Genomic DNA, 110,825 nt, shown 5'->3' on the forward strand with positions numbered 1-110,825 from the left:
CGCCCTGCGCCGAGCTGCTCGGGTGGCGCCTGCTCGATGCCCGTCCCGAGGACGGCTGGATCAAGCTCGGCTTCGACGGCAGGCCTGAGTTCTGCAATCCCGCCGGCTTCATCCAGGGCGGCCTGCTCTCCGCCATGCTGGACGACACGATGGGGCCTGCGGTGCTCGTGATGAGCGCGGGCCGGCTCTACACCACGACCATCAGCATGACCGTGAATTTTCTCAGCCCTGCAAGGCCAGGGCCGATCATCGGCGAGGCGCAGGTGACGCAGCTCGGCAAGACGATTGCATTCGTCGAGGCCAAGCTGATGGCGGAGGATGGCACGGTGCTGGCGACGGCGAGTGCGAGCGAGCGGTTGTTGGAAGCGGCGAGGGTGGTGATGAAGTGAGGTGGGCACCCATCTCTCGCTCCCTCGCCCCGTTCTTACGGGGAGAGGGTGGGGTGAGGGGCCTCTCTCCGCGAGTAAGATTGTCGAGAGACCTGTACCCCCTCACCCGGATTGCATCTTCGATGCAATCCGACCTCTCCCCGCAAGCGGGGCGAGGTGAAGGGGAACCCGCGGCCGGCCGACGAGCTAATTCGCCCGCGCATCCCCGCTCACGATCGGCGGCTTCGCGTTCAGCGCTTCGACCTGGAAACCCGCAACGCGCTTGTAGTTCGCGGCGATGTCTTCCAGTTCCTTCTGCGACAGCACGTCGGTGACGACATCGTAGCCATCCGGCGCGCGCTCCTCGACGAGCTGCATCACCTGCTCGGGACCGTTCTTGCGGTTGAGCAGCACGAGGTCGGTGGTCGCGGGCCGCCGCTCGGCTTCATAGGCGAGCAGCGCCGCGGTGGTCGGACCATGCGCCAGGATCTCGCGGGTGATGGTGCGGGCATCGAGGATCGCCTGCGAGGCGCCGTTCGAGCCGATCGGGTACATCGGATGCGCGGCATCGCCCATCAGCGTGACCTTGCCAAAGGTCCATTGCGAGACCGGATCGCGGTCGACCAGCGGATATTCGTAGGCGTGCGGGCAGTTCCTGATCAGGCCGGGCACGTCGAGCCAGTCGAACTGCCAGCTCTCGAACCAGGGCAGGAACTCATCCAGCCGCGCGGTGCGGTTATAGTCCTCGCGGCGCCACTGATAGGTCGGCGGCATATGGCGCTCGGCGACCCAGTTGATCAGATGATGGCCCGCGGCATCCGGCTCCTTCGAGATCGGGTAGCAGACGAATTTCAGGATCTCGTGGCCGGCCATGATCATGGTGCGGGCGCTGAGAAAGGCCTTTGCCGGCGTCACGCCGCGCCAGAGGATGCGGCCGTTCCAGATCGGCGGGCCCTCCTGCGGATAGAGCTTTTCTCGCGCGGCGGAATGGATGCCGTCGGCGGCGATCATGATCGCGCCATCATAGGAGCCTGCGGGTTTGCCGGTGGCCCGGTCGATGAAGTCGGCGCGGATGCCGCCCCCCGTCTCGGTCCAGCCGGTCAGATGATGGCTGGTCAGAATGTTGTCGCGACCGAGCCGCTCGACCGCCGTGTCGAGCAGGAGTTGCTGGAGCGTGCCGCGATGGATCGAGAACTGCGGCCATTTGTAGCCGGCTTCCAGCCCGCGCGGCTCGCTCCAGATCGGCTTGCCGTGCTTGGAGAAATAAGCGAGTTCGCGGGTGCGCACGCCGCTGGCGTCGAGCTTGTCCATCAGCCCGAGCTCGATCAACTCGCGCACCGCATGCGGCAGCACGTTGATGCCGACGCCGAGCGGCTTCAGTTCCGCGACGCTCTCGAACACTTTCACGGGAACGCCGATTCCATGCAGGCTGAGCGCAAGCGTCAACCCGCCGATGCCGCCGCCGGCGATGAGTACCGTCATGACCAAACCCCTCCGACTGCGGGCGTCTTGGCATAGCCGGGCCGCGGTGGGCAACTGCGAAGAGCAGGAGCACCGAGACGCGCGCTATGGACCTGGCGGCCCGCAGCCGTTAGTTTCCAATTTTCCCATGAGGTCCGACATGCTCAAGCTCTACTACGCCACCGGCACCTGCGCGCTCGCCACCTACATGACCCTGGAGGAGGCCGGCGCCGACTACACGGCTGAACGGCTGAGCTTCAAGGACAACCAGCAGAACAGTCCGGAGTACCTCGCGATCAATCCGAAGGGCCGGGTGCCGGCGCTGGTGACCGATCGCGGCGTCCTCACCGAGACGCCGGCGATGCTGGCCTACATCGCGCAGACCTTCCCCAAGGCGAAGCTCGCGCCGCTGGACGATCCCTTCGACTTTGCCCAGGTGCAATCGTTCAACTCCTATCTCTGCTCGACCGCGCACATCAACCATGCCCACAAGATGCGTGGCGCGCGCTGGGCGACGCAGGAGAGCTCGTTCGCCGACATGAAGGCGAAGGTTCCGGAGACCATGGCAGCCTGCTTCTCCCTGATCGAGCAGAAGATGTTCAAAGGCCCCTGGGTGATGGGCGACCAGTTCACGGTCTGCGATCCCTACCTCCACACGCTTTCGCACTGGCTGGAGGGCGACAGCGTCGACATCAACGCCACGCCGAAGATCGCCGATCACTTCAAGCGCATGTCGGACCGCCCCGCCGTGCGCAAGGTGATGGACGCGCAGAAGGCGTGAGAGCCCGGAGATAGCAGGCCGGCTGACCGGCCTTACGAAGCTAGGTCGGAGTGGCCCATAATTCGCGCTCTCCGGCCGGCTCGATCCGGTAACCATGCTGCTTCAAGATGGACGGCGCCTGTTCGAAGGCGCCGTCGTGCAGGGCCAGGAAGATCGCGCTCCTGTGCTCGGACAAGAGCCGCGCCGCGCCCGTGAGAGCCAGCGTCTCGGCGCCCTCGATATCCATCTTGATCAGGTCCGGAGTGGGAAAATCGTCGAGCCGCACTGTCCTGACGGGCGTGCCCGATCCCGAAATCTTCCCCATGTAACCGTAGGCGCTGGCTCCCTCGTTGGCATGAAAGAAGGTCTCTCCGACCCGATCGGTGACCGCTGCCTCGATGACTTCGGCATTCTTGATGTTATTGAGATCCAGATGTTTGCGGAGCTTCGTCGCGTTGGCGGAGTTTGCTTCAAACGCGAGGACACGGCCTTGTGGTCCAACAAGCCTGGAAAGCATCAGGGTGTAATATCCGGCGTGTGCGCCGACATCAAAAACCGTCATGCCCGGTTTCACGCGAGCGGCGATCGCCCTGGCATGATCGCTTTCGTAGGTGCCGAGCCAGCAACTCTGGTTGCCGGCCCCCGCGACCCATTTCAGACCCCGGTTCGGCCCGCTGAGCACCCGCATGACGGACGATGGCGAAACCAGCTTGAACGGAAGACGGATCAACCATCCAAGTGGTTGGTGCGGGCCCAGCATGCTGTTGATCCCCTTCGGTTCCTGTGGCTGGCTCATTAAAGGCACTGAGGGCTCGTATCAAGTCGAGTGACCTGCGACGTCGCTTTGGCGCCTATCGCTTGTGTTTTTCCAGCTCCCGTCCCGTCTCCAGCATCAGCCGCCGTAGCCAGATCGAGCCCGGGTCCATCTGCGCCCGCGTTGGATAGAACAGGAACTGCTCGTCGATCCCTGGATCGAGCGGCGGCGTCACCGTGACGAGGCCGAGCTGTTTCGACAGTGCCGCGATCAGCCGGCGCGGCACGAAGGCGACCAGGTCGGTGCGCGCGGCGACGTGGAGCGCTTCGAGATAGCCTGACACCACCAGCGAAATGTGCCGCTCGATGCCCTTGGTACGAAGCCAGATGTCGATCAGATCCTCGCTGGCGCCGCGGATGATCACGCCGACATGGCGAGCCGCCAGGAATGTCTCGCGTCGCTTCAACTTCGCCGCCATCGGATGGCCGCGCCGCACCGCCAGCGCGTCGATGTCGGTGTAGAGCAACTGGCGGTGAAAGCCCTTGAAGGCGTTGCCGATCGAAATGACGAGGTCGATGGTGCGGGCGAAGTCCGCATGGAAGATCGCCGATCCCCGCCACGGCACGACGTCGATGCGGACGTTGGGCGCAAGGCGAGTGACCTTCTCCATCAGCGGCGGCATCAGAAGCTCGACCGCGAGATCCGGCATCATCAGGCGGAATGCCCGCTCGCTGCGTGCCGCGTCGAACTCGTCGGGCACGAACAGCCCGCGCACCTGGTCGAGCGCCTGCGCCAGCGGCGCGCGCAGCGCTTGCGCCCGCGGCGTCAGCTCCATCCGCGCGCCGGTACGCACCAGCAGCGGGTCGCCAAAGATGTCGCGCAGGCGTTGCAGCGCGTGGCTCGTGGCCGGCTGCGACAGCCCGATCCGCATGGCGGCGCGGCTGACATTGGCCTCGCGCAGCAGCGCGTCGAGCGCGGTCAATAGATTGAGATCGAGTGAATTCAAATTCATGAGGTGAATAGATATCATATTCGCTATCGATTTGAAGAATTACCGTCGGGCGGCGATGCTCTCCGTGTTGCCACCAAACGGAGATGCCGCCATGAGCGCGAGCGCCAACAAGAAATTGATGCAGGATATTTTCGCCGCCGCCGCCAGCCCCGACCCGGCTGTGCGCGACCGTTCGCTGTTCACCGCGAGCCTTGCCGACGACGCCAAATGGATCGTGACCGGCCAGTATTCCTGGTCGCGCACCTTCACAGGGAAGGACGAGATCCTCAACGATCTGCACGGCTATGTGCGCACCCGCTTGCGCGACCGGACGCGCACGGTCGCCGAGCGCTTCATCGCCGACGGCGACATCGTCGTGGTGGAGGCCAAGGGCGATAACATCACGCCCGAGGGCGTCCGCTACGACAACGACTATTGCCTGGTGTTTCGGATCGAGAACGGCAAGATCAAGGAGATCCGCGAGTACTGCGACTCGGTCCTGACCGAGAAGGCCCTCGGACCGTTTCCGCAGACGCCGGTGAGGGCCGCGAGCTGAGCTCAGTGAGTGGCGTCGCGTCCGCCGGTCGGTGCGGTCCGTCATGGCGGGCGATTGTCGCGCGGGCCTGGGGGGCCCTGGTCAAGATCATGCGAGCCCGTCGGGAGCGGTCGCGGGACCGGGTTCAGCTCGCCGCCATGACCGAGCGGGACCTGCAAGACTGCGGGATGACCCGGGCGGAGATCGAGTACGAGCTCCATAAACCGCGGCGGCGAAAATAAAGGGGGAGGCGGGGCGCATGGCCTCGCCTCCATTTTTTCGACCATTGGCGGGAACCTTTGGGTTCCCGCCAACGTTTGCACAGTTCCGGAGCAATCGCGCTCCGGCATTGCGCGCGTTCGGGAATTTCATGCTGGCCGGGGCTTTGGACGTTTCAACTCGTGTGGGGCACAGCCTTCCCGGACTTCGCGAACGATTGAGAGATGCGACTGCGGCCGCGCATCGCGAACTGGATGCGCAGATGTCCGCATTCGATCTCACCGTCCTCGCCGGCTATCGCCGCTTTCTTCAGGCCAGCGCCGGCGCGCTGCTGCCGCTCGAAGCGGGGCTTGTGGAAGGCGGGGTCGCGAGGCTGTTTACGGACTGGCCGGAGCGCGCACGCAGCGCCGCGATCGCGGCGGACCTCGACCGGCTCGGCGGCGAGGCGCGCGCCACCGTGTCGGTGCCGCCGCTGACGCCCAGCGGCATGATCGGCACCATGTATGTGCTGGAAGGCTCCCGGCTCGGCGCCAAATTCCTGCTGAAAGCGATCGCGGATGCGGCCGATCCCCGCATGGCCGAGGCCACGGCCTATCTCGACCATGGTGCGGGAAAACGGCTCTGGCAGAGTTTTCTGGCGAAGCTTGCGAGCGAACATAGCTGCGACGAGGACGAGGCGATCGAAGCGGCGCGCAGCGCGTTTGCCGCATTCGAGCAGGCGGCGGATCGCGCATGAACGAGGCGGTCAATCTCACCAATTGCGATCGCGAGCCGATCCACATTCCCGGCAGCGTGCAGCCGTTCGGCTTCCTGCTAACGTTGCTGTCCGACTTCACCATCTGCATGGCCTCGGACAATGCCGGCAGCTTTCTCGGCGCCGACGTCACCGACCTCTTGCAGCGGCCCTTGGCCGGCGTCTTTTCGGAAGCCGCGATCGAGACCATCCGCAGCCGCGTCGACCAGCTCGGCGGTCCTGACTCGACCGAGCGCGTGTTCGGCGTCGAGATCCAGCCCGGCAAGCCGCTCTACGATCTCTCCATCCATTTCTCCGGCGCCTATCTTGTCGTCGAGGCCGAGCCGAGCGTCATTGAGGCGGACGTGAATTCCGGCGAGCTCGTGCGGCTGATGCTGGAGCGGATCCGCAAGACCCGCGGCATGACCGATCTTGCCCGCGAGGCGGCGCGCCAGCTCAAGGTGCTGACCGGCTTTGACCGCGTCATGGTCTACCAGTTCCATCCGGACGGGTCGGGCGAGGTGATCGCGGAGGCCGCCGAAACGGGCCTCGAAAAGTTTCTCGGCCTGCACTATCCGGCCTCCGACATCCCCAAGCAGGCCCGCATCCTCTATCAGCGCAACTGGCTGCGCATCATCGCGGACATCAATGCGAAGCCGGCGGCGCTGGTGTCGACGGCCACGCACAATGCGGGGCTGCTCGATCTCTCGATGAGCGTGCTGCGCTCGGTGTCGCCGATCCACGTCGAATACTTACGCAACATGGGCGTCGGCGCCTCGATGTCGGTGTCGATCCTGCGCGACGGCAAGCTCTGGGGCCTGTTCGCCTGCCATCATTACTCGCCGCACTACATTTCGTTCGAGAAGCGCACGGCCTCCGAGCTGTTCGGGCAGATGTTCTCCTGGATCGTGGAGGGGCGCGAGCGCGAGGGCGACGTGGCCTACGAGGCCAGCGCCCAGAAGATCCAGGAACGGTTGATCGAGACCGCTGCGACCCACGAGCACAGCCGGCGCGCGATCGTCGACTTCGTCGGCGATTACCGCAGGATGATCGCCTGTGACGGCGTGGCGATCTGGTCCGACAACAAGATCATGCTCGATGGCGAGACGCCGACCGAGGACGAGGTCAAGGAGCTCGTCACCTTCATCAACCGCACCTCGCCGGGCCGCATCTGCGCCAGTGCGGAGATTGCAAAGCTCTATGCGGCCGGCGAGGTGTTTCGCGATCGTGCCGCCGGCTTCCTCGCCATTCCGATCTCGCGCACCCCGCGCGACTGCCTGATCTTCTTTCGCCGCGAGGTGTTGCGCTCGGTGACCTGGGCGGGCGCGCCCGAGAAGGTCTATGAGGAAGGCCCGAACGGGCCGCGCCTGACGCCGCGCAAGAGCTTCGAGCTGTGGCAGGAAACGGTCGCGGGCCAGTCGAAGCCGTGGTCGGCGGCGGACATCCGTATCGCCGAGAGCCTGCGCGTGACCCTGCTCGAGGTGATCCTGCAACTGTCCGACCTCGCCGCCCGCGAGCGCCGCGGTGCGCAGGAGCGGCAGGAGCTGATGATTGCCGAGCTCAATCATCGCGTCCGCAACATCCTGAGCCTCGTCCGTGCGCTGGTGGCGCAGAGCAAGGACACCGCCAAAAGCGTCGACGAATTCGCCACCGTGCTCGGCGGCCGCATCCAGGCGCTGGCGCGCGCCCATGACCAGATCACCAATCTGAACTGGGCGCCGGTGGCGTTGCGCACGCTGCTCGAATCCGAGGCCGGCGCCTATCTCGGCTCGCGCGCGGACCGCGTGAAGATCGGTGGACCGGACGTGGCGCTCGATCCCAAGGCCTTCGCGACGCTGGCGCTCGTCGTCCATGAGATGATGACCAATTCCGCCAAATACGGCGCGCTCGCCGATTCCACCGGCCAGGTCGAGGTGGTGTGGCGGGTCGACCCGAATTCGAGCCTCGAGATCGAATGGAAGGAGAGCGGCGGCCCGCCGGTGCAGCCGCCGTCGCGCCGCGGTTTCGGCACCACCATCATCGAGCGGTCCGTGCCGTTCGATCTCAAGGGCGAAGCCGAAATCCGCTTCGATCTGCTGGGGGTCCAGGCCAGGTTCGTCATCCCGCCAAATTTTGTCGAGCTGGTGCCATCAATCGCAGGAGCCAAAATGCGCGTCGAGGAACAACAGCCCGCTCGCCCCCGCATTTCCGACACGGCCCTGATCGTCGAGGACAATCTCATTATCGCCATGGCGGCGGAGGTCATCCTGCTGGATCTGGGGGCGCGACATGTCGACACGGCAGCGAGCGTCGACCAGGCGCTGCGCGCGATCGAGCGCACCCGCCCGGACTTTGCGCTGCTTGATCTCAACCTCGGCAATGAGAGCAGCATCAAGGTGGCGATGAAGCTGAAGGAGATCGGCGTGCCCTTCATCTTCGCGACCGGCTATGGCGAGCGCGCGCCGATCCCGGTCGATCTGGCCTCGGCGCCGGTGGTGCAGAAGCCCTACACGCTGGAAGTGGTCGAGCACGCGCTCGGCAAATTGCAGCGGGCGACGGTCTGACACGCGCCCATCGCCGCGCCGTTTGCAGCGATCTGCATACGCATGCGGGCCGTGCGCCAAAACCGTGCGCAGCTGCCGCTAATATCAGCAGGTTTTATGCGCGGCTTCGGAGACATGCGCGAAAAATCAGAAGGTTCAATTAAGAAGTGTCCCGCATTGTATCGCGGTGCAGCGTGAGTCGCCGGAGAGGTGACGCGCGGCTGCTGGGGTGGCCGTGACGATCGCCGGAGTTGTGCGTCCGCCTGAATTCACATGCATCCGGGTGGAAGTGGGAATGCCGAGCTTTCGTTTGCGGATCAGGGGCCGTCTCTATGCCGGCTTCATGGCACTGGTCGTGGTTGGTCTCGTGATGGCGGTGGTGGCCATCTGGAATTTGCGGTCCGTGCAGGACCAGGTCGCCAAGGCTTCGGCGTTCTCGGACAGCACCGCGCGGGTGCTGGAGATCTCGACCCATCTTCAGGCCATCCAGCGCGCCAATCTGCGCTACATCTACGACGCCAACGAATCCGCGATGCGGGAGGCGTCGGAACGGGAGGCCGCGGCGACCGAGCTGCTCCAGGTCGGCGCCAAGGGGACGCTCTCCGAGGAGCGGCGCAGGCTCTACAGCGATCTGATCGCCGACATCGCGAAGATGAAGACGTTGCGTGACAATCTCGGCGACGCCGTCAACGAGGCGCGGACCGGCAAGGCCACGCTGCTGCCGAGCGGTGACGAGCTGACCGTCAAGATGAACAAGCTGAGCGACGTGGCGCGCGCGGCCGTCGACGAGGACACCGCGTCCCTCGTCGCCGACCTCGAATCCCGGCTGCTGCTCGTTCAGATCGCAAACTGGCGCTTCCTGGCCCTGCGCGACACCAAGGGGCCCGCCAACTTCAGGACCAATGTGGACAGGGCGTCGCAGCGGCTTTCGGCGCTCGAAAAGAGCCCGCAGGCGACCGAGCTGCGCGCCACGCTCGCGCCGGTGAAGACTTCGCTCGGAATCTACAAATCCGCGTTCGAGACCACGTCGGCCGCGATGCTCCAGGCCGACGAGATCTACCACAAGAGCCTCGCGCCGCTCATCGTCGACAGCATCGCCAAGCTCAAGGTCGCCGAGACTGCGCTGAAGAAGGACTACAAGGAGTCGCGCAGCCAGGCCGAAGCCACGATCGACGGCACGACCTCCATGCAGGAGATCGTCGGCGGCGTGGCCACCCTGTTCGGACTGATCGTGGCCGTCCTGATCGCTCGCAGCATCGTCGGGCCGCTGACCTCGATGACGCGGGCGATGGGGCTGCTCGCCGGCGGCGATCTCGCGGTCGAGATCCCCTCCCGCGGCAAGGCGGACGAGATCGGCGACATGGCCAAGGCGATCCAGGTGTTCAAGGATAACATGATCGACACCGAGCGGATGCGTCACGAGCAGACCGAGATCGAGGCGCGGCAGGCCGAGGAGCGCAAGAAGGACATGGTCCGGCTCGCCGACCAGTTCGAGCAGGCGGTCGGCGAGATCGTCGACACCGTGTCGTCGGCATCGAACGAGCTCGAGGCCTCCGCCGGCACGCTGACGACGACGGCGACGCGCGCCCAGGATCTGTCGACCGAAGTCGCCTCCGCCTCGCAGGAAGCCACCGCCAACGTCCAGGCCGTCGCGTCCGCCACCGAGCAGCTGTCGTCCTCGGTGAGCGAGATCGCGCGTCAGGTCCAGGAATCCGCCCGCATCGCCGGCGAAGCCGTGGGCCAGGCGACCAAGACCAACGCCCGCGTCGGCGAGCTCTCCAAGGCCGCCGCGCGCATCGGCGACGTGGTCGAGCTGATCAGCACCATTGCCGGCCAGACCAATCTTCTGGCGCTGAACGCCACCATCGAGGCGGCGCGCGCCGGCGAAGCCGGCCGCGGCTTTGCCGTCGTGGCTTCCGAAGTGAAGGCGCTGGCCGAGCAGACCGCGAAGGCCACCGGCGAGATCGCCCAGCAGGTCTCCGGCATCCAGGCCGCGACGGAAGAGTCGGTCGGCTCGATCAGGGAGATCAGCGGCACCATCGAGCGGCTGTCGGAAATCTCGTCGACGGTGGCCGCCGCCGTGGAAGAGCAGGGCGCGGCGACGCAGGAGATCTCCCGCAACGTCCAGCAGGCCGCGCACGGCACCCAGCGCGTCTCGACCAATATCGGCGACGTCCAGCGCGGCGCCTCCGACACCGGCTCGGCCTCGTCGCAGGTGCTCTCGGCGGCCCGCTCGCTGTCGGCGGACAGCAGCCGGCTGAAGCAGGAAGTCGCAAAATTCCTGAGCTCGGTCCACGCCGCTTGAGCATGATCCGGAAGTCCAAAGCACAAGGCCACGCGCATGCGCGTGGCCTTTCATCGTGGCAAGTTGTACTCAGGCCACCTTCGTCGTCATATGCCCGAACATGTTGCGGCGGGCTTCGTCGTCCATCTCGGCCTTGAAGGTGAACTTGTCCTTCAGCGCGATCGCGCGACCGGCGGCCGGCCGTGCCGAGATCTCGTCGATCAGCCGCTTCACGTTCGGGTAGCGCGCGAAGGCGTCGTCGCCGAGCTTGAACGGCACCATCCGCGCCCAGCCCCACAGCGCCATGTCGACGATCGAATAGCTGTCGCCGACCATGTATTTGCGCCCCGCGAGGTGACCGTCGAGAATCTTGTAGTGGCGGTCGGTCTCGTACTGGTAGCGGTTGTGGGCGTAGTCGTGGTTCTGGTCCTTCGGCGCAAAATGCTTGAAGTGCACGGCCTGGCCCGAATACGGGCCGACGCCGGTGGCCACGAACATCAGCCAGGACAGCAATTCGGCGCGGTTCGCCGGGAGGAATTGTCCGGTCTTCTCGGCGAGATAGAGCAGGATGGCATTGGAATCGAAAACGATCGTGCCGTTGTCGTCGATCGCCGGCACCTTGGCATTCGGATTGATCTTCAGATAGTCCGGCGTGAACTGCTCGCCCTTGCGGGTGTCGACCTTCACGGGCTCGTAGGCCAGGCCGGCCTCCTCGAGGAACAGTGCGACCTTGGTCGGGTTCGGCGACCCGTTGAAATAGAATTTGAGCATCTGGCGTCTCTCCAGTGTTGGTGGTCAACAGCGAACGCGGTTAGTCGTCGAGAGCGGACGCAGCATCATTGCCGCGCGGCGGCCTTCTCATGCCTGAGTTTTCTCGGGGAGAGCAACCGGCGAGATTGCCGTGCGGTATCTGCGCGCCGCGCAGACCGGCCGGCGTAACAAAGGTCATCCGGCGGCGTAAGATTGCCGCGCGCCGGCAGCCCACGGCCGTCATTCCGGGCGCGCCCCTTGGCGCGAGCCCGGAATCCATTGGGCGGCAGAGACGGTGGTGAAATGGATTCCGGGTTCTCGCTTCGCGAGCCCCGGAATGACGCTGCGGAGAGGTCGGCTATTCCGCCGCCATGCCGGCGCGGATCTCGGCGCGGAGTTCGTCGATCAGCTTGAGACCCTTCTTGGTCTCGACATGCCAGAAGGTCCAGCCGTTGCAGGCCTGCGCGCCCTGCGCCACCGCGCCCATGCGGTGGATCGAGCCGACCTTGTCGCCGAACATGATGGCGCCGTCGGCGCGGACCAGCGCGCCGAGCTTCTTCTTGGAGTCGAACAGTTTCGTGCCGGGCATGATCATGCCGCGCTCGATCAGCTCGGAGAACGCCACGCGCGGGGCTTCGCGCGCCGTCATGAACGGGGCGAGGCTCTCTTCCGGCAGCGGCTCGACCGCGGCGATGCGGGCTGCAGCGGCCTTGGCGTAGGTCTTGTCGCGTTCGAAGCCGATATAGGAGCGGCCGAGGCGCTTGGCGACGGCGCCGGTGGTGCCGGTGCCGTTGAAGGGATCGATCACGAGATCGCCGGGCTTCGAGGACGACAGCAGCACGCGCGCGAGCAGGCCTTCCGGCTTCTGCGTCGGATGCACTTTCTTGCCGTCGGCGCCCTTGAGGCGTTCCTCGCCGGTGCACAGCGGGATCAGCCAGTCGGAGCGCGCCTGCACATCCTCGTTGGCCGCCTTCAGCGCTTCGTAGTTGAAGGTGTAGCCCTTGGCCTTTTCATCGCGCGCGGCCCAGATCATGGTCTCGTGCGCGTTGGTGAAACGGCGGCCGCGGAAATTCGGCATCGGGTTGGTCTTGCGCCAGACGATGTCGTTCAGGAGCCAGAAGCCGAGGTCCTGCATGATCGCGCCGACGCGGAAGATGTTGTGATAGGAGCCGATCACCCAGATCGTCGCCGACGGCTTCATCGCGCGGCGCGCGGCCAGCAGCCAGGCGCGGGTGAAATCGTCATAGGCGGAGAATGAATCGAACTTGTCCCAGTCGTCGTTGACGGCGTCAACGTGGGACTCGTCGGGGCGCTTGAGATCGCCCTTGAGCTGGAGATTGTAGGGCGGATCGGCGAACACGAGGTCGACCGAACCAGCCTGAAGCTTCGACATCTCGGCGACGCAATCACCGAGAATGATGCTGTGCGAAGCGGACTCAAAATTTGTGCGGGGCGCCTTTGCAGACGCCCCGCGACGCGACACTACCATGACTCAAGAACTCTGACTCAGGCGACGCTGTCGGCGACGCGGGACCAAACAACCGACTGACCGTTACAATGAAGCGGCAAAGTAAAAGTCGACTTAACGCGCTGCTTTCGTGAGCAGGTCGGACATCGCGCGTTGCGCGCGGGTCGCTGCGCGCATTTGCCGTGTTTTGCAGTGTGTTTCGCGTTTCTTCGCGTTGCGGGAGTGGCTGGAGCTGCAAAAGACTCCAAATTTCTCTCGGAAAAAAATGCTCGGCCCTCGGAAAAAATTGCTGGCGTCGCACGCTGTCGCACTAGGCAATAATTGCCGAGCGGGATATTGATTAACGCAATGGAAATTTTACGTATGTGGCGCGTTGAGGTTTTCGCGTTTCCGCGCGCCCACGCCATGCAATCGTCGACCTGAGGGAAGCCCACCATGCGCTACGATGATTTTCGCCGCAGCGACGACGTCGAGGATCGTCGCGACGACAGTGGCGGAGGGTTCGGCGGTGGCGGCGGTGGCGGGTTCGGCCTGCCGATGGGCGGTGGCGGCCTTGGCATTGGCACCATCATCGTGCTCGGCCTGGTCGGCTATGCCTTCGGCATCGATCCGCGCATCCTGATCGGCGGCGCCGAGATCCTGACCGGTGGCGGCCAGGCGCCGAGCTACCAGACCGACCGTCCGTCGTCCCAGGCCAAGCGCGGCGCGCCGACCGACGAGATGGGCAGCATGATCTCCGGCATCCTCGGCGAGATCGACGATCGCTGGAGCGAGATCTTCCAGGCCAGCGGCCAATCCTACACCGGCCCGAAGGTCGTGCTGTTCCGCAACGCCACCAATGGCGGCCGCTGCGGCCGCGCGGAGTCGGCGATGGGGCCGTTCTACTGCCCGCCGGACCGCACCATCTTCCTCGACACCGCGTTCTTCCGCGAGGTCGAGACGCGCTTCCGCGGCTGCTCGGGCCAGTCCGCGTGCAATTTCACCACCGCCTACATCATTGCGCATGAGGCCGGCCATCACATCCAGAACCTGCTCGGCATCATTCCGAAGGTGACGCGACTGCAGCAGCAGGCCGGCAGCAAGGCCGAGGCCAATGCGCTCCAGGTGAAGGTCGAATTGCAGGCCGACTGTCTGTCCGGCGTCTGGGTCAATCGCGAGGCGAAGAAGCGCCCGAACTTCCTCGAAGCCGGCGACATCGACGCCGCTCTGACCACCGCGAGCGCGATCGGCGACGATACGCTGCAGCGTCAGGCCACGGGGCGCGTCGTGCCCGACTCCTTCACCCACGGCTCGGCCGCGCAGCGCAAGCAGTGGTTCATGACCGGCTATCAGCAGGGCACGCTGCAGGCCTGCAACACGTTCGGCGGCGGCGGGCCGTAGTGGTCACGTGCCCCGGACGCTGCGCAGCACGAAGTGATGCGCTGCAGAGCCGGGGCCCACAATGCCGGTGCTCGCGTCTCTCACAATGGGTCCCGGCGCTGCGCAGCAGCGTTTCACGCTGCAGCGCGTCCGGGACACGAGAGGAATGAGCAATGGCCTCCATCGACGAAACCAAGCAATTCATCCCGCTCAACATCGCGGTGCTCACCGTCTCCGACACCCGTGCGCTCGCCGACGACAAGTCCGGCCAGACGCTGGTCGATCGCCTCACCGCAGCCGGCCATCATCTCGCCGCGCGCGAGATCGTCACCGATGACGTCGAGGCCATCCGCGCCGTGATCCGCCGCTGGGTTGCGGATGCCGGCGTCGATGTCGTCATCACCACCGGCGGCACCGGCTTCACCGGGCGCGACGTCACGCCGGAGGCGGTCGAGCCGCTGTTCGAGAAGCGGATGGATGGTTTCTCGATCGCCTTCCACATGCTGAGCCACGCCAAGATCGGCACCTCGACGATCCAGAGCCGCGCCACCGCGGGCGTGACCGGCGCGACCTACATTTTCTGCCTGCCGGGCTCGCCCGGCGCTTGCCGCGACGGCTGGGACGGCATCCTCGCGGCGCAGCTCGACTACCGCACGCGCCCCTGCAATTTCGTCGAGATCATGCCGCGACTGGATGAGCATCTGCGCAGGCCGAAGGCGCAGGGCGCGACGGTGTAACTTCTTCCTTCTCCCCTTGCGGGAGAAGGTGGCGCGAAGCGCCGGATGAGGGGTATCTATCGGCACGGAGTGCTCGGAGAGATACCCCTCACCCTGATGCGTTCGTGTCTTCGAGCGGAGATGCCCTCTCCCGCAAGGGGAGAGGGCGCATTCATGCGCAGCGCGCCAAACTTGGCTAAAGATCCCGCTCCCAGGTCTCGCCCACCAGATCGTGCCCAAAACTGTGATGCGGCTTCGTCGCGACCAGCTCGAATCCTGCGCTCTTGTAGATGCCGCGTGCGGCGACCAGAATGCTCTGGGTCCACAGCGTCATGCGGCGATAGCCCCGCTCGCGCGCGCCCTGCATGCATTGCTCGACCAGCGCGCGGCCGACACCAAGCCCACGCGCTTTCTTCTCCACCTGCAACAGGCGGAGTTTTGCGATCTCGTCCGTGGCCTTGACCAGGAAGACCGAGCCGACCGGCTCGCCACCGACTTCCGCGATCCAGCAGTGCTCGCGCGCGGCATCGTAGTTCTTGATGAACTGGGCACAGATCTCGGCGATCAGCGCCTCGTAGCTGATGTCCCAATTGTAGTCCGCGGCATAGGCGGCCGCTTGCTTGGAGATGACCCAGCCCATGTCACCGACGCGATGGCTGCGCAGCACGACGGAAGCGGGCTGGTTTCGACGATGCTCCAGCACGGTCTCGATGGTCGCCATCGCCTGCGTCAGCCGCGTTGCATCGCCGGCGGAAAGCTGCGCCAGCATGGCGGCAACCTCATTCTGCGAGCTGAGGCTCAGCTTGGCGAAGGTCTGGCGGCCCTTGGCGGTGAGGCTGAGCTGGTACTGCCTTCGATCCGCGGGCAGGGGCGTCCGGGTGATCAGTCCCTTTTCGTCGAAGCCTTGGACGATGCGGCTGAGATAGCCGGGGTCGAGACCGAGCTCGGTTCCGATCTCCTTGGCCGCAAGGTCGTCGCGATGTGCGAGCTCATAGAGCACGCGGGCCTCGCTGAGCGAGAACGGACTGTTTCCCAAATGCTGGTCGAGCACGCCGAGCTTGCGGGTATAGAAGCGGTTGAAGGCGCGAACCGCTGCGATCTGGTCGTCGGTACCGTCGAATGCCATGGGACACCTCAATAATTGCCATTGTCAAATAATTATTTGACTTTGGCAAGTATTAGGTGGCCTCACGCGACCATGACGATCCGGCTGCGCAGCATCGTCCGGGAGGAGCGGCCGAGCCGCCTGAGCAGCCGCGCCTCGGACCGGCGGGCCTGGGGCGGGTAGCCGCCGATCCGGTCATAGTGATCGCGCGCGATCAAAAGCCCCTGATCGCCGAGGGGGCCGACCAGCTTGCGCGCCACGGACCACAGGACGTCGCGGAAGCCGGTATCGGCGTAAGGCGAGCGGGCATAGCGGAACACGGCCGCACGATCCCGGCCGCTGGCCGCGACGGCCTGGATGAACTGGGTGGTCTCCTCGATCCAGCCGGTGTCCAGCACCGCGCCGGCGGGAAGGAACATCAGCCACGGCGAGCGGGCCTCGCGCGCGCCGGCGGCCAGCGCGGCACCTTGCGTCGATCCCTCGCAATCGACGAAACGGCAGCCGGCGACGTCGGCAACGCGCGCAATGACGCCGTTGCTTGTGCCGTCGACCAGCAGGACTTCCTTGATGATGCCCGCGGCGGCACCAGGGACCAGCGCGGCCAGAGTTGCGACCGCGGTCTGCTCGACGCCTTCGGTCGGAATGATGACGCTCAGCATGATTGAGACTTCGATGTCCGCAATTCGGGAGAAGCGTAACTCGTTATGATGTTGTCATAAACACGCTGCGGTGCCGAGTGCAACTTTTCGGCTGTGCCCTCGGCGTGCGATGGTAAACTTGCGCGGGCCCGGCGCAGCCGAATATGTCGTGCGCGGGGGCCCAAATTGCCGAATGTTTCGGCGAATATCGGTTTCGCGAGCTTTAAGCAGGGCGTTTCTCTGCCGATATCGTGGGTGACAGCTGTTCCCGAGCGGATGGGAAAAACCTGCAGCCGCCGTTGCGCAGAACGAGATCAAGTCCAATGAACGCCGATCAACTTCCTGTTGCCGCAACACTCGCATCGCCGAAGCCGGCCGCTGCGCCGACCTTGCGGATCCGCGCCGTAATGCTGGGCGAACGCATCAATCCATCGGGGCTCGAGATCGGGCCGACGGTCTCCTCGACGCCGGCTGCCTTCCGGGTCCACGGCGGCCTCGCCGTGATCTTCCGCTACGGCGTCGTGGTGCTGATCGGCCTTCTGCCTTCGGAGGAGAAGGTGCTGCTCGACGGTCTCAAGTCCCGCGTGACGGGCGAGCTCAGCCCCCACGAAGAGGAGACCGCGCAGGCTCAGCTTTGCCACGATGAAAATGCCGAGGCGATCCAGCCGGGCGGGCCGATCAACCTCTCGAAATTTTCCGACGAGCGGCTGCTGCTGATCGCGGACGCGCTCGCCAAGAGCACGTCGCTGGCGCGCGACGAACGCCGCGTCGCTGCGGTCTTCGACGTCATCGAGCCCTTCGCGCGGGAGCTCGCCGAGAAAGGCCGGACGTCGCGGCGACGCAGGGGCATCCTGCAGCTCATCGGCAATGCGCTGCTGGTCCAGCAACGCGTCGCCGGCCGCGTCGCGGTGGCCGAAAAGCCCGACGCGCTCTGGGAAAAACCGCAGCTCGATCGCCTCTATGCGCGTCTCGAAGACGAGTACGAGCTGAAGGAACGCCTCGACACGCTCGAGCGCAAGCTCACGGTCGTCGCAGAAACGGCCGATGCCCTGACCGACATCATCGACACCCAGCGCTCGCTCCGGCTCGAGATCGCGGTGGTGGTGCTGATCGTGATCGAAGTGGTGATCGGCTGCATCCAGATCTTTGCCGGGGTTCACTGAGCTTAGGGCCGCAAGTTCAGTCCTCATCCTGAGGAGCCCGCAAGGCGGGCGTCTCGAAGGATGGCCACAACCTCCCACGCTTGCTTGCTCAAGGGCGGTAATGCCGTTGCAGCACCGCGACGCAATGCCGTGCGATCGTCAGTTCCTCGTTGGTCGGGATCACGAAGACATCCGCGGCGCTGTCGCCGGCATTGATCCGCTCGCGCGCTTGGACATTCGCGGCCGCATCGATGCGCACGCCGAGCCAGGCGAGCCGTTCGCTGATCGCGCTGCGAATCTCCGTGGCGTGCTCGCCGATGCCGCCCGTGAACACGAGACAGTCGAGCCCACCGAGTGTGTTCGCCATCATCGCGACCTCCTGCGCGGCACGGAAAGTGAAGAGATCGACCGCTTCCCGTGCCGAAGCCTCGCCGCTCGCCAGCAGCGTGCGCATGTCCGCAGAGATGCCGGAAACGCCGAGCAGGCCGGACTCGTGATAGAGCAGATGTTGCAAATCCCCGGTGGTCATCCTCTCGTGCTGGAGCAGATAGAGCAGCACGCCGGGATCGATGGTGCCGGAGCGCGTGCCCATCACGAGGCCGTCGAGCGGCGTCAGTCCCATCGTGGTGTCGATGCTGCGGCCGTTGCGCAACGCGCAGAGGCTGGCGCCATTGCCGAGATGGGCGATGACGGTGCGCCCGGCGGCGAGCTCCGGTGCGATCGCTGCGAGCCGGCCTGCGACATATTCGAACGAGAGCCCGTGAAAGCCGTAGCGTCGGAGGCCGCGCGCCTCGTAGCGTCCAGGAATGGCGAAGCGGCTGGCGGGTGGCGTCATGCTGTGATGAAACGCCGTGTCAAAGCACGCGATCTGCGTGAGCGGGGGACGGATCGCCCGGAGGGCGCGGACCGGTGCCAGGCAACGGGGTTGATGCAATGGCGCCAGCGGTGTCAGGGCTTCCAGCTTCGCATGGATGTCGTCCGTCAGCGCGATCGGGCCGGAGTAATCCGGACCGCCATGGACGATGCGATGCCCCACGCCGCGCAAGCACCCTTCGCCAAAGCGGTGCTCGATAAAGGCGATAACGTCCGCGAACAGATGGCCACCGTCCATATCCGACGCTTCTTTCTGCCTTTCGAACAGCGTCTCGCCCGATGGACTGCTGGCCACGAGCCGCGGCTTCGCCTCGTGCTCGTCGAGCAGGCCCTTGCAGAGCAGGGCAGGCTCGCTGCCCGAGATCTCGAACAGGCCGAACTTGATGCTCGAAGAGCCTGCGTTGAGGACGAGGACCGACGCCGTCATCAGATCACCGCGCCTTGCCCGGCCAGACCCAGTCGCGGATCACGGGCATGTCCTCACCGTGCTCGCGCACGTAACGCGCATGCTCGATCAGCGCGTCGCGGAACTGCTGTTTCACATGCGCGGCCTTGGTCGCGAGATCGGGCACGCGCTCGATTGCCTCGATCGCGAGATGATAGCGGTCGAGCCCGTTGAGCACGACCATGTCGAACGGCGTCGTCGTGGTGCCTTCCTCGGCGAAACCGCGCACATGCATGCCGGCATGGTTGGTGCGGTTATAGGTGAGGCGGTGGATCAGATAGGGATAGCCGTGATAGGCGAAGATGACAGGCTTATCGCGCGTGAACAGGCCGTCGAAGTCGCGATCGCTGAGGCCATGAGGATGCTGCTCCTTCGGCTGCAGCGTCATCAGGTCGACGACGTTGACGACGCGGATCTTCAGGTCCGGGAGTGCCTTGCGCAAGAGGTCGACAGCGGCGAGCGTCTCGAGTGTCGGGACGTCGCCGGCGCAGGCCATCACCACATCGGGCTCGCCATTCGCGGCCTCGTTGCCGGCCCAGGGCCAGATGCCGATGCCGGCATCGCAATGCGTCGCGGCCTCCTGCATCGACAGCCATTGCGGCGCCGGCTGCTTGCCGGCGACGATGACGTTGATGCGGTTGTAGGTGCGCAGGCAGTGGTCGGCGATCCACAGCAGCGTGTTGGCATCCGGCGGGAAGTAGATGCGGACGATGTCGGCCTTCTTGTTGGCGACGAGATCGACGAAGCCGGGATCCTGATGGCTGAAGCCGTTGTGATCCTGCCGCCAGACATGCGAGGTCAGGAGATAGTTCAGCGACGCGATCGGTCGCCGCCACGGCAGATGTCGCGTCACCTTCAGCCATTTGGCGTGCTGGTTGAACATGGAATCCACGATGTGGATGAAGGCCTCGTAGCAGGAGAAGAAGCCGTGGCGTCCGGTGAGCAGATAGCCCTCGAGCCAGCCCTGGCAGAGATGCTCGCTCAAGACCTCCATCACGCGGCCGTCCTGCGCCAGATGCACGTCGTAGGGTTCGATCGGCTCCATCCAGACCCGTTCGGTGGCATCGAACACCGCATCGAGCCGGTTTGACGCGGTCTCGTCGGGACCCATGAGGCGGAAGTTGCGCTCCTCGGCGTTGAGGCGGATGACATCGCGCAGGAATTTGCCGAGCTCGCGCGTTGCTTCGCCCGTCACGGAGCCTGGCTGCGGCACGTCGACGGCAAAGCTGCGGAAGTCCGGCAGCTTCAGCTCCTTCTTGAGCAGCCCGCCATTGGCATGGGGATTGGCGCCCATGCGGCGGATGCCTTCGGGGGCGATCGCCCTTAGCTCCGGGATCAGCGCGCCATTGGCGTCGAACAGTTTGTCCGGCTCGTAGCTGCGCATCCAGTCTTCGAGAATCTTCAGATGCGCCGGGTTCTCGCGACAGCTCGCGACCGGCACCTGATGCGCGCGCCAAAACCCTTCGACCTTCTTGCCGTCGACTTCCTTCGGACCGGTCCAGCCCTTAGGGCTGCGCAGCACGATCATCGGCCAGCGCGGCCGCTCCACGCTCGTCCGCCCGTCGCGGGCCTGCTGCTGGATCGAGCGGATGCTGGCGAGCGCGACGTCGAGCGCGTCCGCCATGGCCTGGTGCATCAGTTTGGGATCGTCGCCCGCGACGAACAGCGGCTCATGGCCGAACCCGTGGAAGAGATCGCGGATTTCGCCGTCGGGCATTCGGCCGAGCACTGTCGGATTGGCGATCTTGTAGCCATTGAGGTGGAGAATCGGCAGCACCGCGCCGTCATGGGTTGGGTTCAGGAACTTGTTGGAATGCCAGGACGCCGCGAGCGGACCGGTCTCGGCCTCGCCATCGCCGACGACGCAGGCGACGATGAGGTCGGGATTGTCGAAGGCCGCGCCATAGGCGTGCACCAGCGCGTAGCCGAGCTCGCCGCCTTCGTGGATCGAGCCCGGCGTCTCCGGCGCCGCGTGGCTCGGAATGCCGCCGGGAAAGGAGAACTGCCTGAAGAGCTTTCGCAATCCGTCCGCGTCGCGCGGGATGTTTGGATAGATCTCGCTGTAGCTGCCTTCCAGATAGGTGTTGGCGACCATGCCCGGGCCGCCATGGCCGGGACCGCAGACATAGAGCACGCTGAGATCCTGCGTGCGGATGACGCGGTTGAGGTGCGCGTAGATGAAGTTCAGTCCGGGCGTCGTGCCCCAATGGCCGAGCAGGCGCGGCTTGACGTGCTCGGGCCTCAAGGGCTCGCGCAGCAGCGGATTATCGAGCAGATAGATTTGCCCGACGGAGAGATAGTTCGCGGCACGCCAGTAGCGATCGAGCAGATCGAGGTCGCTGCTCGCGGCGGACGATTGTTGTTGATTTGTCATATTCCTGACGACCTTCACCCGGGATCGTCACCAACCGAGTTCCGGCGAGATCGATCCCAAAATTGATACTTGCCCGCATCAAACGGGGATCGGCCTCACGCGGTGTTGCGTGAGGTCAAAGGTCGGCGCGTGAAGATTGGGCAGCGCTACTGTGCATGGGGTTGTTTTCGCGTTTTTCATTCTTGTTCTTGATTTGTTCCTTTGGCGTGCTATCTTGGCTTCATGAGTCCAGCTTCTTCTTCTGCTCTCAAGCACCCGCCGGTCACGGCGCCCTCCGAGCCGGCGGGTGCGCCTTCTGATTTCCCCGAACTTGCGGTCGCCATCGACAAGCAGCGCAGGCGCGGTCGGGGCGCGCAATCCAATGCCAGCGGCCGCTTTGAGGCCGAGGCACGCGTCGCCTTCGACGATGGCTGGCAGAGCCTCGAAGAGCTGCCGCCGTTCAAGACCACGGTCGGCGTCGACACCTCGCGCAAGGTGATCACCCGCAACGAATCGCCCGACATCGGCTTCGATCGCTCGATCAATCCCTATCGTGGCTGCGAGCACGGCTGCGTCTATTGCTTCGCGCGGCCGACGCACGCCTATCTCGGCCTGTCGCCGGGGCTCGATTTCGAGTCAAAGCTGTTCGTCAAGCCCGAGGCGCCGGCGCTGCTCGAGAAGGAGCTCGCGGCCTCAGGCTACGAGCCGCGGATGATCGCGATCGGCACCAACACCGATCCCTATCAGCCGATCGAGCGCGAGCGCAAAATCATGCGCGGCATTCTGGAGGTGCTGGAACGCACCGGCCATCCGGTCGGCATCGTCACCAAATCCGCGCTGGTCGTGCGCGACATCGACATTCTCGCAGCGATGGCCAAGCGCAACCTCGCCAAGGTCGCGATCTCGGTGACCTCGCTCGACCCAAAGCTCGCGCGCACGATGGAGCCGCGTGCCTCGACGCCGCCGAAGCGGCTGGAGGCGCTGAAGCAGCTCTCGGACGCCGGTATTCCCACCACCGTGATGGTGGCGCCGGTGATCCCCGCGCTGAACGATTCCGAGATCGAGCGTATCCTCGATGCCGCCGCCCATGCCGGTGTCAAGGAAGCCTCCTACGTGCTGCTCCGGCTGCCGCTCGAGGTGCGCGATCTCTTCCGCGAATGGCTGATGGCGAACTATCCGGACCGCTATCGCCACGTCTTCACGCTGATCCGCGATATGCGCGGCGGCCGCGACTACGATGCCAAATGGGGCGAGCGGATGAAGGGCACCGGGCCGATGGCCTGGACCATCGGCCGCCGCTTCGAGATCGCCTGCGACCGGCTCGGTCTCAACAAGCGCCGCTCGAAGCTGACCACGGATCATTTTGCCCGGCCAAAGCAGAACGGCGAGCAGCTCAGCCTGTTCTGAGGCGCGGAGCATATGAGGTGTGTGATGAGCAAGGAACTGCCGGCTCCGGTACCGCGGCTCACGGTGATCACGCTTGGCGTCAATGACATCCGCGCCAGCATCGCCTTCTATGACGCGCTCGGGTTTGCGCGCCGGCTGAAGGCGACGGGCGAGGCCGTTGCGTTCTTCGACACCGGTGGTCCGGTGCTCGGCCTGTTTCCCTGGGACCAACTCGCCGCCGACGCCAAATTGCCGGACGATCCGAGGCCAACGACCTTCCGCGGCATGACCCTGGCCTGGAACTGTGCTTCGCGCGAGGAGGTCGATGCGGTGCTGGCGTTTGCGCTTCGTAAGGGCGCGACACTGCTGAAGGCCGCGCACGAGACCGACTATGGCGGCTATTCCGGCTATTTTGCCGATCCCGACGGTCATCCCTGGGAGGTTGTCGTCGCCCCCGGCATCGAGGTCGGCGACGACCGGCGGGTGCATCTGGCCGAGTAGGGCGACCCGCCTGAATATCGGGAATTGTCTGGGGTTCCCGGTTGCGCGGGCGAGGCGGCTTGCGCACGATCCCGACCATGATTCGGGACAAGTCCGCCAAAAAGCCAGTCAAGGCCAAGCCAGCGAAGGCAAGCTTCCGCCGCGAGCGCGCGCTGATTAAGCGCGGCATCTGGCCGATCGCCGGCTGCGACGAGGCCGGCCGTGGGCCGCTGGCCGGTCCGGTGGTGGCGGCCGCGGTGATTCTCGATCCCGACCGCATTCCGCGCGGCATCGACGATTCCAAGCGGCTGACGGCGGAGGAGCGGGAGACGCTTTTCGCCAAGATCTGCGCGACCGCACAAGTCTCGGTCGCCGTTGCCTCGCCCGCGCGGATCGACCGCGACAACATCCTGCGCGCCTCGCTCTGGGCGCTGAAGCGCGCCGTGGTGGCGCTGCCCGAGGCGCCGAAGCATGTCTTCGTCGACGGCCGCGACCGGCTCGACACGCCTTGCGACTGCGAGGCGGTGATCGGCGGCGACGGCATCGTGCTGTCGATCGCGGCCGCCTCCATCGTCGCCAAGGTGACGCGCGACCGGCTGATGTGCGCGCTGGCGCAGGACTGCCCGGGCTACGGTTTCGAGCAGCACAAGGGCTACGGCGTGCCGGAGCATCTCGACGCGCTCGATCGCCTCGGCCCCACCATCCACCACCGCAGCCTCTTCGCTCCCGTCGCGGCCGCCCGCGCCAAGCACATGCCCTGGACCGTCGAACCGGTGCGGGACCTGTTCGAGGTCGCCGACGTCGAGGTGCAGGTGGAGACCGCAGTTGAAATCGATGCTTCGGCAGGCCTTTAAGCTAGACTGTCGTTGCCACGACGCACGGCGCCCATTATCAAAATACACCTGAGCGAATAGGGCCGGCTGGACGGGTTGGCTGCATCTTGCGGGCGTTGCATGCGGTTTACCTCCCTGGTCATCGAGCTCATTCGCGCCCGGCCGCGGCTGATCGTCTGGATTGCCGTGCTCGCGCAGGCCGCGATGTGGCTGCTGGTGGCGCTTCTGTTCTACCGCAGCCCGCCCGGCAGCCTCGCGACCCTGCTTGCCTTCGGCAGGGAGTACCAGGTCGGCACTGATCTCGGTCCGCCGCTGTCGGTCTGGCTCGCCGATATCGCCTATCGTGCCGCCGGCGGCCACATGTTCGGCGTCTATGTGCTCGCCGAGCTCTGCGAGATCGCGACCTTCATTGCGCTCTATCATCTGGCGCGCGCCGTGGTCGGCACCCAGCAGGCGGTGCTCGCCGTGCTCCTGACCATGACGGCGCTGGCTTTCTCCTCGTCTGCGCTCGACTTCGGCCCCCTGGTGCTGGCGCGGCCGCTCTGGACTCTGTTGCTGTTGCATTCCTGGCAGGTCATCGGTCAGCGCCGCGGCAATGCCTGGTTCGCTTGGTCGATCGAGGCCGGCCTCTTGCTGCTGACCACGCCGGCCGCGATCTTCCTGCTCGCATTGCTCGTCATCTTCGCGCTCGCGACCGCCGGCGGCCGCCGGACGTTGCGCGCACTCGATCCGCTGTTCGCACTCGTCGTCGTTGCCGTGCTGGCGCTGCCCTATGCTGTCTGGCTGATGCGGGCCGAGACCCTTGTGCTGCCGGCTCTGCCGCATGTGGCCGACCTCAGTGCCCGTGCGCTCCACGCCGTCTGGCTGCTCGGGGGTCTTGTGCTCGGCGCAGTCGCGGTCCCGGTGCTCACCTTCCTCAACACGTCCCTGTTCGCCGGCAAGAGCGAAGAGGCGCCGATCATTTACCGGCCGCCGGTCGAGCCGCTCGCGCGCAACTTCGTCTATTTCTTTGCGCTCGCGCCGGCGCTCGGTGCGGTCCTGATCTCCGGCCTGTTCGGGCTCGAGGCCGTCGTCGGCGGCGCCGGCGTGGTGCTGGTCATGTCGGGCCTCGCCATGGTTGTCGTGGCCGGCGATCTCATTGCGATGCGCCGCGCACGGATGCTGCGCACGGTATGGCTGGTGGCGATCGCGGCTCCGGCGGCGGGCGTCGTGCTGGCCGTGTTGTTCCTGCCCTGGAGCGGCACCGGCGAGATCGCGACCTCGATGCCGGGGCGCGCGATCTCGGACTTCTTCGATGACAGCTTTGCCCGCCGCACCAACCATCGCCTGCGCGCGGTCGCAGGTGAAACCGAGCTTGCGAGCCTGATCGCGCTGCACTCCGGCCGGCCGCATCTGTTCATCGATGCCGCGCCCGCCCGGACGCCGTGGATGTCACAGGCAAAATTCAGCGAGAGCGGCGGCGTCGTGGTCTGGCGCGCCTCGGATACCGCCGGCACCCCGCCGCCCGAAATCCTCGCGCGCTTTCCCGGCATCGTGCCGGAAGTGCCGCGTGCCTTCGAATGGCTGGTCAATGGCCGTCAGGGATTGTTGCGCGTCGGCTGGGCCATCGTCCGGCCGAAAGGGACGTAGCGACAAACGCTGAAACCGTAGGGTGGGCAAAGGCGCAAAAGCGCCGTGCCCACGTCAAGCCTATCCGTCGCAACGATAGAGGTGGTGGGCACGCTCCGCTTTGCCCACCCTACGAGATCTATCCCGCCAGCACCTTCGCGATCGCCCGCAGATCCTGCCACGCGAGGCGCTTGTAGGACGGCGAGCGCAACAGATAGGCCGGGTGGAAGGTCGGCAGCGCGCGGATGGTGCGTTGGCCCGTATCGTAGTCGAACCAGCGTCCGCGTGTCCGCATGATGCCCTCGCGGGTCGAGAGCAGCGTCTGCGTCGAGGGATTGCCGAGCGTCACCAGCAGGTCGGGATTCACCAGCTCGATATGGCGCTGGATGAAGGGCAGGCAGATCTGCGTCTCCTGCGGCGTCGGCGTGCGGTTGCCGGGCGGCCGCCAGGGAATGACGTTGGTGATGTAGGCCGTGGTGCGGTTGAGGCCTATGGCGCCGATCATCAAATCGAGCAGCTTGCCGCTGCGCCCGACGAAAGGCAGTCCCTCGATGTCCTCGTCACGGCCCGGCGCCTCGCCGACGAACATGATGCGTGCCTGCGGATTGCCGTCGGCGAACACCAGCCGGGTCGCAGTGTGCTTGAGCGCGCAGCCCTCGAAGCTTTGCATCAGCTCGCGCAAGGCCTCGAGCGTCGGCGCGGTGCGCGCGGCCTCGCGGGCCGAAGCAATGGCGACGTCGGGCGCCGGTGCCGCCTCGCCACGCATCACCGCAGGCGCGGCGACAGGCCGCGGTGTCTCGACCGGCGCCGCGCGCGGGGCCGGCGGCGGAGCGTCTAATTCCGCCAGGCGGTCGACCGGTTCCTCGGCGAGCGCGCAGTCGACACCGGCCTCCAGATAGAAGGCGAGAAGCTCTCGGACGGTGGGTGCGGGCTCGGGGATCATTTGGAAAGTCAGACTATTAGTTCATCTTAAGGCGCCTTGCATCCCAGCGGAACGCATTTCCGTGGTTGTCCTACCCGGAAAAATCGGAAACAAGGGAGCGCAAATGACAAGGAACCGTCTCAAGGGCTGAGATCAGATGAGCACCGAAGAACTTCCCCCGCGCGAATCCATGGAATTCGACGTCGTCATCGTCGGCGCCGGCCCCTCGGGCCTGGCCGCGGCGATCCGGCTGAAGCAGATCAATGCCGATCTCAACGTCGTCGTGGTGGAGAAGGGCTCCGAGGTCGGTGCACACATTCTCTCCGGCGCCGTGATCGATCCGGCCGGGCTCGACAAGCTGATCCCGGACTGGCGCGAGGATTCCGATTGCCCGCTGAAGACGCAGGTCAAGGACGACCGCTTCTACTGGATGACGGCCGGCGGCGCGATCAAGCTGCCGAACTTCATCATGCCGCCGCTGATGGACAACCATCACTGCTATATCGGCTCGCTCGGCAATGTCTGCCGCTGGCTGGCGCGCAAGGCCGAGGCGCTCGGCGTCGAGATCTATCCGGGCTTTGCCGCCGCCGAAGTGCTCTATGACGAAAAGGGCGCCGTGAAGGGCATCGCCACCGGCGACATGGGCATCGGCCGCGACGGCAAGCCGAAGGACTCCTTCACCCGCGGTATGGAGCTGCTCGGCAAGTACACGCTGTTCGCCGAAGGCGCACGTGGCAGCCTGACCAAGCAGCTGATCGCCAAGTTCGCGCTCGATGCCAAGAGCGAACCGGCGAAGTTCGGCATCGGCCTCAAGGAAGTCTGGCAGATCGATCCCGCCAAGCACCAGAAGGGCCTGATCCAGCATTCGTTCGGCTGGCCGCTCGACCTGAAGACCGGCGGTGGCTCGTTCCTCTACCATTACGACGACAATCTGGTCGCCGTCGGCTTCGTCGTGCATTTGAACTACGACGATCCGTATCTGTCGCCGTTCGACGAATTCCAGCGCTTCAAGACCCATCCCTCGATCCGCGGCACCTTCGAAGGGGCCAAGCGGCTTGCCTATGGCGCGCGTGCCATCACCGAAGGCGGCTACCAGTCGGTGCCGAAGCTGACTTTCCCTGGCGGCGCGCTGGTCGGCTGTGCGGCCGGCTTCGTCAACGTGCCGCGCATCAAGGGCGTGCACAACGCGATGGGCACCGGCATGCTCGCCGCCGAACACGTCGCAGCCGCGCTCGCGGCCGATCGCGCCAACGACGAGATCGTCGACTACGAGAGCGCGTGGCGGTCCTCGCCGGTCGGCAAGGATCTGTTCCTGGTCCGCAACGTCAAGCCGCTGTGGTCGAAGTTCGGCACCGTGCTCGGCGTCGCGCTCGGCGGCTTCGACATGTGGTTCAACACGCTGTTCGGTACCTCGCTGTTCGGCACGCAATCTCATGCCAAGCCCGATCGCTCGACGCTCGATCCAGCCAAGCAACACGCGCCCAAGAACTATCCGAAGCCCGACGGCAAGATCTCGTTCGACAAGCTGTCCTCGGTGTTCCTGTCCAACACCAATCACGAGGAAGATCAGCCGATCCATCTCCGGGTCGCGGACATGAACCTGCAGAAGATGTCCGAGCATGACGTCTTCGCCGGTCCGTCGAACCGCTATTGCCCGGCCGGTGTCTATGAGTGGGTCGAGGAAGGCGCGAGCCCGCGCTACCAGATCAACGCCCAGAACTGCGTCCACTGCAAAACCTGCGACGTGAAGGACCCCAACGGCAATATCACCTGGGTTCCTCCGGAGGGCGGCGGCGGTCCGAACTACGAGGCGATGTAAGGGCGCGCCGGGTGACCAAATAGGTCCGAAGGGTGATGTAGCGCACGTTCGCGTGAGGACCCGGCTGCGGCCACCCGCCGCGGCCACGATAAGGCCATAGTAGCGGCGTCTTGGGGCACTTGACCGTCACGCGAACGGTTACTTGGCCGATTTGGGGCGTGCGGAGGGGATGCCCGGTCCGAATCCTTGCGGTGAAGCGCCAAAAGCGGCATTGTCCGGACCCGACGGTTCCGGGTCCCATGTTGCCGGCCGCGTTCGCGTGCGAGACGGCCTTTTGCTTCAAACCCAGGCACTACCAACTCAAGGCGAGCCCTGATGTTTTCATATCGTTTCAACCGCTGGACTGCTGCTGTCATCGCCCTTGCCGGCTCCGCGATCGTGGCGGTCCCTGGCGGAGTGCTGGCGCAGACGCCGGATCATCCGGCCGACACGGCGGCGCAGTTTCCGACCCGAAACGATCTGAAGTCGCTCACCACCGCCGGCAGCTATCTCGCCGCCCGTCACGCCAGCGTCGAGCGCGACGCGACCTCGGCCGCCGCCTTCTACCGCTCCGCGCTGCGGACCGATCCCAAGAACAACGAGCTGCTCGACCGCGCCTTCATCGCCTCGGTCGGCGACGGCGACATCGACGAAGCGGTCAAGCTCGCCGAGCGCATCCTCACCATCGACAAGACCAATCGCGTCGCGCGCCTCGTGGTCGGCGTGCATGATTTGAAGCTGAAGAAATATCCGAGCGCGCAAAGCAACATCAACCAGTCGATTCGCGGGCCGATCACCGATCTCGTCGCGACGCTGCTGTCCGGCTGGGCCGCCTATGGTGCGGGCGATGCCAAGGGCGCGGTCGCGACCATCGACAAGCTGGCGGGCCCGGAATGGTATCCGCTGTTCAAGGACCTGCATGCCGGCATGATCCTCGAGAACGCCGGCAAGGAGAAGGACGCGGGCGTCCGTTTCGAGCGGGCCTACAAGCTCGACGATTCCATGCTGCGCGTCAGCGAGGCCTATGCGCGCTGGCTGTCGCGCAACAAAGACGCGGCTTCGGCGACCGCGATCTATGAAGCCTTCGACAAGAAGCTCGCCCGTCATCCGCTGATCGTGGAGGGCCTCCGCGAGACCAAGGCCGGCAAGAAGCTGCCGTCGCTGGTCGATTCCGCGCAGGCTGGTGCTGCCGAGGCGCTCTACGGCATCGGCGCCACGCTGACCCGCCGCGGCGGCGAGGATCTGGCGCTGGTCTATCTCCAGCTCGCGCTCTATCTGCAGCCCACGCATCCGCTGGCCCTGCTCTCGCTCGCCGATCTCTATGAATCCGTGAAGCGGCCGCAGATGGCGATCAAGATCTATGAGCGCGTGCCGTCGTCTTCGCCTCTGAAGCGCAATGCGCAGATCCAGCTTGCCATCGATCTGGATTCCGCTGACCGCACCGACGAGGCGATCAAGATCCTCAAGGGCGTGACCGCGGAGGACTCCAAGGATCTCGAAGCCATCATGGCGCTCGGCAATCTCGAGCGCGGCCGCAAGAAGTTCGCCGACTGTGGCGCGACCTATTCGCGGGGCATCGACGTGCTGCCGGCCGGCAACGACAAGGCCAACAGCGTCTGGTACTACTACCGCGGCATTTGCGAGGAGCGCACCAAGGAGTGGGGCAAGGCCGAAGCCGACATGAAGAAGGCGCTCGAGCTGCAGCCCGACCAGCCGCATGTCCTCAACTATCTCGGCTATTCCTGGATCGACCAGGGCGTGAATCTCGACGAAGGCATGAAGATGATCAAGCGTGCCGTCGAGCAGCGTCCCGACGACGGCTACATCGTGGATTCCCTCGGCTGGGCCTATTACCGCATCGGCAACTACGAAGAGGCGGTGAAGAACCTCGAGCGCGCGATCGACCTGAAGCCCGAGGATCCTACCATCAACGACCATCTCGGCGACGCCTATTGGCGCGTCGGCCGCACGCTGGAAGCAAAATTCCAGTGGGCACATGCCCGCGATCTCAAGCCCGAGCCGGATGATCTGCCGAAGATCGAGGCCAAGATCGCCAATGGCATGACGGAAGACAATTCGAACTCTTCGGCCGCGCAGGCGGACAAGAAGAAGGACGACGGCAAGGGCGGCTAACTGAGTGACTGGGGGCGTATCGCCGATGCCGGCGTTGGTTGAAGAAGGGCGCGCGAAGGTCAATCTGAGCCTTCGCGTGGTTGGCCGTCGTGCTGACGGCTATCATGATCTCGAAAGCGTGGTTGCGTTTGCCGATTGTGCCGACCGGCTCACGCTGGAGCCGGGGGGCGAGCTCAGGCTTGCGACCACGGGGCCGCTTGCCGCGGCCTGCGGCGAGACATCAGACAATCTCGTGTTCAAGGCCGCCAAGCTGCTGGCGGACGCGGTGCCGAATTTGAAGCTCGGCGCCTTCGCGCTCGACAAGGTCCTGCCGGTGGCAGCCGGTATCGGCGGCGGCTCGGCCGACGCGGCGGCAGCGTTGCGTCTTCTCGCGCGCCTCAACGATCTCCCGCTCGATGATCCCCGCCTGCAGGAAGTTGCGCTTGCGACCGGGGCCGACGTCCCGGTGTGCCTGTTCTCGCGGGCCTGCGACATGACCGGCGTCGGCGAGCAGCTGCTGCCGCTGGCGTTGCCGAGCATGCCTTGCGTGATGGTCAATCCGCGCGTGCCGGTCGCGACCAAGGACGTGTTCAGGGAGTTGGGCCTGCGCAACGGCGAATTGCTGGTTGGCGCGACCTCGGTTCTCGACGCGCCGGCCTGGCCGGAGCAGGGCGGCTCGATTTCGGAATGGGTCGAGGTTCTCGAAACCGTCGCCAACGACCTCGAAGCCCCTGCACTGCGCATCGAACCCGTCATCGGTGACGTGCTGGGCGCTTTGCGCTCGTCCGCCGGCGTCAAGCTCGCGCGGATGTCCGGCTCGGGCGCGACCTGTTTTGCGATCTACGGTGCGGCAAATGATGCGCACGCTGCCGCCGAAAAGATCCGGCGCGACCATCCCGGCTGGTGGGTGCATGCGGGGACGTTGAGCTAGGCGCAGCTGCCGTAGGGTGGGCAAAGGCGCGCTAGCGCCGTGCCCACCATCATCATGTGGCGGGCACGCTTCGCTTTGCCCACCCTACGCCAGCGTCGCTAGCCGACGCTCTCAAGCCCGAGAAACTGCCGGATCTCACCCAGCACCTCCTCCGGCTTGTCATGCTGCAACCAGTGCCCGGCGCCGGAGATGGTCGCGATGCGTGCCTGCTGGAAATAGCGTTCCAGGCCTGCGGCCCTGGCGCCGGCGAGAAAGCTTTCGCCCGCATTCAATAGCAACGTCGGGCACGTGATGCGCGACCACAGCGCGACGTGGTCGTCCGGCCAGAGCCGATGCGGCGCGGAGGCGCGCTGGTAGGGATCAAACTTCCAGCTATAGGTGCCGTCCTCGTTCCGGCGCGCGCCGTGCGTGGCAAGGTGCAGCGCGAGGTCGCGGGTGAGGCGCTTGTTGTGAAGCACCATCTGCGCGGCCGCGTCCTCGAGGGTCGCATAGCGCCGCGGCGTTCGATCGTGCAGCCTGTCGAGCTGGCTGACCCACTTGCCGATGCGCTCATGCGTCGGGGGCTTTGGCGCATCAGGCAGCATCGTCACGCCGTCGAGAACGACGAGCTTGGTGACCTGCTCGGGGAATGAGCCTGAAAATATCAGGCTCACCATGCCACCCATGGAATGGCCGATGAGCGTCACGTGAGGCGCTGCGATGCTGCGGACGAGCTGGGCGAGATCGTAGACATACTCCGTCAGTGCGTAGCTGCCTCCCTTGGTCCAGTCGGAATCGCCGTGGCCACGCAGATCGGGCGCGATCACATGGAAGTGCGGCTGCAACGAGCGCGCGATGGCATCCCAGCTCCGGCAATGATCGCGGCCGCCATGCACCAGGATGAGTGGTGATGCGCTCTCATTGCCCCAGTCGGCGTAATGCAGGCGCAGTCCGTGGGACTCGTAATTGCGACTTTGCGGGGCGAGCATCTGGCCGCGTTCCTCGACTACCGGGTAAGACTGCATTGAACTAGCCTGCTGCCGGTCATTCGACAAGCAAGCGCGCGGTCATGCCGGCTTCGGTGCCGGGCCGGGTTTGGGCGCCGCCTGATACGCCGGGCGGTTGCGTTGCCGGATCTTGAATAGCTTCGCAGCGCGCGCGGCACGCGACAACGAATTTGGCAGGAGGTGATAACGCGACCAGGACATCATCTTCATCGAACCCTCCATCGCAACATCAATGGGTGAGCTCTTGGCGATGCCTCGTTCGAATTGCGCGCGTTACAATTCGGCAAGTCATGACGGATCGGACAGCTTGTTCATCGGCGTTAAACCTTCGTAAGCCACCGAACGCGCTCGTCGTTCACCGCCTCCAACGAATGTTAGGAGGTGAAAATCATGAAACTCGTTTCTGCGTTCGTCGGCCTCGCCGCTCTCGGTGGTGTCGCCTTGTCCACCGGAGCGGCATCGGCGCAGCCGATCGACGTCCCCGGTGCGTCGGGCGTCGTTCCGGCCGGCTACATCTGCAACGAATGGGGCCATTGCTGGCACCGCCATTATTACGGCGGCGGCTATTATCACCCGCATTATTGGGGTGGTTACGGCTGGCACCATCATTGGGGCGACGGCTGGCGCTGGCACCGCTGGCATCATTGGCACCACTGGCATCAGTGGTGAAATCCGGGAAAGGGGCTTCGGCCCCTTTCTCTTTTCAAGCCGCCTATCGCGTCACGGCCGTCAGGTTCATGGTCAGCAACACGCCGGGCTTTGGCAGCTCGCGGACAGAAAACACCGTGCGCGCGGGTCTGTGCTCTCCCATCATCTCGACATAGGCCGCGTTCATCGCATCGAAGTCCGACATCTGCTGGAGAAACACGTTGATGTGAGTGACATGGTTGAGGTCCGAGTCGACCGCCTCCAGCATGACCGCGAACGATTTGAAGATTTGCCGCGTCTGAGAGCCGACGTCGGAGCCGGCCAATTGTCCTGTTGCCGGATCAAAGCCCGCGGTCCCGCCGATCCAGATGTTCTCACCGACCTTGGCGATGTGGTTATAGGGCCCGATCGGTTTGGGTGTGTTCGGCGGCGTCAGCGTTTCGACCCGTGATGTCATCGTCGGCCTCGTTCCAGTTTGCTATCCATTCACCGGTCGCCGGGCCAGCGCGAGCGAGACGCCGAGGCCGGCAATGAAGACGCCGGAGCCCTGCGTGAGACGCTGCATCAGAAGCGGCCGACCGATCAACTGCGTGCGGGTCGCGGACGCCATCAGCACCACGACGACATCGGCGAGCGTGTTCAGTGTCACCGAGATGGCGCCGAGCGCGATGAATTGCAGCGTGGGGCTCGCTCCCGCGGGATCGAGGAATTGCGGAATGAAGGCGAGGAAGAACGCCGCGGTCTTGGGGTTCAACGCCTCGACCAGCACGCCGTCACGGAACGCGCGCTTGTCGCCGACGGGCTCGCTCGCGAGCGATAGCGTCCGGCCGGCGCTGCGAAAGGTCTTGATGCCGAGCCAGACCAGATACAGCGCGCCAACGAACTTCACGACCGCAAACAGCTCGGCGCTCGCGAGGATGATCGCGGAGATGCCGAGACTACCTGCGACGACATGGACCAATCCGCCCAGCGCCGTGCCCGCGGTCGAGGCAAAGCCGCTGGCGCGTCCTTCCGACAAGGTTCGCGCTGCGACATAGAAGATCCCGGGGCCGGGGACGGCGGCGATGAGAACCGCGGCGCCGAGGAACAGCCAGAGGTTCGTATCAATCATGCCAGTTTGGTAGCGCAGCGCGCCGCGATTGCAAGGCCTGCCGTCAACCCATGCGGCGGAAGATCGCGCTGGCATTCACCCCGCCGAAGCCGAAGCCGTTGGAGATGGCGTTGAGCATGGGCATCGGCCGTGCGCTGCCTGCGACGATGTCGATGCCGTCAGCGTGTCCGTCCGGGTTTTCAAAATTGAGCGTCGGCGGCGCGATCTGGTCGCGCAAGGCGAGCACGGTAAAGATCGCCTCCAGCCCGCCGGCGGCGCCGAGCAGATGACCGGTGGCCGATTTGGTCGCGCTCACCGCAATGGAGCGGCTGCGGCCGAACAGCGCCCCGATCGCGCCGAGCTCGCTCTCGTCGCCGGCCGGTGTCGAAGTCGCATGCGCGTTGAGGTGCTGCAGATCCGCCGGTGCAAGGTTCGCCTGCCGCAGCGCGATCTCCATCGCGCGGCGGGCGCCGTCGCCATCGGGCGGCCCCGACGTCATGTGATAGGCATCCGCGGTGGTGCCGTACCCGACAATCTCGGCGATCGGCGTCGCGCCGCGCGCAAGCGCATGTTCCAGTTCCTCGATCACGAGAATGCCCGCGCCTTCGCCCATCACAAAACCGTCGCGGTCGCGATCGAACGGGCGCGAGGCGCGCGTGGGCTCGTCGTTGAATCCGCTCGACAACGCGCGGGCTGCGGCAAAGCCGCCGAGGCTGACGATATCGATGCAGGCTTCCGCACCGCCGCAGATCGCGACATCGACCTCGCCGGCGCGGATCATGCGCGCGGCATCGCCGATGGCCTGTACGCCGGCGGCACACGCCGTGACCGGCGTGCCCAGCGCGCCCTTGTAGCCGTACTTGATCGAGACGTGGCCGCTAGCGAGATTGGCGAGGAACGAGGGGATCGTGAATGGTGAGAGCCGGCGCGGGCCGCGCTGCTCGGTGATGCGCACCGCTTCCGCCATCGCAGGGAAGCCGCCGACGCCGGAGCCGATGATGGTCGCGGTCCGCTCCAGCGATGCCGCATCCTGCGGCGTCCATTTGGCCTGCGCGACCGCTTCTGCGGTGGCGAGCAGCGCGAACAGAATGAAGCGGTCCATCTTGCGCTGATCTTTTGGCGCGGCGGCCTCCGCCGGATCGAAGCCGCCATCGGCGTCATCGGCCCTGTCGGGCACGAGACCCGCAATGCGGGCGGGCAGCGCCTGCGACCATTGGGGCAGCGGGCGCAACCCGCTCTGTCCGGCGAGCAGCCGGCGCCAGGACAATTCGACACCACAGCCGAGCGGCGACACCGCGCCCATTCCCGTCACGACGATACGACGCATGTCAGTCTCCAGCCGGCGCGACCGCCGGGTTCATGGCTTTGAGCGAAATGAGCCGCCGCCGCATCAGGCGGCTCGCGCCGGGGCCCGCGATCACCACCGCGTTGGCGAGCGTGATCGGCTGCCTGTCGGCGGCATCGACCACGACCGGATCGAGCGGCCGGCGATCGCCCCGGTTCGCCAGCAGGATGGATTCGCCCTTCGGCGCGAGATGCTTGTTGCCCCAGGCGAGCAGCGTGGCGATCACGGGGAAGAAATCCCGCGCCTTGTCCGTCAGCACATATTCGTAACGCGGCGGCCGCTCCTGGTAGCGGCGGCGGACGAACAGGCCGGTCTTGGTGAGATGGGCGAGACGCCGCGACAGGATGTTGGGCGCGATGCCGAGATTGCGCTCGAACTCGTCGAACCGCGTCGCGCCCTGAAACGCATCCCGCAGGATCAAGATGCTCCACCACTCGCCGACCGTCTCCACGGCGCGGCCGACCGGGCATTCCAGGATCGAGGGGGATTTTGGCTGCATGCCGGGAAGGTAGAGGAGTGGCTTGCAAAATGCAAGTTACTGGGTGCCGCTGTGCCCCGGACGCGGCGCAGCGCTCCTTCAGCGGTGCGCTGCAGAGCCGGGGCCCAGATTGTTGATCGCTGGATGTCGCTTGCGTCCCGGCTCAGCGCAGCAGCGTTTCACGCTGCAGCGCGTCCGGGACACGGGAGGGAGAGCGCGGTCGTGCGCCGTACTCCGTCATTTGCGAGTGCAAATCTAACCCCGTCACCCTGAGGCGCGAGCACAGCGAGCCTCGAAGGGCGACGGCCCAGATGCATCGCGGCCGTGCATCCTTCGAGGCTCGCTGCGCGAGCACCTCAGGATGACGGGACCGATAGCGGTACGGAAGAGTCAGAGAGGGCGATCGCGCCCTAATGCGACCGTGCCAGGCAGAACGCCACCACCTGCTCCAGCGCGCTCTTCATCGGCGAGGACGGGAACAGCGCCAGCGCGTCGACGGCCATGGCGCCGTAGTGATGGGCGCGGCTGATTGTGTCCTCGAGCGCGCGGTGCTTGTTCATCAGGCCGATGGCGTGATCGAGGTCGCTGTCGCCGATCTCGCCGCGCTCGAGCGCCCTGATCCAGAAGGCGCGCTCGGTGTCGTTGCCGCGGCGGAAGGCGAGCACGACGGGAAGGGTGATCTTGCCTTCGCGGAAGTCGTCGCCGGTGTTCTTGCCGAGTTTTGCACTCTTGCCGCCATAATCGAGCACGTCGTCGACGAGCTGGAAGGCGATGCCGAGATTCATGCCGACCGAGCGGCAGGCGGTCTGCTCGGCCTTCGGGCGGTTGGCGATGACAGGGCCGACCTCGCAGGCGGCTGCGAACAGTTCGGCGGTCTTGCCGCGGATCACGGCGAGATATTCGTCCTCGGTGGTCGCGGTGTTCTTGGCGGCGGCGAGCTGCATCACCTCGCCCTCGGCGATGGTGGCGGCGGCCGCGGAAAGGATATCCAGCGCGCGCAGCGAGCCGACCTCGACCATCATGCGGAAGGCCTGGCCGAGCAGGAAGTCGCCGACCAGCACGCTGGCCTCATTGCCCCAGAGCATGCGCGCCGAGAGCTTGCCACGGCGCATCTCGCTCTCGTCGACGACGTCGTCGTGGAGCAGGGTCGCGGTGTGCATGAACTCGACGGAGGCCGCCAGCTTGATGTGGCCGTCGCCGGTGTAGCCGGCCAGATTGGCCATGGCGAGCGTCAGCATCGGCCGCAGCCGCTTGCCGCCGGAGGAGATCAGATGGTTGGCCACTTCCGGGATCATGGTCACGTCGGAGCCCGTCCGCGACAGGATCGTGGCGTTGACGCGCTCCATATCGGGGGCGACAAGGGCAACCAGCTCTTCGATCGACGCGCCGGGGGTTTCGAAAGGTACGATGACGGCCACGCCGGTCTCCAATATTTGCCCCGGAGGGGCTATTCTGATGGAAAGACAATAGAAACTGGACGGGGATGCGGCAAGGCCTGTGGAACCATTGACATTTGCAGCTTAACCCCTTTCGGGCAGGAGGCTCGTTTGCGTGAACTGGTTCGGACCAACGATATCGTGCTGGTGTCGGCGATCGGCGCGCTGCTGGACGGCGCCAACATCCATCACCTGGTGCTGGACCAGAACATGAGCATCATCGAAGGCTCGCTCGGCGTCCTGCCGCGGCGGATCCTGGTCCATGAGGACGACGCCATCGAGGCCCGGCAGCTCCTGACCGAGGCCGGGCTCAGCCACGAACTGCGCGGCGATGATTGACGTCGTCACAGATATCACCGAGGACGCCTTTCTCGGCGGGCAGTTGCTCCTGAGGCAGAAGCGATCCGGCCACCGCGCCGGGCACGATGCGATTCTGCTTGCGGCTGCGACCGAAGCCCGCGCTGGCGACCGTGTGGTCGATCTCGGCGCCGGCATTGGCACGGCCGGGCTGGCGCTGGCCCGGCGCGTGGCCGGGATCGATCTTGGCCTCGTCGAGATCGATCCGGAACTGGCCGGGCTCGCGCGCACCAATGCGGCCGCGAATGCGATTGCCGCGGCGGTGATTGTGCTCGACGTCACGGCGGATGCGCAGGCGTTTGCGGCACATGGGCTCATGCCCGACAGCGCCGACTGCGTGCTGATGAACCCGCCCTTCAACGATGCCACGCGGCACCGTGGCTCGCCGGACCAGGCGCGTCACACCGCGCATGTCGCGACCGAGGAGACGCTGCAGGCCTGGGTGCATGCCGCGCGGCGCCTGCTGCGATCGAACGGCGTGCTGACCTTGATCTGGCGTGCGGATGGTGTCGCGGAGGTTTTGGCAGCGCTGTCACGCGGCTTCGGCAGCGTGTCGATCCTGCCGGTTCATGGCGAAGCGGGAAGGCCTGCGATCCGTGTGCTGGTGCGCGCCGTCAAGGGGGGCCGGGCGCCGCTGCGATTGCTGCCAGGCCTCATGCTCAATGATGAGTCACGCGTGCCTAAAAAAGAGGTGAGGAATATTCTGGAAGGGAGAGCGGTCTTGCCGCTGGCGGAGCCGTGACGGCTTACTGCGGAAGCGATTCCGACTGCTGTTCCGGCTGGGACGTAACGCGGATCGCCGTGAAAAGCGCGCCGATCAGCATCAACAGCAGATAGATCTTCATGTCGCTTCCTCCGCTGCCTTATTGCAGCTTCCCAACGGGGATTCTGCAAAACACGTTCCAGGCACTTTCAATGACAGTCGCGTGATAAGAATTGGTTAATCAGAGGTAACGGCATGGCCGAACAATTGAACGATCGCAAAAATTCCGGCTGGGCCGACAAGCTCATGCAATATCTGCCGGCGCGCTTCCGCCCGGGTACGGCTGTGGTGCCGGTGGTGCGGCTGTCCGGCGTGATCGGCGCGGTGACCCCGCTGCGCCCGGGCATGTCGCTCGCGGGCGTCGCCCGGGTGCTGGAGCGGGCCTTTTCGGTCCGCAACGCCAAGGCGGTGGCGCTGGTGATCAATTCGCCCGGCGGCTCGCCGGTGCAGTCGCGCCAGATCTATCTGCGCATCAAGCAGCTCGCGGCGGAGAAGAAGCTGCCGGTGCTGGTGTTCGTCGAGGACGTCGCAGCCTCCGGCGGCTACATGATCGCCTGCGCCGGCGACGAGATCTTCTGCGACCCGTCCTCGATCCTCGGCTCGATCGGCGTGGTCGGCGGCAGCTTCGGTTTTCAGGAGGCGATCAAGCGGCTCGGCATCGAGCGCCGGCTGTACACGGCCGGCGCCCACAAGGCGATGCTCGATCCGTTCCTGCCCGAAAACCCCGACGACGTCGCCAAGCTCAAGGCGCTTCAGCGCGAGATCCACCAGATCTTCATCGCGCTGGTGAAGGAAAGCCGCGGCGCGCGGCTGAAGGGCGCGGACGACACCCTGTTCACCGGCGAGTACTGGGCCGGTGAGACGTCGATCGCGCTCGGCTTGGCCGATGGCATCGGCGATATCCGCTCAACTCTTCGTGCCCGCTATGGCGACAAGGTTCTCACCCCTGTGATCGCGCAGCCGACCGGTCTGCTGTCCGGTCTGTTGGGGCGGAAATCGCCCGGCGCGGGCCAGCTTTCGGCCATGGAATCAATGGCCGGTCTGCCGGACGAACTGATCTCGGCGGTCGAGACGCGGGCGATTTGGGCGAAATTCGGGTTCTAGGCGGAGGCGCTCCCGCGCCATTTGGTCCGGACTGAGCCAATTGCGGCGCAGCCCGGAGTGCGCGAATATGCGTGTGGGGGCTGAGCATTGAACAAGGATCGACCGATGCCGCCGTTCGTTGCATTTGCGGGCGTCCTGGGTGGGCTTGCCGTGGTCCGCTGGGCCTACAAGACCGCACTCCGGATCAACCAGGAGCTGGAGGAGATGCGCCTCTCGCGCGTCGCCGAGGCCGCCCATATGGGGAATATCCAGACATTGAAGCGTGACCCCGTGACCGGAGCCTACCGGCCCGGCTAGTCGCCTCACGAACCGCTGCCGTAGGGTGGGCAAAGCGAAGCGTGCCCACCAGCAGCATCCGAATTCATCGAAAGACGGTGGGCACGGCGCGAGTGCGCCTTTGCCCACTCTACGAGACCGCCCTAGGGCATCCGTTAAGCCCGAATCCGCCCCTTTGCCTTGATTCCCACCCCCGCCGTCGATACGGTCCCGCGCGATTCAAAACCCCCCGCGAGAGCCTGATCTGACGATGGACGCCTCATTGCCCGCCCATATGCGCCCGGAACGCTCGTTCCAGGGCTTTATCCTCGCGCTCCAGCGGTTCTGGGCCGAGCAGGGCTGCGTGATTTTGCAGCCCTACGACATGGAGATGGGCGCGGGTACCTTCCATCCGGCCACCACGTTGCGCGCGCTCGGGCCAAAACCCTGGAACGCCGCCTATGTGCAGCCGTCGCGCCGGCCCAAGGACGGCCGTTACGGCGAGAACCCGAACCGGATGCAGCACTACTACCAGTTCCAGGTGATCATGAAGCCGTCGCCGCCGAACCTTCAGGAACTGTACCTGAAGTCGCTCGCCGCGATCGGTATCGATTCCGCCGTGCACGACATCCGCTTCGTCGAGGACGACTGGGAGAGCCCGACGCTGGGCGCCTGGGGCCTCGGCTGGGAATGCTGGTGCGACGGCATGGAAGTCAGCCAGTTCACCTATTTCCAGCAGGTCGCGGGTTTTGAATGCGCACCGGTCGCGGGCGAGCTCACCTACGGGCTCGAGCGGCTTGCGATGTATGTGCAGGGCGTCGACCGCGTCTATGACCTCAACTTCAACGGCCGCGAGGGCGACGCGAAGGTCACCTATGGCGACGTCTTCCTCCAGGCCGAGCGGGAATATTCGAAGCACAATTTCGAAGTCGCCGACACCGCGATGCTGTTCGAGCAGTTCAAGATGGCTGAGGCCGCTTGCAGAAAGTATCTCGACGCTGGCTGGAAGGACGGCAAGCGCGAAGCACACCTGATGTCGCTGCCGGCCTATGACCAGTGCATCAAGGCGAGTCACGTCTTCAACCTATTGGACGCACGCGGCGTGATCTCGGTGACGGAGCGGCAGAGCTACATTCTGCGCGTACGCGAATTGGCAAAAGCCTGCGGCGAGGCCTGGATCCACACTGAAGCGGGCGGAGCGGCCTGATGCCCGATCTTTTGCTTGAACTGTTCTCGGAAGAGATTCCCGCGCGCATGCAGGCCAAGGCGGCCGACGATCTGCGCCGCCTGGTCACCGACAAGCTCGTCGCCGAAGGCCTCGTCTACGAGGGCGCGAAAGCCTTCGCGACGCCGCGCCGCCTCGCGCTCACCGTGCACGGCATCCCCGCGCGCCAGCCTGACCTCAAGACCGAACGCCGCGGACCGAAGGTCGGCGGCCCCGATGCGGCCGTGCAGGGCTTTCTGAAGGCGACCGGCTTGAAGTCGCTGGATGAAGCCAAGATCCAGCGCGACCCGAAGGGCGACTTCTACATCGCGCTGATCGAGAAGGCCGGCCGCGACGCCATCGACGTGCTCGCGGAAATCCTGCCCGTCATCATCCGCACCTTCCCCTGGCCGAAATCGATGCGCTGGGGCGCGCGCTCCGGCAAGCCCGGCTCGCTGAGCTGGGTGCGTCCGTTGCATGCGATCATTGCGACCTTCGGGCCCGAGACGGAAGAGCCCGATGTCGTGAAATTCTCGGTCGACGGAATCGAAACCGGGCAGACCACCTACGGCCATCGCTTCATGGCACCAGCTGCGATTTCCGTGCGCCGCTTCGAGGACTATGAGGCGAAGCTGAAGGCGGCCAAGGTCATCCTCGATCCGCAGGCGCGCAAGGACATCATATTCGAGGACGCCAAGGAGCTGACCTTCGCGCAAGGTTTTGAGCTGGTCGAGGATCAGGTGTTGCTGGACGAGGTCTCTGGCCTCGTGGAATGGCCCGTCGTCATGATGGGATCGTTCGAGGCGGAATATCTGGCGATCCCCGACGAGGTGATCCGCGCCACGATCCGTAACAACCAGAAGTGCTTTGTGGTCAAGGATCCCAAGACCGGGAAGCTGACCAACAAGTTCGTCCTCACCGCCAACATCGAGGCGACCGACGGCGGCCAAGTCATCGTATCAGGCAACGAGCGCGTCATCCGTCCGCGCCTGTCGGATGCGAAATTCTTCTACGAGACGGACCTGAAGACGAAGCTCGAGGATCGGCTGCCGAAGTTCGAGCAGATCGTGTTCCACGAGAAGCTGGGGACGCAAGCCGCGCGCATCAAGCGCATCGAGCGCCTCGCCGCGGAGATCGCGCCGCTGGTTGGCGCCGATGTCGCCAAGGCGACGCGCGCAGCGCATCTGGCAAAGGCGGATTTGCTGACCGAAGTCGTCGGTGAATTCCCCGAAGTGCAGGGCCTGATGGGCAAGTACTACGCGCTGGCGCAGGGCGAGGACGCGTCCGTCGCTGCCGCCTGCGAGGAGCACTACAAGCCGCAAGGTCCGGCCGATCGCGTGCCGACCGATCCGGTCAGCGTCGCGGTCGCGCTCGCCGACAAGATCGACACGCTCGTTGGATTCTGGGCGATCGACGAGAAGCCGACGGGATCGAAGGACCCGTATGCGCTGCGTCGCGCGGCGCTGGGCGTGATCAGGCTGATTGCCGAGAACGCGCTTCGGCTCTCGCTGATGAAGGTGGCTGCGTCCGCGCTCGCTGGCCTATCGGTGAAGCCTGCGGATGCGCAGAAGCTCCCGAACGATCTGCTCGCCTTCTTCGCCGACCGCCTGAAAGTCCAGCTCCGCGAGCAGGGCGCGCGTCACGATCTCGTCGATGCCGTGTTTGCGCTCGGCGGCCAGGACGATCTGCTGATGATCGTCCGCCGTGTCGAGGCGCTCGGAAAATTCCTCGAGAGCGACGACGGCAAGAATTTGCTCGCCGGCACCAAGCGCGCCAGCAACATTCTCTCGATCGAGGAAAAAAAGGACAAGCGCACGTTCGACGGCGCGCCGGATGCTGCGCTCTACAGCCTCGACGAAGAGAAGGCGCTGGCCAAGGCGATCGGCGACGTGAAGGCGGAAGCCAGCGCAGCCGTTGCCAAGGAGGACTTTGCCGCCGCGATGAGCGCGATGGCCAAGCTGCGTCCGCCGGTCGATGCGTTCTTCGACAAGGTGCGCGTCAACGACGACGATGCCAAGGTGCGCGAGAACCGCCTGAAGCTGCTCAACGAAATCCGCAGCGCCACGCGTGCGGTCGCGGACTTCTCGAAGATCCAGGATTGAGGCCGGCGCAAAAAAGCCCCACCCGGCGGGGGGAAGACCGGGCGGGGCCTGATGTCCGTTTGCACTGCTCGCGCCAGCCTGATTGATATGACGCGCCGGACACCTAGTTGATCGCTAGTCCATCACCTCGACGATGCGGCGCGAGCGCGGCTCGACCAGCACCGTCTCGCCGTTCACGACGGTGTAGCGATAGGTCGTCGCGCCGAAACGTTGCGGCACGTCATAATAGGTGATGCCGGTTTCGGGTAACGTGCCGCCGACGATCACGCGATCCGGGATGCTGAAGGCTGGCACACGTTGCTCGATGACATAGTCACGGAAAGCCGGCCGCTGTTCCACCGCGATGGTCGGGCCGCTATCGACCACGACAGGCGCACGTCCCACCGTGATCCCGGTTTGCGCCTGCGCCGCGATCGGCGCACCGAGCGCGATGCCAAGCGCTGCGAGGGCGAGAATCCTGTTCCGCATGGACAACTCCTTCGAATTGATTTCAGCCGGCGCCAGCGGCGCGACCGGTTGCCAATGCTGCGGCGCGCGTGATGTTCCGGAAAAGGCCCGCCGCATACGCGGCAATTTCGGGCAGTTTTCGCGAAGCGGGGAACCCGTTGCGGCCTCGCGCGTCTCTACCCGCGGAACCGGGTCCGGTATGATCCGCCCGCGATTCGCCTTAACGCTCGGAAAGACAATTCATGCACATCACTGTCGCCCACATCTCGCCGATCCTGTCATTGCTCGCGGGTGTGCTCATCCTGATCATGCCCCGTCTGCTGAACCTGATCGTGGCGATTTTTCTCATCGTCAACGGGGCGATTGGGCTCGGTTTGTTGAAGTGGCTCCATCTCTAGGCCTTCATTTTCCGGAACTCTTCGACTTGCGCGGGCCTGCCCAAAGTGGTGTAAGGCGCGCGATTTCCCATTCCTCTCGCAGGTTGTGTGCAAGCTATGGCCAAAGCCGCCTCGAAGCCTAATAAAACTGCAGCGAAATCAAAGCCCTCGTCCAAGGCGAAGGCTGCGCCGGCGGCCCGCAAGGCGCTTCCCAAGAGCGCCGTGAAGAGCGCCCCGAAGCCGGTCGCCAAGGCCGCTGCCAAGCCTGCCGCGAAACCTGCGGCCAAGCCGGCCGCGAAGGCTGCGACCAAGCAGGCCACGCCGAAGGTTGCCGCCAAGGTCGCTGCGAAGGCTGCGCCCGCCAAGGCGGCTCCGGCCGCGATCAAGGCCGGCAAGTGGGTCTACACGTTCGGCGACGGCAAGGCCGAGGGCCGCACGGAGATGCGCGACCTCCTCGGCGGCAAGGGCGCCAACCTCGCCGAGATGGCCAATCTCGGCCTGCCGGTGCCTCCGGGCTTCACCATCCCGACCTCGGTCTGCACCTATTTCTACGCCCACGACAAATCCTATCCGAAGGAATTGCAGTCGCAGGTTGAGAAGGCGCTGGACCATGTCGGCAAGTTGACCGGCAAGGTGTTCGGCGACACCAAGAACCCGCTGCTCGTCTCCGTGCGCTCCGGCGCGCGCGCCTCGATGCCGGGCATGATGGACACCGTGCTCAATCTCGGCCTCAACGACGAGACCGTGGAAGCGCTGTCGGAGCTCTCGGGCGACCGTCGCTTCGCCTATGACAGCTATCGCCGCTTCATCACCATGTATTCCGACGTGGTGCTCGGCTTCGAGCATCATCACTTCGAGGAAATCCTCGACACGTTCAAGGACAGCCAGGGCTACACGCTCGACACCGACCTCACCGCCGAGGACTGGGTCGGTCTGGTCGGCAAGTACAAGGACGCGGTCGCGCGCGAGACCGGCAAGGACTTCCCGCAGGATCCGCATGACCAGCTCTGGGGTGCGGTCGGCGCGGTGTTTTCATCCTGGATGAATGCGCGCGCGGTGACCTACCGCAAGCTGCACGACATTCCGGAATCCTGGGGCACCGCGGTCAACGTGCAGGCCATGGTGTTCGGTAACATGGGCGAGACCTCGGCGACCGGCGTTGCGTTCACCCGCAACCCCTCGACCGGCGAGAGCAAGCTCTACGGCGAGTTCCTGATCAACGCGCAGGGCGAGGATGTGGTGGCGGGCATCCGCACGCCGCAGGACATCACCGAAGAAGCGCGCAAGGAATCGGGCTCCGACAAGGCGTCGATGGAAGCGGCGATGCCGGAGGCCTTCAAGGAGCTGACGCGGATCTACACGCTGCTCGAGAAGCACTACCGCGATATGCAGGACATGGAGTTCACGGTCGAGCAGGGCAAGCTTTGGATGCTGCAGACCCGCGGCGGCAAGCGCACGGCCAAGGCGGCGCTGCGCATCGCGGTCGAACTCGCCAATGAGGGACTGATCACCAAGAAGGAAGCGGTGATGCGGATCGACCCCGCCTCGCTCGATCAGCTGCTGCATCCGACCATCGATCCCAACGCCAAGCGCGACGTGATCGCGACCGGCCTGCCGGCGTCGCCCGGTGCGGCCTCCGGCGAGATCGTGTTCTCCTCGGACGAGGCGGCCAAGCTCCAGGGCGACGGACGCAAGGTCATCCTGGTCCGCATCGAGACCAGCCCCGAAGACATCCACGGCATGCACGCCGCCGAAGGCATCCTGACCACCCGCGGCGGCATGACGTCGCACGCCGCCGTCGTCGCGCGCGGCATGGGCAAGCCCTGCGTCTCCGGCTGCGGCACCATCCGCGTCGATTACGGTCGCGGCACGATGAGCATCGGCTCGCGCACCTTCAAGGCCGGTGATGTCATCACCATCGACGGCTCGCTCGGCCAGGTGCTGGCCGGCCGCATGCCGATGATCGAGCCGGAGCTTTCCGGCGAGTTCGGCACGCTGATGAACTGGGCCGACCAGGTCCGCAAGATCGGCGTCCGCGTCAACGGCGATACGCCGGACGACGCCCGCACCGCAATCAAGTTCGGTGCGGAAGGCATCGGCCTCTGCCGCACCGAGCACATGTTCTTCGAGGAGACGCGCATCCGCACGGTGCGCGAGATGATCCTCTCCGAGGACGAGCAGTCGCGCCGTGCCGCGCTTGCCAAGCTGCTGCCGATGCAGCGCGCCGACTTCGTCGAGCTGTTCGAGATCATGAAGGGCCTGCCCGTCACGATCCGTCTGCTCGACCCGCCGCTGCACGAGTTCCTGCCGCACACCCATGCCGAGGTCGAGGAAGTGGCGCGCGCCATGAACACCGATCCGCGGCGTCTCGCCGATCGCGCGCGCGAGCTGTCGGAGTTCAATCCGATGCTCGGCTTCCGCGGCTGCCGCATCGCGATCGCCTATCCTGAGATCGCCGAGATGCAGGCACGCGCAATCTTCGAGGCTGCGGTCGAAGCCGAGAAGCGCACCGGCAAGGCCGTCGGCCTCGAGGTGATGGTGCCGCTGATCGCGACCAAGGCCGAGCTCGACCTCGTCAAGGCGCGGATCGATGCCACGGCGAAGGCCGTGATGCGCGATACCAATACAAAGCCTGCCTATCAGGTCGGCACCATGATCGAGCTGCCGCGCGCCTGCCTGCTCGCGGAACAGATCGCGGAGAGTGCCGAGTTCTTCTCGTTCGGCACCAACGACCTGACGCAGACGACCTACGGCATCAGCCGCGACGACGCCGCGAGCTTCCTCGGTCCCTACGTGACGAAGGGCATCCTCTCGATCGATCCCTTCATCTCGCTCGACCAGGAAGGCGTCGGCGAGCTCGTCAAGATCGGCGTCGCGCGCGGCCGCAAGGCGCGCCCGAAGCTCAAGATGGGCATCTGCGGCGAGCACGGCGGCGACCCGGCCTCCGTTGCGTTCTGCCACAATGTCGGCCTCGACTACGTCTCATGTTCGCCGTATCGCGTGCCGATCGCGCGGCTTGCTGCCGCTCAGGCAGCGCTCGGCAAGGTCGTCGCGAGTCAGGCGTAAGACGAAGAGACATCCGAGATGCGAAAGAGGCGGGGCCGAACCCCGCCTCTTTTGTTTTGGTCACGCTCTCTCCACCCGTCATTGCGAGCGTAGCGAAGCAATCCAGACCACATACTCACTGTCATCGCCCGGCTTGACCGGGCGATCCAGTACTCCGAGACGGCAGTGATCTAATCGAGAAGCCGCAGCGTACTGGATGCCCCGGTCGAGCCGGGGCATGACAGCGGTTGTTGCCGTAAAAGCAGAACCTCGCGCGTCCCGTAATGATACGCGCCGGCAAGAGTTCCTTCACCATTCGCGTTGACCAGATGTTTACTGTTTCAAGTGAGCCCGCATTTACCAATGCGTAGCATCGCGCCGTGAAAACACCTGACATTGCTTGAGTGTGCTTCATGCGCAACGACGATTAACGCCCCGGCAACCTAAATTAGATACTCACGATAAAGATCGAATTGCACGGACGTACTGCGGCTCGATCCTTCTAGTGTAAGCGTAGCGTGAGCGTATCGATGTTTGTGTTGCGTAACCATCCGAAGGGTGCGCGGTTCGCATCCTTCGGAATCGGTCTCTGCATCTTCGCATTGATGCCGAGAGAGACCGGCTATCAGGACATTGGCTCGTTGCTGGCGCGTCAGCCCGGCGTCGCCGAGCGTTGGCAGAAGCAGGTGTTCTCTGCAGCCTCGTCCATTCAGCTTGCCACCTACAGCTTTTCGCGCCCGATCGGGACTTCAGTGCCGCAGAGCGCGATGGTTCGCCTCGCGAGCCTCGATGGCCGCGACGTCACCGGCACCGTTACGCGCAATCCGGTGCTCCAGGCACCGACGCGTTACCAGGCCTCCGATTTCCCCAAGGTCGATCGCGCGCTGAAGGGCGACCGTCTCGCCACCGTGACGCCCGCGCCCGAGACGGCAGCACCGGCCGCCGCGCCGCCGCAGCAGGATCCCGCGACCTCGAACAGCTCCGTGTTCGGCGCCAAGACCGCTGCGCTGCCGGTGGCGCAACCGCAGGCGATGTCGCCGGAGTCCGCCGCGGCGCTCGATCCCGAGCTTCAGGAGGCGATGCGCGCGCCGCCACTGCCGCAATATGCCAATCCGCCGAAGGCCGACGACAACGCGTTGTCTTTTGCGGCGCAGCCCCTCAATGCGCTCAAGCAGGCGACGGTCGTTGCCCCGCCGCGCGATCCCTTCAGCGTCAAGACCTCGAACCTGTTCTTCGGCAGCTCCTCGCTTGGCGGCAATGTCGAGAGCATCGAGAGCTGGCAGCCTGGTGCCGAGCCGCTGATCGTGATGCCCGACCCCGACATGAAGCTGGCTTCGCTGTCGCCGCCGACCGAGGACCTCGCGGGCATTGCCGAGAGTGGCGAGAGCGTCGCCCCGAAGGGCGAAGTCAACGCCGACAACCAGCGCGCCAAATCGCCGGCCGAGCGGCTGGCACTGGACGAGAAGTCGCGCGCGAAGTCTGAAAAGTGCCTTGCCGAAGCGGTCTATTTCGAGTCTCGCGGCGAGGCCGTGCGTGGCCAGATCGCGGTCGCGCAAGTGGTGATGAACCGCGTGTTCTCCGGCAAATATCCGGACACCGTGTGCGGCGTGGTCTATCAGAACAAGTACCGCCACTTCGCCTGCCAGTTCACCTTCGCCTGCGACAACAATCCCGATGTGATCCGCGAGCCCGAGATGTGGGAGCGCGCCAAGAGGATTTCGAAGGCGATGCTCGACGGTCAGATCTGGCTGCCCGAAGTCGGCAAGTCGACGCACTACCACGCCTATTGGGTGCGTCCGTCCTGGGTCGCCGAGATGAAGAAGATGTACAAGACCGGCGTGCACACCTTCTATCGGCCGCGCAATTGGGGCGACGGCAGCGAAGAGCCGAGCTGGGGCACGCCGGCGCAGACCGCCGCACTCTCGGCCGAGCTCGTGCAGGAAGCCAAGAGCTCCGCCGAGATGGGCGTGGTCGAGCGGCGCTAGGCATTCGGAAGAAGATCGTCATGCCCGGGCTTGTCCCGGGCATCCACGTTCTTCGTGCCGCGTGGCAAGGCGTGGATGGCCGGGACGAGCCCGGCCATGCCGGAGAGACTACCTCACATCTCGATATCCAGCGCGCAATCGAAATTCGGCGCCGAATGCGTCAGCGCACCGGATGAGGCGTAGTCGACGCCGGTCGCCGCGATTGCCGCGATCGAGTCCAATGTGACGCCGCCCGATGCTTCCAGCGCGACCCGGCCCTCGCTGATCCGCACCGCCTCGCGCAGCGTCGCGATGTCCATGTTGTCGAGCAGCACCGCCTCGGCGAGGCCGGTGTTGAGGACCTCGCGGAGCTGCGCGAGCGTATCCACCTCGATCTCGATCTTGACGAGATGGCCGACATGCGCGCGGGCACGCTCCAGCACGGGGCGGATGCCGCCGGCGACGGCGATGTGGTTGTCCTTGATCAGGATCGCATCGTCGAGGCCGAAGCGGTGGTTGAAGCCGCCACCGCACCGCACCGCGTATTTCTCCAGCGCGCGCAACCCCGGCGTGGTCTTTCGCGTGCAGCAGATCCGCATCCTTGTGCCTTCGGTGCGCGCGACATAGTCCGCGGTCAGCGTGGCCACGCCCGAGAGACGGCCGACGAAATTCAGCGCGGTCCGTTCCGCGGTGAGAATGGCGCGGGCCGGGCCGGAGATCGTCAGCACGGGTTGCCCGCGGGCGATGCGTGCGGCGTCGCGGACATGCGCGCGCACCTCCAGGTCGGACGAGAGCTTTTGCAGGGTCGCCAGCGCGAGCGGCAGGCCGGCGATGACGCCGGATTGCCGCGCGACGAGGATGGCCTGCGCCTTGGTCGCTTCCGGGATCGTCGCGAGCGAGGTGACGTCGCCGGCGCGGCCGAGGTCCTCGTCGAGCGCGCGATGTACGGCCTCGTCGATGGCGAGCGGGGAGAGGAAGGCGTCGGGATAGAGCAGCGAATTCGGGGTGATCATGAGAGGCTCCGTCAGGCGATCATGGATTGCGCGATGCGCGGCGTTGAATGCGCGGTGAGGCTGTCCGCGATCTCGCGCACAGCAGTGAGCGTGGTCATCGTCCTCTGCGCCAGTGCGGGCACCTCCGCAGGATGGTCGGAGCGGAAATGCGCGCCGCGGCTCTCGTGACGGCTCCAGGCCGAGGCCGCTATGAGCAGGGCCGCCGTCGCCATGTTGCGGACAGCGATGCTCGTGACCTTGCGCTCGAGCGCAGCAAAGTCGCGTACGGCGTCCGCAAGTCCGTCGCGCTCGCGGATCACGCCGACATTCGCGCTCATCATCGCGCGCAGCCGCTTCACGGCAGCAGCATCCGGCGCCGCGCCGCGCGGCGTCACCAGCGCCTCGGGCAGGCGGGCAGGTGAGGGGATCGCGTGGCCGGCGATATCGTCGGCGATGCGTGCAGCATAAACCACGGCCTCGAGCAGCGAATTCGAGGCAAGTCGATTGGCGCCATGCGCACCGGTGGACGATACTTCTCCGCCGGCCCAGAGCCCGTCGATCGAGCTGCGGCCGCGCGCGTCCACCGCGATGCCGCCCATGTGATAGTGCACGGCCGGCGCGATCGGGATCGGTTGCGTCGCCGGATCGATGCCGGCCGCGATGCAGCTTGCATGCACGGTCGGGAATTTTTCGGCGAAGCGCGCACCCAGCGCTCGGCGTGCATCGAGAAACGCGCCGCGTCCCGCCGCGACCTCGGCGAACACACCGCGGGCCACGATGTCGCGCGGCGCCAGTTCGGCGAGCGGATGCTGCGCCGCCATGAAGCGCTCGCCCTGGCCGTTGATCAGCGAGGCGCCCTCACCGCGCAGCGCCTCGGTCGCAAGCGGCGCAGGATCGCGGCCGACCATGATCGCGGTCGGATGGAACTGGACGAACTCCGGATCGGCGATCACGGCGCCGGCGCGCGCGGCAATCGCAAGACCCGATCCGTTGGCCTCAGTCGGATTGGTGGTGACGGCATAGAGATGGCCGATGCCCCCGGTCGCCAACACCACCGCGCGCGAGGCGATCATCACGGGCTTGGCGGCAAAATTTCCGGCCTCGCGCAACTGAAGTCCGGTGACGGCGCCGTCCTCGGTAAGCAGTGCTTCGGCGACTAAGCCTTCGATCAGGCGGATCGACGGCGTTCGCCGCACGGCTTCGCTCAGCGCCGCGATGATCGCGGCGCCCGCGCCGTCGCCGCGGACGTGGACGATCCGCCGCGCCGAATGCGCGGCTTCGCGTCCGACTGCGAGCCGGCCTTCGAGATCGCGGTCGAACGGCACACCATAGGCGAGCAGATCGTGAATGCGCGGTGCGGCCTCGCGCGCGATGCCGAGCGCGACCGCTTCGTCGACGATGCCGCCGCCGACCGCAATCGTATCCGCCGCATGCGCTTCGGGACTGTCGCCCTCGGCGACGGCGGCCGCGATGCCACCCTGCGCCCATGCGGATGATGCCCCCTGTCCGAGCGGCGCCGCCGAGATCAGCGTCACCGGCCGCGGTGCGAGTTTGAGCGCGCAGAACAGACCGGCGAGACCGCCGCCGACGATGACGACGTCGTCGGTGGAGCGGGTGAGATTGTGGATGTTGTCTGTAGTCATGATCTTCTCCAAGCTCTCCACCGTCGTCCCGGCGAAGGCCGGGACCCATACTCCGCAGCTGTAGTTATTTTGCTGAGGTGTTTGACGTCGTTCTTCGTCAAACATCTCCCTGTGGTTATGGGTCCCGGCCTTCGCCGGGACGACAGCTGTGTGTGTTGCTAGTTCTTCAGATTGATCATCCGCTCGACCGAGCGCCGCGCGCGCTCCGCCAGCGCCGGATCGATTGTGACTTCCTCGCCGAGGGTCAGCAGGCTCTCCAGGATGTTGGACAGCGTGATGCGCTTCATGTGCGGGCAGAGATTGCAGGGCCGCAGCATTTCCACATCGGGCAACTCGGCGCGGACATTGTCGGCCATCGAGCATTCCGTGATCATCACCAGCCGCTTCGGACGCCGCTCGCGCACCCAATTGATCATGTGCGCGGTCGATCCGGTGAAATCGGCCTCTGCCAAAACGTCAGGCGGACATTCGGGATGCGCGATGATCTGCACGGAGGGATCGGCGTCGCGGAAGGCGCGCAGTTCGTCGCCCGTAAAGCGCTCATGCACCTCGCAGGCACCCTTCCAGGCGATGATTTTGACGTCGGTCTTCGAGGCGACGTAGGTCGCGAGATAGCGGTCGGGCAGGAAGATCACGCTTGGCGCATTCAGGCTTTCCACCACCTGCACCGCGTTCGACGAGGTACAGCAGATGTCGACCTCGGCCTTCACCTCAGCCGACGTGTTGACGTAGGCGACCACGGGCACGCCGGGAAATTTTTCGCGGAGCAGGCGAACGTCGGCGCCGGTGATGCTGGCGGCGAGCGAGCAGCCGGCGCGGGAGTCCGGGATCAGCACCGTCTTGTCCGGATTGAGCAGTTTCGACGTCTCGGCCATGAAGTGCACGCCGCATTGCACGATGACATCGGCCTTCACCTTGGTGGCCTCGACGGCGAGCTGAAGCGAATCGCCGCCGATGTCGGCGACGCCATGAAAGATCTCCGGCGCCTGGTAATTGTGGGCGAGGATCACCGCGTTGCGCGCGCGCTTCAGTTCATTGATCGCGTGAATCGTCGGCGCCATCAGCGGCCATTCGATCGGCGGGATCACATGCTTGACGCGCTCGTAGATCGGCGCGGTGGCGCGTTCGATCTCGCTCGTCCATTCCAGCGAGGGCCGCGGCAGCGCGGGGCCGGTTCGCGCCGGCGCCGGCGGGGCGGAGTTGGCCTGGCCCTGTGGCCGAGTGGCAAGATCGTCGGGGCCGTAAATTCCAGTGATCGGCATCGAAGCCTCCCGTGCGAGTTATATATGCTCAACATGAGTATATATTGAGCCTGAGAAATCCGGCCGAGACGGCCGGTGGGTTTCGTCAGGTGCACATATACTCAATCTGAGTAAATCGAAGATAACACGGCATCTATGCCGCCGCTAGGTCCCCTCGCACACATTCCCGTCAAGTCGTCCTCCTGCCGCCAGACGGCGCCGCAATGAAACGCAATGCTCCCGCGGCAGCCCCTCGTGGAACGCAATCATTTTCGGCTTGGGATTTTCATGCAGTTGCATTAAACGGCTGACATGCGGCTGTCGATTTGCAGATCCGCCCAGGGCCGAGAAGGAGACACCATGTCGATACAAGCGGGCGAACTCGGTCCGGCCTCTCGTTCATCCAACTGGCGCACGCCGGCCGTCATCATCATCTGCGGCTGCGCGATCGGCATGCTGGGTTTCGGCCCGCGCTCGGCGCTTGGCTTCTTCGTGCAGCCGATGAGCCACGAATTCGCATGGGGCCGTGACGTGTTCGGCCTCGCCATCGCCTTCCAGAATTTGCTGTGGGGATTGGGCCAGCCATTCGCGGGCGCGATTGCCGATCGCTTCGGCCTGTACCGCGTGATGTGCGTCGGTGCGCTGCTCTATGCCGGCGGCCTGCTGCTGATGCGCTATTCGTCGACACCATTGTCGCTCAATATCGGCGCCGGCGTGATGGTCGGCTTCGGTCTCGCCGGCTGCTCGTTCAATCTCGTGCTGTCGGCGTTCACGAAGCTGCTGCCTGCCGAGAAGCGCGGCCTCGCGCTCGGTGCCGGCACCGCGGCGGGCTCGCTCGGCCAGTTCCTGTTCGCGCCCATTGGTGTCGCGCTGATCGACAATTTCGGCTGGCAGCAGGCGCTCACCGTGTTCGGCTTCCTGATGCTGCTGATCATCCCGCTGGCGCTGGCGATCTCGACGCCGCCGGTCGCAAGCACGGCCAATGCGGCACCTGCGGATGAGCAGACCATCACCAAGGCGCTCGCCGAAGCCTTCGGCCATCGCTCCTACGTGCTGCTGGTGCTCGGCTTCTTCACCTGCGGTTTCCAGCTCGCCTTCATCACCGTGCATCTGCCGGCCTTCCTGGTCGACCGCGGCATCTCGACGCAAACCGGCGGCTGGGTGATCGCGGCGATCGGCCTGTTCAACATCATGGGCTCGCTCAGCGTCGGCTATCTCCAGAACAGCTTGCCGAAGCGCTACATCCTCTCGACGATCTATATTACCCGTGCGCTCGCGACGCTCGCCTTCATCTCGTTCCCGATCACGCCGTTCTCGGCGATCGCGTTCGGTGCGGTCTCCGGCCTGACCTGGCTGTCGACGGTGCCGCCGACCTCGGCGCTGGTGGCCCTGATGTTCGGCACGCGCTGGCTTGCCACGCTCTATGGCTTTGCCTTCGTCAGCCATCAGGTCGGCGGCTTCCTAGGCGTCTGGTTAGGGGGCATCGTGTTCGAGAAGTTCGGTTCCTATACGCCGATCTGGTGGCTCTCGATCCTGTTCGGCGTGCTCTCGGCTCTGATCAATCTTCCGATCGTGGAGAAGCCGGTCGCACGAGCGGTTGCGCAGCCTGCCTGATCGGCTAAACATCCCGGTCAAACAAGTCAGGGAGTTCAGCCGTGGCCACATTCAAGGCGATCAGGATCGACAAGGCCGACAAGGGCACCACCGCCGCGCTCACCCAGTTCGACGAAGCCGAGCTGATGGATGGCGACGTCACCGTCCGCGTCGAATGGTCGACGCTGAACTACAAGGACGGCCTCGCGCTCACTGGCAAGGCTCCAGTGGTGCGCCGCTTCCCGATGATCGCCGGCATCGACTTCGCCGGCACGGTCGAAGCTTCATCGCATCCCGCGTGGAAGGCGGGCGACAAGGTCGTCTGCACCGGCTGGGGCATGGGCGAGACCCATCTCGGCGCCTATGCCGAGAAGGCGCGCGTCAAGGGCGACTGGCTGGTCGCTCTGCCGCAGGGCCTGTCGGCGCGCGATGCCATGGCGATCGGCACCGCCGGCTTCACCGCGATGCTCTCCGTGCTCGCGCTGGAAAAGCACGGCGTCTCGCCCAAGAGCGGCCCGGTGGTGGTCACGGGTGCTGCCGGCGGCGTCGGCTCGGTCGCGACCGCCGTGCTGTCCAAGCTCGGCTACCACGTCATCGCCTCGACTGGTCGCGCCTCGGAGGCCGACTACCTCAAGAGCCTCGGCGCTGCCGAGGTGATCGACCGCAACGAATTGTCGGCGCCGGCAAAGCCCCTGGCCAAGGAGCGCTGGGCGGGTGGCGTCGATAGTGTCGGCTCGACCACGCTCGCCAATCTGCTGTCGATGACGAAATATGGTGGTGCCATCGCCGCCTGCGGTCTCGCCGCCGGCATGGACCTGCCGTCTTCTGTCGCACCCTTCATTTTGCGCGGGGTGTGCCTTCTCGGCATCGATTCCGTGATGTGCCCGATCGAGCCGCGAAAAGCCGCCTGGCAGCGGCTGGCGTCCGACCTGGATCGGTCGAAACTATCTGAAATTACTACGGAAATTTCGCTCGCCGAAGTTCCGGAATGGGGCGCGAAAATCCTCGCCGGCCAGGTCCGCGGCCGCATCGTGGTAAAAATTGTCTAACGGCGTTCAGACTTTACCAACCAAGCTGCTTCAATGTCGCCATGGTTAGTATGGTAAGCAGCGGGTAAAGAGACAAGGCATCGCCCGCTGCGGGGGTTTGGTTCGGAGTTGAGCATGCTTGCGCGTATTGTGTTGGGGGCTGTCACGGCAGTCGTGACGTTTGCGCCGGCCATCGCCCTGGCCGGCAGTATGAATGCGGATGAGGCACGCCGCTTCGTGGCCGGCAAGGTATTCGCCTTCACCTGTTTCGACGGCACCCGCGGTGCGGGCCGCATCCTCGACGATCTCGGCGCCGCCGGCGCGGTGCAGTTCTCGGGCTCAGGCCCCGTGAAACATCTCCGCCTGCCCGGCAACACGCTCCAGATCCGTGGCCAGAATGTTTGCGCCTCGATCAAGGGCATTCCGTTCGAGCCTTGTTTCAACCTCGAAAAGACCGACGACCGCAGCTTCCGCGGCTCGGTCTCGGGCATGGGCTTTGCCTATTGCGACTTCCACCACCAGGGCGGCAACCAGATGCTGATGGCGCGCGCCGTTGCACGGCCGCGCTCGCTGCGTGCGCCGGAACAGACCGGTTCGGTCAACACATCAAGCACCGAGGTCGCCGCGCGCGTCGAGACTCCGCGGGTCGAGAGCGGCCGGATCGAGCCGGTGAAGTCGGAAGTGAAGTCCGAGCCCAAATCCGAGCCGAAGAACGAAGGTCCGCTCGAGCTGCGTCGCTCGACCGAGTGACATCCGGCGCAAAACTGCGCGCGCGATTTACCCGCCTTTGACGAATGCATCGCACGCGAAACCGCGGGCGCCGTAATCATACGGCTCGCGGTTTTTATGCCTTGGTAGCGACTGGCGCCCCAGCCTTGCGTAACGGCCGGGGGGCGGCCCTCAACAAGGGTTCAAAAGAATGTCGCTGTATTTCTTCCGCATCAGCTCCGGTCGCTATTCCGGCGCCGCCGATCAGCCGTACGAGTTCGAGGATCGCGATGCCGCCTGGGAAGAGATGACCGAGGTCTGCTCCAATCTGCTCGGCAGCATCGTGCGCAATCTGAAGCCGAACGCGACGTGGAGCATGGAGCTGCTCGACGAGAACAAGGAGCCGGTGTTCCGGATCAGCCTCGCGGGCGAGGCCATGTGCTGCGAACCGCAGGGCGGACGTTAACGAGGATGGCACCTGCAAATCCGCGAGGCGGCGATCCCCTGCACGTGAAAGCTGCGCAAGTCCGTGAGCTTGAGCAGTGTTTCCAGTATTTCTACCCACGCGCGAGCGCCCGCGCTTAACGTTAATGAGCAACCTGCCGGTTAGCCTTCCCGGGCTGTTTACGCGCTTCGGCGCGGCCATGTGTACCCCTGGGAATATTGCAATGACGTTCATTCAAAACCTGCGGATTGGCACCAAGCTCGCCATCACCTCGGCGTTGACCATCGGCCTCGTCGCGTTGCAGATCTATCTGCAGATGAGTGGAGACGCCGAGGTCCAGAAGCTCAACGTTGGCGCGACGGGGCAGCAGGCGATTGCGCAGAATGCCGCTGAGGCGAAGGCCTCGGTGCGCGGGATGCAGATCGGCATCCGTGATATCATGATGTCGTCCTCGCCGGCGGAGATGCAAAAGGCGGCCACCTATTTCAACGACCGGCAGGCGGCGGCTGAGAAATTCACCGGCGAAATGGCCAAGCTCTCGCGCTCGCCGGAGAATCGCAAACGCATCGATCGCCTCGCTGTGCTGATCGGCGACTTTCTGAAAGGCGAGCGGCAGATCGAGGCGATCCGCAAGCAGGAGCTCGCGCTCGACGGCAAGAGGGACGGCGAAGCGTCGGCGCAACTTGCGAAGCTGGTGGCCGAGGTCGATCGGGTCCGCAAGGAGACCCTGGCGCCGATCAACGAAGAGATATCGGCACTGACAGACCAGATCACGGCATTCGCCAAGCAGAGGGCTATCGAGACCCGCGCGGAAGCAGAAACGGAAGCCGCCTCCGTCGCGCGGACGTCCTTCATCACGGGCGTGCTGGTCGCGCTGCTCCTGATCGGTGCCTGCATCTTCTCGGTCTTCAGCATCGCACGTCCGATGCGCGCGCTGACGGTCGCGATGGAAAAGCTCGCCGGCGGCGACTTCTCGGTGGTGCTGCCGGGACTCGGCCGCAAGGACGAGGTTGGCGAGGTCGCCGGCGCGGTCGAGAAATTCAAGATCGTGTCGGAGCAGAAGGCGCACCAGGAAGCGGAAGCCAAGATGCGCCAGGATCAAATCGCGGCCGAGCAGCGCAAGCTGGAGATGCGCAGGCTCGCCGACAGTTTCGAAGGCGCCGTCGGCGAGATTGTCGGCACGGTATCGTCGGCTTCGACCGAGCTCGAAGCCTCCGCCACGACGCTGACCTCGACTGCGGAGCGCACGCAACAGCTCACCACCGTCGTCGCAGCAGCCTCGGAGGAAGCCTCCACCAATGTGCAGTCGGTGGCATCGGCGACCGAGGAACTATCGTCCTCGATCACCGAGATCAGCCGTCAGGTGCAGGAATCCGCGCGGGTGGCGAGCGAGGCCGTCGGCCAGGCCCGCAATACGACCGAGCGCGTCAGCGAACTGTCGCGGGCGGCGACGCGTATCGGCGACGTCGTCGAGTTGATCAACACCATCGCAGGCCAGACCAACCTCCTGGCGCTCAACGCTACGATCGAGGCGGCGCGCGCCGGCGAAGCCGGCCGCGGCTTTGCCGTGGTCGCTTCCGAAGTCAAGGCGCTCGCCGAGCAGACGGCAAAGGCGACCGGCGAGATCGGCCAGCAGATCTCCGGCATCCAGACCGCAACGCAGGAATCCGTTGGTGCCATCAAGGACATCAGCGACACCATCGAAAAGCTGTCCGAGATCTCCTCGACCATCGCAGCCGCCGTGGAAGAGCAGGGCGCGGCGACACAGGAGATTTCCCGCAACGTGCAGCAGGCCGCGCACGGCACGCATCAGGTTTCAGCCAACATCACCGACGTGCAGCGTGGCGCGAGCGAGACCGGATCTGCGTCCTCGCAGGTGCTGTCCGCCGCGCAGATGCTGTCCACCGACAGCGACCGCCTGAAGCTGGAAGTGGGCAAATTCCTGGAGACGGTGCGGGCGGCCTGATCAAACCCCGGCGGGAGTTCTGCGTCCTGCGCAACTCTCGCGCAGTGATTGGCGCATTCATCGCGACCGAACCCCCGTGTTTCTACGGCGAACACGGTTAAGGGAACCGGAAAGAATTTGCGTGAAGGTCATGGAAATTCAGCCGCTTGCGCGGTGATCTCCGCGAAGGATTCAAGTCATGCATTTTCTCGGCCGCTTCCGCATCCTGAGCAAGATCCTCGGGATCGTCGTCCTGCTGTGCGGGATCGGCGCGGCGATTGCCTGGATCGGTGTCTCTGCCCTCAGCGATCTCAGCGAAAAGGCCGACGTGATGTCGACCTCCGCACGGCGGTCCTTGCTCGCGGCCCGCGCCAACCAGAACGTCATCGCGCTGAATCGCGCGGAATTCCGTAGTGCGCTCGACCCCCGTGATGACAACCGGCTCGCCGCGCGCGAGGTGATCAACGCTCAGCTCAAGCAGTATCAGGAGCGCTTCGACGAGGTCAGCCAGACCCCGGACGAGAAAGCCAAGGCGCTGCTCCCGGGCGTGCGCGACGCCTTCTCGGCCTACAAGACCCAGATGGATGCAACGCTTGCGGCAGTCGAAGCAGAGAAAGCATCGAAGCTGAGCGAGAGCGCCGACAAGCTGCGCGACGCGGCCCTCAAGAGCAGGACCGCCGCTGAAAATCTCCAGGGCAAGGTCCGTGAGCTCGCCGATCGCCTCAACGCCCGCGTCGAGGAGAAGAGCAAGGAGGCGCGCGAGCAGTACGAATCGACGTCGCGTTTCCTGATCGTCCTCGCAGGCCTCGGTGTCGTCATCGGCGGCGTATTGGGCTTCGTCATCGGCCAGTACGGCATCGCCAAGCCGATCCGCATGATCGTCGGCGTGCTGCAGGACCTCGCCAGCGGCAAGTATGAGGTTCAGATCGTCGGCCTCGATCGCAAGGACGAGGTTGGAGAAGTTGCCAAGACGGCGGAAGTATTCCGCGACAACGGCCTCGCCAAGATCCGCATGGAAGCCGAGCAGAAGGAGGCGGAGAGCCGCGCAGCAGCGCAGCGTCGTCAGGACATGCTGCAGCTGGCCGACCAGTTCGAGAGCGCGGTCGGCGAGGTGATCGAGACCGTGAGCTCGGCTTCGACCGAGCTGGAGGCGTCCGCGACGACGCTGACGTCGACCGCCGAGCATGCGCAGCAGCTCGCGACCGTGGTGGCCTCGGCCTCCGAGGAAGCTTCCACCAACGTGCAGTCGGTCGCGTCCGCGACCGAGGAGCTGTCGTCCTCGATCACCGAGATCAGCCGCCAGGTTCAGGAGTCGGCGCGCGTGGCGAGCGAGGCGGTCGGTCAGGCCCGCACCACGACCGATCGCGTCGGCGAGCTGTCCAAGGCGGCAACGCGCATCGGCGACGTCGTCGAGCTGATCAACACCATCGCCGGCCAGACCAATCTGCTGGCGCTCAATGCCACGATCGAAGCGGCGCGCGCCGGCGAAGCCGGCCGCGGCTTTGCCGTGGTCGCGTCCGAGGTCAAGGCCCTGGCCGAGCAGACCGCGAAGGCGACAGGCGAAATCGGCCAGCAGATTTCCGGCATCCAGGCCGCCACCCAGGAATCGGTCGGCGCCATCAAGGACATCAGCGACACCATCGAACGCCTCTCGGAGATATCCTCGGCGATTGCGGCCGCGGTGGAAGAGCAGGGCGCGGCGACGCAGGAGATTTCCCGCAACGTCGCGCAAGCCTCGCAGGGCACCCAGCAGGTGTCGTCCAACATCACCGAGGTGCAACGCGGGGCCAGCGAGACCGGATCGGCCTCCTCGCAGGTGCTGTCGGCGGCACAGTCGCTATCTGGCGACAGCAACCGCCTCAAGGTCGAGGTCGGGAAGTTTCTCGGCACCGTTCGCGCGGCCTGACGCGCCCCCCAATGGACACGAGTTACAAACGCCGCGCGATCGCGCGGCGTTTGCGCACGCACATGTTGCGCCGCCGCGACGAATGAGATGCAGGGTTAACCTTCCGGAAAAGCGACGCAGGCATGATCCCCGCAATATTCCGGGTGCTGAGTCGCCCGTCTGTATTGCGTCTTGAGCGTTTTGGAGCACCTTCATGAGCGGTCTTTCCATCCGCCTGACCCACAAGGTCATGGCGATCGGACTCTTCGGCCTCGTCGGACTGGTCGCCTTCGGCGCGATCTACGAGATCGGCAGCCTCTCCCAGGACGCCTCCCGCGACGTCGCCAACCGCGCCCGTGCGATCGCCGACCTCAACAAGCAGATCTCGATCGAGATGCTGGAGGCCCGCCGCAACGAGAAGAATTTTCAGCAGCGCCGCAACGAGAGCTATGCCAAGGCGCATGCCGAACTGATCGGCCCGATCAACCGCGATTTCGACGAGGTCGAACGGCTGATGTCGGCAGGCGGCATGGGGGCCCTGTCCGACAGGACCAGGCAGGCCCAGGAGGGCTTCAGGCGCTACACCGCGGATTTCAATGCTCTGGTCGCTGCCGAAACCAGGCTCGGGCTGAACGAGACGCTCGGCCTGTCCGGCTCGCTCCGCGCCGCGGTGCATGACATCGAGGCGAAGCTGAAGGAGGTCGACGATCCCAGGTCGACGAGCTGGATGCTGATGATGCGCCGGCACGAGAAGGATTTCATGCTGCGGCGCGACCCAAAATACATTGCCGAAGTAAAGAAGGCCGCGGTTGAATTCTCCAAGGCGATCGAGGTCGTCGCCGTTCCCACGGCGGCGATGAACGACATCACGGCCAAGCTCCAGAAGTACCTGGCCGAGTTCGCGGCCTGGGCCGAGACCGCACAACAGAGTGCGGCCCTGGATGCCAGCATGATGAAGACCTTCCGCGAGCTTGAGCCGGGGATGGCCGAGGTGCGGACCACGGTCGATGCCATGTACAGGCAGGCCGATGCCGCCGAGGCCGCGACCCGCGACGCCGTCCGGTTCTGGATGATGATCGCCTTCGGCATCACGGTCGTCGTTCTTGCCGCGGTCGGCTTCCTGCTCGGGCGCTCGATCTCGCAGGCGTTGTCCGGCATGGTCGATGCGATGACGCGGCTTGCGCGCGGCGAGCTCTCGATTGCGGTACCCGGCATCGGACGCAAGGACGAGATCGGCGAGATGGCCGGTGCGGTCGAGGTGTTCCGAACCAACATGACGGAGGCCGACCGGCTGCGCGCCGAGCAGGCGGAAGCCGACACGCGACGGCGTGCGCAGCGCAAGGCGGACATGAAGCGGCTCGCCGATGATTTCGAAGGCGCGGTCGGCGAGATCATCGAGACCGTCTCATCGGCGGCAACCGAGCTCGAAGCCTCTTCCAATACACTGACGCGCGCGGCCGAGCGCTCCAACGGGCTCGCCACTTCGGTGGCGTCGGCCTCGGAGGAAGCATCCGCGAATGTGCAGTCGGTATCGTCCGCGAGCGAGGAGATGACGTCGTCGATCTCCGAGATCAGCCGTCAGGTGCAGGAATCGGCACGCGTCGCCGACGTCGCTGTCGAGCAGGCGCAGCGCACCAATGCGCGCGTCGGTGAGCTGACCAAGGCGGCGGGGCGCATTGGCGATGTCGTCGAATTGATCAACACCATCGCCGGCCAGACCAATCTGCTGGCGCTCAACGCCACGATCGAGGCTGCGCGCGCCGGTGAGGCGGGCCGGGGGTTCGCCGTGGTGGCGAGCGAGGTGAAGGCGCTGGCTGAGCAGACCGCGAAAGCAACCGGCGAGATCGGCCAGCACATCGGCGCGATCCAGAACGCGACGGAGGACTCGGTCAGCGCGATCAGGGAGATCGGCGACACCATCGCGCGGATGTCGGAAATCTCCTCGACTATCGCCGCCGCCGTCGAGGAGCAGGGCGCCGCCACGCAGGAAATCTCCCGCAACATTCAGCATGCCGCGCAGGGCACCACCAACGTGTCGGCCAATATCGGCGAGGTCCAGCGCGGTGCGGGCGAGACCGGAGCTGCGTCCGCCCAGGTGCATTCGGCGGCGCAATCGCTGTCGCAGGAGAGCAACCGGTTGAAGAGCGAAGTCGCGCGCTTCCTCGATTCCGTGCGCGCGGCATGATGGTGAAGGTCGCCATGGACCGATGCAGCGTCGAATTGGTGTGCTGGTGTGGCGCTGCGGGATATTGGCGCGATCGCAACAAATAGTTGCAGCCGGGTTAAGTATCGAGAATCGGCAAAACCGTAGTTCTCCTAGGCTCTTGTTAACGCCTGTTTGCAACTATGGGCGCAATCTTACCGGATAAGAACCAGCCAGCATTATTGGAATGACCACCGCCCACCGTCCGCCGCGACGGTCGCGGCGCGGGTGATTTGTGCGTTCAGCTATCATCGGGATTTGTCGTGATGTCGAAGTTGTCGATCGTCTTCAAGCTTCTGACCGTGTTGTCGGTCCTCGTGCTCTCGCTCGCGGGCGTCGGCGTCGTGGCGATCGGCACCATGCAGAGCATCAACTCCCACACCGTCGAGATCGCGCAGAGCTGGCTGCCGAGCGTTCGCGCGCTCGGCTCGATCCGTGCCGATGTCAACGAACTCCGCGTCGCGCTCCGCCTCCACCTGATGCAGGACACGGCCGAGGGCAAGGAGGCGGCCGAGAAGCGCCTCGCCTCGCTGCGCGAACGCATCGAGCAGACCCGTAAGACCTACGAGCCGCTGATCACGTCCGCCGAGGAGCGCTCCATCTACGGGCAATGGACGACGGCCTGGGGCGAATATCTCAATGGCGTGCAGGAAGTCATGGCGCTGTCGCGCAAGAGCCCAGGCAAGTTCCCGGCCGACGCCAACGAGCTGCTGCAGACCAAGGTCGCAAAGATGGCCCAGGCGGCCGATCCGCTGCTGACGAAGGACATCGAGCTCAACAATCGCGGGGCCGAACTGGAGACCCAGCAGGCGGCTGACAGCTACGCCACGATCTTCCGCGTGCTGGTCGGCATCATCATCGCCTCGGTCGCGATCGCGATCGGCGCTGCCTATTATCTCGTGCGCGACGTGTCGCGCGGCATTGCCTCGATCATCAAGCCGATGCAGTCGCTCGGCGAGGGCGACCTCTCGGCCGACGTGCCGCATCGCGGCGAGAAGACCGAAATCGGCTCGATGGCGGATGCGCTCCAGATCTTCAAGGAAGCGCTGATCGCCAAGAAGGCCGCCGACGAGGCGGCCGCGCGCGATGCCGAAGCCAAGATCGAACGCGGCCGCCGCGTCGATGCCATCACCCGCAAGTTCGAGGCCATGATCGGCGAAGTCGTCGGCACCGTCTCCTCGGCCTCGACCGAGCTCGAGGCATCCGCAACGACGTTGACCAACACCGCCCAGCGCGGTCAGGAGCTCTCGACCGCGGTCGCAGCCGCCTCCGAGGAAGCTTCGACCAACGTGCAGTCGGTCGCCTCGGCCTCGGAAGAGCTGTCGTCCTCCGTCACCGAGATCAGCCGCCGCGTGCAGGATTCGGCGCGCATGGCCGCGGAAGCGGTCGACCAGGCGGCGCGGACCAATGCGCGCGTCAACGAGCTGTCGCAAGCAGCCTCCCGTATCGGCGACGTCGTCGAGCTCATCAACACCATCGCGGGCCAGACCAATCTGCTGGCGCTGAACGCCACCATCGAGGCGGCGCGCGCCGGCGAGGCCGGCCGCGGCTTCGCCGTCGTCGCCTCCGAGGTCAAGGCGCTGGCCGAGCAGACCGCGAAGGCGACCGGCGAGATCGGCGCACAGGTCGCAGGCATCCAGGCCGCGACGCAGGAATCGGTCAACGCGATCCAGGAGATCGGCGGCACCATCGAGCGGCTGTCGGAAGTGTCGTCCGCGATCGCCGCCGCCGTCGAGGAGCAGGGCGCCGCCACGCAGGAGATCTCGCGCAACGTGCAGCAGGCCTCGCTCGGCACGCAGGAAGTCTCGATGAACATCACCGACGTGCAGCGCGGTGCGATCGAGACCGGCTCGGCCTCGACGCAAGTGCTCTCGGCGGCGAAGTCGCTGGCGACCGACAGCACCCGCCTCAAGGTCGAGGTCGCGCAGTTCCTGGAATCGGTCCGCGCGGCCTGATCCTCAACTGCCTGTCTGCGGAGCCGGCGGCGGGACCTGCCGCCGGAACAGGATGCGCTGGTAGAGCCAGCCGATCGCCACCAGCACGACGCCGAGGCACATGAACGACAGCGCGCGGTAGACGCCGGTCAGCGTCGACATGTCGATCACGAAGGCCTTCAGGATCGTCAGCGCGATGACGGCGGCCGACGCCAGCCGCGCCCGCTCGGAGTTGAGCGCTATGCCGATGCCGAGCAGCACGACGCCGAAGGCGAGCCAGCCGATCGAATAGGTGTATTGCTCCGCCCCCGTGGTCTCGCCGGTGGTAAGGAATGGGCCATGATAGAAGCGGCGGATCTCCAGCGTCAGGTACGACAGCGCAAACACCAGCGCCGCGCCCGCAATCGTATTCGCATAGATCTTGCCGCGTGCACCGACCACCGCATAGGCGAGCAGCAGCATCAGCACCGCCGGCAGCGCGTAGCAGAGCAGCAGCAAATTGAACACGGCGCCGCCGACATCGATGTGCCAGATCAGCGGGTTTTCCAGGAACAGCAGGCCGAACACGCTGATGAAGCCGGCGATCGCGGTGAGCAGAAGCGCGCCGATATTGTGCACGATGCTGTGGCTGCGCAGCCGCAATCGTTCCAGCCCGATCGCCATCGCCAGTGACACGCAGACCTGGAGGCCTGCTTCGAGCAGTGACGGCGCTGCGATCATGTCGCCGCCGGTTGCGAGATGGCGGACCTCCATGAAGGCGAGCAGCGCGGTGAACAGGATCGCGGCCGCTTCCACCATGCGCAGCGGCGCGTCGTCAGCGCGTCGGCGGAGGAATCTGCTCGCCGCCCAGAACGAGGCCGCGGGCAGGCCGTAGCCCCACAGCAGCCAGTTGAAGATCGGCGTGGTACCGACGGCATCGCCGACGATGCGGGGATCATAGAGGATGCGCGCGGTGACGATGCTGGCGAAGACGGCGGCGAGCCAGCGTAGGAACGGAATCGGCCGCTGCAGCGCGATCCAGGCGGTGCCGAGCGACATCAGCGCCAGCGCGATGGTGAGCCAGCCCTTCTCCAGCGCGAAGGTCAGCGCCAGCGCCAGCGCGCCGAGCGTGCCGGTCGCAAACAGCGCCGTCGAGATCGCGACGCCCGGTCGGGTCTCGCGGCGGGTCAGCGTTTCCGTCGCGAACCCAAAGGCCGCGGCGAGCAGCACCGCGAGGATCGCGAACGGGATCGAGCGGTCGAGATGAGCGATGCGGGCGTAGAGCGCGACCAGGATCGCGATCGGCGTGGCGACACCCGCCGCCGACCACACCACGGGAATGATCGCCGAATTCGAACGCCCTTGCGCCAGGAAGCCCGCAATGCCGAAGCCGGCGGCGAAGATCGCGGCCATCATCAGATGCAGCGTCACCGCGCTGTCGGTGGCCGTCGGCGTGATGCCGGGCATCGGGCCGCCCGGCAGCACCAGCATGTCGGGATTGGCGCGCACGGCCCATTCGGCGAACACGATGAACACGGTCGCAGCCGCAGCGCCCAGCGCACCGGCCGCGGCCTCCGCGCGCCAGGCGACGAACAGCGTCGCCGCAACAAGCAGTGTATAGGCAATCAGCGCGAGATCGGCATGCGCGCTCGACAGCACGATCAGCATCGCGCCGAACAGATAGGCGCCGAGTGCGCTCGACGACACCGGCTCGATCTGTCCGTCCTCGATGGTCGGGCCGAACATGAAGCCGCAGACGACGAGCAGCGCGGCCAGCACGAAGCCCGCGATCACATGGAAGGCATGCGGCGCAACCTGCAATTCACTGGTATCGAGTCCCGGGAAGACCCAGAGCACGGCGAAGACGATCGTCGTCACGGCGAGCCAGCGCCACAGCCGGATGCGGGCGAGGCCAAAGCTCGCGGCAGTGACGATGGCGAGATAGATGTACAGCGCCCAATAGTCCGGCTTGCCGCTCGAGACGAGCACCGGCGTCGCGAACGCGCCGACCACGCCGAGGCCGGCGAGTGCCGGCCCGTGCAGCAGCGCGGCTGCGAGCGTGCCGAGCGCGACGAGGCCGAGCAGCACGAAGGCCGTGGCAGGCACCAGGAAATCATAGAGTGCGTAGGCGGCGTAGACGGTTGCGAACGCGACCGCGGTCCCGGCCGCGGTGAGGATCGCGGGGATGTTGGCGATCGGCAGTGCCGCGATGGTGGAGATGCTCTCCTTGCGTCGCGTCCATTCCCCGGCGCACAGCAGCGCGAGCGCGAACAGGCCGCCGAGGAAGATGCGCACGCCGGGGCCAACCAGGCCGGCCTCGATCGAATAGCGCACCATGAAGAAGCCGCCGAGCGCGAGCGCAAGGCCGCCGATCCACACCACCCAGCGCGTACCGAGTCGTTCCTCGAAGCCCGGTTCTCTGGAAGCAGGAGCCGGCGTGGGCAGAGGCGGCGGCGCATCGGCCGCGGTGCTGGCTTCGGGCGGGGGCGGTGAGACGTCCTCGGTCACGAGAGGCGGCGGCGACACCTCAGCTTCGGCTTCGGGCGCAAGCGGCGGCGGCTCTGCCGCGCTCGTCGTGGGCGCGACAGCCTGCTCCTGGACCGGCATCAATGGCGGGGGCTGGACCTGTCGCTGCGCCTGCAGCGCGGCCTCCAGCGAGCCCAGCCGCCGGCGCAGCTCGGTCACCTGGTTCGACGCCTTCAGCGCGATCAGGAACGCGACGATCGCAAACATCACTGCAAAGACGTCGAAGGGGGCGTCGAACATGAAGTCTCCTGGCAATCGGCGGGCAGGGGCCGATCGTATCTTGAGTCTTAGTCTTTGAGCATGGTCTTGCCGGAAAACCGCTTCGCGCCTTTCCGGATCATGCTCTAGCGCCGGGAGCGTACGCGCAAGCCCGGCGCGGGTCGCTCCTGGAGCACGTCACGGCGGAAGCGATAGAGCGCCGCCGGTCTCCCGCCCGTCTGTGTCGACATCACGCCGGTCGGTTCGACCAGGGCTTCGGTTTCGACCAGACGGCGGAAATTCTGCTTGTGCAAATGGCGGCCGGAGATCGCCTCGACCGTGTACTGCAACTCAGTGAGTGTGAACTCGGCGGGCAAAAGTTCAAACACTACAGGGCGATACTTCAACTTTGCGCGCAGCCGCGCGATTCCCGTGGCGAGGATCCGACGGTGGTCGAACCGCATGGAGGTGCCGAGCGCGGGCAGCGCCTTGCGCGCCAATGCCGCAGGCCGGCCGTCGCGCCGCGCCTCCTCGACGAGGCCGGCCTCGTACAGAAGTTCATAGCGGTCGAGCACGCGCTCCTCGTCCCAGGCCGCACCGTCGAGGCCGAAATAGAACCGCACGCGATCTCTCCGCGGCAATGCGCGTGTGGTCTCCGGCGTCTCCTCCTCGGCCCATCTGTTGAGCTCCGGGATGATGTCGCGGGCGATGATCGCGGGCGGCGCCTCGCGCCAATCTTCCCAGGGGAAGAAGCGGTACCAGGGCTCGAAGCTCGCCGCATTCGCGGCGCCCTCGGCGGCGCGCGTCAGCGCCAGATAGCCGATCGACACCATATGCGCGCCGGTGTCGGCGGCCTCCGCATGACGGCCGCGGTCGCCAAAGGTGTAGAGCTGCTCGACATAGCCGAGCCGCAAGCCTGCCTGCTCGTCGACCCAGGCGCGCAGGCCGATCTCGAAGGTGCGATGGCTCGGCGCATCGAACGGGCCGAACGGCAATCCGGTCAAGCCGTCGCCGCCGCGCGCGGTCAGCACCTGCGGCTCGTGGTCTTCGATCGCGACGATCGCGGCCGTCAGGCCAATCTCGATCGGCGTCAGCTTTTCGCTCATGCAATCACGATCGCTGATGTCATTCGAGCTCGATCACGAAGGGGCGGCCCTCGACCATCATCTCGCCCGGACCCATCTCGTCGAGCGCGCGCAGCATGCGGCCGTTGCGCCCCAGCGCGCGATCGGCGAGACCGACGATACGGCGGTTCGGCGAGGCGATCGGGGACGCCGCGCGGATCTTCTTCGCGATCTCGATTTCGTCGCGATCGGGATTGAGCGCGCAGACGGCAGCGAATGCGCTCGCCGTGGAACGGCTGATGCCGGCATAGCAATGCACCACCAGCGGCGCGCCGCGGTCCCAGCCGCGCACGAAATTCAGCACCTGGTCGATATGCGCCTCGGAGGGCGCGACAAAGCCATCCATCTCCTCGGTGATGTCGTCCATCGACACCTTGAGATGATTGGCAGGGAGCACCGACACCGGCCGCACCACCTGCTCGACATTGGCCATCACGGTCAGCACATGGCTGGCCCCGGTGCGGCGGACGGTTTCGGGAAGGGCGGCGAGCGAACAGACGTGGATCATGACGGACCTTTTCCACCGATTATAGCCGGTGCCGTAGGGTGGGCAAAGCGAAGCGTGCCCACGACTTTCGTGGGCACGGCGCAAGAGCGCCTTTGCCCACCCTACGACACCTACGCAAACACGGCGCCAAACCGCTCCAGAAACTGCTTCTCGGCCCGCGCCGCCGTCCAGGGCGTCAGATAGTCGCGCCGGACGCTGTCGGAGAGGCCCGGGTCCTTGCCGAACAGCCGCTTGGCCTCGCTCTCGCCGAAGCCGGCGAGCTCGGTCGCCTCCAGATAGGCCGCGCCGCGATCGGCGGCCTTGATGGCGAGCGTGATCTCGTCGGGCAGCACCGGCGGCAGGCCGAAGCGGATGTGGATGGCGCCGAGCAGACGCTTCTCCACGGCCTTGTAATGGCCGTCGAGCACGGCCTTGAACGGCGAGATCATGTCACCGATCACATATTCGGGCGCGTCGTGCAGCAGGGCTGCGAGCCGCATGCGTTCGTCGACGCGCGGCATCTCGTGCCGCAGCACGAGCTCCACCAGCAGCGTGTGCTGCGCGACCGAGAAGATATGCGCGCCGGTGGTCTGCCCGTTCCAGCGGGCGACGCGCGCAAGTCCATGCGCGATGTCGGCGATCTCGATATCGAGCGGCGAGGGATCGAGCAGATCGAGCCGACGACCCGACAGCATGCGCTGCCAGGCGCGGGACTCCGCGTCGCGTGCGGTCTTCTTCGCCGTCATTTGGCCTTGAGGCGCGGCTTGCGCTGCAGCTTGCTGCAGGTCGTGTGGCAATGGCAGTCGACGAGATGGTCGTTGACCATGCCGGTTGCTTCCATGAAGGCGTAGACGATGGTCGGGCCGACGAATTTGAAGCCGCGCGAGGATAGCTCCTTGGAAATCTGCGTCGACAGCGGCGTCGACGCCGGCACGCTCGCGGTGGTCTTGAAATTGTTGACCTTGGGTCGTCCGTCCATGAAGTCCCAGAGCAGCTTCGAGAAGCCCGGGCCTTTCTCCATGATGTCGAGATACGACTTCGCGCTGAGGATTGCGCCGTCGATCTTGGCGCGGTTGCGCACGATGCCGGCGTCGTTCATCAGCGCGTGCACCTTCTTGTCGGTGTAGCGCGCGATCTTCTCCGGCTGGAAATCGTCGAACGCTTTACGGAAATTGTCGCGCTTGCGCAGGATCGTGATCCAGGACAGGCCGGCCTGAAAACCGTCGAGGATCAGCTTTTCATAGAGCGCGCGGTCGTCATATTCCGGCACGCCCCATTCGGTGTCGTGATAGGCGACATAGAGCGGATCTTCACCTGGCCAGGGGCAGCGGGTCTTTCCGTCGGGATGCAGGCGGGGAGCTCGGCTCATGCGATGGGCTGCTTGGTGGGAATGCGAACGACGTCAGGTTCTGCCAGCTTCAACGCGAGTCCGCCAGCGGTGAGCGGCTGGTCGGCATCGAGCGCGTCCGCAACGCGGTCGATGCGCACGAGCGCAATGCCCTTGCCTTGCGCCGACGAGCCCATGGTGCCGACGGATTTGTCTCCTGCCATGATGCTGACACCGGCCTCGGGCGAGGAGTCCTCGAGCAGCACCTTCACGCTGCGGGTGCGCGCGGTGCCGCGATGCTGCATGCGCGAGACGACCTCCTGGCCGACATAGCAGCCCTTGTCGAAATCGACACCGGCGAGGCGGTCCATATTGGTCTCGTGCGGGAACGCATCGCTGTACATGAAATCGAGCCCGCCGCGCGGCACGCCGAGTGCGATGCGATGCGCCTCGTAATCGGCGGCATCGACCAGCTCGGCGCCGATCAGATCGGACAGTTTCTGCTTGAGATCTTCGGGGATCAGGATGCGGATGCCGAGCGCTTCGTTGCGCGGATCGGCAAAGGCGAGGTCCGGCTGAGCGCCAGGCTGTCCGTCCCAGGCCGCGAGCACGCCGAGATCGTCGGACAGGTTATCCACCGTCACCTTGGCGCGCAGCTTGTAGAATTTCAGCTTGGTGGCGAGCCCATCGGCGAGCGGTTTCGGGCAGTCGATCAGGAACCCGCCGCCATGGCCGGCGGGGGCTTCCGTGATCAGGAAATCCACGATGATCTTGCCCTGCGGCGTCAGCAGCGCGCCGAATCGGCCCAGGCCCGGCTTGAGCCTGTCGACATCGGTCGTGATGAGGCCGTTGAGGAAGTTGCGTGCGTCCTCGCCCGCGACCTTGATCACGCCCCGGTCGGGAAGAAACGCTGATTTCATGCGAAAATCTCTTGCGACATGGTGCTCCGGAACGTAAGCCCGCAAGGCATAAACGACAAGACCTCGAGCCCTGCGCTTGGGGATGAGAGAGGCCTCCAGCCATGACCCAGCGTTTCGATGTGATCCTCAAAGGCGGCACCGTCGTCAACCAGGACGGCGAGGCTGTTCGCGATATCGGCATCGCAGGCGGTCGCATCGCCGAGCTGGGCCCGCTGTCGCAGGGCTCCGCCGCCGAGGTGATCGACTGCAAGGGCCTGCACATCCTGCCCGGCGTGATGGATACGCAGGTGCATTTCCGCGAGCCCGGGCTGGAGCAGAAGGAAGACCTCGAGACCGGCTCGCGCAGCGCCGTGATGGGTGGTGTCACCGCCGTGTTCGAAATGCCGAACACTTCGCCGCTCACGGTGACGGAGGCGACGTTCACCGACAAGGTGAAGCGCGCGCACCACCGCATGCATTGCGATTTCGCCTTCTTCATCGGCGGCACCCGCGAGAACGTGCAGGATCTGCCCGTGCTCGAGCGCGCGCCCGGCTGTGCCGGCGTGAAAGTGTTCATCGGCTCCTCGACCGGCGCGCTGCTGGTGGAGGACGACGAGAGCCTGCGTCGCATCTTCCAGGTGATCCGCCGCCGCGCGGCGTTCCATGCCGAGGACGAGTACCGCCTCAACGACCGCAAGTCGCTCCGCATCGAGGGCGATCCGCGCTCGCATCCGGTGTGGCGCGACGAGACCGCGGCGCTGATGGCGACGCAGCGCCTGGTCAAGCTCGCGCACGAGACCGGCAAGCGCATCCACGTGCTGCACATCTCGACCAAGGAAGAGATCGAGTTCTTGCGCGATCACAAGGATGTCGCCTCCTGCGAGGCGACGCCGCATCATCTCACGCTGGTCGCGCCCGAATGCTACGAGCGGCTCGGCACGTTGGCGCAGATGAACCCGCCGGTGCGCGGCGCCGATCACCGCGCCGGCATCTGGCGCGGCATCGAGCAGGGCATCATCGACGTGCTCGGCTCCGACCATGCGCCGCATACGCTGGAGGAGAAGCAGAAGACCTATCCGGCGTCGCCCTCCGGCATGACCGGCGTGCAGACGCTGGTGCCGCTGATGCTCGATCACGTCAACGCCGGCCGACTGTCGCTGGCACGTTTCGTCGATCTCACCAGCGCCGGCCCGGCGCGTCTCTACAACATGGCCTGCAAGGGCCGCATCGCCGCCGGCTACGACGCCGACTTCACGGTGGTCGATCTCAAGCGCAGTGAGACCATCACCAACAAATGGGTGGCATCCAAGGCCGGCTGGACCCCGTATGATGGTGTCCGCGTCACGGGCTGGCCCGTCGGCACCTTCGTCCGCGGCCGCCGCGTGATGTGGCAGGGCGAACTGGCGACGCCGTCGCAGGGCGAGCCGGTGCGGTTTCTGGAGACGTTGAAGCAGTAGGAATTGTGGGTGAGAGGCACGCACGTGCCACACATCCAGTGTCGTCCCGGCCTAGTGCGCAATTGCGCACGGGGGCCGGGACCCATACCGCGGAATCTCTCCGTGATGGACGGTCGCAGTACCAGCGAAGGGATTAACTGCTAGTCTTCGCCAAACGTCTCCCTGTGGTTATCGGTCCCGGCTTTCGCCGGGACGACGTCGGGGAGGGATGGGAGTACAATCAATGTCCCAACCGACACCCCTCATCACCACCGAGCAACTCGCCGCCATCCTCGGCGACCCCGACCTCCGCCTCTACGACTGCACAACCTACAACGAGCCGGTCCCGCCCGGCAGCGATGTGCCGTATCGCGCCGTCCCCGGCGACAAGACGTTCGCGGCCGGCCACATCCCGGGCGCGGATTTCCTCGACCTGCAAGGTGAGTTCTCCGACGCCGCCGCGCAGCAATTCTTCATGATGCCGGCCGTGGCCCAGTTAGAGGCCGCCTTCGGCCGCCACGGGCTCGATTCAACCAAGACCATCGTGCTCTACAGCATCGGCACCATGATGTGGTCGACGCGGTTCTGGTGGATGCTGCGTTCGCTCGGCGTCGATGCTCGGGTGCTCGACGGCGGTTTCGACAAATGGAAGGACGAGGGGCGGCCAGTCGAGACCGGCGCCCCCAAGGGCTATCCGGCGACGACCTTCAAGGCCACGCCGCGCACCGGCTTCTTCGTCGACAAGAACGTTGTGAAGGCGCGTATCGGCGATCCCTCCACCGTCACCGTCAACGCACTCGGGCCGCAGTTTCATAAAGGCCTCGAGCCGAGCCGCTATGGCCGGCCGGGCCGCGTACCCGGCAGCGTCAACGTGTCGGCTGCAACGCTCGTGAATGCCGACAAGACCCTGACCTCGCTTGCGGATGCCGAAGCCAAATTCGCCGCGGCAGGGGTCACGCGCGACAAGAACGTGATCCTGTATTGCGGCGGCGGCATCTCGGCGACAATCGACCTGCTCATGCTGACGCAGCTCGGCTACGACAAGCTGACGCTCTACGATGCCTCGATGGGCGAGTGGGCGAGGGACCCGGCGCTGCCGATCGAGACGGATTAGGGTGCTATTACCGTCCCCCTCCAGGGGAGGGTAAGTCAGAAAGTTGGGAACTTCTTCTCCCGGCCTGCATCCAATGTCGGAGAGCAACGGAAACGAGCAGGTGACAGCCATGCAACGCACCGCAGCCGGCCTGTCCGCCGGCATCAGGACATCGGAAGCTGTGCTGATCGACCGTGCCCGGAGCCGGGACGAGGCCGCGCTCCGCGAGATCATGCAGGCCAATAACCGCAGGCTTTACCGCCTCGCGCGCGGGATCTTGCGCAGCGACAGCGAGGCTGAGGATGTGGTGCAGGAAACCTATGTCCGCGCCTTCACCCATCTCGATGGTTTCAGGGGCGAGTCCGGGCTGTCGACCTGGCTGTCCCGCATCGCCATCAACGAGGCGCTTGGCCGGGTGCGCAGCGCCAAGCCGCATGTCGAGCTCGGCGCGGTGGGCGAAGCCGCGCTCGAGGCGCAGATCATCAAGTTTCCCGTTTCTCCCGCAGGCGATCCGGAAAGGACCATGGCCCAACGTGAAATCCAGCGCGTCGTCGAACGCGCCATCGACGAGTTGCCGGATGCTTTCCGCATGGTCTTCGTTGCACGCGTCATGGAGGGCATGAATATCGAGGAGACCGCCGATCTGCTCGGCGTGAAGCCCGAGACCGTGAAGACGCGGCTGCATCGTGCCCGCACCATGCTGCGCGAAATTGTCGAGAAGGAAATCGGCCCGGTGATGATGGACGCGTTCCCGTTCGCCGGCTGGCGCTGCGAGCGGCTGACCGTGTCGGTGCTGAAGCGCCTCGGAATCGGCGGCTGAAATTTTTCGGGAACGTTTGCGCGAAGCGCCCATCCAATTCCTGTGAAGCAACGCCGGAAAAACCGTCCGGCAGCACAGGAGTGTCAAACCATGTTCGTTCGTTGGAGCGCGGCGCTCGCCGCAGCCGTTCTGTTGTCCAGCCCCGTGCTGCTGCAAGGCGCGAGCGCAGCGGACAAGCCCACCGATCCACAGATCGCCCACATCGCCTACACGGCCGGGGTGATCGATATCAACGCGGCCAAGCAGGCGCTCGCGCTGGTCAAGAAGCTGAACGTCACGCCGGAGGATAACGACACCAGCAAGGCGCTGTCGAAGCAGGCGAGTGACAAGCTGGCCGAGCTCGGCAAGCTGGACGGGACTGCGTTCGACAAGGCCTATGTCGCCAACGAGGTCGCCTACCACAAGGCGGTCAACGGCGCGCTGGAGACCCAGCTCATTCCATCCGCCAGCAATGCCGAGCTGAAGAGCCTGTTGCAGACCGGCCTGAAGATCTTCCAGGGCCATCAGCAGCACGCCGAGCATGTCGCGGCCGAGCTGAAGTAAGGAGTGTGCGATGAGGCTGGGACGGCTGTCTTCGATCGCCCTTGTCTTCGCGGCGATATCAGTCCCGGCGCACGCCGCGACGATCGAGATCGCGATGGAGAATCTCGTGATCTCACCGGCCGAGGTGTCGGCGAAGGTCGGCGACACCATCACATGGATCAACAAGGACGTGTTCGCCCACACTGCCACGGCAAAGAACGGTGATTTCGACGTGACGCTGCCACCGAAGAAGTCGGCGACGTTCGTTGTGAAGAAGGCGGGAACGGTCGATTATTACTGCCGCTATCATCCCAATATGAAAGCGACGCTCAAGATCGAGCCGTGAGGAGGGGCCGCGTATTCCCGACTCCAGCGGGAACATCTCCCGGCCATCGCGAGACTAATGCTTGTCCGAGGGAAACAGCTTTCGTGCGATAAACGCAGCAGACTTCGCGAACGATGTTGGCCAAAGCCTGTTCGCAAAGTCATTCATCCGTAGACTGGCCCCGCCCGTGAGGCGGGGTCATTTTCGAAGGGGCTTACTGCCTCGCGAGGCAGACCGAGAATTCGCCGTTGCGAATGCGGGCAGGAAAGCCCTCGACGAACTTCGCCACCGCGTCCTCGCCATAGGTGCCGACAAGCTCGGCAAGCGCCGCAAACAGGCTCGCCTGCGCCAGGCAATCGCCGTCGACGCCGTCATGGCGCGCTTCGGCCCAGGCCTCGTTGAGATAGCTCAGTGCGGCCTGTTTCTGCTCGTGATCGGGCAGCGGCGCGCGGGCGGGGGCGTAGGAAATCGGCTGGCTCATGAATCTCAATCAGGGCTGGGGCGCGATCCACGGCGATGCGCTGTGCAAGAGGTGTAGCACGCGCATTAACGACCGCTAGGCCACATCTTTAGGAACGGTTAACGGCTGTGAACAAAGTCGATGACAGAGTTCCTGTTAGCCCAACCCTCATGGTGAGGAGGCGCGTCAGCGCCGTCTCGAACCATGCAGGCCCCGCTGCTGCAGCCGGGCCTTTCATCCTTCGAGACGCGCGTACCGCGCTCCTCAGGATGAGGGGTTGCGGTCGGGCGCTTTGCTGACGGGGAAAATCTAGTTCGCGTAGCGCGCCGTGAGATCCCGCGAGATCTTCGAGCCTTCCTCGATGTAGCGGCGGATCGCCACCGTCGCGGCCGGCGTGCAGCTCCGGTAGGTCTGCTGGAAGCCGTTATAGCCGCGGTTGAAGCCTGCGATCATGCGGGTGCGACGTTCGCCGGAGGGCGTTTCAGCATCGATCAGCGCCTGCATCTCGCTGCGCCATTTGTTGCCCTCGTTGGTGCCGCAGATGCCTCGCAGATAGTGCAGGCCGCCGAGGATCTCGGCCAGCCGCTGCAAATCGGCGTCGAACGGCGCCGCTACGTCCTGGGCCCGGGCGGGCGCGGAAGCGCAGGCGAGAATCAGGGCAAAAATGGCCAGAAATCGCGTCGACATCGGCGGGCTGTATGCCCCCTCGGGGCCGATGACGCAAGGCGGGCGGTCAGGGGCCGATCAGACGGGCGGCCGACTGGATGATCTCCTCCAGCCCCCCGGTCATATTGAGGTCACCGAGGCCGGCCAGGGCGTCCGGGGCGATCCAGCGGTAGTCGTCGAGCTCGTCGTTCAGGGTGGGTTCCCGGGCCACCCAGCGGGCGGCAAAGGACATGATCAAATAATGGCCGGCCCCGGGCGCGGCCGGGAGCACCTCGCGCCAGCCGGCAAGGCTGACGATCTCGATATCCAGTCCGGTTTCCTCGTCGACCTCGCGGCTCAGCGCCTGGTGCAGTGATTCGCCGAATTCGACCCGGCCGCCGGGCAGCGAATAGAACCCCTTGGCGGGCGAGCGGGCGCGGCGGGTCAGCAGCACCTTGCCGTCGCGGAAAATCGCGGCACTGACCGCGATCTGGGGATGGGTGGGCTGGACAACTGCAGGCATATCTTCAACGTGTCTGGCTTAATTCGCCATGATGGTGTCGACGTCGGCTTCCGCGCCGCCGTTAATGATACCGCCGCAGGCCGCGATCAGCGGCTTGACCCAGAGGGTGGCCTGTTCGGCGAGCCGGACGCGGGTCGTGTCCTTCTCGACCTCGCGCATGGCCGAGCCGACCGCGGTCAGGATCGAGGTCATGGTGTCGGTGATGTGGTCGAACTGGGTCCGCACGCTCGGCTCGGCCTTCTCATAGGCTTCGATGGCCAGATCCCGTGCCTTGAAGTTCGAGGCGGTGAAATGCTCGGCATAGGACAGCGGCGACCAGGTCAAAAAGTCCTCGGCGCATTCCGGCATGTCCGGGATCATTTCCAGAAGCATCACGGCTTCATTGAAATGGTTGAGATAGTCAGTGGCAAGCCCGGTCCGCGGGTTGATGTTGGCCACGCGCAGCCGCTCGGCCCAGGCCGCGGCCTCGGGGCCCGTCTGTGCGCGCGTCGCGGGTTGGGAGGCCGTTGAGCTCATCTGCCGCAGTGTTAACGTTCGGGGTTAAAAGGACCTGAACGGACCCTATATAGACACCCTAAGATGTGCGGACGCTTCGTCATAACTTCAGCCCCCGAGGCTTTGCGGCAACTGTTCGGCTATATCGAGCAGCCGAATTTCCCGCCACGGTACAATGTCGCGCCGACGCAACCGATTCCGGTCGTGTCGGTCGAGAATGGCGCGCGCCATTTTCGTCTGATGCGTTGGGGTCTGCTGCCGGGCTGGGTCAAGGACCCGAAGGGCTTTACGCTGCTGATCAATGCGCGCTCGGAGACGGTGCTGGAGAAACCCGCGTTCAAGAAAGCGATTCGGCGACGGCGTGGACTGATCCCGGCGGACGGTTATTACGAGTGGAAGGCGATCGACGGCCGCAAGCAGCCGTTCTTCATTCATCATGCCGACGGTGCGCCGCTCAGCTTCGCCGCCGTCTTCGAAACCTGGATCGGGCCGAACGGCGAGGAGCTCGACACGGTGGCGATCGTCACGGCGGCGGCTGGCGAGGATCTCGCCACGCTGCATGACCGCGTACCGGTGACCATCAGCCCGCGCGATTTCGAGCGCTGGCTCGATTGCAGAAGTGACGAGGTCGATGCGATCCTGCCGCTGATGACGGCCCCGCGCATCGGCGAATTTGTCTGGCACCCCGTCTCCACCCGCGTCAACCGCGTCGCCAATGATGACGACCAGCTGCTCTTGCCGATCAGCGCGGAAGCGATGGAGGCGGAGGCCGAAGCGGCGAAGCCGAAGAAGATCGCGCGCAAGGTTGCGGCCGGTTCGGTCGATGACGGGCAGGGCTCGTTGTTCTAGCTGAGCTGCCGTAGGGTGGGCAAAGGCGCGGCGCGCCGTGCCCACGATCTCTCCCTTCAACGCGCAGTGGTGGGCACGCTTCGCTTTGCCCACCCCACGGCAGCGGAGTTTCAAACAACCTCCCTTGCCCTCAACGCCGCAATCTCCGCCGCATCAAACCCCAGCTCGCCCAGCACCGCATCCGTATCCGCACCCAATTCCGGCGCCATCCGATCGAGCTTGCCACCACCATGCGCGAGCTTGAATCCGCTGCCGGCAAAGCGCAGGCGGCCATAGGGTGTGTCCAGCTCCTGGATCGCGCCGCGCGCCTTGATCTGCGGATGGTCGATCACCTCCTCGACCTTCCAGATGCTGGCGCAGGGCGCACCGGCGTCTTCCAGGAGTGTCTCCCATTCGCGCGCAGGCTTTGCCGCCAGCGCCTGTTCGATGATGGCGCGCAGTGCGGGCTCGTTCTCGTTGCGCGAAAACCAGTCGGCGAAGCGTGGGTCATTCAGCGTATCCTCGCGGCCAAGCGTGGACATCAGCGCGCGGTATTGTTTTTCGTTGTTGACGGCGAGCAGGATGTGACCGTCGCCGCATTTGAACAGGTTCGCGGTGGTCCGGCGGCTCACGGCCTGATTGCCCGAAAGCTGCTGGTGATGGCCGGCGACCGACCAATCCGCGATCTGGCCGGAGAGAAATGCCATCGTCGCCTCCAGCATGGAGACGTCGATGAACTGTCCCTTGCCGGTGCGGTCGCGCTGGTAGAGCGCGCTCGACACGCCGAACGCGGCCGTCGCGCCCGAGAGTACGTCGCACACCGCAAAGCCCGCGCGCGTCGGGCCCGTCTCGGGATGTCCGGATATCGCCATGATGCCCGACAGCGCCTGCATCTTGCCGTCATAGCCGGGCCGTAACCGATCCGGGCCGGTCTGGCCGAAGCCGGACACCGCGCAATAGATCAGCTTTGGATTGATCGCCGAGAGCGCCTCGTAGCCGATGCCGAGCTTGTCCATCACGCCCGGCCGGAAGTTTTCCATCACCACGTCGACTTGCGCCGCGAGCTTCTTCACGATCGCAATGGCGTCGGGCTTCTGCAGATCGAGCGTCAGGCTGCGCTTGTTGCCGTTGATGGCCTGGAAGGCGGGAGCCAGCCCGCGCTCGGCCCATTCGCGCGAGAGCGGCGTGCGGCGCATGTCCTCGCCCTCGCGCCGCTCGACCTTGATGACGTCGGCGCCCAGCAGCGCAAGCTGGTAGCTCGCATAGGGGCCGGCCAGCACCTGGGTGAAGTCCAAGATCTTCACGCCCTCGAACGGTCGCGTCACGTCGCTCTCCCCTTGTTGTTTATTCTGTCGGAGGACGTCAGGCGGCGCGATTGCCGCGCGCGATCTCCTTCTGCTTGTCGAATTCGGCGCGGCGGCGTGCCAGCTCTTCCGGCGAGAGCTGTGCGACATTGTTGTAGTCGAGCTTCCAGGAGGGGTCCTCGCTCCAGCGCAGTGGCGACTGCATCGTGGTCTGCGGGCCGCTCGCGGTCTCCAGCAGCTTCAACGCCAGCTCCAGCGTCTGCGCCTGCGAGGCGACGTCATGCGGCTTGCCGGCGGAATTGCCGAGCGGGAAGTCCGAGAACAAAAAGCGCGGCACGGCGGCGTGCTCGATGATGTCCTTGGCGCAGCCCATGATCACGGTCGGAATGCCGTTGGCCTCGAGATGCCGCGCCACCAGCGCGGTGGTCTGGTGGCAGACCGGGCAGTTCGGCACCAGCACGGCGACGTCGACCTTGTCGGCGATACAGCGCGCCAGAATCTCCGGGGCGTCGGTGTCCAGCGTGACGCGATGGCTGCGATTGGTCGGCGCACCGAAGAAGCGGGGCGCGACCTCGCCGATGCGTCCTGCCGCCTGTGCCTTCAACAGCTGCGGCAGCGGAAACCAGGTGCCGTTGTCGGTCGCTGTGGTGTGCTTGCGGTCGTAGCCGATGTGCGAGATGCGCAAATCATGCGCTTTCGAGGTGTCACCGTCATAGACCTGGTAGAATTTCGCGCTGCCGTTATACGCCGCGCCCGGCCCCTGATCGCCCTTGGACGGATCATAGGGCGCCGCCGTCGTGATGATGGTGACGCGCGATTGCGCAAGCGGCTTTTTCAACGGCTGGAACGGCGCCTCGGTGTAATGCGCCCAGCGATATGCCGTGGTGTAGCCGATCGCCGCGTAATAATCCCGCGTGCGCTGCATATAGGGGACGGGGGAGTCATAGTCGGGCGCAAAGCCGAATTCGTCGTCGCGCGGAGCGGACATGGACGCGTCTCCTGGTTCTTGGTTGGGGCCAGACTAGAGATAGTTTTTGGGTTGCTCAACGGGGGCGCGGGTGACGCAGGCCAGAATTGCAGATGAGGATAGTGCCGCGCGAGCGGTGCCACTTACCCTCCCCTGGAGGGGGAGGGTCGATCGCGCGCAGCGCGAGCGGGGTGGGGTGATCTCTCCACACGGGCACTGTTGGATGAGGAGAGACCGTCACCCCACCCCGTCTCACATTTCGCTGCGCTCAATGTGAGCCGACCCTCGAGCGAGCTACGCTCGTCTCGGCCCCCTCCAGGGGAGGGTAAGTAAGCTCACCTGAAAATGTGCAGCGCCGCGTATTGCAGCAGCATGATCGCCTTGGCGTCGATGATGCGGCCGTCGGCGATCATCGCCAAGGCCTCGTCGATGCCGAGCTCCAGCACCTCGATATCCTCGCCCTCATGTTCGAGGCCGCCGCCGGCGCTGACGCGCATCTCCGGCTCATATTCGGCGACGAAGAAATGGATTTTTTCGGTCACGGCGCCAGGGCTCATGAACGCCTCGAACACCTTGTGGACGTCGTGCAGGCGATAGCCGGTCTCTTCCTCGGCCTCGGCACGGATGCGCGCCTCGGGCTCGGCGTTATCAAGCACGCCGGCGGCGGCCTCGATCAGCAAATCGTCGTAGCCGCGGGTGAAGGCCGGCAGGCGGAATTGGCGCACCAGGATCACGCTGCGCCCGGCGCGATTATAGGGCAACACGGCGGCGGCGTTGTCGCGCTCATAGATTTCGCGTTTCTGCGTCTGCCATTCGCCGTTGCCGCGGCGGTAGTCGAATGTCGTGCTTTTTAGCGTGGTCCAGCCGTCCGAGAGCACACGGACGTCCTTGATGCGGACGCGGTCGGAAATGGTCATTGCTGTCTTCCGGGTGAGAGCTAACGGGGCTGCTCGCGGTCGTCGAGCCACTTCTGGAACATCACCGAGGTCGATTCCTCGAAGCCGAGCGACTGGTAGAACGCATTGGCCTGCGCATTCTCGCGGCGCACGAGCAGTTGCAGTTTTGCGATGCCGGCGGCGCGCAGCCAGTCCTCGGCTGCTGCCATGATGGCGCGGCCATAACCGCGCTTGCGGATATCAGGGTCGACCGCAACGTAATAGACCCAGCCGCGATGACCGTCATGCCCGACCATGACGGTCGCCACGATCGCGCCACCATCGCGGCCGATCAGCACCGTCGAATTCTCGCGCCGCCGCGCCAGCGCGATATCGGCATGCGGATCGTTCCATGGCCGCGTCAGGCCGCAGCGCTGCCACAGCGCAACGACGTTCTCGACGTCGGCATCCCCAATCGCGTCGACCGCAAGAGCACTCACAGCACCTTCCCCGGGTTCATGATTCCGTACGGATCGAGCATCGCCTTGATCGCGCGCATCAGCTCGATCGCGGTCTTGTCCTTGACGTCAGGCAGCTCGTCGCGCTTCAGCACGCCGATGCCGTGTTCGGCCGAGATCGAGCCGCCCATGCGCAGCACGATCTCGAACACGACAGCGTTCATCTCGTGCCAGCGCGCCAGATAATCCGCCGTGTCGGCGCCGATCGGCTGGCTGACATTGTAGTGCAGATTGCCGTCGCCGAGATGGCCGAACGGCACCGGCCGCGCGCCGGGGATCAGTTTCACCACGGCGGCGTTGGCTTCCGCGATGAATTCAGGCACGGCGGCGATCGGCACGGAGATGTCGTGCTTGATCGAGCCGCCCTCGGGCTTCTGTGCGGACGACATCTCCTCGCGCAGCTTCCAGAAGCCATTGCGCTGGGTGAGGTTGGCCGCGATCACGGCATCGTCGACGATTTCCTCCTCCATGGCGCGGGTCAGGATCGTCTCCAGCGGCGTGCGGGCGTCGTCCCCGGGCGAAGACAATTCCATCAACACGTACCAGGGATGCTTCTCGGCAAGGGGATCGCGCACGTCGATGCCGTGGCGGATCGAGAAGTCCACCGCCATCTCCGAGAGCAGCTCAAAACTCGTCAGCGCATTGGCAGCCTCGCCCTGCGCGATCGTCAGCAGTTTGAGCGCCGCCGCCGGCGATTTCAGCCCGACATAGGCGGTCTCGACCGCCCGCGGCTTCGGAAACAGCTTTAACGTCGCCGCGGTGATGATGCCGAGCGTGCCTTCCGCGCCGATGAAGAGGTTGTGCAGATTATAGCCGGTGTTGTCCTTCTTCAGCTTCGACAGCACGTTGAGCACGCGTCCGTCGGCGAGCACCACTTCCAGCCCCAGCGCCATCTCGCGCGCCACGCCATAGGCAAGCGCGGCGGTGCCGCCGGCATTGGTCGAGAGATTGCCGCCGATGGTGCAGCTGCCTTCAGCGCCCAGGGAAAGCGGAAACAGCCGGTCGACGTCGGAGGCCTTCTGCTGCGCGATCTGCAACACCACACCGGCCTCGCAGGTCATGGTGTTCGACGCGGTGTCGACCTCGCGGATCTTGTCCAGCCGCCGCAGCGACACCACGACCTCGCCATTGTGCGGCGTCTGGCCGCCGACGAGCCCGGTGTTGCCGCCCTGCGGCACCAGCGCGATTTTGTGCGCGGAGGCGAGCTTGCAGATCGCGGAGACCTCGGCCGTCGAACCCGGGCGCAGCACCAGCGGCGATCGGCCGTGGAACAGATTGCGCTCCTCGGTGACGTAAGCCTGGATATCGGTCGCATCGGTGATCGCGTGCTTGTCGCCGACGATCTTGCGGAATTGGTCGATCAGCTCGGGCGCGAGTGGAGGGGTGGCGGATTGATTGATGTTCATTGTCTCGTCTCTTCGCTCTTATCTCGCCACGGCGGCCCGGCGCAGCCGGTCGTTGATCGCTTCGCCCAGGCCTTCCTCGGGAATCGCCATCACGGCAATCGCGGTCGGCGTCTTCGCATCGAGGCTGCGAAGATAGCCGAACAGATTGGCGGCGGCTTCATCGAGATCAGCCGCGGGCGACAAATTCATGACAGCGGCTGCGGCCTCCAGGCCGGGCAGGCGCGCAGGCCCGAACGCCAGCAGCGCTTCACCCGGCGCAACGTCGCGCGCGTTGAGCCGCACATTGGCGCGCGGCGCGTAATGCGAGGCCATCATGCCCGGCGCCAGCGGCTGGCTGTCGTCGCTCTCGGCCTCGACCGGCGGCCGCGCCAGGGCTAAGCCGAGCACGGCTTCGATCCGTTCGCGCGACAGCCCGCCGGGCCGCAGCAGCATCGGCGCCTCGAAGCAGCCGACAATGGTCGATTCGACGCCGACCGCGACCGGCCCGCCGTCCACGATCAGGTCGATCCGCCCCGCAAGGTCGCTCTCGACATGCGCGGCCTGCGTCGGCGAGACGTGGCCGGAGATGTTTGCCGACGGCGCCACCACCGCCCCGCCGAAGGCGCGCAGGATCGCCTCCGCCACGGGATGGGCGGGAATGCGGATCGCGACGGTGTCGAGGCCCGCCGTGGCGAGATCGGCGACCGGGCAATCGTCCGTCTTCGGCACCACCAGCGTCAGCGGTCCCGGCCAGAACGCTTCAGCGAGCTTCAGGGCGCGCGCATCGAACCGCCCGATCCGCCGTGCGGCCGCGAGGTCCGCGACGTGTGCGATCAGCGGGTTGAAGGCCGGCCGCCCCTTGGCGCTGTAGATATGGGCCACCGCCGCGGCATTGGCGGCGTCGGCGCCGAGCCCGTAGACGGTCTCGGTCGGAAACGCGACCAGGCCGCCGGCGGCCAGCGTCCGGGCGGCAGCTTCCGCGCCGGCCGCGCCGGCCGGCAAAACCTGTGTTTCAAGACCCGTTTTCACAGGGACAAAATTCCTCATCTCGGCCGCTTGCGGTGCGCCAAACCCGACGCTATAAGCCGGCCTCTTGTCGGAGTGTGGCTCAGCCCGGTAGAGCACTGCGTTCGGGACGCAGGGGTCGCAGGTTCGAATCCTGCCACTCCGACCATTCTTCCAAAAGTTGACGTTTTCCAGAGGCTTGGCGGACCGGCCGCCAGCGCCTCGGGGTTCCTTTTTGCAACGATTTTGAGGGCGGGTCCACGGCCGATTTGACCCTCGCAGGGCGGCTTGAGCGCGTGGCATGGCTTGTCGCTCGCCGGCATTGACGGTCCGGCCTCGCGGGCTAGGTCAGAGGCCTAGCGGCTTCGCTCGACTGTCTCGCGGACATGGGCTGATCGGAAATGCGCCGGAGTACACGGTGATGCAGCCAGCGATTCAGCGCCTTGTTCAGCTCGGTCCATTCCCGAGTTCAAGTTTGGCCAAGGCGCCAGTGCTGCGGGAGTTGGAAGCTTTGCTTGCCGGTGTGCAAACGCCCGTTACCAAGGATGAGGCAAGGGCTTTGGTCCGGCTCTTTGGCCCTGATGACTGCTTTGGGCTCGCTTGGTCACTGCTTTATCTGGTCGAGACGTCACCCGACTGGCGGATCGACGATGCACTCGATGGTCTCAGCGGTGAATGGATCGAGAGACTGAGAGAGCGTGGTAGCTGTCGTCGCGCGTAGGATCTCCAACGCAAACGGCGCGGTCGAGATCGACCGCGCCTTTGTAGTCTTCGGTGCTGGCCTCAGTACTCGTGGGGTGTGTAAGCCGGTGCGCGCCAGCCGGGCTGGTCGTATCCGTAACCGGGCCCCCAATAGCCGTAGGTGTTGGCTTGATGCCAACTACCGATGGGTCGGCATTGACCGACGCCGGCCATCAACTGACCGCCGCTCATGGCCGGACCGGCGGCGCCGACAGCGTCGCCGCTCGCGGGGGTGCACCCGCCGGGACCGCGTCCGGCTCCAAGGCTGGGGCTTGCAGTAGCGAGCGGCAAAATCATCAGTGCGGCCGCGCTCAGTAGTTTCATGCGTGTCATGGTTGTCTCCATGTCAGGTTTCGACAGCGAGCCAATCCCTGCTGCGTTCGGGCGTTCCCTGCAGGAAGATCGCGATTTCGCGAGCAACAACGGCCGCGTCTGGTTTTCGCGGATAAATGGCGCTCCAGTCACGCGAGTGTGTCGTCGCGAGCGCGCGCGATCACCTGCGCGTCACCAGCACGCCCAGCAAAAACGCCACCATCAGCGACGGCAGCGGGGCCTCTCGCACCATGCCGCGCACGATGTCTGACCAGCGCGGGTCGGGGACGAGTCTTGGCGATCTGATCTCGGCCGCGGGCGCGATGCCCCATTCCGACGCCAGCTCGGCGATCTCGCTCGCGGCCAGACGCACGCCGTCACGTACGCGGAAGATCGCGGCCTCGGCGCGCTCGCGCGGCGCAAGCAGCATCACCGTCGCGATCGCCGTGCGCAACGTCATCTCGCCAAAACCTTGCAGTCTCACCGACTCCTCGGGGGCGGACATCATGCGAATTTCCTCACAGTGCCAAATTCTTCACAACGCCAAGTTCTTCACAACGCGAAGTGGTGCGCGATGGTGAAGGCCATCGTCGCGCACAGGACCAGCGTGGAAACCGCGCCGGCCACACCGCGCGCGAGATCGGCTCGCGTCAGGTGCCTGGTCATGATTGTGCTCCATGCTCTCTCCATGGAAATGGCGGGGCTGCGCGTTGGTTCCTTGGATGCCGGCCGAATCGTCCGCGGCGATCGGATCGATGCGGCCTCTCAAGCCCCGCTCTCGTCCCCGCGCACCGACCGCAGCGCCGAGAGCAGGCCCACCAGCTCCGCCTGGCCGCGGACGCCGGTCTTGGCGAACACCCGCCGCAGATGGGTCTTGACCGTGTTCGGCGAGATCTCGAGCCGGATGCCGATGGTCGACACCGAGTGGCCGAGCGAGGCCTGCAGCGCAACCTGCGCCTCCGCCTTGGTCAGCTTGTAGGCGTCCATGATCCATTGCGGCGGCAGCGCCGGTGGCCGGGCGGGATCGAGCATGAAGATGATCGCAGCGCTGTCGTGATCGCCGAGGCCCGCAAGGCCGTCGCGCGCGCGGCCCTGCGCCGGCGCCACGAGAATGGTGATGAGCCGCCCGTCACCTGGATGGGGAATGGCCATCGTGCCGCCCGGCGCGCCCGATAGCGCCGAGCGGGTCATGCGATCGAATTGCCGTGCCGAGGCCGGCCATGCGCTCGACAGCGTCCGGCCGCGCAACGCCAGCGCGCCGTCATTGGTCATGGCACGGAAGGCCTTGTTGGCGAACTGAACGTGGAGCCTGCGATCGAGCAGGGCCACGCCGGCCGCAAGATGGTCCAGAACCGCCGGTACAGCGTGAAAATCGGTATCCGGAAAAAGATTTACAATTTCACTGGTGCGCATCTCGCATGCGCTCCTTTCGACGCCGCGACGTGCGGCGGGGCAATGTCGCGATTAAACAACGAAACGCCGGCGCCGGCCACCGCACCGCGTGTGCAGTCCTGGCCAAAGATGGAGTAAATCCGGCCAAAAAGTGCAACCTGAAGTTCAGGTGCCGTCGCGCGCCGCTTCGTTCTTCTGAAACTGTGCGCGATACCATTGCGGGGTCACGCCAAGCTGACGGACGAAGGCGCGCCGCAGGCTATGCACGGTGCCGAATCCGCACCGTTTTGCGACAGTCTGGGCGGGAAGATCGGTGTCCTCGATCTGACGCCGCGCTTCGTCGAGCCGGATCCGTTCGACATATTCGCGCGGGGTCTCGCGAAGCTCGTCGACGAACAACCGGCGAAAATTCCGCTCGCTCATCCCGACATGGGCCGCGAGCGCTTCTGCGCTGAGGTCATCGGCAAGGTGCGCGAGTGCCCATTCCTGCGCCTTGCGGAGGGCGGGAACCGCGCTGAATTGCGCCTGGAGATGTGTCGAGAACTGCGATTGTCCCCCCGGGCGCTTCAGGAACACCACAAGGCTGCGGGCCACGCGCAGGGCAAAGGTGCGCCCATGATCTTCCTCGATCAAGGCAAGCGCGAGATCGATCCCGGCCGTGATGCCGGCCGACGTGTAGGTCTGGCCATCGCGCACGAAGATGCGGTCGATCTCGAGTGTCGTCGCCGGAAAATTCTGCGCGAAAGACGGGGCAAGGGCCCAATGCGTGGTCGCGCGCTTGCCGTCGAGAAGGCCGGACGCCGCGAGTGGAAACGCGCCGGTGCAGATCGAGCCGTGTCGTCGCGCTTTGGGGGCTGCTTCGCGCAACCAGCCGACCAGCGCGGGGTCGCTTAGCGCCGCGACGTGGCCATATCCGCCTGCGACCAGAAGCGTGTCGATCGGGCCGTCGAGATCGGCGAGCGCGGAGTTGGGAACGATGGAGAATCCCACTGACGTCGAGATCGGATCGGTGCTTACGGCGGTGACCGACAGACGGTACAGGCCGCGCCCGGCCAGCGCATTCGCCATGCCGAAGGCTTCCATCGGGCCGCAGACGTCCATTGCCATGATGTTCGGATAGACGAGAACGACGATGTGGCGTTCAGGGCTGGCCGAAGCGGGCGTGCTCATGGCGCGGTCAATTTCTGCGATGTGCGGTCACGATCTTGAGGCCGGTGTCCCGCCATCGCGAGGACGAGCGCGCGCTCGCTCCCGAGACGTGCAGGCCCGTAATGAACGTCCAAGATGTGGCTGGATTGTGCACAAAGCCGGGCGGGCGGCGGATCACGAATCCGTTGCGCCGCCTGCTATCTTATTTTCGCAGCAGTTCCCGCAAGGCCGCGGTTGCCTCGGCGCAGCGGATGTCGTCGATCTCCCGCGACAGGCTGAGCGCGCTCGATTTCAGCTCTTCGACCCTCCAGCTCTCGGGATGCTGGTTTTCGAGCTGGTTCAGTCGCTTGTTCAAATCGTCCAATCTGGACTGAAGCTGCCCGATGCTGGCGGCTCCATTCACGTTCCAAACGCGCTGTGCACGCATCGTCGTTCCCCTGAATTGTCTCACGGCGTTGTGAGCAGGGTTCGTGGCCGCATTGGGCGTTTCTTTTGTCCGGTGTTAGATCGCGGGGAACCGTTGCAGATTGGCAACGAAAGTTCCTGGAATACCTGAGCGCACTGGCTCATCCTTAGGCAACGGCTCCAACAGGCGTGGAATCTGCATAGGCGCGACCGTCGTTTGCGCGGGCACGATGATGGACCCGGTCGATCCGGGAAACGAACGAGGGACGATTCGTGGCGAGATGTGTGACTGTGGCGGCCGGCCAATTGGGCCCGATCGCGAGGAGCGAGACGAGGCGTGAGGTGGTGGCGCGCCTGATGGCGTTGATGCGCCAGGCCAAGGCCAATGGCTGCGATCTGATCGTCTATCCCGAGCTCGCGCTCACCACCTTCTTTCCGCGCTGGTACTTCGAGGACCAGGCCGCGATCGACAATTTTTTCGAGCGCGAGATGCCGGGAGCGGAGACGCAAGCCCTGTTCGATCTCGCGCGCGCGAGCGGCATCGGATTTTGCCTCGGCTATGCCGAGTTGACGGTCGAGGCTGGACTCGTTCACCGCTACAACACGTCGATCCTCGTCGACAAAAGCGGCGCGATCGTCGCGAAATACCGCAAGGTCCATCTGCCCGGCCACGCCGAGCACGAGCCCTGGCGCAAGTTTCAGCATCTGGAGAAGCGCTATTTCGAGCCGGGAAGCGGCTTCGGCGTGGTCGACGCATTCGGCGGCGTGATGGGGATGGCGATCTGCAACGACCGCCGCTGGAGCGAGACCTATCGGGTCATGGGCCTGCAGGGCGTCGAGATGGTGATGATCGGCTACAACACGCCGGTGCACAATCCGCCCGCGCCCGAGCATGACGATCTCTCGCTGTTCCACAATCATCTGGTGATGCAGTCGGGCGCCTACCAGAACGGCACCTTCGTGGTCGGTGTCGCCAAGGCCGGCGTGGAAGAGGGCGTCGACCATATCGGCGGCAGCTGCATCATCGCGCCCTCCGGCGAGATCGTCGCGCGATGCACGACCAAGGGCGACGAGCTCGCGATCGCCCGCTGCGATCTCGATCTCTGCAATTCCTACAAGCGCACGATCTTCAATTTCGATGTTCATCGCCAGCCGCAGGCCTATGGGATGATCGTCGAGCGGAAGGGCGTGGCGACCATGGCGGACGGGACGGCTGTACACACCCTCAGTCGTCGTCCCGGCGAAGGCCGAGACCCATAACCCCAGGGAGGGGTTTGGCGAAGAGTGGTTGGGCGAGACCGATATCTCCTCAAATCGATAGACTTCGCGGTATAGGTCCTGGCTTTCGCCAGGACGACACCGGGGTTGTGGCCGCTGGTCTCGGCCTCCAATCACAACCCTGTGTCTTTATTCGGAAACAATCATTCCCTAATATGATGCAATGCAAAAGATCGCCCGCAAAGCCGAGCCTGCCCCCAATCCACCCGGCCGTCCCCGCGAGTTCGACATGGACACCGCGCTGGACGGCGCGATCCGGGTGTTTTGCGAGCGTGGTTATCATGCCACCTCGATCGGAGAGCTGACCGCGGCGATGCGGCTTGCCACCGGCAGCGTCTACAAGGCATTTCGCGACAAGCATGCCGTGTTCGTCGCTGCCTTCGAGCGCTATGTGTCGGTGCGCCGGGAGCAGACGCGAGCCGCGGCGGCGCGGGGTGCGAACGGCCGCGAGCGGGTACGCAACGTGCTGTCGTCCTATGTCGAGCACTCCCAGGGCAGCGAGGGCCGCCGCGGCTGCATCGTGGTCGGCAGTGCGGTCGAGCTGTCGGCGGTCGATCCGGCGATGCGCGCGCGTGTCACGGCGCAGCTCAAGACCAACGAGAATTTCATCGCCGGCCTCATTCGCGAAGGGCAGGCCGACGGCTCCATTCCGGACCATGTCGAGGCCGATGACACCGCGCGGCTGATGATCTGCATGACGCAGGGCCTGCGCGTCGTCGGCAAGGTGCGCCTGCCGCTCGACGACGAGCGCCTGCTCGGCGTCGCGATGAAGCTGCTTGCCTGAAGTTTTGTCAAATTAGGAAATGATCGTTTCCTATATCTGGAGACGACGACGTGTCGGAGAGTTTGGAATGACGATGAATGCCACGATCGACGCCGCACCCGAACCGGATGCGGTGTCGCAGCGACTGACCTTCGTGCTTGCCGCGGCCTGTGGCATGGTCGCCGCCAACATCTATTATGCCCAGCCGCTGATCGCCCCGATCAGCGCCGCGCTCGGCCTGTCGCACGCGGCCGCCGGCCTGATCGTGACCATGACGCAGATCGGCTACGGCACGGGCTTGCTGTTCATCGTGCCGCTCGGCGATCTCGTCGAGAACCGCACGCTGATCTGCACCGTCATCACGCTCGGCGCGGCGGCGCTGCTCGCGGCCGCGTTCGCGACCCATGCGCTGCCGTTCCTGATCGCGGCGCTGTTCATCGGGCTCGGCTCGGTCGCGGTGCAGATCATCATTCCCTACGCCGCGCACCTGGCGCCGGAGGCCATTCGCGGCCGCGTCGTCGGCAACGTCTCGACCGGCTTGATGTTCGGCATCATGCTGGCGCGGCCGGTGTCGAGCTTCGTCGCAGCGGCGCTGTCGTGGCACGCGGTGTTCTTCTGCTCGGCGGCGCTGATGATCGTGCTCGCGATCGTGCTGCGTCTCACGCTGCCGAAACGCAAGCCCGTGGCGCGCATGCATTACGGCGAGCTGCTGCTGTCGATGCCGCATCTGGTGCGCGCCACGCCGCTGTTGCGGCGGCGCGCGCTCTACCAGGCCGGCCTGTTCGGCGCCTTCACGCTGTTCTGGACGGTGGTGCCGCTCCAGCTCGCGAGCCAATTCGGCTTCACCCAGCGCGGCATCGCGCTGTTCGCGCTCGCCGGCGTGTCCGGCGTGTTCGCGGCACCGATCGCAGGACGGCTCGCCGATCGCGGCCATAGCCGCGTTGCCACGATCGCCGCGATGCTGTCCGTCGCCCTGGGCTTCCTGGTGACGCATGTCGGCGCAGCCGGATCGATGCTGAACCTCGCCTGTCTGGTCGCGGCCGCGATCGCGATCGATTTCGGCGTGCAGGGCAATGTCGTGCTCGGCTTCCGCGCCATCTTCGTGCTCGGGCACGAGCACCGCAGCCGCCTCAACGGGCTCTATATGGCAACGTTCTTCGCCGCCGGTGCGGCGGGATCGGGGCTCGGCGCCTGGGCGTTCGCGCAAGGCGGCTGGACGCTGGCCTCGGCCATTGGCCTTGCGCTGCCCATTGCCAGCCTGACCTACGCGGCGGCCGAATAACGGTACGATTGTGCGGGCCGCCGTTTACCAAGCCCCGGTTACGGCGGCCCGGCCAATGCAATTTCCACCTCGCGATTTCCCTGCAGCTGTAGTACTTTGGTCGCAAGCGGCCGGGTTAACAGCCGCAGGGAGGCCCTATGAGGCGTGCGGGACTGTATGGCGTACCGCGAGTACGGCCATGGTCGTGGCAGGCATTTCTGCTCGGATTTATCGTCGTCGCAGCGTCGGCTGCGCTCCAAGGTGTCTGCGTCGCGCTCGGCGCAAAGCTCTATTTCGCAGCGTTCCTCCCCAGCCTGTTCGTGCTCGGCCTCGTCGCGGGTGCACCGGCGGCGGTGTTCGCCGCATTGCTCACCGTGCCGCTGGTGTGGTGGGCGTTCATTCCGCCCTTCTTCGAGTTCACGCCGCTGTCCAGCGCGAATGCGGATTCCATTAATCTGTTCTGCCTGCTCGCCGTGCTCCTGATCGGCCTTGCCGATCTCTGCCGCGCGAGCATGACGATCACCGGCCGCGGTGGATTGAAGTCGCCGGGTGAGAGCGCGGCAACGAATTCGCAATAATCGGGTGCTGCACCGAGCGCGTGCGTTGCGCTCGCGCAACAGTCCGGCAACCATCCACACAGCCGGATCGCGCCGCTAACTTTTCGAAAAAGATTTGGCCGCAATTTCCCTCGTGGGAATACGAGGGAGTTTTCGACATGAACGGACACGCCATTTTCGAGAACGTGCGCCGCTACCGCGGCATCGCATCGCTCTATCGCCAGACCGCGGCGTTTCGGCCGGGCCAGCGCTGGTCACTCTTGGAGCAGGCCAGCGAGTGGGAAGCCCGCGCGCTGTCGGAACTGGAAGCCTATTTCGCTTCGCGCGCCGACTACGCCACGCCGCTCGCTGCCTAAGCGTTAACCATCCGGCGCGAACGTCAGCGAAGGGATCGCTGACGTTGCCTGAGACTAGCTCAGAACCTGTAGCTCGCCTGAACCCTCACCGTGCGCCCCTGGCCGGGTGAGATGTTGTTGTTGCCGTCGGCCGAGGCCCAATATCCCTTGTTGAAGATGTTCTCGACCGTCAGCTGCGCGCGCCAATTGGCATCGATCGTGGCGTAGACGCCGGCATCGAAGCGCACGAAGCTCGGCAGCCTCACGGTGTCGTCTGACGACGCAAAGGAATCACCGAAATAGATGATGCCGAGTGCCGCCGCCCACACGGGCGTGAACTGGTACTTGTTCCACCATGCAAACTGATTGTACGGCACGAGCTGCACGCGATTGCCGGCGACGACGGTCGCCGATGTCGCGCTGGTGATCTTCGCGTCCGTATAGGCATAGCCTAGCGAGGACTGCCATTGGTCGGTGACGTAGCCGACGAGGCTCGCCTCGAAGCCGCGCGTCAGCGTGGCGCCGGACGGGAAGAAAAAGCCAGGATTGTTGCCGTCGGCGATCGGCTGGTTGGTGCGGTTGAGATTGTAGATCGCCGTCGAGAACAGCAGTTTCGGGTTGATGTTCCACTTCATCCCGACCTCGGTGTTCTCGAATTTCTGCGGCTGCAGGATCAGCGTGCCGTCGGTGAGCGAGGAGAACTGATCGCCGGAAGCGGGCAGGTAGGAGATGCTGTAGGCGGTGTAGATCGACATGCTCTCGATCGGCTTGACGATCAGGGCCGCCTGCGGCGACACCAGATTGTCGGTGCGGGCGCGGTTGATGTTGGTGTTCATGTCCAGCGCCGACATCTCGAACCGGTCGAACCGCGTGCCCACGATGAGCTGGAGCGCGCGCGAAAATTCGATGGTGTCGCGCAAGTAACCGGACTCGATGTTCAAGCCGTATTTGCTGTTGGAGTCCGGCGTGGTGACGCCGTCGGTATTGGTGCCGGTGAAGTGGTGGACGAAGTTGACCGGCCCGAAATAGGTCGGCGCGAACGGGTTCTGGACGATGGTGTTGGTGCCGTTCGGGAAGACGCCGGTGTTGCGGATGTCGACGCCGGTCTGGTGGCCGAACTCGGTGCCGAAGCCCACGGTGTGCGCGACCGGCCCGGTCCAGCCCTTGTAGATGAAGTCGGTCTGGTTGAAGACATTGTCGCGGTTGGTGGTGTGCTGATAGGCGCCGAGATTGACCGCGGTGTCGGCCGGATTGACGGCGCCGGCCAGCGCCCCGCCGGTCGGATAGATGTTCTGGTAGAATTTCTGGTAATCGGCCGCGATCGTGCCGTTACGCACCGTCAAGCCGTTCTGGAAATCGTGCTCGACGATCGCCATGCCGGTCTGCACCGTTGCCTGCGCGGTGTTGAGGCTCGGACTGCCGAAGAAGGTCTGGAAATTTCCGTTCGGGGCAAACGGCGTGGTCGGATTGAACCGCGTGACGCCGCCGGGGAGGCTCTGCGAGGGATTGCCGCGATCGGCGGTGCGGCCGTCGTGGTAATATTCGTAGGACAGCTTGACCTTGGTGAAGTCGTCCGGCTTCAGGGTGACGGTCGGATTGATGCCGTAGCGTTCGAGATGGTTGAAGTCGCGGAACGCATCGCTGCCCTCGTAAAACACGTTCAGTCGCGCCGCGACGTTCTCGTTGATGGCTTGCCCTGCGTCGAGCGTGACGCGGCGGTCGCCCCATGATCCCGTCTGCGCGGTCGCCTGGTAGACACGGTTGCCGTCGGCCTCCTTGAGCGTCCGGTTGAGAAGCCCGCCGCCCGCACCGCGGCCGAAGGTGATCGCGCTCGGGCCCTTCAGCACCTCGATGCTCTGGGCGTTGTACATGTCGCGGAAATACTGAACGTCGTCGCGAAAGCCGTTGACGAAGAAATTCGCGCTGGAATCGACGCCGCGGATGACGAGCTCGTCGCGATTGCCTTCGCCCTGGTGCACGGCGACGCTGGGCACATAGCGCGTCACGTCGGTCAGGCCCTGGTAGTTCTGGTCGCGGATCTGCTCGTGGGTGATGACGGACAGCGATTGCGGGATGTTGACGATCGGCGTGTTGGACTTGGTGGCAACGGAGGTGCTGTTGGTGAAATAGCCGACGGTGCCGGTGCGGGCATCCTGCGATGGTGCGAACGGCTTTGGTGCGGGCGTCGTCTCGGGCCGGCGCGCCGTCTGCGTGCGACGTGAGCGCGTGCCGCTCGAGCGTCGCGACGCCGCGGATGAATTGGTGCGGCGCTGCGCCTCGGGGGCCGTGACGTTGACGGGAGGAAGCGTTGCGCCCGGTGCCGGCGCTGATTGCGCGAAGGCTTGTGGACTGGCGAAGAACGCGCCTGACGTCATCAATACGGCAAGCACGCTGCGGGCAACCCCGCGGCCGGCAACAGGCAATAGAATTCCGTCGGCTGCGATGCGGTTCATCGCGCCCTCCCTTGCACTTCAAAGCTCGCCCGGATTCCCCAAAGATGCGGCGGATGCGGGGCAAGACTCATCCGTGCACGCGAAGTCACTGCGTGCATGAACAATTTGGGCGTTCAGCAATTCCGGGACATCAGATTTGAATCGTTCGAAACATTTCGAGTTCCAACGATCCCCTGTGCGCGCAGAACCCGTGACGACTACGGAGTTACGCCGCCGGCCGTGTGTGCTAGCAACTGGCCCGGATCTCTACGACCGCCGGGGCGCGCGATGACCACCTTCAACCGCATCTTCACGACAGAGCGCCTGCTCCAGATCATCGTCGTTCTGGCGGCGACGGTCGCGATGAAGCTGATGGTCTGAGCGCCGGCGGCGCTACCGCTCGCCGAAATCGGGCACTTCGGGCAGATAGTTCGCGCCTTCCGAGCCGAGGAAATCGAACATCGCCTGCGCCGGCGGCAGCAGCACCTTGTCGCTGCGGCGGATCACGTACCATTGCCGGACGATCGGAAGACCCGCGACATCGAGCACGATCAGTCGCCCCTCGGCGAGCTCATGCGCCACCGTGTGCGCCGAGATGAAGGCGATGCCGAGACCCGCGATCACCGCCTGCTTGATGGTCTCGTTGCTGCTCATCTCCATGCCGATGATCGGCTCCAGATCGGATTTCTGGAACATCCCCTCCATCAGCGTGCGTGTGCCCGAGCCGGGCTCGCGGGTGAGGAAGGTCTCGTGCACGAGATCGGTCAGGCTGAGGCCTGAATCCTTCTCCAGCCAGTGCCCCTTGCGCGCGACGATGATGTGCGGATTGCGCCCGAGCTGACGCACATCGACGCTGACGTCGGCCGGTGGCCGACCCATCACCGCGAAATCGAGGTCGTAGCCGTGCATGGCCTCGCGAATCTCCTCGCGATTGCCGACGGTCAGCTTGATCTCGATCTTCGGTGAGCGCTTGGAGAAGGCCGCGATCGCATGCGGCACGAAATATTTCGCGGTCGAGACCGCACCGAGATGCACCGTGCCGCCGGTCTTGCCCGCGAGCAGATCGAGCGCGCCCTGGCAGTCCGTGATCGCGGCCTCGACGCGCTCGGCGAGCGCCAGCACCTCGCGACCTGCCTCCGTCAGCAGCATGCCGTCGCCGGTCCGCTGCACCAGCGGCAGGCCGGCGAGGTCCTGAAGCTGCCGCAGCTGCTGGGTCACGGCCGGCTGGGTCAGCCCGAGCTGGGTCGAGGCGGCGGTGACGCTGCCCTTGGCCGAAAGCGCCGCGAGCGAGCGCAACTGCCGGATGGTCAGATGCCGGAGCTGGGTCGCCGCATGGCCGGGGCCATTATAAGAAAATTCTTTGGCACTCATTATGAATAGAAATTTTCCTTATTAAGCCGGCCCTGTCAATCTCCTCGTGCTGGGAACGACCGCGACCTGCCTCCATCGGGGAGGGAACTGGATGCGGCGCCCACAAGGGGATGGACGCAGATGACCGGGCAACTCAGGCTGGACGACCACCTTCAACGCCACTCCGAGACGGCGCCGCATGCGCTCGCCGTGGCGGCTGCAGTCGACGCCATCGCGGCCGCCGCGATCGAGATCGCCGATCTCATCGCTACCGGTGATCTTGCGGACGCCTCGGGCCTGACCACCGGCCGCAACAGCGACGGCGATGTCCAGCGTAACCTCGACGTGCAGGCGGATGCGATCCTGCGCCGCTGCCTCGGCAAGCTGCCGATCGCGGCGCTGGCGTCCGAAGAGATGCGCGAGCCTCAGATTGGCGACCGCGAGGCCAGGATCTGCGTCGCGATCGATCCGCTCGACGGCTCCTCCAACATCGACCTCAACATGACGGTCGGGACGATCTTCTCGATCTTGCCCGCGCCGGACGATCTCGGTCTCGCCTTCCATCAGCGCGGCTCGGCGCAACTCGCCGCGGGCTTCGTCACCTACGGTCCGCAGACCTCGCTGGTGCTGACGCTCGGCGACGGCGTCGACATCTTCACGCTCGATCGCAAGGCCGGCTGCTTCCGTCTCGCGCGCAGCGCCGTGCAGATCTCCGAGGCCTGCGAGGAGTTCGCGATCAACATCTCCAATCGCCGCCATTGGGAGCCGCCGGTGCGCGCCTTCATCGATGAATGCCTCGCCGGCGTTGACGGGCCCGCCAACCACAATTTCAACATGCGCTGGATCGGCTCGCTGGTCGCGGAAACCTATCGCATCCTCACGCGCGGCGGCGTGTTCCTCTATCCCTCCGACGCGCGGCCCGGCTATGGCGACGGCCGCCTGCGCCTCGTCTACGAGGCGCACCCGATGGCGATGATCATCGAGCAGGCCGGAGGTTCGGCCTCCACCGGGCGCGAGCGCATCCTCGATCTGTCAGCGCAAAACCTGCACCAGCGCGTGCCGCTGGTGATGGGCTCCAGCAACGAGGTGCGGCGCGTCGCCGAACTGCACTGCGATCCGCTGCTGGTTGCCAGTGTCTCCGCGCCACTGTTCGCGCGGCGCGGCTTCTTCCGGCTCTGAGCGAGGTGACCCATGTCCAGGAAGCATCCGATCATCTCCATCACCGGTTCGTCCGGCGCGGGTACGACATCGGTCAAGAAGACGTTCGAACAGATCTTCTTCCGCGAGAAGGTCAACGCCGTCTACATCGAAGGCGACGCATTCCATCGTTATGACCGCGCCGAAATGCGCGTGCGCATGGCGCAGGAGGCCGAACGCGGCAACAAGCACTTTAGCCATTTCAGCCCGGACACCAACCTGTTCGAGGAGCTTGAGCGTGCATTCCGCGACTATGGCGAGACCGGCACCGCGACGACGCGGCACTACGTCCACGACGCCGAGGAGTCCGCGCTGCACGGTGCGGCGCCCGGCACCTTCACCGAGTGGAAACAGCTCCCGGAGAATTCCGACCTGCTGTTCTACGAAGGCCTGCACGGCGCCGTCGTCACCGACCGGGTCAACGTCGCGCGCTATGCGGACCTGAAGATCGGCGTCGTTCCCGTCATCAATCTCGAATGGATCCAGAAGCTGCACCGCGACCGCAGCGCGCGTGGGTATTCGACCGAAGCCGTCACCGACACCATTTTGCGGCGGATGCCGGACTACATCCACTACATCTGCCCGCAATTCACCGAGACCGACATCAACTTCCAGCGCGTGCCGACGGTGGACACCTCCAATCCGTTCATCGCGCGCTGGATCCCGACGCCGGACGAATCGATGGTCGTGATCCGTTTCAAGAATCCGCGCGGGATCGACTTCCCCTATCTGCTGTCGATGCTGCCGCAGAGCTGGATGTCCCGTGCGAACTCCATCGTGTGTCCGGGCGCAAAGCTCGATCTGGCGATGCAGCTCATCCTGACGCCCCTCATCATGCAGCTGATCGAGCGCAAGCGCAGCTTGAAGTGAAAAGGAGGATCTGATGAACATCTCGGTTCATGCCGACGCCGACCTCACGGCGGTCGCGCACAGCGATCTCGCCAACGCCGTCCGCTTCCTCGCGGTCGACGCCATCGAGACGTCGCAGTCCGGTCACCCGGGCCTGCCCATGGGCATGGCCGACGTCGCGACCGTGCTGTTCTCGCGCTTCCTCAAATTCGACTCGGCACATCCGAACTGGCCGGATCGCGACCGCTTCGTGCTCTCGGCCGGCCATGGCTCGATGCTGCTCTATGCGCTGCTGCATCTGACCGGCGGCGATGTCAGCCTCGACGACATCAAGGCGTTCCGGCAATGGGGCTCGAAGACGCCGGGCCATCCTGAATACGGCCACACGCCCGGCGTCGAGACCACGACCGGACCGCTGGGGCAGGGCATCGCGACGGCCGTGGGCATGGCGCTCGCCGAGCGTATGGCCAACGCGCGGCATGGTGACGGCCTCGTCGATCACTTCACCTACGTGATATCAGGTGATGGTTGCCTGATGGAGGGCATCAGCCAGGAGGCGATCTCGCTCGCAGGTCACCTCCAGCTCGGCCGCCTGATCGTGCTGTTCGACGACAACGGCATCTCGATCGATGGCCCGACGTCGCTCGCAACTTCGGACGATCAACTGGCGCGCTTCGCCGCCTCCGGCTGGTCCGTCCGCCGCGTCGACGGGCACGATCCCGAGGCCGTTGCGCAGGCGATCGCAGAGGAGCGCGAGAGCGCAAAGCCGTCCCTGATCGCCTGCCGCACGATCATCGGTTACGGCGCGCCGGATCGTCAGGGGACCGAGAAGGCGCATGGCGCGCCGCTCGGCACCGAGCAGGCCGCGGCCGCACGGCGGGCACTCGGCTGGGACTATCAGCCCTTCGTCGTGCCGATCCCGGTGATGAAGGCGTGGCGGATGATCGGGCAGCGCGGGCAGGTGGATCGCCTGGCCTGGCTCGATCGCTACGAAGACGCGACGCCCGAGCAGCGTGAGCTCTTCATCGAGGGCAAGTCGGTTGCCCTGCCGAACGCCTATGCCCAGGCCTCGGCGAAATTGCGCGAACGCTTTGCCACCGAGCGTCCGAAGCTTGCGACGCGGCAGGCCTCGCAGCAGGTGCTCGATGGCATCGCGGGGACGATCCCCGGATTCGTCGGCGGCTCTGCGGACCTGACACATTCGAACCTGACGCATGCCAAGGCGCAGGTTCCGGTCAAGCGTGCCGCATTCGCTGGCGACTACATCCATTACGGCATTCGCGAGCACGGCATGGCGGCCGCGATGAACGGCCTCGCGCTGCATGGCGGCTTCATTCCCTATGGCGGCACGTTCCTCGCGTTCTCCGACTACAGCCGGCCGGCGATCCGTCTTGCGGCCCTGATGCGCCTGCGCGTCATCCATGTCATGACCCATGACTCCATCGGTCTCGGCGAGGATGGTCCGACGCATCAACCGGTCGAGCATCTCGCCGCGCTGCGCGTCATTCCGAACCTGCTCGTGTTCCGGCCCGCCGACGCGGTCGAGACGCTGGAAGCCTGGGATTGCGCGCTTGAGGCCGAGAATCGTCCCTCCGTGCTGTGCCTGTCGCGCCAGGCATTGCCGACCTTCCGCAGCGATGTCCGCGGCAGGAACCGGGTCGCGCGCGGCGCCTATGTGATCGTCTCGCCTGATGGCGGACGCGACGTGACGCTGATGGCGACCGGCTCGGAAGTCTCGATCGCGCTGGAGGCCTCTCGCCTGCTTGCAACAGAGCACGTCCGCGCCGCCGTCGTGTCGGCGCCCTGCTTTGCCCTGTTTGAGGAGCAACCCGACGACTATCGCGCCGCAGTTCTCGGCAACGCGCCGCGCGTGGGCATCGAGGCGGCCGTCGTCGGCGATTGGCATCGCTGGATCGGCGCGGAGGGCGAGTTCGTCGGCATGCGCGGCTTCGGTGCCTCGGCCCCGGCTCCGGTGCTCTACCGCGAGTTCGGCATCACGCCGCAAGGCGTCGCGGAAGCCGCCCGGCGGGCGATCGCCCGCGCTCGCAAGTAATAACAGGAGGACTCTTCGTGGCCCGTATCACTCTTCGCCAATTGCTCGATCATGCCGCCAGCCACGGTTACGCGGTGCCGGCATTCAACATCAACAACATGGAGCAGGGCATCGCGATCATGCAGGCGGCGGCCGAGGTCGATGCGCCCGTCATCATCCAGGCCTCGCGCGGTGCCCGCAGCTATGCCGGCGATCTCATGCTGTCGCACATGATCGACGCGCTGGAGCGAACCTATCCGGACATTCCGCTCTGCATGCACCAGGACCACGGCAATGACGAGGCGACCTGTGCGTCGGCCATTGCCCATGGCTTTACGTCCGTGATGATGGATGGATCGCTCAAGGCCGATGCCAAGACGGCCGCCGACTACGATTACAACGTCGCGATCACCCGCCGCGTCGTCGATCTCGCGCACTGGGTCGGCGCCTCCGTCGAAGGCGAACTCGGCGTGCTCGGCTCGCTCGAGCATGGTGGTGGCGAGCAGGAGGATGGCCATGGCGTCGAGGGCAAGGTCAGCCACGACCAGCTGCTGACCGATCCCGACCAGGCCGTCGACTTCGTTCGCGCCACCAAGGTCGATGCGCTCGCCATTGCAATGGGCACCTCGCACGGCGCCTACAAGTTCAGCCGCAAGCCGGACGGCGACATTCTGGCGATGCGGGTGGTCGAGGAGATCCACCGCCGGCTGCCTAACACGCACCTCGTGATGCACGGTTCCTCGTCGGTGCCGCAGCCTCTGCAGGACATGTTCAACCAGTTCGGCGGCGAGATGCCGCAGACCTGGGGGGTGCCGGTCGAGGAAATCGTGCGCGGGATCAAGAGCGGCGTGCGCAAGGTCAATATCGACACCGACTGCCGGCTCGCCATGACCGCCGTGTTCCGGAAAGTGGCCGCGCAAACGCGCTCCGAGTTCGATCCGCGCAAATTCCTCAAACCCGCGATGGATGCGATGCGCGAGCTCTGCCGCGATCGTTTCGAGCAGTTCGGTACCGCCGGCCACGCCAGCAAAATCAAGGTCGTTCCCTTGAGCGAGATGGCGCGGCGTTACCGCACTGGCGAGCTTGACCCCGGCATCGGTACCCGTGAGCCGGTCGCAGCCTAATCATTCAGAGAGAAGAGCAGGAGAGAGCCATGAATGCACATGCAGGAACCGTCCGCGGCAAGGAACGCTATCGATCAGGCACGATGGAATACGCGCGCATGGGCTATTGGGAGCCCGAATACACGCCGAAGGACACCGATGTCATCGCGCTGTTCCGTGTCACGCCGCAGGAGGGCGTCGACCCGATCGAGGCGTCGGCCGCCGTTGCCGGCGAATCCTCCACTGCGACATGGACGGTGGTGTGGACCGACCGCCTGACTGCCGCGGAGAAGTACCGCGCCAAGTGCTATCGCGTCGATCCGGTGCCGGGCACGCCGGGCTCGTATTTCGCCTACATCGCCTATGACCTCGACCTGTTCGAGCCGGGTTCGATCGCCAACCTCTCGGCATCGATCATCGGCAACGTCTTCGGCTTCAAGCCGCTCAAGGCGCTGCGCCTGGAGGACATGCGGTTCCCGGTCGCTTACGTGAAGACATTCCAGGGGCCGGCGACCGGCATCGTGGTCGAGCGGGAGCGGCTCGACAAATTCGGCCGGCCGCTGCTGGGCGCAACGGTCAAGCCGAAGCTCGGACTTTCGGGCCGCAATTACGGCCGCGTCGTCTACGAGGCGCTGAAGGGCGGGCTCGACTTCACCAAGGACGACGAGAACATCAACTCGCAGCCCTTCATGCACTGGCGCGACCGCTTCCTCTATTGCATGGAGGCGGTGAACCGTGCGCAGGCGGCCTCCGGCGAGGTCAAGGGCACGTATCTGAACGTCACCGCGGGCACGATGGAGGACATGTACGAGCGCGCGGAGTTCGCCAAGGAGCTCGGGTCGTGCATCGTCATGATCGACCTCGTGATCGGCTATACCGCGATCCAGTCCATGGCGAAGTGGGCGCGCCGTAACGACATGATCCTGCATCTGCACCGTGCCGGCCACTCGACCTACACCCGGCAGAAGAGCCATGGCGTGTCGTTCCGCGTCATCGCGAAGTGGATGCGGCTGGCCGGCGTCGACCACATCCATGCCGGCACGGTGGTCGGCAAGCTCGAAGGCGATCCCAACACCACGCGCGGCTACTACGACGTCTGCCGCGAGGATTTCAATCCGACCAGGCTCGAGCACGGCATTTTCTTCGACCAGTCCTGGGCGAGCCTGAACAAGATGATGCCGGTGGCCTCCGGCGGCATCCATGCCGGCCAGATGCACCAGCTGCTCGATCTGCTCGGCGAGGATGTCGTGCTGCAATTCGGCGGCGGCACCATCGGCCATCCCATGGGCATTGCGGCAGGCGCGATCGCCAACCGCGTGGCGCTGGAGGCGATGATCCTCGCCCGCAACGAGGGGCGCGACTACGTCCACGAAGGTCCGGAGATTCTCGCCAAGGCCGCGCAGACCTGCACGCCGTTGAAGTCGGCGCTCGAAGTCTGGAAGGACGTGACCTTCAACTATCAATCCACCGACACGCCGGACTTCGTGCCCACGGCGCTGGAAACCGTCTGAGGAGAAAGAATATGAAACTGACCCAGGGCTGCTTCTCGTTCCTGCCCGATCTGACTGACGACCAGATCTACAAGCAAGTGCAGTACTGTCTTGCCAACGGCTGGGCGGTGAACATCGAGTTCACCGACGACCCGCATCCCCGCAGCACCTATTGGGAGATGTGGGGCCTGCCGATGTTCGATCTCCAGGACGCCGCCGGCGTGATGATGGAGTTGGCCGAATGCCGCAGGGTGTACGGCGACCGCTACATCCGTGTCAGCGGCTTCGACTCGAGCCACGGCTGGGAATCGGTGCGGATCTCCTTCCTCGTCAACCGTCCGCCGCAGGAGGCCGAGTTCGAGTTGGTGCGGCAGGAGGTCGGCGGCCGCGCGATCCGCTACACCACCGTGCGCAAGCCCGCCGCCCACGCCTCGCAATAGCCTCTCCCTTCCGCACGGAGCACTCCCTGCTCCGTTTCCTTGGCGGACCACTGCTTCGCCGCATCCCCCCGCGGCGAAGCTCTTTTCTTCGAGGTGCCCATGCTCGACGTTCCCCATGCAGCAGCCGCTGAAGGCGGTGAGACCCATTTCGATCTTCGCAAGGAGGCCGAAGCGGCCGGGATCACCGACACGCTGCAACAGCTCGAGCAGGAGCTGATCGGCCTGAAGCCGGTCAAGAGCCGGGTGCGCCAGATCGCGTCGCTCCTGCTGATCGAGCGCATCCGCCAGCGTGCCGGCCTCGCTTCGGCGCCACCGACGCTGCACATGTCGTTCACCGGCAATCCCGGCACCGGCAAGACCACTGTGGCGTTGCGCATGGCGAAAATCCTGCACGGCCTTGGTTTCGTGCGGCGCGGACAGGTGATCTCGGTGACGCGCGACGATCTCGTCGGGCAATATATCGGCCACACCGCGCCGAAGACCAAGGAGATCCTGAAGAAGGCGATGGGCGGCGTGCTCTTCATCGACGAGGCCTATTACCTGCACCGGCCCGACAACGAACGCGACTACGGCCAGGAGGCGATCGAGATCCTGCTCCAGGTGATGGAGAACCAGCGCGAGGACCTTGTGGTGATCCTCGCCGGCTATGGCGAGCGCATGACGAGCTTCTTCGCCTCCAATCCCGGCTTCCGCTCGCGCATCGCCCATCACATCGAATTTCCGGATTATGCGGAAGCCGAGCTGCTGGTCATCGCCGAGCTGATGCTGAAGGAGCGTGGCTATCGCTTTTCGGCGGCGGCGCGCGAGGCGTTCGAGAAATACATTGCGCTGCGCCGGACCCAGCCGTTCTTCTCCAACGCGCGCTCGATCCGCAACGCGGTCGATCGCATTCGTCTGCGGCAGGCCGATCGCCTGGTGTCCGATCTCAATCGTATGCTCGACGTCGCCGACCTCGAGACGATCGATCCCATAGACGTCCTGGCGAGCCGTGTCTTCAGCGGCGGAGCCGATGCGCGGAGTGCAAAACCATGACCAAGGAGATCGTGATCGCCCCCTCGATCCTGGCGGCGGATTTCGCCCGCCTCGGCGACGAGATCGCGGCAATCGATGCGGCCGGCGCGGACTGGATCCATTGCGACGTCATGGACGGCCACTTCGTGCCGAACATCAGCTTCGGCGCAGATGTCATCAAGGCGATCCGGCCGGCGACGAAGAAGGTGTTCGACGTGCACCTGATGATCGCGCCTGTCGATCCCTATCTGGAGGCGTTCGCGAAGGCGGGCGCCGACGTCATCACCGTCCATGCCGAGGCGGGGGCGCATCTCGACCGTTCGCTCCAGGCCATCCGCGCACTCGGCAAGAAGGCCGGCGTCAGCCTGTGTCCGGCGACGCCCGAGAGCGCGATCGAATATGTGCTCGATCGTCTGGATCTCGTGCTGGTGATGACGGTCAACCCGGGTTTCGGCGGCCAGTCCTTTCTCGAATCCCAGCTCGAGAAGATCGCGCGGATTCGAAGCATGATCGGCGAGCGGCCGATCCGGCTCGAGGTCGACGGCGGCGTCACGCGTGACAATGCGGCTGCTGTCGCCGCTGCGGGGGCTGACACGCTGGTGGCCGGTTCCGCTGTGTTCCGCGGCAAGAGCAGTGCCGATTATGCCGCCAACATCGCGGCCATTCGCGTTGCCGCGGAATCCGGCCGGGTTCCGAAACGGCAGGATAATTCCTCGCTGCCGATGCGGGTCGGAGAGAGTGCGTTGATCCGGTAGACTACGGATGATGAGACCGGTGATGCCGCCGTCGCTGCTCCGGTTGCGCCGAGGCGTGCCACATTTCTCCGGGGTTCCACGGAGAATGTTGAACAAGCCAATCAATCGTTTCAGGCCGGAGTAACCAACGCGCCCGAGACGAAGATTCGATTAACACCCACGCAATGCGAGGTATCGCAGTCTCCGGTTCAGGAATGCGAGAGAGCGTGGGGATGCTGATCCAGGATACCTGCAGGCATGAGGCCTGCACGCGGCGAGAGGCGATGGCATGAGCATGCATCGCTTGTTCGCCGAGCAGCTTCGCTGCGCCACGGACGCAACCGGACAGGTCGACGTCGTCAAGCTGGGCGAGCTCGTCAGCGCGGCCTATGAGGTCAGCGATCGCGAGCGGCAGCGGATGATCGATGCACGCGCGCAGACGCATGATGAGGTCGCGCAGGATCTGCTGCGGACCCAGGAATTCCTCGATACCATCGTCGAGAACATCCCGATCGCTGTGTTCGCGAAGTGCGCGAAGGATTCGCGCTACATCCTGCTCAATCGCGCCGGCGAGGACCATTACGGCGTGCCTCGCGAGCAGATGCTCGGCAGGACGCCCGAGGAGATTTTCCCGGCTGAGGTCGCCCGCATGGTCAACGAGCAGGACCGCCGCGTCGTCGCCAGCGGCATGCCGATGTTCCTTGAGGAGCACCTGCTCGAGATCGGCGTCAAGGGCCACGACCGCGTCGTCAATTCGCGCAAGATGCTGATCAGCGATGATGCCGGCGATCCGCAATATCTGGTCGGCGTGATCGAGGACGTCACCGAGCGCGTCAATACGCAGGAGCGCATCAGCCACCTCGCGCATCACGACGCGCTGACCGACTTGCCGAACCGCAGCGCATTCAATGCGGCGCTGGGCGAGCGGCTGCAGCGCGCGCAGCAGGCGTCGGCCGGTTTTGCGGTGCTCAGCCTCGATCTCGACCGCTTCAAGGACGTCAACGAGTTGTTCGGCCATCCGGTCGGCGACATGATGATGCGCGCGGCGGCCGAGCGGCTCGCTGCGGAAGCAGATGGGGCCTTCGTCGCCCGTATCGGCGGTGACGAGTTCATGATCCTGATGCCGGACGATGTCTGCCGTGAAGAGGTGCTTGCGACCGGCGAGCGGCTGGTCGAGGCGATCGGCAACGAGCTCGAGGTCGACGACTATCTCTCCCATGTCGGCCTCAGCGTCGGCATCGCGCTCTATCCCAATGACGGCGTGGATGCGGCAACGCTGCTCGCCAATGCCGATTCCGCGCTGTATCGCGCCAAGCGCGAGGGCCGGGGCAGGGTGTGCTTCTTCGAATCCGAGATGGATCGGGAACTGCGCGATCGCAGGCTGCTGCTGCACGATCTGCGGCAGGCCGTCGAGCAGAACGAGCTCCTGCTCTACTTCCAGCCGCAGGCGCGGATGGACGGCGAGATCATCGGCTTCGAGGCGCTGTTGCGCTGGCATCATCCGACCCGCGGCATCGTGCAGCCGGACCAGTTCATCCCGCTGGCCGAAGAGAACGGGCTGATCATCCAGATCGGCGAATGGGTCTTGCGCGAGGCGTGCCGCGAGGCCGCGTCCTGGCCGCGGCCGCTGCAGGTCGCGGTCAATCTGTCGCCGGTTCAGTTCCAGACCGGCGACCTCGAACGGTCGATCCACCGGATCCTGTTGGAGACGGGACTTGCGCCGACACGGCTCGCGGTCGAGATCACGGAGGGCGTGCTGATCGGCGATTTCGCCCGCGCGCTCAATCTGCTGCGGCGGCTGAAGGCGCTCGGCATCCGTATCGCGATGGATGATTTCGGCACCGGGTACTCGTCGCTGTCCTATCTCCAGTCGTTCCCGTTCGACAAGATCAAGATCGACCGCAGCTTCATCTCCAATCTCGAGGCGACGCCGAAGTCGGCCGAGATCGTTCGTGCGGTCCTGAGCCTGGCGCACGCCCTGCACATCCCAGTCGTCGCGGAAGGGGTGGAGACGGAGGCGCAGCGTGCCTTCCTCGAGTGCGAGGCCTGCGAGGAAATGCAGGGTTATCTGATCGGCCGGCCCGAACCGATCGAACGCTATTTCGATTTGATCGGCATCAACGTCGAACGCCGCCGTTACGCCTAAACCCATCGTGAGTTTCAGGCTCGAGTTCGCCCGATAGGAACCAATGTGCGTCGTCCGGTTTCCCTAGAGTTAACCAAGGTTAAGCCGGCTGTGTACGCAGAAAATGTTTTGCACAACCGCCATCGGCGTGACGCAAATCAGGATAATAAGCCCGTGTGAATGCGAGGGAGGGTCTCATGGAGAACGTACGTCGCTACCGCGCGCTGGCGTCCCTCTGTCGCCAGCAGGCGGCCTATCGGCCGCTCCAGAACTGGCAGCTGCTCGGCCAGGCCGAACATTTCGAATATCTTGCCGAGATCGCGCTGAAGGCGCATTTCGACGCGTGCAATGCGCAACGCGAAGACGACGCCATCGCAGCCGCCGCATGGGAGCGACCCGCCGCGGCGTGAGCGTGGGTCCGTTCCGCCTTCGCTAGTGCGACATCAGGGTCGGGACCGTCATGGCTTCCAGCATGGCGCGGGTGACGCCGCCGAGAAAGCGCTCATGCAATCGGGAATGGCCGTAGCCGCCCATCACCAGCACATCGAGGCTCTCGTCCGCCGCCAATGACAGGATGGTGGGCTGGATATTGGCGCGCGTGGCCGAAAGGCTGTCCGTGCGCGTCGACAGGCCGCGGCGGCCCAGATGTTTCGCCAGATTGCTCGCGGAAGCCTCCTCGGGAGCGGTGTCGGACTCGTTGATCGCAATGATCACGATCTCCTCGGCGCGTGCCAGCAATGGCGCTGCGTCGCGCATCGCGCGGCTCGCAAGCCGGCTGCCATCCCAGCAGATGCCGACCCGCTTCGCCCTGAATGTCCCGCGGAAGGTGTGGGGAAGGAACAACACCGGACCGCCCGCCTGGAACAGGATTTCGCCCGGCACGTCGTTGTCGAACGACGCCAGCGCCGGATCGGGCTGGAGCACGATGCTGAGATCATGCAGCCGTGCCATTTCGCCGAGCGAGGCGGCTGCATCGACCGGGATCGCACCGAGCGGGTGGCAGGTATAGGAGATCCCGGCGATGGCCGCTCCGCTTCTGAATACCGCGAGCGCCGCCTCGGCCCGTTCCATCGCGCGCTCGCGTTCCATCTCGAACACGGCTGCCACGGCAGCACCGCCCTCCATGGCATAAGCAGCCGTGCCCGCGACATAGCCAACGGCGATCGCGTCGATGTGGGCGTTGAGCTTGGCCGCAAGCGAGATCGAGCCGTCGATCAGGGCGCGCATCGGGCGCTCGGTCGGAATATGGACGAGAATATCCTTGTACATGGTGCGCCTCCGATGGCCATCATCCAATGGGCGCAGTTTTTCACTGCGCGGGGGGGCTCGCGTTGAGCTGCATCAAGTGCGCGGCGAGGAAATTTAGCCTGCGGCCGCCCGCCGCGCTTTCTTTGCCAAGATTTAATCGCGTGGACGGGACGCCGTAAGGTGACGGTGTCCATGTTGGGTGCAAGGCGACTTACCCAACATGGACATTTCGACATGATCGATCGCGTCAATTCCGACACCAAAAGCACCCGTACAATTCTCAGGCCGCGCCGGCTCGCGCTGCTCGGCACTGTGGCCGCGCTTGGCGTGGCCGTGCTGGCTGCGTCTCCGGCTTCGACGCCGTTCGGCGTGAACTCCCTGATTTCGCCGGCGCAGGCCGCTGAGAGCGCCGCGACGCCGCCGGGCTTCGGCGACCTCGTCAGCAAGGTCAAGCCCGCCGTTATCTCGGTGCGGGTGAAGATCGACCAGGACAACGACAAGAGCGCGATGCTGCAGCAGAACCGGATGGATCAGGACGAGGATTCTCCGTTCGACCAGTTCCAGCGGCAGTTCGGCTTCCGCGGCCAGGGTGGCATGAATGGCATGCCGCGCCAGCGCCACCAGGTGATCACGGGCGAGGGCTCCGGCTTCTTTATCTCGGCCGACGGCTATGCCGTGACCAACAACCATGTCGTCGACCACGCCGAGTCCGTGCAGGTGACGATGGATGATGGCACGATCTACACCGCGAAGGTGGTCGGCACCGATCCGAAGACCGACCTCGCGCTGATCAAGGTCGACGGCAAGAAGGACTTCCCGTTCGTGAAATTCTCCGACCAGAAGCCGCGGATCGGCGACTGGGTGGTCGCGGTCGGCAATCCCTTCGGCCTCGGCGGCACGGTGACGGCCGGTATCGTCTCGGCCAGCGGCCGCGACATCGGCAACGGTCCCTATGACGACTACATCCAGATCGATGCGCCGATCAACAAGGGCAATTCCGGCGGTCCGGCCTTCGACATGAACGGCAACGTGATCGGCGTGAACACCGCGATCTTCTCGCCCTCGGGCGGCTCGGTCGGCATCGGCTTCGATATTCCGTCCTCGACCGCCAAGCTCGTGGTCGCGCAGCTCAAGGACAAGGGTGCCGTCACCCGTGGCTGGCTCGGTGTGCAGGTGCAGCCGGTGACCGCGGAGATCGCCGACAGCCTCGGCCTGAAGGCGGCGCGCGGCGCCATCGTCGACAACCCGCAGGATGGCAGCCCGGCAGCGAAGGCCGGCATCGAGGCGGGCGACGTCATCACCGCCGTCAACGGGACCGAGATCAAGGACTCACGCGATCTCGCCCGCACCATCGCCACGCTGGCGCCGGGCACGTCCGTAAAGCTCGACGTCGTTCACAAGGGCGACACCAAGACGGTGACGCTCGCGCTCGGCGAACTGCCGAACGAGCGGCAGGCCAAAGGAGGCGATAGGTCTGGTGACGGCAAGGCACAGCAGGCTCCCGGTACGCCGCGCCTCGGCCTCAGCCTGGCACCGGCCGGCGAGGTCCAGGGCGCAGGTCAGAAGGGCGTCGTGGTCACCGAGGTCGACCCGCAGGGACCGGCAGCGCAGCGCGGCATCCAGACCGGCGACGTCATCCTCAATGTCGGCGGCAAGGCGGTCGCCAATGTCGGTGACGTCCGTTCCGAGCTGGCGCAGGCCAAATCGTCCGGCAAGAACAGCGTGCTGCTGCAGGTGAAGAGCGCTGAGGCGACCCGCTTCGTCGCGGTGCCGCTCGCCTGATTTCCGGATCCCGACGGCAAATTCAAAAGGCGGCCTGCGGGCCGCCTTTTTCGTGCATACCTCTCGAGATACCCACAGGCTGTCGATAACATTCTCGTTAACGGCAGCATTGGTGACGGGTTCGTCCGAAAAAGCCGCGTTCGCTCGTCAGACTTTGGAATCGCGTGTTGTGCCTTGGCGGCAATGACGGCGCCGAGGCAAATTGCTGGAGTGGAACTTCGGACGTCCGGCTGCTTTGTGGAACCGGCCGGTGGTCCGCATTTGATCGGTGCCGACATGGATCGATTGAAGCTCTCGCTGAAGCTTGCGCTGCTGCTGGCGCCACTCGTGCTGT

General features: G+C 65.3%; 102 protein-coding genes and 1 tRNA gene (2 of these 103 only partly in view). 60 read left to right on the plus strand and 43 right to left on the minus strand.

The features are described 5' to 3' along the window. Positions 1 to 389 carry the 3' portion of a PaaI family thioesterase gene (locus NLM31_RS11815; protein WP_254192306.1) on the plus strand. 34 nt of this gene lie to the left of the window's left edge, so only the last 389 of its 423 coding nucleotides appear in the window; its start codon lies off the left edge, out of view; its stop codon occupies positions 387 to 389. A gap of 186 nt (positions 390 to 575) precedes the next feature. On the opposite strand, the gene NLM31_RS11820 is transcribed toward NLM31_RS11815, so the two are convergent. Then, a complete protein-coding gene (locus NLM31_RS11820; protein ID WP_254192307.1) occupies positions 576 to 1,850 on the minus strand; it encodes a flavin-dependent oxidoreductase in 1,275 nt (424 codons plus the stop codon). A 139-nt stretch (positions 1,851 to 1,989) separates the two neighbouring features. Here NLM31_RS11820 and NLM31_RS11825 point away from each other — a divergent pair, with 139 nt between their 5' ends. Next, a complete protein-coding gene (locus tag NLM31_RS11825) occupies positions 1,990 to 2,610 on the plus strand; it encodes a glutathione S-transferase family protein (protein WP_254192308.1) in 621 nt (206 codons plus the stop codon). 40 nt (positions 2,611 to 2,650) lie between these two features. Here the strand turns inward: NLM31_RS11825 and NLM31_RS11830 are convergent, their stop codons facing one another. Beyond that, entirely contained in the window at positions 2,651 to 3,385 is a 735-nt protein-coding gene (locus NLM31_RS11830) for an FkbM family methyltransferase (RefSeq protein WP_254192309.1), read from the minus strand. A 55-nt stretch (positions 3,386 to 3,440) separates the two neighbouring features. Continuing rightward, a complete protein-coding gene (locus NLM31_RS11835; protein ID WP_254192310.1) occupies positions 3,441 to 4,355 on the minus strand; it encodes a LysR family transcriptional regulator in 915 nt (304 codons plus the stop codon). A gap of 91 nt (positions 4,356 to 4,446) precedes the next feature. On the opposite strand from NLM31_RS11835, the gene NLM31_RS11840 reads away from it, so the two are divergent. The 5 genes from NLM31_RS11840 to NLM31_RS11860 all read left to right on the plus strand — a co-directional run bounded on the left by NLM31_RS11840 (position 4,447) and on the right by NLM31_RS11860 (position 10,648). After that, complete coding sequence (locus tag NLM31_RS11840) at positions 4,447 to 4,890, plus strand: nuclear transport factor 2 family protein (RefSeq protein ID WP_254129341.1); 444 nt, start codon at positions 4,447 to 4,449, stop codon at positions 4,888 to 4,890. Positions 4,891 to 4,979: 89 nt separating this feature from the next. Then, complete coding sequence (locus NLM31_RS11845; RefSeq protein WP_254196173.1) at positions 4,980 to 5,111, plus strand: DUF1127 domain-containing protein; 132 nt, start codon at positions 4,980 to 4,982, stop codon at positions 5,109 to 5,111. 128 nt (positions 5,112 to 5,239) lie between these two features. Next, positions 5,240 to 5,824: a biliverdin-producing heme oxygenase gene (locus tag NLM31_RS11850; protein WP_254192311.1), complete on the plus strand. Its 585-nt coding sequence runs from the start codon at positions 5,240 to 5,242 to the stop codon at positions 5,822 to 5,824. After that, complete coding sequence (locus tag NLM31_RS11855) at positions 5,821 to 8,364, plus strand: HWE histidine kinase domain-containing protein (RefSeq protein WP_254192312.1); 2,544 nt, start codon at positions 5,821 to 5,823, stop codon at positions 8,362 to 8,364. Before NLM31_RS11850 ends, NLM31_RS11855 begins: the two co-directional genes overlap by 4 nt. A gap of 274 nt (positions 8,365 to 8,638) precedes the next feature. Further along, positions 8,639 to 10,648: a methyl-accepting chemotaxis protein gene (locus tag NLM31_RS11860; RefSeq protein ID WP_254192313.1), complete on the plus strand. Its 2,010-nt coding sequence runs from the start codon at positions 8,639 to 8,641 to the stop codon at positions 10,646 to 10,648. A 69-nt stretch (positions 10,649 to 10,717) separates the two neighbouring features. Here NLM31_RS11860 and NLM31_RS11865 read toward each other — a convergent pair whose 3' ends face one another. After that, positions 10,718 to 11,398, minus strand: coding sequence for a glutathione S-transferase family protein (locus tag NLM31_RS11865; RefSeq protein WP_254192314.1), 681 nt, complete (start codon positions 11,396 to 11,398; stop codon positions 10,718 to 10,720). A 337-nt stretch (positions 11,399 to 11,735) separates the two neighbouring features. Continuing rightward, positions 11,736 to 12,866: a site-specific DNA-methyltransferase gene (locus tag NLM31_RS11870; protein WP_283045604.1), complete on the minus strand. Its 1,131-nt coding sequence runs from the start codon at positions 12,864 to 12,866 to the stop codon at positions 11,736 to 11,738. 414 nt (positions 12,867 to 13,280) lie between these two features. On the opposite strand from NLM31_RS11870, the gene NLM31_RS11875 reads away from it, so the two are divergent. Then, positions 13,281 to 14,225 carry a neutral zinc metallopeptidase gene (locus NLM31_RS11875; RefSeq protein WP_254129347.1) on the plus strand — a complete coding sequence of 315 codons (945 nt, stop codon included), beginning with the start codon at positions 13,281 to 13,283 and terminating at the stop codon, positions 14,223 to 14,225. Positions 14,226 to 14,377: 152 nt separating this feature from the next. Continuing rightward, complete coding sequence (gene moaB / locus NLM31_RS11880) at positions 14,378 to 14,941, plus strand: molybdenum cofactor biosynthesis protein B (protein ID WP_254192315.1); 564 nt, start codon at positions 14,378 to 14,380, stop codon at positions 14,939 to 14,941. 175 nt (positions 14,942 to 15,116) lie between these two features. Here the strand turns inward: moaB and NLM31_RS11885 are convergent, their stop codons facing one another. Both NLM31_RS11885 and NLM31_RS11890 read right to left on the minus strand, forming a co-directional pair. Further along, positions 15,117 to 16,046 (minus strand): helix-turn-helix domain-containing GNAT family N-acetyltransferase, encoded by a 930-nt coding sequence (locus tag NLM31_RS11885; protein ID WP_254192316.1) that lies wholly within the window; start codon positions 16,044 to 16,046, stop codon positions 15,117 to 15,119. 62 nt (positions 16,047 to 16,108) lie between these two features. Continuing rightward, complete coding sequence (locus NLM31_RS11890) at positions 16,109 to 16,684, minus strand: glycosyltransferase (RefSeq protein ID WP_254129349.1); 576 nt, start codon at positions 16,682 to 16,684, stop codon at positions 16,109 to 16,111. A gap of 302 nt (positions 16,685 to 16,986) precedes the next feature. Between NLM31_RS11890 and NLM31_RS11895 the strand changes: the two genes are divergently transcribed. Beyond that, positions 16,987 to 17,826, plus strand: coding sequence for an RMD1 family protein (locus NLM31_RS11895; protein WP_254129350.1), 840 nt, complete (start codon positions 16,987 to 16,989; stop codon positions 17,824 to 17,826). A gap of 88 nt (positions 17,827 to 17,914) precedes the next feature. Here NLM31_RS11895 and NLM31_RS11900 read toward each other — a convergent pair whose 3' ends face one another. Both NLM31_RS11900 and NLM31_RS11905 read right to left on the minus strand, forming a co-directional pair. Next, positions 17,915 to 19,105: an acetate/propionate family kinase gene (locus NLM31_RS11900; RefSeq protein ID WP_254192317.1), complete on the minus strand. Its 1,191-nt coding sequence runs from the start codon at positions 19,103 to 19,105 to the stop codon at positions 17,915 to 17,917. Positions 19,106 to 19,109: 4 nt separating this feature from the next. Continuing rightward, positions 19,110 to 21,497 (minus strand): phosphoketolase, encoded by a 2,388-nt coding sequence (locus NLM31_RS11905; RefSeq protein WP_254192318.1) that lies wholly within the window; start codon positions 21,495 to 21,497, stop codon positions 19,110 to 19,112. Positions 21,498 to 21,719: 222 nt separating this feature from the next. Here NLM31_RS11905 and NLM31_RS11910 point away from each other — a divergent pair, with 222 nt between their 5' ends. The 4 genes from NLM31_RS11910 (at position 21,720) to NLM31_RS11925 (ending at position 25,804) form a co-directional block, all read left to right on the plus strand. Next, the gene (locus tag NLM31_RS11910) at positions 21,720 to 22,883 is read left to right on the plus strand and encodes a PA0069 family radical SAM protein (protein WP_254129353.1); all 1,164 of its coding nucleotides are present in this window, start codon (positions 21,720 to 21,722) and stop codon (positions 22,881 to 22,883) included. Positions 22,884 to 22,907: 24 nt separating this feature from the next. Then, a complete protein-coding gene (locus NLM31_RS11915) occupies positions 22,908 to 23,363 on the plus strand; it encodes a VOC family protein (RefSeq protein WP_254192319.1) in 456 nt (151 codons plus the stop codon). A 77-nt stretch (positions 23,364 to 23,440) separates the two neighbouring features. Next, positions 23,441 to 24,196, plus strand: a complete 756-nt coding sequence (locus tag NLM31_RS11920; protein WP_254129355.1) for a ribonuclease HII — start codon at positions 23,441 to 23,443, stop codon at positions 24,194 to 24,196. Positions 24,197 to 24,295: 99 nt separating this feature from the next. After that, a complete protein-coding gene (locus tag NLM31_RS11925) occupies positions 24,296 to 25,804 on the plus strand; it encodes a glycosyltransferase family 39 protein (RefSeq protein WP_254129356.1) in 1,509 nt (502 codons plus the stop codon). A gap of 118 nt (positions 25,805 to 25,922) precedes the next feature. Here the strand turns inward: NLM31_RS11925 and NLM31_RS11930 are convergent, their stop codons facing one another. Further along, entirely contained in the window at positions 25,923 to 26,726 is an 804-nt protein-coding gene (locus NLM31_RS11930) for a uracil-DNA glycosylase family protein (RefSeq protein ID WP_254129357.1), read from the minus strand. A 136-nt stretch (positions 26,727 to 26,862) separates the two neighbouring features. Here NLM31_RS11930 and NLM31_RS11935 point away from each other — a divergent pair, with 136 nt between their 5' ends. The 3 genes from NLM31_RS11935 (at position 26,863) to NLM31_RS11945 (ending at position 31,546) form a co-directional block, all read left to right on the plus strand. Continuing rightward, positions 26,863 to 28,524: an electron transfer flavoprotein-ubiquinone oxidoreductase gene (locus NLM31_RS11935; RefSeq protein ID WP_254129358.1), complete on the plus strand. Its 1,662-nt coding sequence runs from the start codon at positions 26,863 to 26,865 to the stop codon at positions 28,522 to 28,524. A gap of 315 nt (positions 28,525 to 28,839) precedes the next feature. Beyond that, a complete protein-coding gene (locus NLM31_RS11940; RefSeq protein WP_254129359.1) occupies positions 28,840 to 30,636 on the plus strand; it encodes a tetratricopeptide repeat protein in 1,797 nt (598 codons plus the stop codon). 25 nt (positions 30,637 to 30,661) lie between these two features. After that, positions 30,662 to 31,546: a 4-(cytidine 5'-diphospho)-2-C-methyl-D-erythritol kinase gene (locus NLM31_RS11945; RefSeq protein ID WP_254129360.1), complete on the plus strand. Its 885-nt coding sequence runs from the start codon at positions 30,662 to 30,664 to the stop codon at positions 31,544 to 31,546. A 98-nt stretch (positions 31,547 to 31,644) separates the two neighbouring features. On the opposite strand, the gene NLM31_RS11950 is transcribed toward NLM31_RS11945, so the two are convergent. Further along, positions 31,645 to 32,514 (minus strand): alpha/beta fold hydrolase, encoded by an 870-nt coding sequence (locus NLM31_RS11950; RefSeq protein WP_254135298.1) that lies wholly within the window; start codon positions 32,512 to 32,514, stop codon positions 31,645 to 31,647. 408 nt (positions 32,515 to 32,922) lie between these two features. Between NLM31_RS11950 and NLM31_RS11955 the strand changes: the two genes are divergently transcribed. Then, positions 32,923 to 33,201 carry a hypothetical protein gene (locus tag NLM31_RS11955; RefSeq protein ID WP_254129361.1) on the plus strand — a complete coding sequence of 93 codons (279 nt, stop codon included), beginning with the start codon at positions 32,923 to 32,925 and terminating at the stop codon, positions 33,199 to 33,201. Between the two features lie 43 nt (positions 33,202 to 33,244). On the opposite strand, the gene NLM31_RS11960 is transcribed toward NLM31_RS11955, so the two are convergent. From NLM31_RS11960 to NLM31_RS11980, 5 genes are all read right to left on the minus strand, one after another. Then, on the minus strand, positions 33,245 to 33,637 hold the full coding sequence (locus NLM31_RS11960) for a RidA family protein (RefSeq protein ID WP_254129362.1): 393 nt from the start codon (positions 33,635 to 33,637) through the stop codon (positions 33,245 to 33,247). A 21-nt stretch (positions 33,638 to 33,658) separates the two neighbouring features. Then, a complete protein-coding gene (locus NLM31_RS11965; RefSeq protein ID WP_254192320.1) occupies positions 33,659 to 34,291 on the minus strand; it encodes a LysE family translocator in 633 nt (210 codons plus the stop codon). A 43-nt stretch (positions 34,292 to 34,334) separates the two neighbouring features. Next, positions 34,335 to 35,597: a beta-ketoacyl-ACP synthase II gene (fabF, locus tag NLM31_RS11970; RefSeq protein ID WP_254192321.1), complete on the minus strand. Its 1,263-nt coding sequence runs from the start codon at positions 35,595 to 35,597 to the stop codon at positions 34,335 to 34,337. 1 nt (position 35,598) lies between these two features. Further along, positions 35,599 to 36,114, minus strand: a complete 516-nt coding sequence (locus NLM31_RS11975; protein WP_254129365.1) for a helix-turn-helix domain-containing protein — start codon at positions 36,112 to 36,114, stop codon at positions 35,599 to 35,601. Positions 36,115 to 36,503: 389 nt separating this feature from the next. Next, positions 36,504 to 37,511, minus strand: a complete 1,008-nt coding sequence (locus tag NLM31_RS11980) for a polyprenyl synthetase family protein (RefSeq protein WP_008131473.1) — start codon at positions 37,509 to 37,511, stop codon at positions 36,504 to 36,506. Between the two features lie 129 nt (positions 37,512 to 37,640). On the opposite strand from NLM31_RS11980, the gene NLM31_RS11985 reads away from it, so the two are divergent. The 6 genes from NLM31_RS11985 to glyS all read left to right on the plus strand — a co-directional run bounded on the left by NLM31_RS11985 (position 37,641) and on the right by glyS (position 43,314). Continuing rightward, on the plus strand, positions 37,641 to 37,868 hold the full coding sequence (locus NLM31_RS11985) for a DUF2007 domain-containing protein (protein WP_027529147.1): 228 nt from the start codon (positions 37,641 to 37,643) through the stop codon (positions 37,866 to 37,868). Next, positions 37,861 to 38,628, plus strand: coding sequence for a tRNA1(Val) (adenine(37)-N6)-methyltransferase (locus tag NLM31_RS11990; protein WP_254129366.1), 768 nt, complete (start codon positions 37,861 to 37,863; stop codon positions 38,626 to 38,628). Before NLM31_RS11985 ends, NLM31_RS11990 begins: the two co-directional genes overlap by 8 nt. Positions 38,629 to 38,844: 216 nt before the next feature. Next, a complete protein-coding gene (locus NLM31_RS11995) occupies positions 38,845 to 39,753 on the plus strand; it encodes a S49 family peptidase (RefSeq protein WP_254129367.1) in 909 nt (302 codons plus the stop codon). A 105-nt stretch (positions 39,754 to 39,858) separates the two neighbouring features. Then, on the plus strand, positions 39,859 to 40,050 hold the full coding sequence (locus NLM31_RS12000) for a hypothetical protein (protein ID WP_254192322.1): 192 nt from the start codon (positions 39,859 to 39,861) through the stop codon (positions 40,048 to 40,050). Between the two features lie 229 nt (positions 40,051 to 40,279). Further along, entirely contained in the window at positions 40,280 to 41,215 is a 936-nt protein-coding gene (locus tag NLM31_RS12005; RefSeq protein WP_254129369.1) for a glycine--tRNA ligase subunit alpha, read from the plus strand. Then, positions 41,215 to 43,314, plus strand: a complete 2,100-nt coding sequence (glyS, locus tag NLM31_RS12010; RefSeq protein ID WP_254192323.1) for a glycine--tRNA ligase subunit beta — start codon at positions 41,215 to 41,217, stop codon at positions 43,312 to 43,314. Before NLM31_RS12005 ends, glyS begins: the two co-directional genes overlap by 1 nt. Before the next feature lie 114 nt (positions 43,315 to 43,428). Here glyS and NLM31_RS12015 read toward each other — a convergent pair whose 3' ends face one another. Further along, positions 43,429 to 43,782, minus strand: coding sequence for a DUF1236 domain-containing protein (locus tag NLM31_RS12015; protein ID WP_254129371.1), 354 nt, complete (start codon positions 43,780 to 43,782; stop codon positions 43,429 to 43,431). A 221-nt stretch (positions 43,783 to 44,003) separates the two neighbouring features. Between NLM31_RS12015 and NLM31_RS12020 the strand changes: the two genes are divergently transcribed. From NLM31_RS12020 to NLM31_RS12030, 3 genes are all read left to right on the plus strand, one after another. Then, complete coding sequence (locus NLM31_RS12020) at positions 44,004 to 44,159, plus strand: DUF3096 domain-containing protein (protein WP_007607177.1); 156 nt, start codon at positions 44,004 to 44,006, stop codon at positions 44,157 to 44,159. Between the two features lie 96 nt (positions 44,160 to 44,255). Continuing rightward, the gene (gene ppdK / locus NLM31_RS12025) at positions 44,256 to 47,204 is read left to right on the plus strand and encodes a pyruvate, phosphate dikinase (RefSeq protein WP_254192324.1); all 2,949 of its coding nucleotides are present in this window, start codon (positions 44,256 to 44,258) and stop codon (positions 47,202 to 47,204) included. 509 nt (positions 47,205 to 47,713) lie between these two features. Beyond that, positions 47,714 to 49,168 carry a cell wall hydrolase gene (locus NLM31_RS12030; protein WP_254192325.1) on the plus strand — a complete coding sequence of 485 codons (1,455 nt, stop codon included), beginning with the start codon at positions 47,714 to 47,716 and terminating at the stop codon, positions 49,166 to 49,168. 113 nt (positions 49,169 to 49,281) lie between these two features. Here NLM31_RS12030 and nadC read toward each other — a convergent pair whose 3' ends face one another. The 3 genes from nadC to nadA form a co-directional block, all read right to left on the minus strand. After that, complete coding sequence (nadC, locus tag NLM31_RS12035; RefSeq protein ID WP_254129374.1) at positions 49,282 to 50,160, minus strand: carboxylating nicotinate-nucleotide diphosphorylase; 879 nt, start codon at positions 50,158 to 50,160, stop codon at positions 49,282 to 49,284. Between the two features lie 11 nt (positions 50,161 to 50,171). Continuing rightward, entirely contained in the window at positions 50,172 to 51,782 is a 1,611-nt protein-coding gene (locus tag NLM31_RS12040; protein WP_254192326.1) for an L-aspartate oxidase, read from the minus strand. 158 nt (positions 51,783 to 51,940) lie between these two features. Beyond that, positions 51,941 to 53,044 (minus strand): quinolinate synthase NadA, encoded by a 1,104-nt coding sequence (gene nadA, locus NLM31_RS12045; protein WP_254192327.1) that lies wholly within the window; start codon positions 53,042 to 53,044, stop codon positions 51,941 to 51,943. Between the two features lie 339 nt (positions 53,045 to 53,383). On the opposite strand from nadA, the gene NLM31_RS12050 reads away from it, so the two are divergent. The 8 genes from NLM31_RS12050 to NLM31_RS12085 all read left to right on the plus strand — a co-directional run bounded on the left by NLM31_RS12050 (position 53,384) and on the right by NLM31_RS12085 (position 64,785). Continuing rightward, positions 53,384 to 54,637, plus strand: coding sequence for an MFS transporter (locus tag NLM31_RS12050; RefSeq protein WP_254192328.1), 1,254 nt, complete (start codon positions 53,384 to 53,386; stop codon positions 54,635 to 54,637). A gap of 41 nt (positions 54,638 to 54,678) precedes the next feature. Then, complete coding sequence (locus NLM31_RS12055) at positions 54,679 to 55,665, plus strand: MDR family oxidoreductase (RefSeq protein ID WP_254192329.1); 987 nt, start codon at positions 54,679 to 54,681, stop codon at positions 55,663 to 55,665. A 114-nt stretch (positions 55,666 to 55,779) separates the two neighbouring features. Further along, positions 55,780 to 56,394 carry a hypothetical protein gene (locus tag NLM31_RS12060; RefSeq protein ID WP_254192330.1) on the plus strand — a complete coding sequence of 205 codons (615 nt, stop codon included), beginning with the start codon at positions 55,780 to 55,782 and terminating at the stop codon, positions 56,392 to 56,394. A 169-nt stretch (positions 56,395 to 56,563) separates the two neighbouring features. Continuing rightward, the gene (locus NLM31_RS12065) at positions 56,564 to 56,818 is read left to right on the plus strand and encodes a DUF6894 family protein (RefSeq protein WP_254192331.1); all 255 of its coding nucleotides are present in this window, start codon (positions 56,564 to 56,566) and stop codon (positions 56,816 to 56,818) included. Between the two features lie 202 nt (positions 56,819 to 57,020). Continuing rightward, on the plus strand, positions 57,021 to 58,763 hold the full coding sequence (locus NLM31_RS12070) for a methyl-accepting chemotaxis protein (RefSeq protein ID WP_254192332.1): 1,743 nt from the start codon (positions 57,021 to 57,023) through the stop codon (positions 58,761 to 58,763). Between the two features lie 178 nt (positions 58,764 to 58,941). Further along, the gene (locus tag NLM31_RS12075) at positions 58,942 to 60,648 is read left to right on the plus strand and encodes a methyl-accepting chemotaxis protein (protein ID WP_254192333.1); all 1,707 of its coding nucleotides are present in this window, start codon (positions 58,942 to 58,944) and stop codon (positions 60,646 to 60,648) included. 193 nt (positions 60,649 to 60,841) lie between these two features. Next, the gene (locus NLM31_RS12080) at positions 60,842 to 62,812 is read left to right on the plus strand and encodes a methyl-accepting chemotaxis protein (RefSeq protein ID WP_254192334.1); all 1,971 of its coding nucleotides are present in this window, start codon (positions 60,842 to 60,844) and stop codon (positions 62,810 to 62,812) included. A gap of 284 nt (positions 62,813 to 63,096) precedes the next feature. Next, positions 63,097 to 64,785 carry a methyl-accepting chemotaxis protein gene (locus tag NLM31_RS12085; RefSeq protein ID WP_254129384.1) on the plus strand — a complete coding sequence of 563 codons (1,689 nt, stop codon included), beginning with the start codon at positions 63,097 to 63,099 and terminating at the stop codon, positions 64,783 to 64,785. A gap of 3 nt (positions 64,786 to 64,788) precedes the next feature. Here NLM31_RS12085 and NLM31_RS12090 read toward each other — a convergent pair whose 3' ends face one another. The 6 genes from NLM31_RS12090 to NLM31_RS12115 all read right to left on the minus strand — a co-directional run bounded on the left by NLM31_RS12090 (position 64,789) and on the right by NLM31_RS12115 (position 71,325). Continuing rightward, positions 64,789 to 67,509 (minus strand): DUF2339 domain-containing protein, encoded by a 2,721-nt coding sequence (locus NLM31_RS12090; protein WP_254192335.1) that lies wholly within the window; start codon positions 67,507 to 67,509, stop codon positions 64,789 to 64,791. A 104-nt stretch (positions 67,510 to 67,613) separates the two neighbouring features. Next, complete coding sequence (locus NLM31_RS12095; protein WP_254192336.1) at positions 67,614 to 68,573, minus strand: NAD regulator; 960 nt, start codon at positions 68,571 to 68,573, stop codon at positions 67,614 to 67,616. 19 nt (positions 68,574 to 68,592) lie between these two features. Continuing rightward, positions 68,593 to 69,099, minus strand: a complete 507-nt coding sequence (locus NLM31_RS12100) for a tyrosine phosphatase family protein (protein ID WP_254192337.1) — start codon at positions 69,097 to 69,099, stop codon at positions 68,593 to 68,595. 110 nt (positions 69,100 to 69,209) lie between these two features. Next, a complete protein-coding gene (locus NLM31_RS12105) occupies positions 69,210 to 69,824 on the minus strand; it encodes an HD family hydrolase (protein WP_254192338.1) in 615 nt (204 codons plus the stop codon). Beyond that, positions 69,821 to 70,447, minus strand: a complete 627-nt coding sequence (locus tag NLM31_RS12110) for a DNA-3-methyladenine glycosylase I (protein ID WP_254192339.1) — start codon at positions 70,445 to 70,447, stop codon at positions 69,821 to 69,823. The genes NLM31_RS12105 and NLM31_RS12110 overlap by 4 nt, the downstream gene beginning before the upstream one ends. Then, positions 70,444 to 71,325, minus strand: coding sequence for a folate-binding protein YgfZ (locus NLM31_RS12115; protein ID WP_254192340.1), 882 nt, complete (start codon positions 71,323 to 71,325; stop codon positions 70,444 to 70,446). Before NLM31_RS12115 ends, NLM31_RS12110 begins: the two co-directional genes overlap by 4 nt. Positions 71,326 to 71,426: 101 nt before the next feature. On the opposite strand from NLM31_RS12115, the gene NLM31_RS12120 reads away from it, so the two are divergent. The 5 genes from NLM31_RS12120 (at position 71,427) to NLM31_RS12140 (ending at position 75,521) form a co-directional block, all read left to right on the plus strand. Beyond that, positions 71,427 to 72,761 (plus strand): dihydroorotase, encoded by a 1,335-nt coding sequence (locus tag NLM31_RS12120; protein WP_254192341.1) that lies wholly within the window; start codon positions 71,427 to 71,429, stop codon positions 72,759 to 72,761. 223 nt (positions 72,762 to 72,984) lie between these two features. Further along, positions 72,985 to 73,854 carry a sulfurtransferase gene (locus NLM31_RS12125; RefSeq protein WP_254192342.1) on the plus strand — a complete coding sequence of 290 codons (870 nt, stop codon included), beginning with the start codon at positions 72,985 to 72,987 and terminating at the stop codon, positions 73,852 to 73,854. 109 nt (positions 73,855 to 73,963) lie between these two features. Further along, positions 73,964 to 74,653: an RNA polymerase sigma factor gene (locus NLM31_RS12130; RefSeq protein ID WP_254192343.1), complete on the plus strand. Its 690-nt coding sequence runs from the start codon at positions 73,964 to 73,966 to the stop codon at positions 74,651 to 74,653. 90 nt (positions 74,654 to 74,743) lie between these two features. Further along, positions 74,744 to 75,196: a DUF4142 domain-containing protein gene (locus tag NLM31_RS12135; RefSeq protein WP_254192344.1), complete on the plus strand. Its 453-nt coding sequence runs from the start codon at positions 74,744 to 74,746 to the stop codon at positions 75,194 to 75,196. Between the two features lie 10 nt (positions 75,197 to 75,206). Continuing rightward, the gene (locus tag NLM31_RS12140) at positions 75,207 to 75,521 is read left to right on the plus strand and encodes a cupredoxin family copper-binding protein (RefSeq protein WP_254192345.1); all 315 of its coding nucleotides are present in this window, start codon (positions 75,207 to 75,209) and stop codon (positions 75,519 to 75,521) included. Between the two features lie 193 nt (positions 75,522 to 75,714). Here the strand turns inward: NLM31_RS12140 and NLM31_RS12145 are convergent, their stop codons facing one another. The 4 genes from NLM31_RS12145 to NLM31_RS12160 all read right to left on the minus strand — a co-directional run bounded on the left by NLM31_RS12145 (position 75,715) and on the right by NLM31_RS12160 (position 77,644). Continuing rightward, the gene (locus NLM31_RS12145) at positions 75,715 to 75,981 is read right to left on the minus strand and encodes a hypothetical protein (protein WP_092227477.1); all 267 of its coding nucleotides are present in this window, start codon (positions 75,979 to 75,981) and stop codon (positions 75,715 to 75,717) included. A gap of 288 nt (positions 75,982 to 76,269) precedes the next feature. Beyond that, positions 76,270 to 76,647: a TIGR02301 family protein gene (locus tag NLM31_RS12150; protein WP_254129396.1), complete on the minus strand. Its 378-nt coding sequence runs from the start codon at positions 76,645 to 76,647 to the stop codon at positions 76,270 to 76,272. A 46-nt stretch (positions 76,648 to 76,693) separates the two neighbouring features. Beyond that, entirely contained in the window at positions 76,694 to 77,128 is a 435-nt protein-coding gene (locus NLM31_RS12155) for an NUDIX hydrolase (protein WP_254192346.1), read from the minus strand. An 18-nt stretch (positions 77,129 to 77,146) separates the two neighbouring features. Further along, positions 77,147 to 77,644, minus strand: coding sequence for a hypothetical protein (locus tag NLM31_RS12160; RefSeq protein WP_148771915.1), 498 nt, complete (start codon positions 77,642 to 77,644; stop codon positions 77,147 to 77,149). A gap of 63 nt (positions 77,645 to 77,707) precedes the next feature. Here NLM31_RS12160 and NLM31_RS12165 point away from each other — a divergent pair, with 63 nt between their 5' ends. Continuing rightward, positions 77,708 to 78,472 carry an SOS response-associated peptidase gene (locus NLM31_RS12165; RefSeq protein WP_254192347.1) on the plus strand — a complete coding sequence of 255 codons (765 nt, stop codon included), beginning with the start codon at positions 77,708 to 77,710 and terminating at the stop codon, positions 78,470 to 78,472. 110 nt (positions 78,473 to 78,582) lie between these two features. On the opposite strand, the gene NLM31_RS12170 is transcribed toward NLM31_RS12165, so the two are convergent. The 6 genes from NLM31_RS12170 to NLM31_RS12195 form a co-directional block, all read right to left on the minus strand. After that, a complete protein-coding gene (locus NLM31_RS12170) occupies positions 78,583 to 79,776 on the minus strand; it encodes a CaiB/BaiF CoA-transferase family protein (protein WP_254192348.1) in 1,194 nt (397 codons plus the stop codon). Positions 79,777 to 79,813: 37 nt separating this feature from the next. Further along, the gene (locus NLM31_RS12175; RefSeq protein ID WP_254192349.1) at positions 79,814 to 80,743 is read right to left on the minus strand and encodes a glycine/sarcosine/betaine reductase selenoprotein B family protein; all 930 of its coding nucleotides are present in this window, start codon (positions 80,741 to 80,743) and stop codon (positions 79,814 to 79,816) included. A gap of 314 nt (positions 80,744 to 81,057) precedes the next feature. Further along, positions 81,058 to 81,639 (minus strand): NUDIX domain-containing protein, encoded by a 582-nt coding sequence (locus NLM31_RS12180; RefSeq protein ID WP_254192350.1) that lies wholly within the window; start codon positions 81,637 to 81,639, stop codon positions 81,058 to 81,060. A 20-nt stretch (positions 81,640 to 81,659) separates the two neighbouring features. Continuing rightward, positions 81,660 to 82,097 carry a GNAT family acetyltransferase gene (locus NLM31_RS12185; RefSeq protein WP_254192351.1) on the minus strand — a complete coding sequence of 146 codons (438 nt, stop codon included), beginning with the start codon at positions 82,095 to 82,097 and terminating at the stop codon, positions 81,660 to 81,662. Continuing rightward, the gene (locus tag NLM31_RS12190; RefSeq protein WP_254192352.1) at positions 82,094 to 83,521 is read right to left on the minus strand and encodes an FAD-binding oxidoreductase; all 1,428 of its coding nucleotides are present in this window, start codon (positions 83,519 to 83,521) and stop codon (positions 82,094 to 82,096) included. The genes NLM31_RS12185 and NLM31_RS12190 overlap by 4 nt, the downstream gene beginning before the upstream one ends. Positions 83,522 to 83,539: 18 nt before the next feature. Next, positions 83,540 to 84,529: an L-threonylcarbamoyladenylate synthase gene (locus NLM31_RS12195; RefSeq protein WP_254192353.1), complete on the minus strand. Its 990-nt coding sequence runs from the start codon at positions 84,527 to 84,529 to the stop codon at positions 83,540 to 83,542. Between the two features lie 68 nt (positions 84,530 to 84,597). Between NLM31_RS12195 and NLM31_RS12200 the strand changes: the two genes are divergently transcribed. Further along, positions 84,598 to 84,674, plus strand: a tRNA-Pro gene (locus tag NLM31_RS12200). A gap of 252 nt (positions 84,675 to 84,926) precedes the next feature. Beyond that, complete coding sequence (locus tag NLM31_RS12205) at positions 84,927 to 85,226, plus strand: hypothetical protein (protein ID WP_254192354.1); 300 nt, start codon at positions 84,927 to 84,929, stop codon at positions 85,224 to 85,226. Between the two features lie 513 nt (positions 85,227 to 85,739). On the opposite strand, the gene NLM31_RS12210 is transcribed toward NLM31_RS12205, so the two are convergent. The 4 genes from NLM31_RS12210 to NLM31_RS12225 all read right to left on the minus strand — a co-directional run bounded on the left by NLM31_RS12210 (position 85,740) and on the right by NLM31_RS12225 (position 88,526). Beyond that, positions 85,740 to 86,066 (minus strand): hypothetical protein, encoded by a 327-nt coding sequence (locus NLM31_RS12210; RefSeq protein ID WP_254129511.1) that lies wholly within the window; start codon positions 86,064 to 86,066, stop codon positions 85,740 to 85,742. 257 nt (positions 86,067 to 86,323) lie between these two features. After that, on the minus strand, positions 86,324 to 86,971 hold the full coding sequence (locus tag NLM31_RS12215; protein WP_254192355.1) for a helix-turn-helix transcriptional regulator: 648 nt from the start codon (positions 86,969 to 86,971) through the stop codon (positions 86,324 to 86,326). Between the two features lie 144 nt (positions 86,972 to 87,115). Continuing rightward, positions 87,116 to 88,120: a GlxA family transcriptional regulator gene (locus tag NLM31_RS12220; RefSeq protein WP_254192356.1), complete on the minus strand. Its 1,005-nt coding sequence runs from the start codon at positions 88,118 to 88,120 to the stop codon at positions 87,116 to 87,118. A 181-nt stretch (positions 88,121 to 88,301) separates the two neighbouring features. Continuing rightward, complete coding sequence (locus tag NLM31_RS12225; protein ID WP_254129514.1) at positions 88,302 to 88,526, minus strand: hypothetical protein; 225 nt, start codon at positions 88,524 to 88,526, stop codon at positions 88,302 to 88,304. 251 nt (positions 88,527 to 88,777) lie between these two features. Between NLM31_RS12225 and NLM31_RS12230 the strand changes: the two genes are divergently transcribed. The 5 genes from NLM31_RS12230 to NLM31_RS12250 all read left to right on the plus strand — a co-directional run bounded on the left by NLM31_RS12230 (position 88,778) and on the right by NLM31_RS12250 (position 92,719). After that, entirely contained in the window at positions 88,778 to 89,764 is a 987-nt protein-coding gene (locus tag NLM31_RS12230; protein WP_254192357.1) for an N-carbamoyl-D-amino-acid hydrolase, read from the plus strand. Positions 89,765 to 89,945: 181 nt separating this feature from the next. Then, positions 89,946 to 90,566: a TetR/AcrR family transcriptional regulator gene (locus NLM31_RS12235; protein WP_254192358.1), complete on the plus strand. Its 621-nt coding sequence runs from the start codon at positions 89,946 to 89,948 to the stop codon at positions 90,564 to 90,566. A gap of 67 nt (positions 90,567 to 90,633) precedes the next feature. Beyond that, the gene (locus tag NLM31_RS12240; RefSeq protein ID WP_254192359.1) at positions 90,634 to 91,827 is read left to right on the plus strand and encodes an MFS transporter; all 1,194 of its coding nucleotides are present in this window, start codon (positions 90,634 to 90,636) and stop codon (positions 91,825 to 91,827) included. 137 nt (positions 91,828 to 91,964) lie between these two features. Then, positions 91,965 to 92,384 carry a DUF4118 domain-containing protein gene (locus tag NLM31_RS12245; RefSeq protein ID WP_254192360.1) on the plus strand — a complete coding sequence of 140 codons (420 nt, stop codon included), beginning with the start codon at positions 91,965 to 91,967 and terminating at the stop codon, positions 92,382 to 92,384. A gap of 137 nt (positions 92,385 to 92,521) precedes the next feature. Beyond that, entirely contained in the window at positions 92,522 to 92,719 is a 198-nt protein-coding gene (locus tag NLM31_RS12250; RefSeq protein ID WP_254192361.1) for a hypothetical protein, read from the plus strand. Positions 92,720 to 92,778: 59 nt separating this feature from the next. Here NLM31_RS12250 and NLM31_RS12255 read toward each other — a convergent pair whose 3' ends face one another. Beyond that, complete coding sequence (locus tag NLM31_RS12255; protein WP_254192362.1) at positions 92,779 to 95,151, minus strand: TonB-dependent siderophore receptor; 2,373 nt, start codon at positions 95,149 to 95,151, stop codon at positions 92,779 to 92,781. Between the two features lie 372 nt (positions 95,152 to 95,523). Then, positions 95,524 to 96,501, minus strand: a complete 978-nt coding sequence (locus NLM31_RS12260) for a LysR family transcriptional regulator (RefSeq protein ID WP_254192363.1) — start codon at positions 96,499 to 96,501, stop codon at positions 95,524 to 95,526. Between the two features lie 120 nt (positions 96,502 to 96,621). Between NLM31_RS12260 and NLM31_RS12265 the strand changes: the two genes are divergently transcribed. The 10 genes from NLM31_RS12265 to NLM31_RS12310 all read left to right on the plus strand — a co-directional run bounded on the left by NLM31_RS12265 (position 96,622) and on the right by NLM31_RS12310 (position 107,871). Further along, positions 96,622 to 97,659: a class 1 fructose-bisphosphatase gene (locus tag NLM31_RS12265; RefSeq protein ID WP_254192364.1), complete on the plus strand. Its 1,038-nt coding sequence runs from the start codon at positions 96,622 to 96,624 to the stop codon at positions 97,657 to 97,659. Positions 97,660 to 97,671: 12 nt separating this feature from the next. Next, a complete protein-coding gene (locus NLM31_RS12270) occupies positions 97,672 to 98,547 on the plus strand; it encodes a phosphoribulokinase (protein WP_254129523.1) in 876 nt (291 codons plus the stop codon). A gap of 13 nt (positions 98,548 to 98,560) precedes the next feature. Further along, positions 98,561 to 100,579, plus strand: coding sequence for a transketolase (tkt, locus tag NLM31_RS12275; protein ID WP_254192365.1), 2,019 nt, complete (start codon positions 98,561 to 98,563; stop codon positions 100,577 to 100,579). 17 nt (positions 100,580 to 100,596) lie between these two features. Beyond that, complete coding sequence (gene fba / locus NLM31_RS12280; protein ID WP_254192366.1) at positions 100,597 to 101,682, plus strand: class II fructose-bisphosphate aldolase; 1,086 nt, start codon at positions 100,597 to 100,599, stop codon at positions 101,680 to 101,682. A 29-nt stretch (positions 101,683 to 101,711) separates the two neighbouring features. Beyond that, positions 101,712 to 103,172, plus strand: a complete 1,461-nt coding sequence (locus NLM31_RS12285; RefSeq protein WP_254129526.1) for a form I ribulose bisphosphate carboxylase large subunit — start codon at positions 101,712 to 101,714, stop codon at positions 103,170 to 103,172. A gap of 11 nt (positions 103,173 to 103,183) precedes the next feature. Beyond that, the gene (locus NLM31_RS12290) at positions 103,184 to 103,591 is read left to right on the plus strand and encodes a ribulose bisphosphate carboxylase small subunit (protein ID WP_254129527.1); all 408 of its coding nucleotides are present in this window, start codon (positions 103,184 to 103,186) and stop codon (positions 103,589 to 103,591) included. Positions 103,592 to 103,690: 99 nt separating this feature from the next. Next, on the plus strand, positions 103,691 to 104,623 hold the full coding sequence (gene cbbX / locus NLM31_RS12295; protein ID WP_254192367.1) for a CbbX protein: 933 nt from the start codon (positions 103,691 to 103,693) through the stop codon (positions 104,621 to 104,623). Continuing rightward, entirely contained in the window at positions 104,620 to 105,357 is a 738-nt protein-coding gene (rpe, locus tag NLM31_RS12300; RefSeq protein WP_254192368.1) for a ribulose-phosphate 3-epimerase, read from the plus strand. The genes cbbX and rpe overlap by 4 nt, the downstream gene beginning before the upstream one ends. Before the next feature lie 268 nt (positions 105,358 to 105,625). After that, a complete protein-coding gene (locus NLM31_RS12305) occupies positions 105,626 to 107,482 on the plus strand; it encodes a bifunctional diguanylate cyclase/phosphodiesterase (RefSeq protein WP_254192369.1) in 1,857 nt (618 codons plus the stop codon). Positions 107,483 to 107,658: 176 nt separating this feature from the next. Next, positions 107,659 to 107,871, plus strand: coding sequence for a hypothetical protein (locus NLM31_RS12310; RefSeq protein WP_254129531.1), 213 nt, complete (start codon positions 107,659 to 107,661; stop codon positions 107,869 to 107,871). A gap of 22 nt (positions 107,872 to 107,893) precedes the next feature. Here NLM31_RS12310 and NLM31_RS12315 read toward each other — a convergent pair whose 3' ends face one another. Then, the gene (locus NLM31_RS12315; protein ID WP_254192370.1) at positions 107,894 to 108,730 is read right to left on the minus strand and encodes a universal stress protein; all 837 of its coding nucleotides are present in this window, start codon (positions 108,728 to 108,730) and stop codon (positions 107,894 to 107,896) included. Positions 108,731 to 108,943: 213 nt separating this feature from the next. Here NLM31_RS12315 and NLM31_RS12320 point away from each other — a divergent pair, with 213 nt between their 5' ends. Next, positions 108,944 to 110,491, plus strand: coding sequence for a Do family serine endopeptidase (locus tag NLM31_RS12320; RefSeq protein WP_254192371.1), 1,548 nt, complete (start codon positions 108,944 to 108,946; stop codon positions 110,489 to 110,491). A 276-nt stretch (positions 110,492 to 110,767) separates the two neighbouring features. After that, positions 110,768 to 110,825 carry the beginning of a hypothetical protein gene (locus NLM31_RS12325; RefSeq protein WP_254135299.1) on the plus strand. Its footprint extends 305 nt past the window's final position, so the window shows 58 of its 363 coding nt (coding positions 1-58); the start codon lies at positions 110,768 to 110,770; its stop codon lies off the right edge, out of view.

It is taken from the genome of Bradyrhizobium sp. CCGUVB4N (assembly GCF_024199945.1).
Classification (GTDB): Bacteria; Pseudomonadota; Alphaproteobacteria; order Rhizobiales; family Xanthobacteraceae; genus Bradyrhizobium.

What these genes read in the sequence shown, in the direction of transcription:
- NLM31_RS11820 (WP_254192307.1), bottom strand. Translation starts at nt 1,850, where the DNA reads ATGACGGTACTCATCGCCGGCGGCGGCATCGGCGGGTTGACGCTTGCG.
- NLM31_RS11825 (WP_254192308.1), top strand. Translation starts at nt 1,990, where the DNA reads ATGCTCAAGCTCTACTACGCCACCGGCACCTGCGCGCTCGCCACCTAC.
- NLM31_RS11830 (WP_254192309.1), bottom strand. Translation starts at nt 3,385, where the DNA reads ATGAGCCAGCCACAGGAACCGAAGGGGATCAACAGCATGCTGGGCCCG.
- NLM31_RS11835 (WP_254192310.1), bottom strand. Translation starts at nt 4,355, where the DNA reads ATGAATTTGAATTCACTCGATCTCAATCTATTGACCGCGCTCGACGCG.
- NLM31_RS11840 (WP_254129341.1), top strand. Translation starts at nt 4,447, where the DNA reads ATGAGCGCGAGCGCCAACAAGAAATTGATGCAGGATATTTTCGCCGCC.
- NLM31_RS11845 (WP_254196173.1), top strand. Translation starts at nt 4,980, where the DNA reads ATGCGAGCCCGTCGGGAGCGGTCGCGGGACCGGGTTCAGCTCGCCGCC.
- NLM31_RS11850 (WP_254192311.1), top strand. Translation starts at nt 5,240, where the DNA reads ATGCTGGCCGGGGCTTTGGACGTTTCAACTCGTGTGGGGCACAGCCTT.
- NLM31_RS11855 (WP_254192312.1), top strand. Translation starts at nt 5,821, where the DNA reads ATGAACGAGGCGGTCAATCTCACCAATTGCGATCGCGAGCCGATCCAC.
- NLM31_RS11860 (WP_254192313.1), top strand. Translation starts at nt 8,639, where the DNA reads ATGCCGAGCTTTCGTTTGCGGATCAGGGGCCGTCTCTATGCCGGCTTC.
- NLM31_RS11865 (WP_254192314.1), bottom strand. Translation starts at nt 11,398, where the DNA reads ATGCTCAAATTCTATTTCAACGGGTCGCCGAACCCGACCAAGGTCGCA.
- NLM31_RS11870 (WP_283045604.1), bottom strand. Translation starts at nt 12,866, where the DNA reads ATGGTAGTGTCGCGTCGCGGGGCGTCTGCAAAGGCGCCCCGCACAAAT.
- NLM31_RS11875 (WP_254129347.1), top strand. Translation starts at nt 13,281, where the DNA reads ATGCGCTACGATGATTTTCGCCGCAGCGACGACGTCGAGGATCGTCGC.
- moaB (WP_254192315.1), top strand. Translation starts at nt 14,378, where the DNA reads ATGGCCTCCATCGACGAAACCAAGCAATTCATCCCGCTCAACATCGCG.
- NLM31_RS11885 (WP_254192316.1), bottom strand. Translation starts at nt 16,046, where the DNA reads ATGGCATTCGACGGTACCGACGACCAGATCGCAGCGGTTCGCGCCTTC.
- NLM31_RS11890 (WP_254129349.1), bottom strand. Translation starts at nt 16,684, where the DNA reads ATGCTGAGCGTCATCATTCCGACCGAAGGCGTCGAGCAGACCGCGGTC.
- NLM31_RS11895 (WP_254129350.1), top strand. Translation starts at nt 16,987, where the DNA reads ATGAACGCCGATCAACTTCCTGTTGCCGCAACACTCGCATCGCCGAAG.
- NLM31_RS11900 (WP_254192317.1), bottom strand. Translation starts at nt 19,105, where the DNA reads ATGACGGCGTCGGTCCTCGTCCTCAACGCAGGCTCTTCGAGCATCAAG.
- NLM31_RS11905 (WP_254192318.1), bottom strand. Translation starts at nt 21,497, where the DNA reads ATGACAAATCAACAACAATCGTCCGCCGCGAGCAGCGACCTCGATCTG.
- NLM31_RS11910 (WP_254129353.1), top strand. Translation starts at nt 21,720, where the DNA reads ATGAGTCCAGCTTCTTCTTCTGCTCTCAAGCACCCGCCGGTCACGGCG.
- NLM31_RS11915 (WP_254192319.1), top strand. Translation starts at nt 22,908, where the DNA reads ATGAGCAAGGAACTGCCGGCTCCGGTACCGCGGCTCACGGTGATCACG.
- NLM31_RS11920 (WP_254129355.1), top strand. Translation starts at nt 23,441, where the DNA reads ATGATTCGGGACAAGTCCGCCAAAAAGCCAGTCAAGGCCAAGCCAGCG.
- NLM31_RS11925 (WP_254129356.1), top strand. Translation starts at nt 24,296, where the DNA reads ATGCGGTTTACCTCCCTGGTCATCGAGCTCATTCGCGCCCGGCCGCGG.
- NLM31_RS11930 (WP_254129357.1), bottom strand. Translation starts at nt 26,726, where the DNA reads ATGATCCCCGAGCCCGCACCCACCGTCCGAGAGCTTCTCGCCTTCTAT.
- NLM31_RS11935 (WP_254129358.1), top strand. Translation starts at nt 26,863, where the DNA reads ATGAGCACCGAAGAACTTCCCCCGCGCGAATCCATGGAATTCGACGTC.
- NLM31_RS11940 (WP_254129359.1), top strand. Translation starts at nt 28,840, where the DNA reads ATGTTTTCATATCGTTTCAACCGCTGGACTGCTGCTGTCATCGCCCTT.
- NLM31_RS11945 (WP_254129360.1), top strand. Translation starts at nt 30,662, where the DNA reads ATGCCGGCGTTGGTTGAAGAAGGGCGCGCGAAGGTCAATCTGAGCCTT.
- NLM31_RS11950 (WP_254135298.1), bottom strand. Translation starts at nt 32,514, where the DNA reads ATGCTCGCCCCGCAAAGTCGCAATTACGAGTCCCACGGACTGCGCCTG.
- NLM31_RS11955 (WP_254129361.1), top strand. Translation starts at nt 32,923, where the DNA reads ATGAAACTCGTTTCTGCGTTCGTCGGCCTCGCCGCTCTCGGTGGTGTC.
- NLM31_RS11960 (WP_254129362.1), bottom strand. Translation starts at nt 33,637, where the DNA reads ATGACATCACGGGTCGAAACGCTGACGCCGCCGAACACACCCAAACCG.
- NLM31_RS11965 (WP_254192320.1), bottom strand. Translation starts at nt 34,291, where the DNA reads ATGATTGATACGAACCTCTGGCTGTTCCTCGGCGCCGCGGTTCTCATC.
- fabF (WP_254192321.1), bottom strand. Translation starts at nt 35,597, where the DNA reads ATGCGTCGTATCGTCGTGACGGGAATGGGCGCGGTGTCGCCGCTCGGC.
- NLM31_RS11975 (WP_254129365.1), bottom strand. Translation starts at nt 36,114, where the DNA reads ATGCAGCCAAAATCCCCCTCGATCCTGGAATGCCCGGTCGGCCGCGCC.
- NLM31_RS11990 (WP_254129366.1), top strand. Translation starts at nt 37,861, where the DNA reads ATGATTGACGTCGTCACAGATATCACCGAGGACGCCTTTCTCGGCGGG.
- NLM31_RS11995 (WP_254129367.1), top strand. Translation starts at nt 38,845, where the DNA reads ATGGCCGAACAATTGAACGATCGCAAAAATTCCGGCTGGGCCGACAAG.
- NLM31_RS12000 (WP_254192322.1), top strand. Translation starts at nt 39,859, where the DNA reads ATGCCGCCGTTCGTTGCATTTGCGGGCGTCCTGGGTGGGCTTGCCGTG.
- NLM31_RS12005 (WP_254129369.1), top strand. Translation starts at nt 40,280, where the DNA reads ATGGACGCCTCATTGCCCGCCCATATGCGCCCGGAACGCTCGTTCCAG.
- glyS (WP_254192323.1), top strand. Translation starts at nt 41,215, where the DNA reads ATGCCCGATCTTTTGCTTGAACTGTTCTCGGAAGAGATTCCCGCGCGC.
- NLM31_RS12015 (WP_254129371.1), bottom strand. Translation starts at nt 43,782, where the DNA reads ATGCGGAACAGGATTCTCGCCCTCGCAGCGCTTGGCATCGCGCTCGGT.
- NLM31_RS12020 (WP_007607177.1), top strand. Translation starts at nt 44,004, where the DNA reads ATGCACATCACTGTCGCCCACATCTCGCCGATCCTGTCATTGCTCGCG.
- ppdK (WP_254192324.1), top strand. Translation starts at nt 44,256, where the DNA reads ATGGCCAAAGCCGCCTCGAAGCCTAATAAAACTGCAGCGAAATCAAAG.
- NLM31_RS12030 (WP_254192325.1), top strand. Translation starts at nt 47,714, where the DNA reads ATGTTTGTGTTGCGTAACCATCCGAAGGGTGCGCGGTTCGCATCCTTC.
- nadC (WP_254129374.1), bottom strand. Translation starts at nt 50,160, where the DNA reads ATGATCACCCCGAATTCGCTGCTCTATCCCGACGCCTTCCTCTCCCCG.
- NLM31_RS12040 (WP_254192326.1), bottom strand. Translation starts at nt 51,782, where the DNA reads ATGACTACAGACAACATCCACAATCTCACCCGCTCCACCGACGACGTC.
- nadA (WP_254192327.1), bottom strand. Translation starts at nt 53,044, where the DNA reads ATGCCGATCACTGGAATTTACGGCCCCGACGATCTTGCCACTCGGCCA.
- NLM31_RS12050 (WP_254192328.1), top strand. Translation starts at nt 53,384, where the DNA reads ATGTCGATACAAGCGGGCGAACTCGGTCCGGCCTCTCGTTCATCCAAC.
- NLM31_RS12060 (WP_254192330.1), top strand. Translation starts at nt 55,780, where the DNA reads ATGCTTGCGCGTATTGTGTTGGGGGCTGTCACGGCAGTCGTGACGTTT.
- NLM31_RS12065 (WP_254192331.1), top strand. Translation starts at nt 56,564, where the DNA reads ATGTCGCTGTATTTCTTCCGCATCAGCTCCGGTCGCTATTCCGGCGCC.
- NLM31_RS12070 (WP_254192332.1), top strand. Translation starts at nt 57,021, where the DNA reads ATGACGTTCATTCAAAACCTGCGGATTGGCACCAAGCTCGCCATCACC.
- NLM31_RS12075 (WP_254192333.1), top strand. Translation starts at nt 58,942, where the DNA reads ATGCATTTTCTCGGCCGCTTCCGCATCCTGAGCAAGATCCTCGGGATC.
- NLM31_RS12080 (WP_254192334.1), top strand. Translation starts at nt 60,842, where the DNA reads ATGAGCGGTCTTTCCATCCGCCTGACCCACAAGGTCATGGCGATCGGA.
- NLM31_RS12085 (WP_254129384.1), top strand. Translation starts at nt 63,097, where the DNA reads ATGTCGAAGTTGTCGATCGTCTTCAAGCTTCTGACCGTGTTGTCGGTC.
- NLM31_RS12090 (WP_254192335.1), bottom strand. Translation starts at nt 67,509, where the DNA reads ATGTTCGACGCCCCCTTCGACGTCTTTGCAGTGATGTTTGCGATCGTC.
- NLM31_RS12095 (WP_254192336.1), bottom strand. Translation starts at nt 68,573, where the DNA reads ATGAGCGAAAAGCTGACGCCGATCGAGATTGGCCTGACGGCCGCGATC.
- NLM31_RS12100 (WP_254192337.1), bottom strand. Translation starts at nt 69,099, where the DNA reads ATGATCCACGTCTGTTCGCTCGCCGCCCTTCCCGAAACCGTCCGCCGC.
- NLM31_RS12105 (WP_254192338.1), bottom strand. Translation starts at nt 69,824, where the DNA reads ATGACGGCGAAGAAGACCGCACGCGACGCGGAGTCCCGCGCCTGGCAG.
- NLM31_RS12110 (WP_254192339.1), bottom strand. Translation starts at nt 70,447, where the DNA reads ATGAGCCGAGCTCCCCGCCTGCATCCCGACGGAAAGACCCGCTGCCCC.
- NLM31_RS12115 (WP_254192340.1), bottom strand. Translation starts at nt 71,325, where the DNA reads ATGAAATCAGCGTTTCTTCCCGACCGGGGCGTGATCAAGGTCGCGGGC.
- NLM31_RS12120 (WP_254192341.1), top strand. Translation starts at nt 71,427, where the DNA reads ATGACCCAGCGTTTCGATGTGATCCTCAAAGGCGGCACCGTCGTCAAC.
- NLM31_RS12125 (WP_254192342.1), top strand. Translation starts at nt 72,985, where the DNA reads ATGTCCCAACCGACACCCCTCATCACCACCGAGCAACTCGCCGCCATC.
- NLM31_RS12130 (WP_254192343.1), top strand. Translation starts at nt 73,964, where the DNA reads ATGCAACGCACCGCAGCCGGCCTGTCCGCCGGCATCAGGACATCGGAA.
- NLM31_RS12135 (WP_254192344.1), top strand. Translation starts at nt 74,744, where the DNA reads ATGTTCGTTCGTTGGAGCGCGGCGCTCGCCGCAGCCGTTCTGTTGTCC.
- NLM31_RS12140 (WP_254192345.1), top strand. Translation starts at nt 75,207, where the DNA reads ATGAGGCTGGGACGGCTGTCTTCGATCGCCCTTGTCTTCGCGGCGATA.
- NLM31_RS12145 (WP_092227477.1), bottom strand. Translation starts at nt 75,981, where the DNA reads ATGAGCCAGCCGATTTCCTACGCCCCCGCCCGCGCGCCGCTGCCCGAT.
- NLM31_RS12150 (WP_254129396.1), bottom strand. Translation starts at nt 76,647, where the DNA reads ATGTCGACGCGATTTCTGGCCATTTTTGCCCTGATTCTCGCCTGCGCT.
- NLM31_RS12155 (WP_254192346.1), bottom strand. Translation starts at nt 77,128, where the DNA reads ATGCCTGCAGTTGTCCAGCCCACCCATCCCCAGATCGCGGTCAGTGCC.
- NLM31_RS12160 (WP_148771915.1), bottom strand. Translation starts at nt 77,644, where the DNA reads ATGAGCTCAACGGCCTCCCAACCCGCGACGCGCGCACAGACGGGCCCC.
- NLM31_RS12165 (WP_254192347.1), top strand. Translation starts at nt 77,708, where the DNA reads ATGTGCGGACGCTTCGTCATAACTTCAGCCCCCGAGGCTTTGCGGCAA.
- NLM31_RS12175 (WP_254192349.1), bottom strand. Translation starts at nt 80,743, where the DNA reads ATGTCCGCTCCGCGCGACGACGAATTCGGCTTTGCGCCCGACTATGAC.
- NLM31_RS12180 (WP_254192350.1), bottom strand. Translation starts at nt 81,639, where the DNA reads ATGACCATTTCCGACCGCGTCCGCATCAAGGACGTCCGTGTGCTCTCG.
- NLM31_RS12190 (WP_254192352.1), bottom strand. Translation starts at nt 83,521, where the DNA reads ATGAACATCAATCAATCCGCCACCCCTCCACTCGCGCCCGAGCTGATC.
- NLM31_RS12205 (WP_254192354.1), top strand. Translation starts at nt 84,927, where the DNA reads ATGCAGCCAGCGATTCAGCGCCTTGTTCAGCTCGGTCCATTCCCGAGT.
- NLM31_RS12210 (WP_254129511.1), bottom strand. Translation starts at nt 86,066, where the DNA reads ATGATGTCCGCCCCCGAGGAGTCGGTGAGACTGCAAGGTTTTGGCGAG.
- NLM31_RS12215 (WP_254192355.1), bottom strand. Translation starts at nt 86,971, where the DNA reads ATGCGCACCAGTGAAATTGTAAATCTTTTTCCGGATACCGATTTTCAC.
- NLM31_RS12220 (WP_254192356.1), bottom strand. Translation starts at nt 88,120, where the DNA reads ATGAGCACGCCCGCTTCGGCCAGCCCTGAACGCCACATCGTCGTTCTC.
- NLM31_RS12225 (WP_254129514.1), bottom strand. Translation starts at nt 88,526, where the DNA reads ATGCGTGCACAGCGCGTTTGGAACGTGAATGGAGCCGCCAGCATCGGG.
- NLM31_RS12235 (WP_254192358.1), top strand. Translation starts at nt 89,946, where the DNA reads ATGCAAAAGATCGCCCGCAAAGCCGAGCCTGCCCCCAATCCACCCGGC.
- NLM31_RS12240 (WP_254192359.1), top strand. Translation starts at nt 90,634, where the DNA reads ATGACGATGAATGCCACGATCGACGCCGCACCCGAACCGGATGCGGTG.
- NLM31_RS12245 (WP_254192360.1), top strand. Translation starts at nt 91,965, where the DNA reads ATGAGGCGTGCGGGACTGTATGGCGTACCGCGAGTACGGCCATGGTCG.
- NLM31_RS12250 (WP_254192361.1), top strand. Translation starts at nt 92,522, where the DNA reads ATGAACGGACACGCCATTTTCGAGAACGTGCGCCGCTACCGCGGCATC.
- NLM31_RS12255 (WP_254192362.1), bottom strand. Translation starts at nt 95,151, where the DNA reads ATGAACCGCATCGCAGCCGACGGAATTCTATTGCCTGTTGCCGGCCGC.
- NLM31_RS12260 (WP_254192363.1), bottom strand. Translation starts at nt 96,501, where the DNA reads ATGAGTGCCAAAGAATTTTCTTATAATGGCCCCGGCCATGCGGCGACC.
- NLM31_RS12265 (WP_254192364.1), top strand. Translation starts at nt 96,622, where the DNA reads ATGACCGGGCAACTCAGGCTGGACGACCACCTTCAACGCCACTCCGAG.
- NLM31_RS12270 (WP_254129523.1), top strand. Translation starts at nt 97,672, where the DNA reads ATGTCCAGGAAGCATCCGATCATCTCCATCACCGGTTCGTCCGGCGCG.
- tkt (WP_254192365.1), top strand. Translation starts at nt 98,561, where the DNA reads ATGAACATCTCGGTTCATGCCGACGCCGACCTCACGGCGGTCGCGCAC.
- NLM31_RS12285 (WP_254129526.1), top strand. Translation starts at nt 101,712, where the DNA reads ATGAATGCACATGCAGGAACCGTCCGCGGCAAGGAACGCTATCGATCA.
- NLM31_RS12290 (WP_254129527.1), top strand. Translation starts at nt 103,184, where the DNA reads ATGAAACTGACCCAGGGCTGCTTCTCGTTCCTGCCCGATCTGACTGAC.
- cbbX (WP_254192367.1), top strand. Translation starts at nt 103,691, where the DNA reads ATGCTCGACGTTCCCCATGCAGCAGCCGCTGAAGGCGGTGAGACCCAT.
- rpe (WP_254192368.1), top strand. Translation starts at nt 104,620, where the DNA reads ATGACCAAGGAGATCGTGATCGCCCCCTCGATCCTGGCGGCGGATTTC.
- NLM31_RS12305 (WP_254192369.1), top strand. Translation starts at nt 105,626, where the DNA reads ATGAGCATGCATCGCTTGTTCGCCGAGCAGCTTCGCTGCGCCACGGAC.
- NLM31_RS12310 (WP_254129531.1), top strand. Translation starts at nt 107,659, where the DNA reads ATGGAGAACGTACGTCGCTACCGCGCGCTGGCGTCCCTCTGTCGCCAG.
- NLM31_RS12315 (WP_254192370.1), bottom strand. Translation starts at nt 108,730, where the DNA reads ATGTACAAGGATATTCTCGTCCATATTCCGACCGAGCGCCCGATGCGC.
- NLM31_RS12320 (WP_254192371.1), top strand. Translation starts at nt 108,944, where the DNA reads ATGATCGATCGCGTCAATTCCGACACCAAAAGCACCCGTACAATTCTC.